Here is an 88635-nt window from a genome sequence, read left to right as displayed (position 1 = left end):
ATCAACGAAAACATCCTTGCTACTAAAAAAGGTTTAGAACAAGACAATCAAGCTGTTAAAGAATCAGTTCAAACCGTATCAGTTGTAGAAGGTGGTAATTTAACAGCAAGAATTACTGCTAATCCAAGAAACCCACAACTTATTGAACTTAAAAATGTTCTAAATAAACTTCTTGATGTTTTACAAGCTAGAGTAGGTTCTGATATGAATGTTATTCATAAAATATTTGAAGAATACAAAAGCTTAGATTTTAGAAATAAAATCTCTAATGCTTCAGGAAGTGTTGAATTAACTACTAATGCTTTAGGTGATGAAATAGTTAAAATGCTAAAACAAAGTTCAGACTTTGCTAATGCTTTAGCTAATGAAAGTGGAAAATTACAAACTGCTGTTCAAAGCTTAACCACTTCTTCAAATTCTCAAGCTCAATCTTTAGAAGAAACTGCAGCAGCTTTAGAAGAGATCACTTCTTCTATGCAAAATGTTTCAGTTAAAACTAGTGATGTTATCACTCAATCTGAAGAGATTAAAAATGTTACAGGTATTATAGGAGATATCGCAGATCAAATCAATCTTCTAGCTTTAAATGCAGCTATTGAAGCTGCACGTGCTGGAGAACATGGTAGAGGCTTTGCTGTTGTGGCTGATGAAGTTAGAAAGCTAGCTGAGAGAACTCAAAAGTCTTTATCTGAAATAGAAGCTAATACTAATTTACTTGTTCAATCTATCAATGATATGGCAGAAAGTATTAAAGAACAAACTGCAGGTATTACTCAAATCAATGATAGCGTAGCACAAATTGATCAAACTACTAAAGATAATGTTGAAATTGCTAATGAATCAGCTATTATTTCTAGTACAGTAAGTGATATAGCTAATAATATCTTAGAAGATGTTAAGAAGAAGAGGTTTTAATTAGTCATTCAAGCCCAAAAAAGGGTTTGAATTTTAAAAATTTATGCTATGATTTTATATATTTTATCAAGGAAAATATATGAATTTATGGGATAAAAAAGCCAAAACTTACACAAGATATCAAAACACTTTAAATACGATACAAAAGCAAACTTTTGAATATTTACAAAATTTAAATATTTCTTTTCAAAATAAAAGCATTATAGATATAGGATGTGGAACTGGGGTTTGGACTTTACACTTAGCTAAAGAAGCTAAAGAAATTTTAGCCCTAGATAGTGCAAATACTATGCTTGAAATTTTACAAGAAGATGCTAAAAAACTAAATCTTAACAATATAAAATGCGAAAATTTGAGCTTTGAAACTTGGATGCAAAACAATCCTAATGCTAAATTTGATCTTGCATTTTTAAGCATGTCTCCTACTTTACAAAATGAAAAAGATTATGTAAATTTCTTAAATCTAGCTAAAATAAAACTTTATCTTGGTTGGGCTGATTATAGAAAAAGTGATTTTTTAGATCCGATTTTTAAATATTTTAATACCGAATTCAAAGGTTTTTGTAAAAAAGATTTAGAAAGTTATTTGCTAGAAAAAAATATATTTTTTCATAAGATTGTTTTTGATGAAACACGCAAAGTTCAAAGAACGAAAGAAGAGGCTATAGAAAATGCTCTATGGCATTTAAGTATGAACAAAATCACAGCTTCTAAAGAAACTGTAAGTTCTTTTGTTGAAAATGATATTATTGAAACTATAGAATCTAAAATAAAACTTTTAATTATAAATAACTTATAAAAACATTAAGCTTATATTTATTACAATTTCACCGATTATTTTAAAGGAGTTTTTAATGGTTAAAAATTTAATCATCAAATTTGGACGCTTGATTCTTGATGCAATTGTAGCAATAAGTTTTGTTGTAGCTTTGCTTTATTCTCTTTTTATGATGTTTAGTATTGGATTTCTAGCTGGTTTATTGTCACTGATAGTCAGTTTTATTGCTTTATTTTTAAGCTTCTTTGTGATCTATCTTGTTATAGATATCAGAGATACTCTTGTAAATAAAGCTTAAATTTTCCATCTTAAAGGTGGAAATCAATGTTTTAATTGAAATTTTAAAATTTCTCCGGCCATATAAGGCACGACTTGATTGTATTTATTTTCATAAACATTTGGCACTTGCCATTCTTGTTTTTCTAAAGTGATAATTTTGTCATTTTCAAATTTAAGATTATGGATTTTACAAGCATTATCTGAAATAAATTTTTGTAAATTTATTTCATTTGAATGTTTTTCAAAAAGTTCAACTAATACAGGTAAAATCACTGGGGCGCTAAATACACCTGCGGCACAACCGCAACACTCTTTAGTATCTTTTGGATGAGGCGCACTATCACTTCCAAACATAACTTTTTCATAACCACTAAAAGCAAGTTCGCAAAGGGCTTCTTTATCTTCGTAACGCTTGGCTATAGGCTTACAAAAAAGATGAGGATTCATTTTACCTCCGATAACATCATCTAAAGTGATGATTAAATGATGTAAAGTGATTGTCGCATATAAATTTTCATAATCTTTTAAAAGTTCACATAAAGTTTTAGTGGTAATATGCTCCATAACAATCTTAAGTCGTGGAAAATGTTTGGCTAATTTTTTATAAATTTTAGCAAAATTACTTTCCCTGTCCATTACAAAATCATTTGTTTCACCATGCACTAGCAAAGGAATATTTAAATCACTCATAGCCTCTAAAGTAGGTTTTAAATACTCTATATCAAAACTTGAGACTCCACCATTTGAATTTGTTGTAATTCCTGCTGGATAAAGCTTAATGCCAAAAATTTCATCTTTAGTACTGTAAAGAAATTTCTCATCATAATTTTTAAAAAAAAGTGTCATTAAAGGAGTGAAATTTTCATCTTTACAAGCCTTAATGATACGCATTTTATAAGCTTTTAGATCTTCTAAATTGCAAAGCGGAGGGATTAAATTTGGCATAATCACAGCTGCACAAAAATCTCTTGCACTAAAAGGTGCGATAAGTTCTAACATTTGATTATCTCTTAAATGCAAATGCATATCTAAAGGATTTTTAAGTATCATTTTTATCTCCTATATTTAGCTGATAAAATCCATTCTTAAGGCGCTTAAAAAGCTTTTTTTCTTCTAAAAATTTAAAAGTAGCAATGATAGTGGGTTTGCTTTGATGTAATTTTTCTTCAAGCTCACTAATTTTAATCATAATAAAACCATTTTCATCGGCATTTTCACATAAAAATTTTAACAATTCAAAACGCTTTTTTCCTAAAATTTCTCGTATTAAATTTTCAAATTTCATAAGTAAATGCTATATAAAATAAAGCCCCAAACAAAAAGAGCTAAAAGCACGCTAAAAAACACTGCCGCACTCGCACAATCTTTAGCGATTTTTGCCTTTTCATGCCATTCATTAGTAACTAAATCAACACAAGCTTCAATAGCCGAATTTAAAGCTTCTATAATTAAGATAAGCATTAAAACACTTACCAATAACAAATGTTCCAAAAAACTAACTTTTAAGAAAAAACTAAAAACTATCGCAGGAATAATAATGCAAAGTTCAATTCTAAACGCCATTTCATTTTTAAATAAAGTAAAAATCCCTTCTAAAGCATATCTTGCGTTATTTAAAAAATGATATTTAGGCTTCATGGATTTGCCTTAAGTTTAGGATTTAATAAATCATATTCTGGTTCATAAACACTTGTTTTTACATCAAAATATCCTAAAAGAGTGCTAAAAAGATTATCTTGAGAAAGTTTTAAACCTTTATGTTCTTTAGCTAAATTCACTAATTTTTCATCATTACTCCAAAAAATAGCAGGAATATGAGTTTGATAACTTGGCGCTATAGCATAAGGCATACCATGAAGATAAATATCATTTTCGCCCAAACTTTCACCATGATCTGAAAGATAGAACAAAGAACTTTCATAATCTTTTTGCTCTTTTAATAGTTTTATAATCTCACTTAAAAGATAGTCTGTGTAAAGTAAAGTATTGTCATAAGTATTGATTAAAGCCTTACTATCACATTTTGAAAGTTCATTGGTATCACAAGTTGGAGTAAATTTTTTAAACTCATTTGGATAGCGTTTATAATAAGTTGGCCCGTGAGAACCTTGCAAATGAAGAACTATTATATTTTGATCACTCAAATGATTTAATTTTTCTTTAAAAGGAGTGAGTAAATTTTCATCCAAGTCACTAGAAAGTTTTTGCTTATAAGCTAATCTATCACAAACTCCTTTACAACCACCAGAATTATTATCAAACCATGCAGCATCTACACCTGTTTTATAAAGTATATCCATGGCATTTTCTTGAAATTCTGAACTTGAATAATCTCTACGCTTGGATATAGAAAACATACAAGGTAAACTTACCGCTGTTGCTGTTCCGCATGATGAAAAATTATCAAAAAAGACTACATTATCTTTTTTGGTATAAAAATTGGTATCATTTTTAGCATATCCACCCAAAGAGTAATTTGCCGCTCTAGCGGTTTCACCCACTACCAAAACTAAAAGTTTTTTAGTGTGATTGTTTTCTCTATAAGCATCATTAGCTATAGTTTTAAATTCTGGTTTAGCTTTTACAAAACGAACATAATAGCGATATACGGCATAAAATTGATAAAAAGGAATATTATACATTCTTATTTCATTATAGTTTCTAAAAAAAGGCAAGAAAGTTTTGCTTAAAGGGATTAAAACTACACTAACCACAATCAAACCTGATATTATATTGATAATTTTAATTTTCATATGGGATTTAAAACTGCCATAATCAATTTTTACTTTAACAACATAAAAAGCCAACAACAAAGCCAAAACAACAAATAAGATCAATTTTAAATTTAACAAATCTTTTACTTCTTTGATATCTGTTTGAACAACATTTTGTATCATATCAGAGTCTATAAGCACTCCATAAAAACTAATGAAATAAACACTTAAAAAAGATGATATTATAAATAATATAGAAAAAAATTTAGTAAAAAACTTTATAAAAAGTAAAGAGCAAACCACGTGAACAAGGGCAAAATAGGCCACAATAAAAACAAAAGTTATAAACCAATTTTGATTGTTTTTTTCATACACAAACTCAAATAAATTAAAATTTAATATTGCAATCATTAAAGAATTTAAGAAAGTAAACCAAAACCAAGTTAATCTAAGCATATAAATCCCACCTTCAAATTTAAGGTTTTAATTTTATTGAATTTTTTTAAATGGATTGTAGTTTTAAATCTTTTTATGTTATGATTTACACTTTTAATGACAATTTTAAGGAAAATAATGAAACTACTTTCATGGAATGTCAATGGCTTAAGAGCCATTTGTGATAAAAATGCACTTGATTGGATAGCACAAGAAAAGATTGATTTTATAGGTTTTCAAGAAATCAAAGCACATGAAGATAAATTTCCTAAAAAAATTTATGAATATCCTTTTAAACACATGTATTTTAATTCTGCCAAAAGAGCGGGATATTCTGGGGTAATGAGTCTTTGTAATTTTGATAGCGAAGTAAAAAAATGTGAATTTTTTGATGATGAAGAAGGCAGGGTTTTAGAACACCGCTTTAAAAATATCGCACTTTTTAATATCTATTTTCCAAATGGTCAAAAAGATGAAGAGCGTTTAAATTTTAAGATGAAATTTTATGCAGATTTTTTAGTGTATTTAGATAAGCTTTTAAAAGATGGGTTTGAAATTATCATTTGTGGTGATGTTAATACCGCTCATAAAGAAATCGATCTTACCCATCCAAAAGCCAATGCCAATACTTCAGGTTTTTTACCTATAGAAAGAGCTTGGATTGATGATTTGCTAAAACTTGGTTTTATAGATACTTTTAGAGAAATTAATGGCGAAATCAAAGAAAAATACTCGTGGTGGAGCTATAGAATGAAAGCAAGAGAAAGAAATGTGGGTTGGAGGATCGATTATTTTTTCATTTCAAAGGGTTTAAAAGATAAACTTAAAAACGCTTTCATAAGAGATGATATTTTTGGCTCTGATCACGCACCTGTAGGCATAGAAATAGATATTTAATATCCCAAAAAATGGGATATTATTTTTTGACAAATTTTTTTGCTTTTTCCCAAAGTCTTACACCGAGCTTTTTAGCTTTTTTGGAATTTAAATCTTTGTATTTTTCACTAGCAATTTTTTCTAATTCAAAAATTTCTTGTTTAAAATGATTTAATTTTCTTTGAGTAAGTTTGTTAAAATCATTAATCTTTGGATTTCTCTTAATATCATTTAAAACTAATATTAGTTGTTCTCTACTTTCACTCGCAAGACGTCTAAATTTAGCAAAAAGATTATCAAGTTCATGTTCTAGCAAATTCTCAACTATACTCCTACAAGGATCATTTTGCAGTTGAATCTCTTTTTTTAAAAGAGCAATAAAATCATCTTCTATACCTATTAGTTCTTTGCTTTTTAAACTAACATCTTCTTCAAAATTTGCATAAGTTAATGAAGCTTTAAATTTTTCCATTGCTAAAACAATACCATCTCTTGTGCCTTTAATCACACCTAAACAAAGATCTTTTGCATAAGCCATAGATTCATTAGCTATTTCAAAAGCGGTATTTAAAATAATACTTGAAATTTGTAAAATTCTTTCTTTTTCAAAATGAGCTTCACAAATGGCATTATATACGAGATTTTTAGCTATTTCGCTACTTGTAAGTTCTATATCTTCAGCCTTTTCTAATGTGGTTAAAAAAGCACTTTCAGCAGTTTCTTTTAAAATTCCAAGCATTTCTATATCAAATAAAATAGCATCATTTAAACCACCGCTAAATTCATTACAAAAAGAACATTCTTGTAAAATACTCTCGAATTCAAAAAAATTATCACTGATTTGATTTTTAATCAAATTCTTTTGATTTTCAATCTGTTTGTTTAATAATTCAGCTTCACTAATATACTCATAAAGCGAATTTTGAGCATCTGCGACACTTGCTTTTACGAGAGCCTTAATAACCTTTGAAACATTTTCATCGTCACAAAAATTAAGTTTTTTCAAAATAGTTAAAAATTCAACCAAAAGAGAATTCAAAACTTTTTTTGTTTCATGAGGATTATGTGAAATTTGCTTATATGCAAGATTAAAACTCAAGTCTTCAAGTAAATCACTTGCTTCATCTTTACCGAGATTTGATAAAGAATTTTCAAAAATAATTAAAGTATTTTTCATTTTTCCTTCTTTCTTAAAGTACAAATTTTGCTTTAGCTTTTAATCTATCAAATATATCCAAACGATCTTTTTTGCTATCAACATAAACATTTAATAAATAACTTTGATATTTTCCACTCGCACTTGAATTCGAATACTCAAATTTATATTCTCTTTGACCTAAAATTTCTTGAAAAATTTTACTTGCCCTAACATGCACCTCAAAAATCACCTTATAATCCCAAAAAGTAGGATAATTGATCTGAGGTTCTTTTTTAAGATCGCACAAATTTACCACTTTTGCCTCCTTCTTTGCTTTCAAGCACTATATCCGTAATCCTCATTGATTTATCTACAGCCTTGATCATATCATATATAGTTAAAAGTCCTATACTAACCCCACTTAAAGCTTCCATTTCAACCCCTGTTTTACCTTCACACTTAACTGTTACAATAAGCTTAAATGCACATTCTTTAACAAATTCCACAATATCAGTTTCAACTTTAGAAAGCATTAAAGGATGGCACATAGGAATAATTTCACTTGTTTTTTTAGCCCCTATTATAGCCGCAATAATAGCTGTTTGAAGAACAGGACCTTTTTTTGCGGTATTGTTTTTAATTACATCAAAAGCTTCTTGACTCATATATATCATACCACTAGCTGTGGCTATTCTTGAAGTAATATTTTTATCGCTTACATCTACCATTTTAGGATGATTTTTTTCATCTAAATGACTTAATTTCATAAATTCACCTTTTAAAAAATTATAAAAATTATAGCAAAACCAAACAAATTTAAGATAAAATAAACTTTGTATTTTTATTTAAGGAGAAAACAATGGCTTATGAAGATGAAGAAGATTTAAATTACGATGATTATGAAAACGAAGATGAAGAATATCCACAAAATCACCATAAAAATTATAATTACGATGATGATGATTATGAATACGATGATGATAACAATGATGATGATTTTTATGAGATGGATTAAAATACAAAATTTTCATCTTTAAATTACAAGCAATGTCTTTACAGGGCTTGTAATTTATATCTTAATAATACCCAACGCACATACTCTCAGTGATTTTAATACGCTTTTCAAAAGGGGCTGGACTAAAAAAATGGCATTTTTCTATATAAATATGCTGATGATAATTTAGCCCTAAAAAATCATAAAATTTTTTTAGATTAACAAATTTAATCCCACAAATCTCCTTAAGCTCTAAAAGTTTATAAATAGAAGAATTATTTTTTTCCACTAAATGAGACGGGGCTAATCCAGTAAAAGAACAAAAAGCACTTGCCAATACAAAACCATTTAAATCACTACATTGCCTTAAAGCTTGCTGATGTTTTTCTAAAATGCAATTTCTATGTAAAAATATAATTCTTGTTCCTTGATATCTACCTATTTCTACATTTTTCCAAAATTTATAAGCATTTTTTGAAATTCCAGCAAAACGATGAAATTCAGCGTTTAAAATATAGTGATCTAAAAATTCATTAGGAGGCAAGATTAAACTTTTCATCACTACAATTTAGAGCCCTAAAAGAGCTCTTTAATCTTCTTTGTTTAAATTTTCCTTAGCTTTGCTAGGAAGCTTAGATAAAAGATTATTTAAATCAAAATTAATTCCTTGAGTTTTTGCCTCTTCAAGTAAAGCAACTGCAGCTTTTGCGTTAAATGGAGAAGAGCCATCATGTGGAGCAAAAAGATGATCTGTTATTGCTAGAGCATAAGCGGATTTTTTCACTTCTTCGCGAGCAGCGTGAGGAGTGCGAACAAAACATATACTTTCAATCAAAACATCATCAAAATTCCAACGATGCAATAAAAATCCCAAGAAAGAAATATGATCTACACCTAAAAATTCATTCTCCGCTAAAGCAATATTTTCAATTTTAGTTTCATTTAAAAAAGTTAAAAATTCTTTCTCTCTGTGATTTTGTATAAGAAAATTTGAAAAAATAACAATGCCAAGTCTTAAAAGCATTGCACAAGGAACTAAAAGATGAGAAAGTTTTTTATCTTCATCATTGAGCCAATTTGTGATAAAAGTTGCCTCTTCGTTGCAATTTCTTAAAAAAACTTGAGTATCCAAACCATATGGTGAAACATCTATTTTAAAACTATCTTTAATGGAATCAGCCGTAACTATATTGATGATATTACCAACGCCTAATAAAGTAATCACTTGATTTATGGTTGTAATTTCTCTTGTAAAACCGTAATAAGGAGAATTTGCTAATTGCAAAAGCTTAGCCGTCATCAACGGATCACTTGAAATTATTTCAGCAACTTTCATGGTTTCTATATTTGAATTAGCCTCGCTCACATATTTTCTTAACTTACTTACAGTATCAGGCAAAGGTGGCAAAACTTCGACGCTTTTTAATAAAAGCTCGTTCATATCTCCGATCATATTTAATACATCCTTATTTAATATTCAATGTTCTTCATAGATTTACAATTATATCTAAAATTTAATTTACTTATTGCATTTTTTTATTACTTAAGGTATAATAAAATTACAAATAAATACTGAATTTATGGTATTTTGATTTAGTTAACTAGTAATTAAAAATAGTTTTAATGGAGTTAAATTGATGTTTTTTAATTTTAAAAATAAAAGCTCAACAAAAAAAGAAGAAAGTAAAAAAGTTTTAGAAGCTCTATATCTTCAAGAAAATGAACTTGAAGAAAAATTAAAAAAAATAAATATCAAGCCAAAATTAATCATAGGCTTTGCATCATATCAACTTAATCTAGCGATCATAGGAAATAAGATTCAAAATTCTATAAATGAGCAATGCGATATCATCTTAAGCAGTGCTACTGATTTATTATGCAACCTTGATTCTAACTCAAACATTGAAAACAGTCCCTATAAACAAAATATCCAAGGAATAAGTTTGATGCTTTTTAGTGAGGATATGATAGAAAATCTTTGCACAAATAAAATCAAGCTTTTTAGCAATATAAAAGATTATACAGAAAGAAAAAACTGATAGAAAAAGAAGTTTTATCTATAAATATACCTTTTGAAGCACACTACACAAATACTTTGCATTATTTAATTTATGATGGTTTAAGTCAAAGCGAAAGTTCTCTTTTAGAACTTTTATACAAACACAACCCCTATCCTTGTGCTTTAGTAGGGGGTGGATCTAGTGGAAATATGGACTTTAGCGGAACATTTATATTTTATAATGGAGAAATATTAAAAAATCAAGCTTTAAGCATACATGTCCAATTTAAACCTAAATACCGTTTTGATTTAATGAAGTCTCAAAATTTTAATCCTCAAAGCAATATCACCTTTACCATACTTGATGCAAGCTTATATGATAGGACGGTACGTGAATTTATTGATAAAAAAACCTTTCAATCCATCAACGCGGTTGAAGCTTTATGCAATTATTTTAACTGTACTTTTGAAGAACTTAAAAATAAAATGCAAGAATATACTTTTGCTTTAAAAATTGGAGAAGACTATCTTATTTCCCCTATGGAAATCAACCCAGATAAAACATTATTTAGTTATTGTGATATAGAAAGCGCTCAAGAATTAAGCTTGCTTAAAAAAACAAATTTTATTGAAGCCATAAAAAAAGATTACGAAAAATTTTCTCTTAATAAACCAAAACCACTAGGAGCAATTTTTAATGATTGTATCTTAAGAAGACTTCACAACAAAGAACATTTAAATCAAATCCATTTTAATGATTTTCCTATAGTTGGTTTTTCTAGTTTTGGGGAAATTTATGGAGTGGGAATTGCAAAAAGTTTAGTGGCAATATTTTTTTATGAAGTTGAAAATTTTAATGATTTCAAACCTAGATATTTAAAAACTTTCATACAAAAATACAGCGATTTTAAATACTATTATCTTAATATAAGAGCTCAAAAACTAGAAATGACAAATGAGATTAATAAAATAATTTTAAATCAACTCAAACAAAATACATCAGAAATTGATAAAAATACAAGTATATTTAAAGAAATTTTTGAAGAACTTGAAAATATAAGAAGAAGTCTTACAACTATTAGTGAAAGTTTTACCAATTTCACTAACTACTTAGAATACAACCTTTACCAAAGCGAAGAAAAAATGAATTTAGAAAAAGAAGTGCAATCTTCTTTGAAAAATATAGATCAATTAAATAGTATTTTAGATCTTATTTCAGGGATTGCTGAACAAACTAGCCTTTTATCTTTAAATGCAGGTATAGAAGCTGCTAGAGCTGGAAAACTTGGTCGTGGATTTGCAGTTGTAGCTGATGAAGTTAGAAAACTTTCAGAAAATACCCAAATGGGTCTAGGTGAAATGGAAGGAGCTATTAAATTAGTTATTCAGACCATACAATCCATTGCAAAAAGTTCCAATTCTAGTACTGAAGAAATGAATTTTATAAGGGATAAATCCAATGAATTTTCCAAAATCATTTCAAATCTTATAAATTCAGGTAAAGAAATTTCAGATAAATTAGAACAAAGAAGCAATGTCAGCGAAGATTTTGAAAAAAATGTAAATCAACTCAAATGTTATGAAGATGTTCTAGCTAAATTAAATCAATATTAAAAAAATAAGAATTTCAAGAATCAAAAATCTTGAAATTCTTACACTAAAAAATTAAAGTGCTTTTTTTGCAGCCTCTGCAATTTTTGCAAAAGCAGCAGCATCATTCATAGCTAAATCTGCCAGAATTTTTCTATCAAGTTCAATGCCTGCTTTTTTGAGACCATTGATAAATCTTGAATAACTTAAATTATTAAGCCTACAAGCAGCATTGATACGCACAATCCAAAGACGACGGAAGTCTCTTTTTTTGCGGCGTCTATCACGATAAGCATAGACTAGACTTCTTTCTAATTGTTCTTTTGCTTTTCTAAAATGTTTGCGGCGTCCACTATAAAAACCACGCGCTAATTTTAAAACTTTTTTATGTCTACGGCGTCTAACAACACCTGTTTTTACTCTTGCCATTTTTATTTCCTTTCATAAAGTGGCGTCCAAATTTGGAGCTTGCCCTTGAAATTTTATTTCAAAAGGGGAGTTTGAATGACTTTTAGTCAAAAACTTAAATTCCTAGCATTTTTTCAACAGCTTTTACATTTGTGCTATGCACATATTTAGCTGTGCGAAGATCACGCATTCTTTTTGCAGGTTTTTTAGTCAAAATATGACTTCTAAAAGCTGAGCCTCTTTTGATTTTATTTTTACCTACTTTGAAGCGTTTAACTGCGCTTTTAACGCTTTTCATCTTTGGCATACGCTTTCCTTATTTAGATAAATTTTTATTTTTCAAATTAAAAGAAAAGCTGAATACTATCAAATTTTTTCTAATTTTTGACTGAATTTAATTTTTAAAAAAACTTGGCACACCTTTTGCTTATAAAAAAATCAGCAATATTTTGGAAAGATTTAAAATGACTATAAATTCGGCAAATCCGTATCAAAATTTAACCTTATCTAATCCTTTACAGAATAGCTCTGCTTTAAATTTGATTAAAGATAACAAAGCTTTAGAACAAGAAGGAAATGAAAATAGCTTAGAACAATTAAGTTATATTTTTAATAATACCACTTATGCCAGTGAATTTGGATTTAGAATCAATGAAGAAGGTTTTTTTGATAAAGATTTAAATAAAATTGCCAATATACCAGAATCTTATGACATCAACATTAAAAGCGTTAGAAGCATAGCAAAAGAACTCGCAAAACAAGATGAAATTTTAAATTATAATAAAATTGATCTACCTTATCTTTTAAATAGCTATTATAGTTCATTAAAATCTATAAATTCAGAATTTTTACAAGATGATAATGCTTATTTAAGTCGCGATTTTATTTCAAAACTATCATCAGGTTTTTCAACAGACAATGGAAAATTTTTAGGCCAAATTTCAAGAATTTATAACAATCAAGAAGAAATTGATTTAGCATTAAGCAATATCACAAATTTAAATACTTTAATGTTAGATAATAAAATAACTAATTTTCATTTTAATAAAGCCATAGAAAATACTTCTTCTAATGAAATTTTAAAACCTTATTTAACTAAAAATGCAGAAGTATCAAAATCTGGTCTTTTAATGAATTTTATCTACCATGATATAAAAACCCAAAATGAAAAAGAATTTAACTTTTTTATGAAACCTGTCACTCTAGAACTGAGCTCTCATCAAAATTTACAAAAAATTCTTAAAGGCGAAATGGATATAGAAGATTACATTAAAAAAGAAAATGAAAAAAAGATGAGTTTTGATCTTTATCTTTATGTTAATGGCATAGATAAAAAAACAAGTACTCAAGACAAACTATCTGTATTTTTTCAACAATATATTAACTACCAAAAAGATATGGATTTAAGAGAATTTGCAAATTCAAGCTCAATATTTCAAATTTATATCAATCAAACTCGCAATGATTTTGATGCTTTTAAAAAACAATATCAAAACCAAAGTCAAGACACGCAAAGATTAGAAGAGGTAAATCAACTACGCTCTAATTCTATAGAAAATTTTCTAGATCGTCGCCAAAAACAAGCAAATATAAATAAAATTCTAAACTCTTATATGTCTGTGATGGTTTAAAATAATTTTTACAAAAAATATATAAATTATAAATATTTCAATAATAATAATTTTTATATGAGTAATTAATAAAATTTTAAGTATTATAACATTATAATTCGCTCCCGAAAAAATATAAATATAAAAGCACTCAAAACCATGATTTATAATGAAAAAATTATTTCAATGAATAATGATCTTTTAGATCATCAACATAAAGAACTTTTTGAAATTTCTAAAAAACTCTCTTTAATGAGCCAACGTCATGTTGAAACAAAAGAATTAAAAATTGTCTTAAGAGAGTTATTGATAATGATCAATAGACATTTTTCAGATGAAGAAGCCTTTATGAGAGAAATAGAATATCCTTATATCAACCATCATACAAGAATTCATAGAAAAATTATCTTAGAAATTGAAGAAATTATCATCAGTGAAGCTAAATTTGTAAATATAATGACCGAAAAATTAAATCTCGTTGTTCAAGATTTTATCTTTAAACATACAGCCAAAGAAGATTCAAAGATAGTAAAGTATTACGAAGAAAAATTTAAGAAATAGTATTTCTCATTTTTGCTATATAAAATTCACAAAATATTTCACTTTAAAATTTTACTTTAGTATTTTATTTTTGTTATAATTTTTAACCTAATTTTTATAAATTTTTGTTATTATCCGTTTTCAAATAAAGATAAAAAATATCCTAATTAAAATTAAGGATAAATTAAGGATTTTAAAGTGAAAGTATATTTAGATAACAACGCAACGACAATGCTTGATCCTAATGCTTATGAGTTGATGCTACCTTTTTTAAAGGATATGTATGGAAATCCAAATAGCCTTCATCAATATGGTAGCGCAACACATCCTGCCTTAAGAGAAGCTTTGGATAAACTTTATGCAGGACTTGGAGCAAATGACCTAGATGACATAGTTGTAACCTCCTGTGCGACAGAAAGCATTAACTGGGTGCTTAAGGGTGTGTATTTTGATCATATTTTAGATAAAGAACGCAATGAAGTGATTATTTCTAGTGTAGAACACCCTGCTGTTACTGCTGCTGCTTATTTTTTAAAAAGTCTTGGAGTAAAAGTCATAGAACTTCCTGTAAATGAAGAAGGGGTTTCTACTGTAGAAAATTTGCGTAAAGTGATTAGCGATAAAACAGCACTTGTAAGTGTTATGTGGGCAAATAATGAAACAGGTATGATTTTTGATATTAAAGCGATGGCAGAACTTGCGCATGAATTTGGTGCTCTTTTTCATACAGATGCTACTCAAGCAGTAGGTAAAATAAAGGTTAATTTAACTCAAGTAGGAGTTGATTTTGCTTCATTTTCGGCACATAAATTTCATGGACCAAAGGGTGTGGGTGGACTTTTTATAAAAAAAGGACTTAAACTTACTCCACTTTTACACGGTGGAGAACACATGGGTGGCCGTAGAAGTGGAACTTTAAATGTGCCTTATATAGTAGCTATGGGCGAGGCTTTGCGTATTGCAAATACTATGCTTGATTTTGAAGATTCTCATATACGCCGTTTAAGAGATAAACTAGAAGATCAAATTTTAGCCTTGCCTGATACAACAGTGGTTGGAAAAAGGGAACACCGTGTGCCTAATACAATCTTAGCAAGTATTAAAGGTGTTGAAGGCGAAGCAATGCTTTGGGATTTAAATAAAAATGGTATAGCTGCAAGTACGGGCTCAGCCTGTGCAAGTGAAGCTTTAGAAAGCAATCCTATTATGGAAGCTATCGGTGCGGAGCATGATTTAGCGCATACAGCTTTAAGACTTTCTTTGTCACGTTTTAACACTGAAGAAGAAATTGATTATGCAGCAAAACAAATTAAAAATGCAACACAGAGATTAAGAGCAATTTCTTGTACTTATGCTTATAATCCAAATAATTACAAATAAGGATGGAAAATGGGAAAAAATAGTTTAATTGGTGGATCCATTTGGGATGAGTATTCACAAAAAGTTCAAGATAGAATGAATAATCCTCAACATATGGGAGAATTTAGCGAAGAAGCTGCTAAAGCACGCAATGCAAAATTGATCGTAGCTGATTTTGGCGCAGAAAGTTGTGGCGATGCAGTAAGACTTTTTTGGCTTGTAGATGAAAAAACTGATAAAATTATCGATGCAAAATTTAAAAGTTTTGGTTGTGGTACAGCTATAGCAAGTAGTGATACTATGGTAGATCTTTGCATAGGAAAAACTGTAGATGAAGCAGTAAAAATCACAAATTTAGATGTGGAATTTGCTATGCGTGATAATCCAGAAACTCCAGCTGTTCCACCTCAAAAAATGCACTGTTCGGTTATGGCTTATGATGTAATCAAACAAGCAGCAGCTCATTATAAAGGTATAAGTCCTGAAGATTTTGAAGATCAAATTATAGTTTGTGAGTGCGCTAGAGTAAGTCTTGGAACCATTAAAGAAGTGATTAAACTTAATGATTTGCATAGTGTAGAAGAAATCACACAATATACTAAAGCAGGTGCTTTTTGCAAGTCCTGTATCAAACCAGGCGGACATGAAAAAAGAGATTATTACCTTGTAGATATTTTAGCTGAAACCAGAGCCGAGATGGATAGAGAAAAACTCAAAAATACAATGAAAAGTGATGTGGCTTTTGATGAAATGACCGTAGTAGGACAATTAAAAGCAGTTGAAAGTGTTTTAGATGCTGAAATTCGCCCTATGCTTCATAATGATGGTGGAGATTTGGAAGTGATTGATATACAAAAGGCTGAAGGTGCAGCAATTGACGTTTATATTCGTTATCTTGGTGCTTGTAGTGGTTGTTCTAGTGGAAGTGGTGCGACACTTTATGCTATTGAAACGATTTTACAAGAAGAATTAAGTCCAAATATACGCGTTATGCCGGTTTAAAAAATAGCAAGATAAAATCTTGCTATTTTATAGCTTTTGCTTGCAAATCAAGAGGTGGTAAATTTTCTATATAAATACTGCGACTTGGGAAAGCAAAAGTTAAGCCATTTTTTTCGATTATACGCATAAACTCAAGCATTAAGCTTTGTCTAGCTTCCCTAAAATCTTTTGCGCCTATTTTTTTGGTATAAAAATAAAGCTCTATATTAATACTACTATCTGCAAATTCGCTTAAAGCCACATAACAAGCATTTTTATAGCCTTCTAAATCGTTAATAGATACAAGATTTTGACGATATTTTGTCGTATGATCACCATATTTTAATGCACTATCCTCATCGTGAGCTACCAAATCACTTGTATCCAAAAATTCTTTCAAATCTTTTACACATTGATCTAATTTTTCAGGAGTAGCATCATAACCAACACCCAAATACATTCTAACATGGCGACCCATGCGTCTTTTACTCCAATTTTTGATATTAGCTCCCATAATAGTTGAATTTGGTAAAAATACGAGACAATTATCAAAAGTTCTAATAGTAGTTTTTCTAAGTCCTATTTCAACTACTGTTCCTTCTATACCTGAAACCTCTACCCAATCTCCTTGATTAAAACTATTATCAAAAAGTAAAAGTATAGAAGCAAAGAAATTTGCAATTATATCTTTCGCTGCTAAAGCAACAGCTAAACCACCAATTCCCAAAGATGCAATAATAGCTGAAATATTAAAACCAAGCTGAGCAAGGATATATAATAAAGCTATGATAATAATAACAAAATATAAAATTTTAATAATTAAATTTACAACTTCTTTTTTTCCGCTTTTTTGAGCAAGCTTAGAAACTAGTACCATTCCATAACCATCAAGCATTTTTAAAATAAGCCATGCAATCAAAACCGCATAAATTATGTGGAAAAAATTACTCAAATTAATACTTAAAGGTGCAGGATAAGTTGCTATAGTAAGACAAATCGAAATAGCATAAACAATCAGAAAAAAACTCACTGGTTTTTTAATATTCTCAATAAAAATAACTTTAATATCATCTACATCATTTTTATTTCTATAAAAAAGCCGAACAAGAAAAAAATATACTATATTTGCAAAAAAACGTCTTAAAGATATAAAAGAAACTAAAACCAAAGCAGAAATTACTATTTTTCCGATATTAACAAAACTTACCCCAATTGCCTCGTTTATACGATCTATCCAAACTTGAAGCTCAAGTAGTGAAAAAATATAATTACTTTCAAGCAAATCTGCATTTGATCGTAAATACTTAAGAATTTCAGAATAAGAATCTAGAGCGTTACCAATATATCTTTCTTTTAGGGTAATTTTTTCCAATTCTTCTGGATTTGTAATTTTGCTTTTAAAACTATCTAAATTTACACTAGAAGAATTTTGTAAATTTTCCATTGCCTTATCAACAGTAGCAATTAAATCTTCACTACTTGCTGTATTTTTAAAAAGTTTTTCCACTTCAAACAAAGAAGAATAAAAACTTTCCACAATGTTAAAATAAACTAGATTAAGAGTGGCATCTGTATAAATGTAAGGCTTATTAATATTCTTTTTTTGAACATCTAGTAATTTTTCTTTTGCTTTTAAAAATCTAGCCACTGCCTCTTCATTAATCTTTTGTCCTACTATCATATCGGGTATTTTTGCTAAAATAGTCTTTTTGTCTTTTTCAAATTCACTTAAAATACCATTAAAAGTGCTTGAATTTTCATCATTGTTTTTCTTAAATTCTTTAATTTGATTGTTAAGATCAACATATTTTTCAACTAAAGCATAAATTCCTTCATCTTCTTTACTAATATTCGCATCAATAAATTTAAATTCTTGTGCTCCAAGGTATAAAATAAAAAAACATAAACTAAAAATAATTTTCTTCATTGAACTTTCCTATCTTGTATTAAAGTAAAAATTTTTGCTTTAAAATCATACTCATAAATTTCACCTGTCTCTATAATATAATACCAAGCATGTACTTCTATTTTTCCTTCATCTAAAGCTTCTTGCACGCCTGGATAAGTAAGTATATTTTGCAAAGAATTTACTAAATTTAATTTTTCTGTAAGCCATGAACGCATAGCCAAATCGTCTCTTGCAAAAATCATCACATCTTTTTTTATCGGATCTAACATAGTAAGCCATTTTTTCACGTTAGGAATTTTATTTAACTCTTCATCAGAATAATAAAGAGCATTGCAACCTCCACAATTACTATGGCCACAAACGACGATATTTTTAATATGCAATGAATTTAAAGCATACTCTATTGCTGAAGTTGTCGCCAAGTAATCTTCTCCAACGCGATAAGGTGGAACTATATTTGCAATATTTCGTATTACAAAAAGCTCACCTGGACCCGTATTAGTGATCAAATTTGGAATTACTCTAGAATCAGAACAACCTATAAAAAGAGTATGGGGATTTTGCTTATTTTTTAGACTTTCAAAAAGTTCTTCATGCTCCTTAAAGTCTTCTTGCATAAACTTAATCGCACCGCTAATAAGATTTTCCATAAAACCAACCTAAAACTAAAATCTTGAAATTATAACAAAATTTCAGCAAAGATTTCATTTAAGCATTAAGATATTATATAAATTAACTTTTTATTTAGTCTAATATGTTAGATTTCGCTCAAGATTTTAAAAAATCTAACAATTTTGCAAGGAGAATTTTATGAGTCTTTATGATAGAGACTACTCAAGATCAAAAGAATTTGAAAATACACGCTCAAGCGAATTAAGTATTTTTATTAAACAAACTTATCAACTTTTTGCTGCTTCATTATTAGCTGCAACAGTAGGTGCATATGTAGGAATTTTTGCTTTAGCATCATTTTTTATACAATCACAAGTAACTTTTTGGATCCTTTTTGCTGTTGAAATCGGACTTTTATTTGCTTTGCAATGGAAAAAAAGAGAGGCTCCATTAAATCTTGTTTTACTTTTTGGTTTTACTTTCTGCTCAGGTTTAACGCTTACACCTTTACTTATTTCAGTTTTAGCTCTACCAGCTGGAGGAATTATCATCGCTCAAGCTTTTGCTTTAACAACGGTTGCTTTTGCAGGACTTAGTGTATTTGCTATGAATACAAAAAAAGATTTTACTGTTATGGGCAAAGCTTTATTTATAGTATTAATCGTTATTGTAGCAGCATCTTTACTAAACCTTTTCTTCCAAAGCAGTATAGTTAATCTAGCTATTTCAGCAGTAGCTGCAATATTATTTTCATTTTACATTCTTTATGATACGCAAAATATTATCCGCGGAAATTATGAAACTCCAATCGAAGGTGCAGTAGCACTTTATCTTGATTTTGTTAATCTTTTCGTATCTTTACTTAATATCTTAAGAAGCTTCAATAGCAGATAAGTTTTTGTGGGATTTTTCTCACAAAAACTTATCAAGTTTCAAAACTTTTCAAGTTTTATTTAGCTAAAATAATCATTTAAAAATTAACTTTTAGGAATTTTCAATGATCACTCTTTTAATCATTTTACAATTTATCATCGTTGTAGTTATTTGTATAGCAGTTTTACTTCAAAAAAGTTCAAGTATAGGACTTGGAGCTTATAGTGGAAGCAATGAAAGTTTATTTGGCGCCAAAGGACCGGCTGGATTTTTAACAAAATTTACCTTTATTATGGGAATTTTACTTATTGCAAATACTATTGGTCTTGGTTATTTATACAATAAAGCTAACAAGGACTCTCTAGCAGAGAAAATTAAAGTAGAAAACAACACTACTATTCCAAGTGCTCCTATTGCACCTGCTACCCCAAACACAAATTCTATCGCTCCAAGTGCACCACAACTTCCAAGCGATGTTAATTCAAGTAAATAATTAAAGGAAATGATAATGCTAAGTGAAATTTTTAACAAACAAAAAACCCAAAGTGAAAAATCTTTAGAAGCCTTAAAAAAAGACTTCACCACTTTAAGAACTGGAAAAGTTAATACCCATATTTTAGATCATATTACAGTGGATTATTATGGAACTCAAACTCCTTTAAATCAAGTAGCAACTGTTTTAGCAAGCGATGCTTCAACTATTAGCATCACTCCTTGGGAAAAACCTTTACTAAAAACCATAGAAAGCGCTATTGCAGCTGCAAATATCGGTGTCAATCCAAACAATGATGGCGAAAGTGTAAAATTATTTTTCCCTCCGATGACTAGAGAGCAAAGAGAAGAAAATGTAAAACAAGCTAAAGCTATGGGTGAAAAGGCAAAAGTTTCTATAAGAAATATACGCAAAGATGCCAACGATGCAGTTAAAAAACTAGAAAAAGATAAGGCAATAAGCGAAGATGAAGCAAAAAAAGCTTATGATGAAGTGCAAAAACTTACTGACGCCTACACAACAAAAATTGATGAGAGTGTAAAAAGCAAAGAAAGTGAACTTTTAAAGGTTTAACGATGAATTTAGAGCAAATTTATAAAGATTGTGGTGCTTATTTAGAAGGGCATTTTTTACTAAGTTCAGGTAAACATTCACAGTTTTATCTTCAAAGTGCAAAAGTTTTAGAGGATCCAAAATTAGCAGCAAAACTTTGTGATGAACTTGCAAAGATTATTGCAAGCTATAAGATAGAATTTGATAGCATTTGCTCTCCTGCTTTAGGTGGAATTTTAGCAGGTTATGAGCTTGCAAGAGCTTGTAGTAAACGTTTTATCTTCACTGAAAGAGTAAATAAAGAAATGACTCTAAGACGTGGTTTTGAAGTAAAAAAGGGTGAAAAATTTATAATTTGTGAAGATATCATTACTACAGGTGGTAGTGCTTTAGAGAGTGCAAAAATCATTGAAAGTTTAGGTGGCATTGTTGTAGGTTTTGCAGCATTAGCAAATCGTGGTTTTTGTGCGGTAGAAAATCTAAAATCTCCAAGAAAAGATAATGCGAAATTACCTGAAAATTTACCACTCTTTACTCTAGGAAATTTTGAATTTGAAATTTATGATGAAACAAATTGTCCGCTTTGTAAAAAAGGGAGCAAAGCCATAAAACCAGGAAGTCGTGGAAATTAAATGAAAACTAAAGCAAAAATTAGCTCTAGATGGTTAAGATTTAGAGCTTTGCTTATAGATATTTTTCTTATTTATGTTCCTATTTTATATTTATTTTATTTTATATTAGGCTCTAAAGAAGCTTTTTTAAACAACCATTTTATCACAACTTTATGTACTTTTTTATTTGGTTTGATTCAAGCGATTTTTTTAACAAAAAAGGCACAAAGCCCAGGTCTTAAAGCATATGATTTATATCTTATTGATATAAAAACGGGAAAGAAACTAAGTTTTCTTAGAATTTTACTAAGATATGTGATATTTATTATAAGTTTTGGCTTACTCTTTGGTTTATTTGTCAGTTTTGTAAGAAAAGATCGTTTAAATTTACATGATATTTTAACTCAAAGTTGTATAGCCACCAAAGCATAAAGAAAGGTTAAAAAATGCAAAGAAAAAGAATTTACAATCCAAGCTCAAACGAAACCCTAGGAGATCGTAAAGTTTTTGATGGTAACCCACATGGAATTTTAAATTTCACTAAGGCAAAATATACTTGGGCTTTAAAACTTTGGGATTTAATGGAGGCAAATACTTGGTTTCCAAAAGAAGTGGATACAACTAAAGATGCACTTGATTATCGCTGTAATTTAACCACAGGTGAAAAAAGAATGTATGATTTAGTTTGGAGTCAGCTTATTTCTATGGATAGTTTTCAAACCAATAATTTAGCAGATAATATCAACCCTTATATCACAGCTCCTGAAATCAATGCGGTTTTAGCACGCCAAGCTTATGAAGAGGCAAACCATTCAAAATCTTACGCTGTTATGGTAGAAGCGATTTGCGATAATACAGATTTGATTTATGAAATGGAAAAGCATGATGAAACTTTGCGTGAAAAAAATGACTTTATTTCAAGCATTTATGAAGAATTAGCAGGCGATGTAGATGATAATAAACTTCTTTTGGCTATGGTGGCAAATCAAATTTTAGAAGGAGTATATTTTTATAGTGGTTTTACTGCTATTTACGCACTTGCACGTGCAGGAAAAATGCTAGGTTCAGCACAAATGATCCGCTTTATCCAAAGAGATGAAATCACGCATCTTTTATTATTTCAAAATATGATCAATTCAGTACGCAAAGAAAGACCTGATTTGTTCCATGATGAAAATATCAATAAAATTTATGATATGTTTAAAAAAGCTGGAGATCTTGAGATCAAATGGGGTAAATACATCACTCAAAATCAAATCATGGGCTTTACTGATGATATCATAGAAGAATATATCCATTATCTTGTAGATCAAAGATTAAGCGCAATCAATTTAGACAAGCTATACAATGCAAAACATCCTATTAAATGGGTAGATGATTTTTCAAAATTTAACGATCAAAAGAGCAATTTCTTTGAAAGTAAAGTAACGAATTATTCTAAGGGTAGTATAAGCTTTGATGACTTCTAAAACTTCTTTAGCCTTACTTTGTGATTTTTATGAATTTACAATGTCTCAAGGCTATTTCAAAAACAATAAAAAAGATCAAATTTGTTATTTTGATATATTTTTTAGAAAAATTCCAGATTCAGGATCTTTTGCTATTTTTGCAGGTCTTGAAGATATTTTAGACTTTGTTGAAAATTTGAGTTTTGATGCAGAAGATATAGAATTTTTAAGAAAACAAGGTATTTTTGATACAGAATTTTTAGATTTTTTAGCTAACTTTAAATTTAAAGGTGAAATTTATGCTATGCGTGAAGGAGAAGTGATTTTTCCAAACGAACCTTTGCTATGTATTAAAGCTACAACCATAGAAGCACAGCTTTTAGAAACTTTTTTACTTTTAAGTTTAAACCACCAAAGCCTTATTGCTACCAAAACCAATCGTATCGTGCGTGCAGCTAAAAACAGTAAAATTTTAGAATTTGGTTCACGTAGAGCACAAGGAAGTGAAGCAGCCTTAAAAGGAGCAAGAGCAGCTTTTATAGGAGGTTGCATAGGAAGTGCTTGTACTTTAGCAGGAAAAATTTATAATATCCCTATCAATGGAACTATGGCACATTCTTGGGTGCAAATGTTTGAAAATGAACTTGAAGCTTTTAAAGCTTATGTGAAAATTTATCCAAAAAATCCTGTTTTTTTGATTGATACTTATGATTGTCTAAATAGCGGACTTAAAAATGCAATTAAAGTTTTTAAAGAATTTGGTATCCAAGAAGGCGGTGTGAGAATAGATTCTGGAAATTTACTTGAGTTGAGTTTGAAAATCAGACAAGAACTTGATCAAGCAGGACTTCAAAAATGTAAAATCATAGTTTCTAACGCCCTTGATGAATGGAGCATTAAAAAACTCAAAGAACAAAACGCACCTATTGATATCTTTGGTGTAGGCGAAAGATTGATCACTGCTTCAAGCGATCCTATTTTTAGTTGCGTTTATAAACTCGCAGCCTTAGAAGATCAAGGCATAAAACCTAAAATCAAAATCAGCGAAAATAACGAAAAATCAACCCTACCTCATTTTAAAAAGCTTTTTAGGGTTTATGATAAAAACACACAAAAAATCCTTTTTGATGAGCTTTATGTTTTTGATGAAAACCCAAATCAAGATGAAAATTTAGAACGCAAAGAACTTTTAGAATTAGTCTACAAAGAAAAAAGACTTCTTAAAAAGTCATCTTTAAATACTATTCAAGATTATACAAAAGAGCAAATCTCAAAACTCGATGAGAGTTTTTTAGATCTTGATCGTTTTGTGAAATTTGAAGTAAAACTCTCGCCTAAACTTCAAAATATCACTGAAGATCTTTTAAAAACTCGTTTTTAAAATCCACATAATTTAAAGCGGATTGTTTTAGAAAGCTTATTTCTTCATCGTTTAATTCACGCACAAATTTTGCAGGATTTCCAAGTATCAAAGAGCGTGGCGGAAATTTTTTACCCTTTGTTACAACGCTTCCAGCACCCACTATGCTATCTTCTTCTATCAAAGCATTATCCATGACAACAGCATTCATTCCGATTAAAACACGATTTTTTATCACACAAGCATGGATAACGCAATTATGTCCTATGGTTACATCATCTCCTATTATTGTAGGAAAACCAGCATCTTTTAACTTTCCTTTTTCATCAAATTCCCTATGCCAAACATGCACCGTACTAAGATCTTGAATATTGGTTCTTTTGCCAATTTTTATAAAATTAACATCGGCTCTTAAAACACAATTAAACCAAATGCTACTTTCATCTCCTATTTCTATTTCTCCTATGATTTTAGCCCCCTCTGCAACAAAAACATTTTGACCTAGTTTGGGACTATGATTTTTAAATTTTATAAGCATTTTTTTCCTTTTTATTTAAGTATAGCTAAGTTTAACTCTATTTCAACTTTTTTAGTTACAATTTTTATTTAAATTTATAGGAGAAGTAATGAACGCATTTGAACAAAAAAGATGTCAAAATATGGCTGAAGAAATTGCACAAAAAGTTTTTATCAATGAAGAGCTTTTTAATGCTTTTTGTCAAATTCCGCGTGAAATTTTTTCTCCTTTAAAAGCCCATGCTTATCGCCTTGATGCTTTGCCTTTGGCAAATTCTCAATGGATTAGTTCACCTTTAACTGTAGCTAAAATGACTATGGCTTTAGATTTTAAAAATGCTGATAGTATTTTAGAGATAGGTTGTGGAAGCGGCTATCAAGCTGCGATTTTAAGCAAAGTCATAAGACGTGTTTTTACCATAGAACGCATAGAAAATTTAGCCAAAAAAGCCGCTCAAACTTTCAGAGAATTAGAACTTTTTAATATCAATGTAAAATTTGATGATGGACAAAATGGCTGGAAAAATTATGCTCCTTATGATAGAATTTTATTTTCTGCTTATGCGACACAAATTCCTGAAATTTTACTCGATCAATTAAGCGATGGCGGGATTTTAGTCGCTCCTATTTTACACAATGGCAAACAATTCATCACACGCCTTAGAAAAAATGGCACAAATTTACAAAAAGAAATTTTAGAAGAATGTTTATTTGTGCCTATAGTAGATGGAAAAGAATAAACTTTTTTACAAAATTTATTAAAAACTCTTTAGAGCCTTTCTTAACTTTTCACTCATTTCATCAATATGTTCTTTTTGCAAAATCAAAGGAGGTAAAAATCTCAAATCATTTTCCCCACAACTTATCAGCAAAAGTGCATTTTCTTGGCATTTTTGAATGATCTTGGACACTTTTATACTTTTATCAAGACTAAACCCTTGCATAAACCCTAAGCCTTTGCGTTTTTTACAAAAATCAAATTCTTTTATCAATTCATCTAAACTTTGCTCTAAATAAGGCGTGAGTTTATTGACATTTTCTAAAATTTTTTCTTCTTTAAAAATTTCAAAAACCGCATTCACTCCTGCACAAACCAAAGGATTTCCCCCGTAAGTGCTACCATGATCGCCTGCTTCTAAAGAATTGCTTGCTACTTTTTGATTTATTACAAAAGCACCCACACTAAGCCCACAACCTAAGGCCTTAGCTGAAGTCATGATATCAGGCAAAATTTGTGCGTGCTCATAGGCAAAAAATTTTCCACTTCTACCCATGCCACATTGAATTTCATCAGCGATTAATAATATATCTTTTTCATCACAAAGCTTTCTTAAGGCTTTGTAAAAATCTTTATTTGCAGGATTTATCCCACCTTCTCCTTGCACGCTTTCTAAGATAATGGCACAAGTTTTTTCATTTACTCGTTTTTCAACGCTTAGAATATCATTATATTTTGCAAATTTAACCCCTGAAATTAAAGGTTTAAAAGGCTTTTGATATTTTTCATTAGCAGTAAGCGATAAAGCCCCTAAAGTACGCCCATGAAAAGAATGCTTAAAAGCGATAAATTGTCCACCCTTAATACCTTTGTTAAAGGCGTATTTTCTAGCTGTTTTCATCGCTCCTTCTATACTTTCTGTGCCAGAATTTGTAAAAAAAACACGCTCTAAAGCACTAGCTTTGGCTAAATTTTTAGCTGCAGCGGCTATGTTTTCATTATAATATAAATTGCTAGTATGTAAAAGCTTATCCACTTGAGCTTTGATTTTAGCATTAAATTTAGCATGATTATATCCTAAAGCACAAACGCCTATACCACTTGAAAAATCAAGATATTTTTTAGCCTTATCATCAAAAAGATAAACCCCCTGCCCTTTTTCTAAAACTATATCAAAACGCTTATAAGTAGGGATAATATGACTTTGTTCTTTATAATCCATTTTCATTCTTTAACCCACCAAAGTGCCTATACCTTCATCAGTAAAAAACTCAAGCAACAAAGAATGCTTCACGCGCCCATCTAAAATATGCACCTTTTTAACTCCATTTTCACAAGCATCAATGCAAGATTTTAATTTTACATGCATACCACCTTCTATTTTAGGAGCTAAAATTTTAGCTTGTTCAAGACTGATTTTAGAAATCAAAGAATTTTTATCATTAAAATCCTCATAAAGCCCTGCAGTATCGGTTAAAAAAGCAAGTTTTTCAGCCCTTAAAGCCTTAGCAATCGCACAAGCTGCGTCATCAGCGTTAATATTATAAGTATTAAAATCCTCATCCATGCCAATAGGAGCAATGATAGGTAAAAAATCTTTTTCTAAAAGCTCTTCTAAAATTTTCGAATTTACCTTTTGTATCGTGCCAACAAAAGCTAAATTTTCATCTTTTTTCACACATTCTAAAAGCGCGCCATCTTTACCACAAAGCCCTATGGCTTTAACTCCTAAATTTTGCAAACTATGGACTAAATTTTTATTGATATGATTTAAAACCATACTGGCTACTTCAGTAGTGGCTTTATCACTAACCCTAAGGCCGTTTTTAAACTCACTCTTTACGCCTAATTTTTCACACATAGCAGAAATATCTTTTCCCCCACCATGTACGATGATAGGCTTTAAACCCACAAGTTTTAAAAGAGCTATATCTTGCATCACACAATGCTTTAGCTCTTCATTTTCCATAGCTGATCCGCCGTATTTTATAAGTATAATCTTGGAATTAAATTTGCGTATATAAGGCAAAGCTTCGATTAAGACATTGGCTTTTTCTAAATATTTTTGCATGATCATTCCTTAAACATTAAAGCTGGTTTGATTATACTCATTTAAAGAAAGATCGTAATAATTCGCATCCTCTCTTAAAGTAAAACCATAATGTTTCCAAAACTTATTGCCTAAATCATTGTTTTTAAAAGCGATTAAGGCGATTTTATTGATCTTTTGAGCTTTTAAGGCCTCGAGACAAAATTTTGTCATCTCGTGTGCTATACCCTTTTTTCTATGATCTTTATGCACACATACATGATAAAATCCCCCTGTGCGTCCATCATGCCCGCAAAGTATACTTCCTACAATTTCTTCATCAATCACTGCTACAACGCTAAGATTTGGGTTTCTATCTAAAAAATTTTCTATATTTTCTTTGCTATCATCAATGCTTCTTATCCCAAAGCCTTTTATCTCGCACCAAAGCTTATAAACGACTTCATAATCACTTTTTTGCATAGCTCGTATTATCATTTTTATCCTTTACAAATTTGCAAAGAATTTAAGTCCTTCATCTTCATCAAAATCAAACATTAAATTCATATTTTGAACAGCTTGTCCTGCTGCGCCTTTAATTAAATTATCAATAGCACCAAGCACAATAACACGCCTTGTGCGTTGATCTATACTAAAATTTATATCCGCAAAATTGCTTGATTTAACCCACCGAGTCTGCGGAAACGACTGCGGCGGTAAAAGCCTTATGAATTTATTGTTTTGATAGTATTTTGTATAAATATCGCGTATGTCTTGCTCTTGCAAATTCTCTTTTAAATTTGCATAAGCACTGATTAAAATTCCTCTTTGCATAGGCACAAGATGAGGGGTAAATTGTAGAGTGATTTTCTCTTTGGCCGCATAGCTTAAATGCTCTTCAATTTCGGGAGTATGGCGGTGCGAAGCCAAACCATAAGCTTTGATATTTTCATTAACTTCGCAAAAAAGATTTTCCATCTTTGCACTTCTTCCTGCTCCGCTTACTCCACTTTTTGCATCAATGATAACTGAGTTAAAATCGATGATTTTTTCTTTAAAAAGCGGATAAAGACTTAAGATAGAACAAGTGGTATAGCAACCTGGATTTGCCACCAAACTTGCTTTTTTTATCTCTTCTTTATAAAGCTCGCAAAGTCCATAAACTGCATTTTGCAAAAGCTCTTGATTAGGATGAGTGAATTTATACCAAAGCTCATAATCTTTAGGATTTTTAAGACGAAAATCTGCACTTAAATCAATGATTTTCATCTTTTTTAACAAATTCTCATTTAAAAGCTTAGCGCTAAATTCATGAGGAGTAGCCAAAAACAAAAGATCAAGTTCAAGTTCATCTAAATTTTTATTTTCAAAACATAAATTTAAAGGGGTATTAGGATAAAGATCTTGATAATTTTGTCCCACGCTAGAACTCGAACCTAAATAAGAAATTTCAACTTTGGGATGATTAAGCAAAATGCGTACAAGCTCATTACCTGCATAACCACTCGCTCCTAAAATCCCAACTTTTATTTTCATCTTTATCCTTTAAATGTAAAAGCAAATATTATAAACAAAAAAAGTTAAAAATTTTAACTATTATTCTCTTTAACCTTATCTTTATTGCTCGAAAATCAAAACATCTGAAAAAATAAAATTAATTTAATCATGCAAAATAAAAAATAATTTTAGCAACAAGAATTTAATTTTTAACTAAAATATAAAGTTGTTCATGAAGATGAATATTACGATTTTTAAGATTGCGAGAAGCTCTAAAAGTATTATATTTTTGTTCTAAAATACGACATTTTCCAAGAGTACTTAAACGCTTTAAAAAAATTTCTTTTTTTATAAAACCTTCGCAATTATAAGAAAGTAAAATCACTCTTGCTTTTAAATCATTAATAAGTTCAAATAAAGCGTCTTGGGCAAATTTTGACTTATTAAAAGTACTACGATTCCAATCTTTTGGAATGCCACTGATTTTGGAAATTTCTTCAGGTTTTTTATAATTTGCGATTAAATTTAACATAAAGTAATTAGAGCTATAAGGATGTTGATTGTAAGGAGGATCAAGATAAACCACATCAAAAAAATCAAGTTCTTTTGCAAGCATGCTTGCATCCTTTTGCATCACTTCAAATTCGCAAGAAAAATTTGAAAAAATAGGCATTTTAAGCTCTATTTCTCCTTTAATGCGTTTAAGTGCATTTTGTCCTTCGCCACCAAATTTTCCGATACCATCCTTACCCTTATAAAAACCTTTAAAAACTCCACTAGTATTTGAATGCACACTAGCTTCATAAATTAAAGGGGCTATAAAAAAATGCTTTAATTCTTTTGGAATTTCATTTTCAATTCTTTGTCTCATAGTATCAAGATATAAAGCATTTTTAAAAGTATAAAAAACCCTTTCATTTTTTTTAATATCATCATCATCTTTTGGAGCATAAAGCTCACTGATAAAACCTTTTTGAAAATCTAAATTTTGGGTTAAATTTTTATAACACTTTTTTAGATTTTGGAGTAAATCTTTGTCTTTATTAGCAAGATAACACTTATTGATAAGTTTTGAATAATCTTCTAAATCATTAGCTAAAATATAACTCGAGTATGCCTTTGCAAAGCGACTTACAATACCTGAGCCACTAAACATATCACAAAAACTAAATTTATCTTTACCAAGTTCTTTTTTAGCTACCTTAAAGCCCTTATTTAAAAAACTTAAAAGTGCTCTTTTATTTCCAAGATAAGTTATAATTTGCTCTTTTAAAAAAGAAGGATTTTCTTTCAAAATTTAAAACCTTTAAAAGCCTTATCCACAAAAGTGGATTAAGCTTTTTTTGGAGTTACAAGCATATTTACATAACGACCTTCAAAATTTGGCTCTTTGTCACGATTAGCTTCATTTTCTATCATAGTCCAAATTTTTTCAAGCAAAGCTACACCTGCTTCAGGAGTTGCCATTTCACGTCCTTTTAAGAACACACGAAATCTCACATGCTTACCTTGTTCTAAAAATTCTAAAGCATGTTTTACCTTGTAATTAATATCATTTTGAGCAATTTTTACAGAAAGTTTGATTTCTTTTATATCAATCACTTTTTGTTTTTTCTTTGCTTCTTTTTGTTTTTTCTCTTGTTGATAACGGAATTTACCATAGTCCATGATCTTGCAAACAGGTGGCTTAGCATCTGCAGCTATCATTACAAGATCAAGTCCTAAACGATTTGCAATTTCTAAAGCTTCATCACTACTGATAATACCATAAACTTTGCCATCATCGCCAACACATCTGATTTCATCCGCTCTTATTTCTTCATTGAGCAATACTTCTTTTTCTTTACTCAAAAGTGTACCTCACTCATTTTCTCCTTAACTAATTTAATAAATTCGTCCAAGCTAAGATTTTTTTGTTCTTTAGCTCTTCTATCTCTTAAAGCAACGCTACGCTTTGCCACCTCATCATCGCCTAAAACTAAAATCATAGGTAATTTTTGCTTTTCAGCGATACGAATTTTTTTACTTAAGCTCTCATTTTTTTCATACACCTCGCTATCGATATTAAGCTCTAATAATTCTTTTTGAATTTCTTTTGCGTAAGCAATATGTGCTTCGCCTATTGGCACTATACCCACTGCGGTTGGTGCGATAAAAAATGGAAACTCACCCGCACAATGCTCGGTTAAAATTCCTATAAATCTTTCAAAAGAACCTAAAATCGCACGATGCAACATTACAGGTTGTTTTTTTTCATTATCACTATCAGTATATTCGAGTTTAAAACGACTTGGCAGGTTAAAATCTACTTGTATGGTTCCACATTGCCACTTTCTTTTTAAAGCATCGGTGATTTTAATATCAATCTTTGGCCCATAAAAAGCCCCGCCACCTTCATCAATACCGTATTTTAAACCTTGTTCATCTAAAGCTTCTTTTAAAGCCTTAGTCGCTATTTCCCAAATTTCATCATCACCTATGGCTTTTTCAGGTTTAGTTGAAATTTCCATTTCATAGCTAAAATCAAATAATTTCATCAAATTATCCACAAAAGCTAAAATTTCTAAAACCTGCTCTTTAATCTGACTTGGCATACAAAAAATATGTGCATCATCTTGAGTGAATTCTCTCACTCTAAAAAGTCCATGCAAAACGCCACTTTTTTCATGACGATGTACCACGCCGTATTCAAAAAATTTCAAAGGCAAATCACGATAACTTCTTACATCACTTTGATAAATTTTAATATGTCCCACACAGTTCATAGGCTTAATGCCATATTCTTGTTCATCAATTTGTGTAAAATACATATTTTCTTTATAGTTTGCATAATGCCCACTGATTTTCCATGCATCTGCTTTTAAAAGTTCAGGCCCACGCACAGGCTCATAACCACGTAAACGATGGATCTTATAAAGCATATGTTCAAGTTTAGATCTAAGTCTTGCACCGTTACTCAACCAAATAGGAAGACCTCCTCCGATCTCATCATCAAAAGTAAAAAGCTTAAGCTCTGTTCCAAGCTTTCTATGATCACGTTTTTTAGCTTCTTCAATAATGGTTAAATGCTCTTTTAAACTTTCCTTATCTGCAAAAGCGGTGCCATAAATTCGAGTAAGCATTTCTCTTTTTTCATCGCCACCCAAATACGCTCCTGCAACACGAGTGAGTTTAAAAAAGCGTAAAAATTTCGTATTTGGCACATGAGGACCACGACACAAATCTTCAAATTCACCTTGTTTATAAATACTTACAGCTCCATCAGGAATACGCAATAAAACTTCTTGTTTTAAATCATCATTTTGAAATTTAGCCAAAGCTTCGTTTTTTGTGATTTCATATTTTAAAATTTCAATCTTTGCTTCAGCAAGTTCTTTCATCTTTTTTTCAATTTTTACTAAATCTTCTTCGCCAATCTTACTTTCCACACGAAAATCATAATAAAATCCATCTTCTATAACAGGACCAACGAAAAATTTAGCTTCAGGATACAAACTCTTAATCGCCTGTGCCATTAAATGCGCACAAGAATGACGGATTACCTCTAAACTTTCTTTAGAATTATCAAAATAAATTTCTTTTAAATTTGTATTTTTCACACTTTGAGAGTCAATTATTGTCTCATTGTTCAAATACGCAATAACTTCTTTTTCCATATTTTTAACCCTTTGTCGCTCACTTACCCTGTGAGTGTTTATAAAGTTCTAATTTTAACTTTCTAAGACTTAATTATTTTTGAAATTCAGCTTATTTTTAAAAAAATCTTAGAATAAATTTAATATTTATTTATAGCTTAAATTCACTTCCAGCATTTAAAATCCCACTATAATACAAATAAAAGAAAACAAATCCTAAAATAATACGATAAATTCCAAAAGGGATAAAGTCGAATTTAGAAATAAATTTTAAGAAAAATTTTATAACTAAAACTGCAACAATAAAAGCAGTGATAAAACCTATGCCTAAAGGAATTAAAGAATTTGCATTGCCAAGAAGCTCAGGCTCTTTATAAATGCTATAAGCTGTAGCGATAATCATCGTTGGAATGGCAAGCAAAAAACTAAACTCAGCCGCAACTTTTCTATTAAATTCTAGCAAAAGTCCACCAATAATACTTGCTCCACTTCTTGAAGTACCAGGAATCATGGCTAAAGATTGAAAAATACCTATGCAAAAAGCTTGTTTAAAACTTATTTCTTCTAAAGAATTGATACGATATTGTTTATTTTTATGTGCAAGTTCTATAAGAATAAACACAACACCGCCAAAAATGAGCATTCCAACCACAACCCAACCATTAAATAAAGCATTTAAGTATTTTGCCACAAAAAGCCCTATAACTCCGGTAGGAAAAAATCCAACTGCAAGTTTTAACCAAATATCAAGCCCTTGAAACAATTTACGCCAAAATACAAAAATGACCGCCAAAATAGAACCAAGCTGGATGATAATCAAAAAGCTTTTCCAAAACTCATCTATATCGATACCTAAAATAGTCGTACCTAAAATCATATGTCCTGTTGAAGAAATAGGTAAAAACTCAGTCAGACCTTCTATAATTCCAAGTATTAAAGCATATAAATTTTCCATTTTAATCCTTGAATGATAATTGCAAAAGAAAAATTATATCAGAATGGATTAAATGGGGTTTTAACCCCAAAAATTAAGCATCTTTTTTAACAATACGCTTAATGAAATATAATACAACTCCCACAAAAAAGATAAGTGCTAAAAGCTCGCTATCATGAAAATTTGTTAAATTTAAAGCTAAAGGATTTTCACTACCACCCATGCTTACTGAAAATACAGTAATTCCTGCGATAATTACCCCAAAAATACTTTCACCCACTATAAGCCCTGAAGCAAAAAGCGTGCCTCTTTGCTCACAACTTGCAAGTTTTTCTTCTTTATGAGAATTTTTTGTATATTTTTTAGTTAAGTATTGCATTACAATATATTTTAAAATTCCGCCTATAACTAAAGGTATATTTACAGCAGGTGGAAGGTAAATACCTATTCCAACGGCTAAAGGTGGCAAAGACATCTTCTGTGTTCTTCTTAAAATTTTATCTATAATAATCATTAAAATTCCTACAAATACACCAAAAGCCATATAACCCCACTCTATATTGTGATGAAAAATTCCTTGAGCGATAGTACTCATTAAATTCGCTTGCGGTGCTGCTAAAGCCGATGAAGCATCCATACCTTCTCTTGGCATTGCCCCAACAAAACCATAGGCTTGATAAAGCAAATTTAAAACAGGAACTATAGCCAAAGCACCAAAAACACAGCCTACAAGTAAAGCAACTTGTTGCTTCCAAGGAGTAGCTCCAACTAAATGTCCTGTCTTTAAATCTTGTAAATTATCATTCGAAATAGCAGCTGTAGCCAAAATAACACTAGTAGTAAAAATAGCTAATGCTACTGCAAATTTAGAAAGCATAGGATCTTGAAAAAGTTCCACACCTAAAACCAAAAAAACAATAGAAGAAATAATAACACCAATAAGTCCGATTCCAGAAATAGGACTAGAAGAAGATCCTACAAGTCCTGCCATATATCCGCAAGCTGCTGCAACAAAAAAACCTATTAAAACAGAAACTAAAGTTCCAACAAATGAAAATAGCATTTGATAATAAATACTTAAGTTAGCATCTTCAACAAAACTATAAAAAGTAATAAATAAACCCACAACCATTAAAACAAAAAGTATAAAAATACTTTTTAAAGAAAGATCTATATTTGTTCTTTCATTTTTTTCTTGATTAGTAATTTTAACATTTTTAACAATTTCTTTAATACCTTCAATAACGGGTTTTAAAAGTTCTATTAAAGTCCAAAACGCTGCTATAGCAATAGCTCCTGTTCCTATAAGCCTTACTTTAGAACTCCATACACTAGAAGCTAAATCTACGGCATTTTTTGCACTATCGAATTCAAAATTTGAAAGATAGGGAGTAAAAATACCCCAAGCTAAAAACATACCTACAAAAAGAGCTATAGCACCTGCTAAACCAACTAAATAACCTGCTCCTAAAAGTGCCAAAGAATATCCCATAGAAAAACCAAAAGCCATTTTATTCCAAATAAAAGCAAAACTACTCTCACTTGCAGCGAGTTTAAAACCATTGCTTAATAAACTAAAAATAGCAGCTATAAAAGAGCCTAATGCTATTTCTTTAATGCCTTGTTTTCCTTTTTTATTACTCTGATCTTTATTGGCTACTTTTAAAATTTCAGCTGCGGCTCTACCTTCAGGATAAGCAAGTTTACTTTCAACTACCATAGCCCTTCTTAATGGTATAGTAAAAAGCACTCCAAGTCCGCCACCACAAAGACATATCATAAAAGTTTGCCAAAGTGGAAATTCACTCCAATACCCACACATAAAAAGCCCTGGGATAACAAAAATAACTGATGATAAAGTTCCTGCTGCTGAAGCTTGAGTTTGAACCATATTATTTTCTAAAATATTTGAAGTCTTAAAAAGACTCAAAACCGCCATGGAGATGACCACAGCTGGAATTGATGATGAAAAAGTAAGTCCCACTTTTAACCCCAAATATACATTTGAAGCTGTAAAAATAATAGTTAAAATACTTCCCAAAATCAAACCCCTTAAGGTAAGTTCTGGTAAATTTTGTTTTTTGTACATCATTTCTCCGTTTTAAAATTTACTTTCAACTTAAAAAATATTCTTATAAGTTTAAATTTATAATTTTTCTCTAAAGCAAAATAAAATAATACAAAAAAACGCTTATATTTTTATAAATTTTTGACTCAAAAATATCATAAAACAATGAACCAATCATTGAAAAATTAAAAGTTCTTTTATTTTAATTATATTATCCCAGCTACCTCAGCAAAAATCAAGCAAATAATACTTATACCCCATATATAAAAAAAGCTTCTTTTGATATGATCTTTAATATTAACCTCTGCTAAACCGCAACCTAGCAAAGTTGCAGGCACAACAGGAGAAATAAATGTCGCACAATTTCTTGCTATCACCATGATAATAGCTATAGTCAAAGGTTCAGCGCCAAAAGCCTTAGTTACACTCAAAACTATAGGCATCACTCCATAAAAATAAGAATCTGTACAAAAAATAATTGCCATTGGAACAGCCAATATCCCTACCATCAAAGGAATATAAGCACCTAAATAATCTGGAACAAAATTTAAAATCAAAACACCCATTTTCTCCATAATACCACTTTTATCAAATACACCTATTAATATCCCAGCACCAATTAAAGTAATATACATAAGCATTGCACCAGCACTTGCACGATCTAAAACTTTTTTAGCTATTTTTAAATTAGGATAATTAAGCGGTAAAATTATTGCAAGTCCTATCATAAAGCAAATATAACTAGGAAAAATACCACTAATTAAAAGCCCAATAACCCCAATAGCTACAAGTAAATTTAACCAAAACCATTTTTCATTATGGTGTTCGCTTTTTTCTATATTTAAATTTATTCCAGACAAGTTACCTGCGCCTGCACCTCTTTTTATTTCTATCTTAGCAATCCAAATTGCCAAAAGAAGGGATAATACCAAACCTACAATCTGAATAGGTATAATATGGTGCCAAAGCAAATTTGCATCCATTCCTATATTAGTAGCCGCTCTTAGAGTAGGACCACCCCAAGGAATAACATTCATAACCCCCATAGCCGAAGTAATAATCAATAACATTGAAGTCTTTCTTATACCTAGGCGCTCATAAATAGGTAATAATGCAGGTATTACAATAAGAAAAGTAGAAGCACCTGAACCATCTAAATGTACAGCAGCAGTAATAAAAACAGTAAGAATGCAAACTTGATATACATTAGCTTTCATTTTTGATAAAAACGCATTTAAAATTTTAGTAAAAAAACCACTTGCATTTAAAACACTAAAAAAGAGTATAGAAAAAACAAACAAAGCTGCCGTATCCGTTACGCTTTTGACTCCATCTTTAATAAAAGCAACCAATGTTTTAATATCAAAAACACCTCCTTTAACCCCTAAAGCTGCACCCACGCCAAAACCAAGCTGTTCAAGAATAAGTAAAATACAAGCTACGCTAATACTTACACTTATAAAAGCTAATGCCGGAGTAGTATAATCTTTTAGCAAAAGCCAAACTATCAATCCTAATGAGAAAAAACCCAATAAAGCTAAAAAAATTCCATATCCTATCCTTTTGTATCATTTTTATTCAATAATAAAATGGATATTTTAAGTCCAACTTATATGTGTTTAAATTTATAGCTTTTTGGAAAAAATATATTTTCTAATGTAACTATTTTAAACAAGAATAAAAAATAATTTTTAATTATTTTTGATAAAGTATTCACTCTTTTAAATTTACAACTAGAAGTAACGATAGTCAAAATATAATAAGTTGCATAATATTATCAAAACTAAAAAGTCAAAATTTTAACTTCACATTCACTTCACTTAAAAAGTTTATAATGTTATCACTTTACATTACAAGGAGAAATAATTATGAAAAAAAGTATTTTATTTACATCAGCACTTTTAGCTAGCTCAATGCTTTTTGCAGATAGTCTAAAACTTGAAGGTACTATTGCACAAATTTATGATAACAATAAAACCTTGCTTATTGACTCTATTTATGGCGGACAAATGGCTATAAAAGTTCTACCAAATACCGAAATAGAAATGGATGATTGTGGTATTTTTGGAACAGATAAAGATGGAACTTTTAAAGATTTACAGGTTGGAAATTTTTTAGAAAGTAAAATTTCTTATGGAACACCTGCTACGCCAAATACTCAGGCTATTCCAGTAGCTAGAAAAATTGAAATTCAATGTTATAAAAAAGCTTATTAATATAAATCCCTTAACAAGGGATTTATAAAAATCATTCTTTGCTAAACTACTTCATTACTCTTAAATAAAAATTTAAACTCTTTTTTAACAAGCAATTTATAAAATAACACTTATATTTTCATCCAAGGCAAATAATGAAAAAATGGATTTTTATTGTTTTTTGTTTTATATTAGGTTTTATTATTCATATATTTTATATAGGATACACTAACGAACTTTTATTTAATAAATTTATTAAAAATAGCAATCCTGATTATACAATTACAGATATTTACTTCAAAAAAGGTTTTTTAACTTCTAAGGGAAGTTTTACTTTAAATCACTCTCATACACAGCTTTCAACCAAAATCGACCTTAAATTTAATAATTATTTTTTGTTAAATAAAATTATAAAAGGAAATTTTACAAATCCTTTTGATTTTTTAGATGAAGTGTTAAAAAACAATAAATTAGGAACTTTTACTCTCAAATTACACGATAATAACTCTAAAATATTTCTAAATATTAAAGATATAAATTTAAGCAATGAAGGCGGAGATACCATCATAAACGGCGGATATATTGAAGTTTTAATGAATAAAAATTTAGAAATTAAAAACATGAAAATACATTTTGATATGATTGATTTTTCTCAATTTTATACTAAATTTGTATTACAAAATTTAAATTACGAACAATTTTTTAACAATCCTGTACAATTTTATGAGTTAAATTTATTTAGCGATAGCCAACAAGAGATCAACTTTGATTATCTTGTGCTAGATAACAATAAAATCAATTCTTTTTACAGCAAAAACCAAGTAAATTTTAATGAAGAAAATTCAGCAGTAAACTTAAACATACAAGGAAAATCCAATGAAATTGATCTTAAATCTTTATTGGGTCAGAATTTGAATTTTGACAAAACAAAATTTAATATAACCATAAACAAATTTTTTAATTCAAATTTCAATATCTCTCATTTTATTCAAAAAAATCTTGATCTAAAAATACAAAATTTAATCCTTGAAAAAAATAAACAAAATATCAGTTTACAAGGCAATTTAAATATTAACAACTCTTATCAAGCAAAATTACAAGTTATCAGTTCAGACGAGCCTGATGAAATTTTTCCTTGGACAAAGGATTATGGAGGTTTAAATCAATATTTTTTAAAAGAAAATAATAACTTTTTTCTAAATTTATCTTATGATAGCTTGGCCAATCCTCAACTAAAAATTAATGGTAGTGAATTTTCAAATATGGATTTAAATTAATGAGCCTAGCTTTGACCTTTCGCCCTGAAAATTTTGATGATATTTTAGGACAATATGAGCTTATAGAAATTTTCAAAAAATTTACTGCTTTACAAAAACTTCCTCATAGTATTTTTTTTGGAACAGCAGGTTCTGGAAAAACAACTTTTGCTAGAGTTGTAGCAAAAGAATTTGGCTTAGATTTTTATGAATTTGATGGAGGAAATTTTAAACTCGAAGAACTAAGAAAAATTTTAGATAATTATAAAAATAGTCTTTATAAGCCTTTAATTTTTATTGATGAAATTCACCGCCTTAGCAAAACCCAACAAGAAATGCTTTTAATTCCTATGGAAAATTACCGTTTAATTTTAATTGGTGCAAGCACTGAAAATCCCTATTTTGTTTTAAGTTCTGGTATAAGAAGTCGTTCCATGCTTTTTGAATTTAAATCTTTAGGGGCAAAGGAACTTGAAACTTTACTCTTACGCGTACAGGAAAAAATGAAATTTAGTATTGATAAAGAAGCTAAAGATTTTCTACTTAAAAGTGCTGATGCAAGAGCTATGCTAAATTTGCTTGAATTTGTCTTGGTTTTAGATGAAAAACATATCAGTCTTGAAAATCTTAAAAAACTTCGCAACACCATAAATAGTGAAGGTGTTAGCTCAAAAGATACACATTATATTTTAGCAAGTGCAATGATAAAAAGTTTACGCGGAAGTGACGTTGATGCAGCTATTTATTATCTTGCAAGACTTATTGATGCAGGAGAAAGTGCAGATTTTATCGCTAGGCGTTTGGTGATTTTTTCAAGTGAAGATGTCGGAAATGCCGATCCAAATGCTTTAAATTTAGCAGTTTCGACCCTAGAAGCTGTTAAAAATATAGGTTATCCTGAAGCAAGAATTATCCTAGCCCAATGCGTAGTTTATTTAGCAAGCACAATCAAATCTAATGCAAGCTACAAAGCTATCAATGAAGCTTTAAGCTATGTAAAAAACAATGAAGCTTTAGAAATACCTAATTATCTTAACAACAATCATCAAGAAAAACAAAACTATCTTTATCCACATGATTTTGGTGGCTGGGTAGAGCAAAAATATCTTAGTAAAAATTTAAAATTTTATCATAGCAAGGGCTTAGGAAAAGAAGCAAAATTGTTAGATAATTTATATAAATTAAAAAATTATAAAGCTTAATTTTATTATTTAAAATTTACAAAATAAATGCTAAAATCAATATTTTATTTTCAAGGAAAAAGATGATTAAAATAGGAATTTATGGCGCTAAAGGACGCATGGGAAAACAGATTGAAGAATGTTTAAAAAGCGAAACGCAAGCACAAATTTCGATACTTTATAATAAGGGTGGAAATTTAGAAGAGCTTTTTGAAAAAAGCGATGTGATTATTGATTTTTCTTCCCCAAGTGGAACTCATGAGCTTTTAAATTATGCAAGAACTATGCCTAAACCTTTGGTAATAGGTACAACAGGACTTGATGAGAAAATTTTACATTTGATGCAAAGTGCTAGTGAAGTGATGCCGATTTTTTATGCGACCAATATGTCTTTAGGTGTTGCAGTTTTAAACTATCTTGCTAGTAAAGCCAGTCAAATGCTAAGAAATTTTGATATAGAAATTTTAGAAATGCATCATCGCCATAAAAAAGATGCACCAAGTGGTACGGCTATGACTTTAGCCCAAAGTGTAGCAAAAGCTAGAAATTTAGAACTTGAAAAAGTAAGAGTAAGTGGAAGAGATGGCATTATAGGTGAAAGAAGCAAAGATGAAATTTCTGTGATGAGTTTAAGGGGTGGCGATATAGTAGGACGCCATACAGTAGGTTTTTATGAAGATGGGGAATTTTTAGAACTTAATCATACCGCTACTTCAAGGGCGACTTTTGCTAAAGGTGCGATTAAAATCGCTATTTGGCTTAGTAAGCAAGAAGCAAAAATGTATTCAATCAATGATTTTTTAGGAATTTAAAATGTGTGCAGTTGTAGGAGTTATCAATTCAAAAAATGCTAGCACTTATGCGTATTATGCACTTTTTGCTATGCAACACCGTGGGCAAGAGGCAAGTGGTATTAGTGTGAGTAATGGTAAAAATATTAAGACTATTAAAGCTAAAGGTGAAGTGAGTCAAATTTTTAATCCTGATAATCTAAAAACTTTAGAAGGTGAAATCGCTATAGGGCATAATCGCTATTCTACAGCAGGAAATTCAAGTTTAAATGACGCTCAGCCCATAGCAGCTACTTCGGTTTTAGGTGATATTGCTTTAGCACATAATGGAAATTTAGTTAATAAAGAAGAAGTAAGATCAAGACTTATTCAAGATGGGGCTATTTTTCAAACCAATATGGATACAGAAAATCTTGTCCATCTTATCGCAAGAAGTAAGCAAGAAAGCTTAAAAGATAGATTTATTGAGAGTTTAAAAGAATGTATAGGGGCTTATTGTTTTGTTTTAGCAAGCAAAGATAAACTTTATGTTGTAAGAGATCCTCATGGAGTACGTCCTTTATCTTTAGGACGTTTAAAAGATGGAGGCTATATAGTTGCTAGTGAAACTTGTGCTTTTGATCTTATAGAGGCTGAATTTATTCGTGATGTTAAACCAGGGGAAATGCTTATTTTTACTCAAGGAAATGATAAATTTGAAAGTATAGAACTTTTTTCTCAAACTCCTAGAATTTGTGCTTTTGAATACATTTATTTTGCTAGACCTGATAGCATAGTAGAAGGCAAAAGCGTGTATGAAGTGCGTAAAAAAATGGGCGAAGCTTTAGCTAAAAAATTTGTTTATAAAGCAGACTTTGTCGTGCCTGTGCCAGATAGTGGAGTAAGTGCAGCTATAGGTTTTGCGCAATATTTACAAATCCCTCTTGAAATGGCAATAGTAAGAAATCATTATGTAGGAAGAACCTTTATAGAGCCAACTCAAGAGCTTAGAAATTTAAAAGTAAAACTAAAGCTTAACCCTATGCGTAAAGTTTTAGAAGGCAAAGAAATTGTAGTCATTGATGATAGCTTGGTGCGTGGCACTACTTCTAAAAAAATAATTTCTTTACTTCGTGCTGCAGGAGCGAGCAAAATCCATCTTGCCATAGCTTGTCCTGAGATCAAATTTCCTGATACTTATGGCATAGATACTCCAACTTTTGAAGAACTTATCAGCGCAAATAAAAATACTGAAGAAGTGCGTGAATATGTAGAAGCTGATACGCTAAGTTTTTTAAGCATAGAAGAATTAACCCAAAGCATAGGCAATGAAAGGAAATATTCTTTAATCAGTTTTGATGGGGATTATTTTATTAAATAATTTTATTTTAAATTAGGATTAGGCAAGGTTGCACTTGCACTTCCTACATTTATATTTTGAGTTGGTGGCAAAGGAGTATTTGGTGTATCAATTTGACTTAAAAGCTCTAAAGTTTGATTAAATTCGAAGCTTTCTTCAGGATTTTGCCCTAAGAATTTTTGCATAAATTCTTTTTTAGAAATAGCTTCATCAAGTTCTTTATCACTTCCTTTTTGATAGGCACCGATGCGAAGCAATACTTCATTTTCTTTTAAAAGCGAGTTTAAACGCTTAAATTTTCTTGCCCAAAGTTTATGTTCAGGACTTATAATGTCACTCATCACCCTTGAAGCAGAGTTTTGTATATTAATAGGAGGATAAATTCCAAAGTCTGTTAATTCACGACTTAAAACAATGTGTCCATCTAAGATAGAACGACTTTGATCAGCAATTGGATCGCTCATATCATCTCCATCTACCAAAACGGTAAAAAAGGCTGTTATAGTGCCTTTACCTTCTTCTTTACCCGTTCTTTCCATGAGTTGAGGCAAAAGACTTAAAACACTTGGTGGATAACCTTTGGTTGTAGGAGGTTCTCCAAGAGCTAGTCCTATTTCTCTTTGCGCCATAGCAAAACGCGTTACACTATCCATGATAAAAAGTACATCTTTACCTTGTTCTTTAAAGTATTCTGCCACACTCATTGCACAAAAAGCACCGTATTTACGCATCAAAGCACTATCATCACTTGTAGCAACAATAATCACTGTATCATCGAGCTTTCCGCCTAAATTTTTTTGTATAAATTCAGGAATTTCACGCCCCCTTTCTCCTATGAGTGCCACTACCTTTATAGGAGCTTTGGAATTTTTAACTATCATTCCCATAAGAGTGGATTTTCCTACCCCGCTTCCTGCAAAAATACCAAGTTTTTGCCCTACACCACAAGTTAAAAGTGCGTCTATGGTTTTAACACCCACGGGAAAAACTTCTTCTATAAGCCCTCTTTTCATCGCATCAATAGGTGCACGCATTATAGGCATATATTTACTTACTTCTATAGCTCCTTTACCATCTTTTGGACGCATAAAAGGATCTACTACTCTGCCTAAAAGTTCATCGCTAACGCCTATTTGCATACCTGCATCACTTATGAAAGCACGATCGCCTATCTTAAAACCTTCTATAAAAGAAAATGGGCTTAAATAGCTAAATTGTTCTTTGATTTCTACGACCATAGCTAGAGTGTTTAAATTTTCATTTTCATTGGAAACTAACTTCACTATATCTCCAACCCCTGTTTTAAGCCCACGAATTTCTATACTTGTAGCAGAAATTTTTGTAATCTCTCCAAAAATAGCACTTAAATTTTCTTTACCAAGTTTGGAACGTAGTTTTTCAAGATTCATTAAAATCTTACCTGTTTAGCAGAGTTTATGAGAGAAAAAAATTCCTCTCTAGTTTTTTCATTTTTCAAGAAAATTCCACGCAAAGCTGAAGTTGTAGTGGTGGAATTAGCTTTTTGTACTCCACGCATTTCAACACACATATGTCTTGCTTCTATGACTACACCCACACCTTTTGCATCGACATTTTCCATTAAAGCTTGTGCGATTTGTTCGGTAAGTTGTTCTTGAATTTGAAGTCTTCTTGCAAACACTTCTACAAGGCGTGGAATTTTGCTTAAACCTACTACTTTTTTATTAGGGATATAGGCTACATGAGCACGCCCAAAAAAAGGTAAAAGATGATGTTCGCAAAGACTGTAAAATTCTATATCACGCACCAAAACCATTTCATTATTAGAGCTTTCAAATAAAGCATTATTTAAAATATCTTTGACATTTTGCGTATAACCACTAGTAAGAAATTCATAAGCTTTAAAAACACGATTTGGTGTTTTAATCAGTCCTTCACGATTTGGATTTTCTCCTATAATTTCAAGCATAGTTTTAACACAATCTTCAAATTTTTTTTGCAAATTTTTCTCCAAAAATATTTTTATTATTTTAATAATAATGTAATATTGCAATTTTATCATAAATTACTTTAAAATTTTATGCAAGTAATAAGGAAAAATTTGCTATGATTGAAAGCAAATTTTATTTTATAAGGAAAAAACTATGGAAGTAAAGGCAAAGCAACTAGATTCTGTTAATGCGACTGCTAGTGTAAAAATTCCTTCAGGAATGATCAAAAGTGAAGTAGAAAATTTAGCAAAAAAAGCTTCTAAAAGTGTAAAAATGGATGGGTTTAGACCAGGAAAAGTTCCTGTAAGTGCTGTACTTAAAAGATATGAAAGAGAACTCACTCAAGACGCGGAACAAAATCTTTTTAAATCTGCTGTAAATAGTGCTTTACAAGAACTTAAAAAAGAAAGTAAAGAGCTTGTAGGTGAGCCATATTTTGAAAAATTTGATCGTAAAGATGGAGAAATTATTGCTGAGTTAATACTTTCTTTTAAACCTGAAATCAAACTTGAGGGTTATGAAAAACTCATTCCTGAATACCAAACTCCAAAAGTAGGTAAAAAAGAAATTGATGAGAAAAAAGATGAACTTTTAAAGCGTTTTGCTACTCCTGAAGCTATAAAAACAAAAAGAGCTTTAAAAGAAGGTGATTTTGCAAAATTTGATTTTGAAGGTTTTGTAGATGATAAAGCTTTTGAAGGTGGTAAAGCTGAAAATTATGTTTTAGAAATTGGTTCTAAGCAATTTATTCCAGGTTTTGAAGATGGTATGGTAGGAATGAAAATAGGTGAAGAAAAAGATATCAAAGTAACTTTCCCTAAAGAATACGGTGCAGCGCATTTAGCGGGTAAAGATGCCGTATTTAAAGTAAAACTACATGAAATTCAAGAGCTTAAAATTCCAGAACTTGATGAAGAAATGCTTAAAAAACTTTTACCAGGAGAAGAAAAAACTAGTGTTGAAGTTTTAGATGAAAAATTAAAAGAGCAAATCAAAAACGAAAAGCTTTTTAAACTTGTAAATGACGAATTAAAAGGTAAATTTGCAGATGCTTTGATTGAAAAATATAATTTTGATTTACCTAAAGGCATAGTAGAACAAGAAACTGATATGCAAATGCGTGCAGCTTTTAATACTTTTAGCGAAAAAGAAATTGAAGAGCTTAAAGCAAGTAAAGAAAAATATCAAGAAAAACGTGATTCTTTTAAAGAAGAAGCGCAAAAAAGTGTAAAACTTACTTTTATTATTGATGAGCTTGCAAAATTGCGTAAGATTGAAGCAAATGATCAAGAATTGATTCAAGCGATTTATTTTGAAGCATATCGCTATGGTATGAATCCAAAAGAGCATTTAGAAAACTATAAAAAACAAGGAGCTTTACCTGCTGTGAAAATGGCTTTAATTGAAGAAAAACTTTTTAATGATATTTTTATGCCAAAATCGGAAAAATCGGAAAAATCGAGCAAAAAAGAGAAAGAAGATAAATAATGTTTATTCCTTATGTTATTGAAAAATCCAGTCGTGGTGAAAGAAGTTATGACATTTATTCACGCCTTTTAAAAGATAGAATTATTATGCTAAGTGGCGAAATTCATGATGAACTTGCTGCTTCTATCGTAGCACAACTTCTTTTTTTAGAAGCTGAAGATCCTACAAAAGATATTTATCTTTATATCAATTCTCCAGGCGGTGTCATTACAAGTGGTTTTAGTATTTATGATACTATGAACTATATCAAACCTGATGTTTGTACGATTTGCATAGGACAAGCTGCTTCTATGGGAGCATTTTTGCTTAGTTGTGGCGCAGAAGGAAAACGTTTTGCTTTGCCTAATTCACGCATTATGATTCATCAACCTTTAGGTGGAGCTAGAGGTCAAGCCACAGATATTGAAATTCAAGCTAAAGAAATTTTAAGACTTAAAACTATACTTAATGATATTTTGGCAAAAAATACTAAGCAAAAAGTTACAAAAATAGCAAAAGATACAGAAAGAGATTTTTTCATGTCAGCACAAGAAGCTAAAGAATATGGACTGATTGATAAGGTTTTGGAAAAAAGTTTTAAATGATTTCTTTGGAGATCATTTAAAACAAAGGTTTTTTAATGGTTAGAAAAATTATCACTTATCCTAATCCTAGACTTTTTTTAAACTCTGAAATTGTAAATAAATTTGATACAGAACTTCACACCTTGCTTGATGATATGTATGAAACTATGATAGCAAGTAATGGAGTAGGTTTAGCAGCTATTCAAGTGGATATTCCTTTGCGTGCTTTACTTGTGAATATTTTTGATGAAAATGATGAACAAAAAAAAGAAGATTTGCTAGAGATTATTAATCCTGAAATTATTCCTTTAGATGAAGAAATGATCACTTGCACAGAAGGGTGTTTGAGTGTGCCAGATTTTTTCGAAGAAGTAAAACGCTATAATCATATCTTACTTAAATATCAAGATCGCTTTGGAGAATTTAAAGAACTTGAAGCAAAAGGTTTTTTAGCTGTGGCCATTCAACACGAAAATGATCATTTAAATGGACATTTATTTATAGAAAAAATTTCTTTTGCTAAGCGTCAAAAATTCGATAAAGAATTTAAGAAAAAGAAGAAAAATCATAAAAAAGAGAAATGAAAAAACTAAAGTGCATAAGCTTTCATGAAGGCTTAGACATTATAGAGGTAGAATCCACTTTTACAAGAGGTTTGCCAAATTTAAGCATAGTAGGACTTGCAAGTGTAGCGATTAAGGAAAGTATCGAACGCATCAAAGCCACGCTTTTAAGTTGTGATTTTGCTTTTCCTGCTAAAAAAATTACTATCAATCTTAGTCCTTCAGGCATCCCAAAAAAGGGATCTCATTTTGATTTGGCCATTGCTTTATTAATCCTTTTGCAAAATGAAGAATTAGATGACTTTTTTGTAGTAGGAGAATTAGGACTTGATGGAAGTATTAAAAGCACTAACGAGCTTTTTTCTTTGCTTTTGTTTCTCTCTGCTAAAATTAAAAAAGCTAAAATCGTTGTTCCAAAAAGCATAGCTCAAAAAGCTTCCATGATACCAAATTTGGAGGTTTATGGACTTGAAAATTTAAATGAAGCAATAGAGTTTTTTAAAGAAAAAAATTATGAAAATTTTCACTTCTCGCACAATCATCCTTTATTTACAAACCCTTTGCAAATAGAAAATGAAATTTTTTTACAAAATATGGATTTTAAACTTGATTTTAAAGACATCAAAGGGCAGGAAAAAGCTAAAAGAGCTTGTATGATAGCTGCTTTAGGTATGCATAATATCTTATTTGAAGGAAGTCCAGGAAGTGGTAAAAGTATGTGTGCTAAACGTCTTGTTTATATCATGCCTCCTCAAAGTTTAAGTGAAATTTTAATGCAAAATGCTTATATGTCTTTAGATTCAAAAGATTGTGAATTTACTAAAATTCGTGCTTTTCGTCATCCTCATCATACTTCTACAAGAGCAAGTATTTTTGGCGGAGGAACAAAAAATGCTAGAATTGGAGAAGTCGCACTTGCAAATGGTGGAGTATTGTTTTTTGATGAATTTCCACATTTTAACAAGCAAATCATAGAGAGTTTAAGAGAACCTTTAGAGGATTATAAAATTCATATTTCAAGAGTAAATTCTAAAATCACTTATGAAACAAAATTTAGCTTTATAGCCGCTCAAAATCCTTGTCCTTGCGGAAATTTATTTTCTAAAAATCTTTCTTGTGTTTGTAGTGAAAATGAGATTAAAAAATACAAAAATCACATTTCAGCTCCTATTATGGATAGGATTGATCTTTATGTAGCTATGGATGAGATTAGTAAGGATGATAAAACGAGTATAAGTTCTAAAGAAATGAGTGAAAAAATTTTACAAGCTTTTATTTTTGGTAAAAAACGAGGGCAAAAAGAATTTAATGGGAAATTAAAAGATGAAGATTTGAGTCGTTTTTGTGTATTGGAAAAAGATGCCAAAGATACGCTAGATTTAGCAATTTCACGTTATAATCTTTCTTTGCGATCGCTCAATAAAATTTTAAAAGTTTCAAGAAGTATAGCGGATTTAGAACAAAGTCTTAATATTAACAAAACTCATATTTTAGAAGCTTTAAGCTTTAGAGCAAGGAATTAAAATGGAAAATAAAAGTATAGCTATCTTTATAGATGCAGAAAATATCCCTGCAAAATATGCTAAAAGTATTTTTGATATCGCTTCAGATTATGGAGAAGTTATCATTAAACGCATTTATGGGGATTGGACTCAAAAAAATATACAAGGTTGGAGAGAGCAAATTGCTGAATATTCTTTAATCGCTATGCAACAATTTAATTTTGCGGCCAACAAAAACTCAAGTGATATGTATTTAATCACTGAAATCATGTCCATATTTTATGAAAAAAATATAGATATTTTTGTTATTGTTTCAAGCGATAGCGATTATACTTCACTCATTCAAAAATTAAGAGAAAATAAAAAACAGGTTATAGGAATGGGGCTTGAAAAATCTATAAAATCCTATGTAAATGCCTTTAGTGAATTTTTTTATTTAGATAAAGATGAGAGTAAAAAAGAAGATATTTTAAGTAAGGATTATTTAAGAGCTTTAATCAATATCACCGAACAGCTCATCGATGAAAAGGGGCGTGCCGAATACGCACTAATACGCACTAATATGAACCGCAAATACTCGGATTTTCATCCGCAAAATTATGGTTTTAAGAATTTTCGTGCTTTGATCCAGAAATTTTTACCTAAAATGAAAAAATTTGAAGAAGAAAGAGAAAAAAATATATATTTTTTGGTGAAAAAAGATTATGAAAGCTATTATTGATAATATAAACATTTTAGAACAAAATGCTATAAATAAAGGCTTAGATGAGCTTATTTTAATGGAAAATGCGGGATTAAATTTAGCCAAACTAATTAAAAAAGAAGCTAAAAAAATCTGCATTCAACGCAAGATTAAAAAAGTAAAAATACTTTTTTTATTAGGCGGGGGTAACAACGCTTCAGATGGCTTGGTGGCTTTAAGAAATTTAAAACACGCTAAAGCTTATAAAGTAGGCTTTAAAGAAAATACGCTTTTTAAAAAACAAGAGCAAATTTTACAAAATTATGCTTTTAAATTTTGTAAAAAAGAACCTGATTTTAAAAAATTTCATATTATCATTGATTGTATTTTAGGCACAGGCTTAAATCGTTGCTTAGATGAAAAAACAAGTTTAATAATTCAAAAAGTTAATCAAAGCAAGGCTTTAAAAATAGCTTGTGATATGCCTACAAATTTGGGATTTTATCCTTGTTTTAAAGCTAATATTACACTTTGCATGGGAGCCTTAAAGGAAATTTTACTTGAAGATTTTGCTAAGGAATTTGTAGGAAGGATTAAAATAGCCAATTTAGGCATTAGCTCTAAGAAATTTTACCCTAATTCTCAAGCTTTTTTGCTTGAAAAAAAAGATTTAAAAACTATAGATAGAAAAATCAACGCTAATAAAGGAAATTTTGGCCATATTTATATAGTTGCCAATGCAAGCGCTGGAACTTTAGCAGGACTTGGAGCCTTAAATTTTGGAGCAGGTCTTGTTTCTTTAGTAGCACAAAAAAGCTTCTCGCCTCTTTTGATGTTAAAAGAAAAAATTGAAAATAATGCAAGTGCTATTGCTTTAGGTATGGGGCTTGAAAATTTGGATTTTCTAAAAGATGAAATTTTGCAAAACACTCCTTTGATCTTGGATGCAAACTGCTTTTTAAGTGAAGCTTTGCTTTGGTATTTAAACAGAAAAGATGTCGTTATAACCCCTCATCCAAAAGAATTTATAAGACTTTATAAAATATGCTTTGATGAGGATTTAAATATAGAAACATTGCAAAAAAATCGCTTTTTCTACGCTAGAAAATTTTCACAAAATTATGATTGTGTTCTTGTTTTAAAAGGAGCAAATCCTATTATTGCACAAAAAGAAAAATTATTTGTTGTAAATTTAGGAAATCAAGCCTTAGCTAAAGGTGGGAGTGGAGATGTTTTAAGTGGAATGATTGCTGCGCATTTAGGTTTTGGTTTTAGTGCTTTAGAAGCAGCAAAAAATGCTACTTTAGCCCATGGACTTGTTGCAAAGAAATATAAATTTAATAAAAATAGCTTTGATGCTTTAAAACTTATCAAAGGATTAAAATGCTTGTAAAATTAGCTGTACTTTTTAGTGGAAATGGAAGTAATTTAGAAAATATTTTAGAAAAACTTCATAAAAAAACTATAGGAGAAAATACCTATGAAGTAGTACTTTGCCTTTGCAATAAAAAAGATGCTTTTGGTATACAAAGGGCAAAAAAATTTGGTCTTGATACTGTGATTGTTGATCATAAGGCTTATAATACTCGTGAAGAATTTGATACGATTTTGGTACAAAAGATCAAAGAAAGTGGAGCAAATCTTACTGTATTAGCAGGTTTTATGAGAATTTTAAGTCCTGTTTTTACAAAAAATATTAAGGCAATTAACCTTCATCCTTCTTTATTACCCCTTTTTAAAGGAGCACATGCGATTAAAGAAAGCTATGAAAGTGATATGAAAGTAGCTGGTGTGAGTGTGCATTGGGTCAGTGAAGAACTTGATGGTGGAATGATTATAGCTCAAAAAGCTTTTGAAAAAAGAAATTTGAGTTTTGAAGAATTTGAAGAAAAAATTCATAGTCTAGAACATGAAATTTTACCCTTAAGTGTGATTGAAATTTTTTCTTAAAGAATTAAAGGTATTTGCTTTAAAACTATAAAATATCGCTTTAAAAAATTTTAAAATTTTCAAGGAAATTTATGTTTGAATGGATATTTAGTATTGATGCTTGGATTACTTTAGCTACTTTAAGTGCTCTTGAAATTGTACTAGGGATAGATAATATCATTTTTTTAGCTATTTTAGTAAGCAAACTACCCCTTGAACATCGTGATAAAGGACGTATCTTAGGTTTAGCTTTTGCAATGATTACAAGAATTTTACTTCTTTTATCTCTTTTTTGGGTGATGAAACTTGTAACACCTTTGTTTAGTGTATTGGACAATGAAATTTCAGGAAGAGATCTAGTTCTTTTACTAGGTGGACTTTTCTTAATTGTAAAGTCTATTAAAGAAATTAAAGAGCAAATTTCTCATCAAGAAGAAAGTCAAAGTCATTTTAAAGCAAGCAATAAACTTTGGATAGTTGTAGCTGAAATTGCTGTGATTGACATAGTGTTTTCGCTTGATAGTGTTATTACCGCAGTAGGAATTGCTCAAGATGTAACCATCATGATTATCGCTGTTATTATCGCAGTAGCTGTGATGCTTTTTGCTTCTAAACCTATAGCAAATTTTGTTGAAAAATATCCAAGCATTAAAATTTTAGCCTTAGCTTTTTTGGTGTTAATAGGCGTAGTTTTAGTTGCTGAAAGTTTTGATATTCATATTGATAAGGCATATATTTATACTGCTATGGCTTTTGCTTTAGTGGTGCAAATTTTAAATATTTTAGATCAAAGAAAGGAAAAAAATGGCTAAAGACGCTAATGGAACAGAACTTAATGCAGGTGATAGCGTGAGTGTAATAAAAGATCTTAAGGCTAAAGGTGCAAGTACAACTTTAAAACGTGGAACTACTATAAAAAATATTAAGCTCACTTCTAAAGAAGGTGAAATTGAGGCTAGAGTAGACAAATTTGGAGTTATTGTTTTAAAAACTGAATTTTTAAAGAAAATCTAGGCAAAGAATGTGCGAATCTTACTTGTTTTAAGAGGGAATTATTACGCAGGACAAGAAGAATTTATCAAAAATAATAAACTTCAAAATTATACACTTGATTTAAATGCTTTGCGTCTTTTATCAGGAAGCGTTAAAAATATAGTCAGTGAATATAAAATTTTAAATGTTAAAAATGATGAAGATTTGAGTAAAATTTTACTCAAACTTCTAGAAATGCGTATGCAAAAAGGTGAGTTTTGCATCATAAACGCTTACAATGAAACATTAAAAATTTATAAAGACTTAGCTAAACAATATCGCTATAAAATGTATGTTATTGTTTTTGATAGCTCTTTAAAACAATGTCAAGAAAAAAATCTTTTAGAAGCTAAAAAAAATGGATATATCATCCCTTATGCTCTTTTGGAAAAAACTCAAGATTTACTCAAAAAAAATCCAAAAAAATACTCAATTTTAGACTCGAGCGACTGGAAAAAATGTCTTTACCAAATGCCAAATTTAAGCAAATACAAAAAAATTCATCATATAGGAGATTTACAAGGTTGCTATAGTGTTTTAAAAGAATACATTAAAACAATCAAAGAAGATGAATTTTATATATTTTTGGGAGATTATATCAACAGAGGTATAGAAAATGGCAAAGTAATAAAATTTCTTTTAAAAATTTGCGAAAAAGAAAATGTATGCTTATTAGAAGGAAATCACGAAAGACATCTTATAAAATGGGCTAATGGAGAATTGTCAAATTCCAAAGAATTTAATGAAAATACTTTAAAGGATTTTAGAAAAGAAAAACTTACTCCAAGAGATGCTAGAAAACTCTATCCTCATCTAAAAGAATGTTTATACTACAAATTCCAAAATAAATTCATATTTTGTTCACATGGAGGAGTAAATTTTATACCCTCCAAACCTGAAAAAATAAGTTTTATACCAAGCCATGATTTTATTTATGGTGTAGGTGGATATGAAGACAGTCAAAAAGTAGCAAATCAATTTTGCAATTTCACCTCGGACAATCTTTATCAAATCTTTGGACACAGAAATAAAGAAAAACTTCCTATGAAAATAGCCAAAAGAGTATTTTTATGCGAGGGTAAAATAGATGATGGTGGATATTTACGCGTAGTTACACTAGATAAAAAAGGTTTTGAGTGTATAGAAATTAAAAACCAAATTTACAAAAAGAAATAAGCCTAAAGAGGCTTATTCTTCATCTTTATTTGTTTTTTTAACCACCTTAACACGCTCTATAGAATTCCCATCCATTTTTTTAACTTCATAGTAACAAAGTTCATCTTCAATGCGATCTCCTACTATAGGCAAGCGTCCTAAAAGATTAAATACATATCCACCTATAGTAACTTGTTCTAAATCCTCATCATAGTTTATTACAAGCATTTCTTCAACAGTTTCTATATCGCATCGTCCTTGAAATTCATAGATATTTTCAGCAAGTTTTTTATAGCTGTCTTCTTCATGCTCGCTTTTAATTTCGCCAATAATTTCTTCCATGATATCTTCCATGGTTAAAATTCCAGCAGTTCCACCATACTCATCAACTACTAATGCAGTATGAGAGCGTTCTTTATTCATCATTACAAGTACTTTTGAAATGCTGATATTTTCAGGAACCAAAATCAAAGGTTTAACAAAAGTATCTAAATTTTGACTTTTATGGCTTAATTCATTTTGTATTATATCTCGTATGTGTATCATCCCTAAAATAGTATCTTTAGAACCGTCAATATAAGGAAAGCGAGTATGTTTATGTTCACAAATGATTTGCATATTTTCTTCGTAACTTTTTTGTTTATTTAGACAAATCATATCTTTTCTAGGAGTCATAATCTCTTTAGCAACAGTATCTGAAAAATCAACAGCATTGCGTATGATCTCTGTTTCAAATTCATCTAAAACTCCACCTTTTTGACTCTCACTTGCTATGATTTTAATTTCTTCTTCGCTATGAGTTAGCTCGCTTTCTTTAGCAGGTTTTATTCCAAAAAGTTTCAAACTTATAGCTGCTAAAAAATCGAAAATTTTAATACAAGGCAAAAAGAGTATCCAAAACCAATGAAGCGGTCTAGCTATAAATAAAACTGCTTTATCCGCAACTGCAATAGCTATACTTTTTGGCACAAGTTCTCCTAAAACCACATGTAAAAGAGTAATAATGCTAAAAGCAATAATAAAAGCTATAGTATGGATAATAACAGTGCTAAAACCAAGATTAATAAGCGGAATTTCTAGCATTTTTGCAATAGCAGGTTCACCTATCCAACCAAGAGCTAGAGAACTTAAAGTGATTCCTAATTGACAAGCACTAAGATAAGTATCGAGTCTTGAAGTAACCTCCAAAGCTTTCTTGGCACCAGCTTTTTTTTCTTTTACCATCTCTTCAAGCTTGGAACGACGTACTTTAACAATACTAAATTCAGACAAAACAAAAAAACCATTTAAAAACACTAGAGCAAGTGCAACAACAACCATAAGTATAGAATATCCTGCATCAAAAGATGCTGTAGAAGTTTGGTTTAAATCCAAAACCTGACTGGGGTCCAATGAAGCTCCTTAAGAAATAAAATATTATTAAACCTTATTATACACAATTAAAAGTAAATTTAATATTTGAATTTTTTCTTGTATTTTATAAGAAAAAACTAAGACTTATAAGAAATATTTTTCTCAAATTCTTTTAAACGCTTATATATGCTTCTAAGTTGAGTGATAGTTGTCCAGTTTGTGATAAAAACACTAAAAGAGCTTCGCACTTGATCAAATGCATTATTAATCTGCATTACAATACCAAGTCCTATAGCTCCAGCAAAAAGCCCTGGTGCCATGATTAAAAATGGCACTATAACTATCATTTGCTCAAATAAAATGAGCCAAATATTAAAATATCCATAATGTAAAAAAAGTCTTTTATAGTTAAATTTAAGCCCTGTAAAAAGCTCTATCATAGTCTCATTTTTAGCGTATTCTTTGCGATTATCCTCAGCATAAACAAGCTCTTTTCTAAAAGCTGCTTCAGCTTTTTGATTGTTATATTCAAGTCCAGGAAGCTTAATACCTACAAACCATGACACAACCAAGCCTCCTAAAGAAATCAAAAGTGCAATATAAACAAGCAAACCATCAATGTTTTTTAAAAAATAAAAAGAAGAATTTTCGCTTAAATTTGCAAATAAAGCTTTACTCACAACATCACTTAAACTCCATAAAATCGGAATAAATGCTACAAGGGTCATCAAAGCTTTTATAAAACTAAGTCCTAAACTCTCTACGATTTTAGAAAAATTATAAGTATCTTCTTGAATTCTTTGCGAACTTCCTTCTATATTATCATCTTTATTTTTCCAAAATTTTAAATAAGAAAAAGTCATAGCCTCACGCCACTTAAAAGCATAGACGCTAGCAAAATAGATATTAATTGTAGCGATTAAAACATAAGGAATAGCAATAGCCAAAAAAACTAAAATCAAAGCATAAAAATCACTTGCTGAATAATTTGGCTTTTCAATCATAGCCCTAGAGTTGAAAAAATATTCTAATAAATTTTGATAATAATACAATGCGCCTTTATTGATAAAATTAGCTTTTTGGAAATTTTGCTCAGCTCTTTGATTAGCCTCTTGGATTAAAGTGGCATTATTTTCAAGATTTTCTTCTATTTTTTGCGTAGAATTAGAATCCAAAAGTTCTATTTTTGGCTTTTGTAAAACATTGTAAAAATCACTATACCATGAATTGATCGCAACATTTAAGCTTGTTTGTATATATAAGAAAAATAACAGTAAAAAAAGTCCCAAATAAGCCCATAAAGCCCATTTTTTACTTTTAAAAAACGAAGAGAACATAATCATCACCTTTAAAATAAAAATTCTAATAAACTTTTTTTAATGAAAAGTTTATTTTTTACCTAAATAGTCTTTAATATTGTAATCAATAGGCATAACAAAACTGATTTTATCACCATTTTTTAACATTTCTTTAGGCGGTTTTGGCAATGGAGAAGCTCTTTTAAATAAACTTAAAGCTTCATCATTGAGCGCTGCATAAGGGCAAGATTTTTTAAGCTCTTTGCTTAAGACATTTCCGCTTTCATCAATGCTTACGCGAATTCTTACAACGCCTTCTTGTTTTTGCATTATCGCTTCTTGAGGATATTTTTTAAATTTAGTCAAATGAGCCATAAGCAAAGCTTGATAGCTTTTAACTTGTTCTTTGGCATTGCCACTTACTATAGTTTGTGTTTTATCTTCATTACTTTGTAGCGGAGCACTGAGCGATTCATTTTTAAATTTTGAATTTTCACTTGCATTAGCTATTTCTTTTTGAGCTTGGTTTTCATCTTGCTTTTCAATCTTTTTTTGAACTTTTAATACAGCATTTTTATCTTGAGAATTAAGACTTATTCTTTCGTCTTGTTTTTTGTTTTTATCTTGAGAATTACTCTTTTTTTGATCAATCGAAACTTCTTTTAATTCCCCGATAGGAAGCTCTGATACCATCATAATGGAAGTAAATTCCGCTCCTTGTTTAAAATCAACACCACTTGATTTTTCTTGAGTATAAAAAGAAAAAAGGAAAAACATTAATACTAAAGTATGCAATATCAAACTTAACACAAACCCAAAAATCACACTAGACTTCATACTAATCCATCTTTTTACTTGAAAGAGCTATTTTTCCATAGCCATTCTCTTTTAATTTTTGCATTACTTGCATAATATCTTCATACTTTACACTTTTATCGATATGAAAATAAATAATTTCTTCTTTATTGCCTTTGGTTTTTATATCTAAAGCACTTGAAAGATTTTCTAGGCTTAATTTATCATCATTAATAGCCAAAGTATTATCAGTATTTAAATAAAGTATGATGGGATTTTTAAGCTTATCCTCTGCTTGCTGCGAACTCTTGGGTAATTCTATTTTGATAGAACTTGTGATAAGAGGAGTAACAGCCATAAAAACAATCAATAATACAAGCATAATATCTATAAAAGGAGTTATATTGATCTCACTTAACTCCTCTTCTTTGTGAGCCATTTCAGTTTTTATCATTAAAATAACTCCTATGAAAAAGTATATAGACAAAATTTGCAAGCTCATCTAAATGGTGCATAAGTTTTAAATTTTTTCTTGTAAGATAATTATAAAAAAGCACCGCAGGGATAGCAGCTATCAAGCCAAAAGCTGTAGCAAACAAGGCTTCAGCTATACCAGGCGCAACGACTGCCAAAGAAGCATTGCCAAGATTTGCTATACCTATAAATGCATTCATAATTCCCCAAACTGTTCCAAAAAGCCCTATAAAAGGTGCGCTAGCACCTATGCTCGCAAGCAAACTCAAGCCATTTTTGCTTGCTGTGATTTGCTTTGAGATGGTATTTTGCAAACGCAATTCTATACGCTCTTTTATGTGATCATTTTTATATTCACTTTTTTCAAGCTCATCTTGAATTTCTAAAGATAAAACACCTGCAAAATCTTTTGTCTGATCTAATTCATTGAGATTTTTTAATTCTTTTATCTTTTGTATAGACAAGTCTAGATTTTTTTTCATAAAATAAAATTGCATAAGCTTAGAAATAAAAACTGCCCATGCTAAAATGGAAAATAAAACCAATATATAAATAACACCTTTTACCACCTCATCAGCATTTTGATAAAGACTAGAAAGAGAAAGCTCTATTTTAGGTGCTTTGGTTTCTATCTTAGAAGAATCAAAAGATAAATTTGTATCTGTTGCATTTGCTTCTGCATTTAAATTTAACAATAAAAAACAAAATAAAAACATTTTTTTAACATTTGTATATTCCTTAATATTTATATTCAAAACTTACTATAAAAGTACGGCCGCGAGCAGAGTTATTATAAATATAAATAGGATCAAATAACCCTCCAGCATTTTGACTATCACCAGTATTATAAGTATAAAGCGCATCCATATAGTTTTTGTCAAATAAATTTTGTATCTCTGCTTTGATTGTAAAGTTTTTCAAAATTTTATAATTTACATAAAGATCAACGATAGTTGGTATTTTTGGTAATTCATCTGTAGTTTTAAGCGGAGCCATAGCATCAGGATTACTTGGATCATCATCCAAACTGCCTACAGGAGCTACTCTCTTTGCTTTTCCTGTATATTTAGCAAGAGCTCCTAGGATTAGTTTTTCTTCAAATAATCTTACACCCATATCAAGATTAGCATAATGCTCTGGAAGTTGAGCAAATTGACTTTGGCCTGATTGCGCTCCACCTGTTTCTAAAGATTCTGTATCTGAAAATTTATGCTTGGATTTTTGATAAGTGTAAGATAGTATAGAATAAAAAAACCCCGTATCGTATTTAAATTCAAGCTCAACTCCGTGGAATTTAGCTTTTTCATCATCATTTAATTGCATAAGAAAGATAGTATCGTCAGCTTTTTGCCAATATCTTCTATTATAAATATAATTTTTTACCTTAGTATCATAATAAAGCACTTTAAAACCTAAAGTATCATTATTGTTTAAATTTTCATGTGTAAAAGAATTGAAACCGATTTGATAAGTATCTGCACTTTCAGCCTTTAAAAATGTGTTCATATTATGCTCAAAACTTGCATCATGGGTAAAAAAATACTCTTGGACATTTGGGATTCTATGACTTTTAGAATAAGAAATAAAAGGATTAAAAAGCGGATGGATATCTGCTGAAAGCATTAAAGAATAATTAAAATTATTGTAATCCTTTTCTAAATTTGTCGCATTTTTTGGCTGACAATAAGGATTAGCCATGCTACAAACTCCCTTATATCCACTTAATTGTGCATTGATCCAATTGACATTAGAATTTAGGGTGAAAATGCCCTTTGTAAAACTCGTATCCAAATAAAGGGTTTTAATATCTTGTTTTCCTTTAGGATAAAAACTAGTCAAAATATAAGGCAAAAGCACTCTATCTTTTGGAAAATCATTGCTATAATGATTATTTAAAATATTAATCCCATAAGTAAAATACAAATTTGAATCTTGTGAAAATTCTTTATTCATGGTATTGCTAAGATCAAAAGTTACCGCTCGATTTTTAGTCTTAACTCCACTCATATCGTGATAACCCCAAGTGCTGCCTTGATTATACTTTTGCTTTCCGTCATTATAAGCAAATAAAAATTTTAAATCCAAAAGATTAGAATCAGGATTTAAACGATAGTCAATTTGATAAGTATCATTTGCAATCTTTCTACCTGCAAGATTGTTCTTATAAGCTCTATAGTTTAAAATCGCCTCATTGATATCAGATTTGTATTCTACTTTAAAGAGTTGACTTCTAGGCTGATTATAAAGATTGTTTGGATTTATAGGTGCTGCTAAATTATCATCTGGAATGCCATTATCATCAGTGTCAATTGGGGGTTTTTGATCGCCTATATAGCCTCCACCTCCGATTTTATAATTTTGAGAAACATTTTGCCCACTATAAGCAAATAAAATGCCTAAATTAGCATTATTTTCTAACATAGTTTTTCCTGCTATAGCACCCATAAAATCAGGCCCTATAGCATTGCTACCATAAGAGTATTTTCCCAAAAAACCAAAAACTCTTCCTTCTTGTACTATATCATCTACACCTATAGTTCTAAAATTAGCCGAACCCATTAAAGCATTAACCCCATTTGCTCCATTAAAAGTTCCACGATTAACATCTAAGGCGACTAAAAAATTTTTATCTATTGGAGCTGTAAAACTTGAAGTTCCAATTTGCCCATGAAAGCTATCATCACTTGCAGAACCAAAAAAAGTTTGAGTTACGCCATCAATTTGTGTATTTACTCTTCCAAGTCCTGTCATACCGCGAATATTTACTGAAATTCCCCCCTGTGCTTGATCTACTTGAGTATAAGCACCAGGAACACTACGTACTATAGAATCTATACTTTGAGTGCTTGAATTTAAATTATCTCTTGTGCTTGTTGCTCCAGGAGTTACAAAGGGCTTTTCATCGTTTTTGATTTTTGAACCTGAAATTTCAAGACTATCAAATTCTAATTCTTCGGAAAAAGCATAATTAGCAAAACATAAACCCATAGCACAAAATAAACTTAATTTTTTCATTAATTTTTCCTTAATAATAAATAAAAGTATAATCACTGTCTTTTAAATCCATTCCTCCATAGTTTAAATTCACTACAACTATTTTTTTGCTGCTTTTAAAATCTTGTATATGTAAAGGAATTCCTATTTTTTTACTTGTATGATAGCTTCCAGCTAGCAATAAAACTTTATTTGGATGATGAACCAATACATCCGCCATACGCCTGTCTTTAAATTGCTGAATTTCTACTAATTTATCTACCAATTTTTTATTTTCTTCAGGATTTAACTCATGGCTTAAGGATATAATGTCAAAAAGTTGTTTTTTTACTTCATTTGTGGTTGAAACATAACCCTTTAAGGGCTGAGCCCCATTATAAATACTTGTAATTTCTGAGCGTGAAAGATTTGCACCTAATATTTTTGACCTTGAATAAAAAACCACATTGACAAATTGCTCATAATCTTTCCATTTCCAGATTTTATCCCAGTTTAGCGCATTAGCAAGTTCGTTAGCCTTAATGTTTTTTTATTTTTTAAGGCTTTATCCAAGTGATTTTGTTCCGTGCTTGCTAGCATTTCTAAAGCTACATCAAAGCTGATATTTTGAGAACTTAAATTTCCTTCTAAAGCATTAAAAATCATAACTTGACTTATCTTGTGCTTTGCTTCATCGTGTTTTTCGCCAAGCAGTATCACATCTGCTTTTAGCAATTCTAAAATCATATCTTCAAAAGAAATCTTTTTTTGAGTATGCATATCAAGTATATAAAAATCTTTATTTTCTTGAAGTGGAGATGATTTTTGCAAAACGGTACAAGCATTAAAGATAAAACCTATAAATAGCGTGCCTAGTATAATATAAAATTTCATTATCATTGTTACCTTCTTAGCAAATAATTTTTGATATTGAATATTAATATTTTATATATAAAAATACTATTAAATATTTATATTAAAATTTAATTAATTATAATTATTATCAAAATTTATTATAATAAAATGAAAATATTTATCAGTTATAAAATTATTAAATTATTTTATATTTACTTTTTAATATTAATATTTCTTATCAAAATATTTAAAAAGGAATTAATGTCTATGAAAAAAATAATTTTATTTTTACTATGCGTTGGCTTTGCTTTTGCTTGCTCTGAACATTCTCATACTGATTTTAAAGATCTTAATAAAACCAAGTATAATTCTCAATAAAGGATAAAATATGAAAAAAATCTTCTTTATGTTTTTAACGGCTTTTTCATTTTTAGGTGCTAGCGAGCTTAATATTTACTCAGCAAGACATTATGATGCTGATTTTGAAATCATAAAAAAATTCGAAGAAAAAACAGGCATTAAGGTCAATCATACTCAAGCTAAAGCTTCAGAACTTATTAAAAGGCTTTCTCTTGAAGGAAATAACTCTCCTGCTGATATTTTCATCACAGCTGATATTTCAAATCTTACAGAAGCTAAAAATTTAGGACTTTTATCCCCTGTTTCATCAAAATATTTAGAAGAATTTATACCTGCTCATTTAAGAGATAAGGATAAAGAATGGTTTGCGATTACAAAAAGAGCAAGAATTATTGCTTACAATAAAAACGCAAATATCGACATTAGCAAAATGAAAAATTATGAAGATTTAGCAAAAGCTGAATTTAAAGGAGAAATTGTCATGAGAAGTGCTACAGCTCCTTATAGCAAAACTCTTTTAGCATCTATTATAGCTAATGATGGAAGTAAAGAGGCTAAAGCATGGGCTAAAGGTGTACTTGAGAATCTTGCGACAAACCCAAAGGGTGGGGATAGAGATCAAGCCAGACAAGTATTTGCAGGCGAAGCTAAATTTGCAGTTATGAATACTTATTATATAGGGCTTTTAAAGAATTCTAAAAATCCAAAAGATGTAGAAGTGGGGAATTCTTTGGGTATTATTTTTCCTAATCAAGACAATAGAGGAACGCATATTAACATTAGCGGTATTGCTATGACAAAATCAAGTAAAAATCAAGATGCGGCTAAAAAATTTATGGAATTTATGTTAAGTCCTGAAATTCAAAAAATTCTTACTGATAGTAATTATGAATTTCCTATAAGAAATGATGTAGAATTAAGCCAAACGGTAAAGGATTTTGGAACTTTTAAAGAAGATCAAATTCCTGTGAGTAAGATAGCAGAAAATATTAAAGAAGCTGTTAAAATTTACGATGAAGTCGGTTTTAGATAATGTATAAAACCTTAAAATACTATAAACTCGGGGCAATTTTACTTGCCCTTTTTCTTGCTTTGCCTATTTTTGGTATTTTTGCTGAACTTTTTTATATTTTATTTCAAAATTTTAACACAAATGTTTTAACCCAATTTTCATCTATTAAAGAAAATTTGAGTCATTTTTTTGATTATTTATTTTTAAAATTCATCAAAGATACTTTTATAATTAGCGTGGGAGTATTGTGTTTAAGCTTGATTTTGGGTGTGAGTTCTGCTTATTTGATCGCAAATTATGATTTTTATTTCTGTAAAATTTTAGAAAAATTACTCATTTTACCCTTGGCCATACCTGCTTATATTTTAGCCTTTGTTTATGTGGGAATTATGGATTTTCAAGGATTTTTTCATGAAAATTTTGGCTTTAGGATAGATTTTTTCAATCATTATGGTGTTATTTTTGTTTTGGCTATTTCTTTATATCCTTATATTTATTTATTTGCTAAAACAGCTTTTAAGAGTGAAGCTAAAGAGGCTTATGAAGTAGCTAAAATTATGAAATATTCTGAATTTAGAATTTTTACACGCGTGGCACTTTTGAGCGCAAGACCTGCCATTTTTTCTGGAGCTTTATTGGTTTTAATGGAAACTTTAAGTGATTATGGTGCAAGTGCTTATTTGGGAGTGGATACTTTTTCGGCTGGAATTTTTAAACTCTGGTATGATTTGAATGATTCTTATTCTTCTAGTGTTTTATCGGGTATTTTAATGCTTTTTGTATTTTTGATTATGTATGTGGATTATTATTATAAAAATAAACATCATTATAGTTTTAATCAAAATTTAACTCTTTTTATCAAAAAAAGGAAATTAAATCCTATTAAACAAATTCTATCCTGTATTTATTGTTTTATGATTGCTTTGGTAGGTTTTATTTTACCTTTTATTTGGCTAGTTTATTGGGGGCTAAAAGATCATAAGCTTTTTGAATCACAATTTTATATTATCAGTTTTCAAACTATAATCTTAGCTTTAATCACTGCTTTAATTACCACTTTTTTAGCTTATTTTTTGATGTTTAGTTCTAGGATAGTTAAAAATCATTTTTTTAATTTATTTATTTTAAAAATAAGTTCTTTGGGTTATTCTATACCTGCTGCTGCTTTAGGGATTAGCATTATAGTGCTTTTTGTATTTTTGGATAAAATTTTTCACATGAGTTTATTGGGAAATTCTTTATTTGTTCTTGTTTTTACTTATATAATTCGTTTTTTAGCGAGTGCAATTTATTCTTTAGAAGGAGGATATAATAAAATTCATCTAAATATTGATGAGGCAAGTTTAAATTTAAGAGCGAGTTATTTTATTTTATTTTTTAAAATTCACACACCTTTAATGAAACATTTTTTATTTTTAGCTTTTATTATTGTTTTTATTGATACGATTAAAGAACTTCCTTTAAGTAGAATTTTAGCACCTTTTGGCTTTGAAACTTTAAGTGTTAAAGCTTTCTGGTTTGCAAGTGATGAAAGAATTTATGATGCAGCTTTGCCTTCCTTGTTTATCGTTTTTCTTTCTTTAATGGTTGTTGTTTGGATGGATAAAATCACAAGGAAAGATGATGTTAGAAATTAAAAATTTATCTAAAAATTTTGGAAAAATACAAGCTTTAGAAAATATCAATCTTCATGTCAAAGAAGGAGAATTTTTAAGCATTTTAGGAGGTAGTGGAAGCGGAAAAAGCACGCTTTTAAGGATTATTGCTAAGCTTGAACAAGCTAGTTCTTATGATTTGTTTTCTTGCAAAGGTGAAGTGGCTTTGATGTTTCAAAATTATGCTTTATTTCCTCATTTAAATGTTGAGAAAAACATACTTTTTGCACTTTACGATAAAAAAGATAAAAATCAAATTTTAAATCATTTGCTTAAAACTTTTGAAATTGAAGATTTAAGATATAAAAAAATCGATGAAATTTCAGGAGGGCAAGCGCAAAGAGTGGCTTTTGCTAGAGCTATAGCAAGAGGATGTAAGCTTTTGCTTTTAGATGAACCTTTTTCTAATTTGGATCAAAATTTAAAACAGGATTTAAGAAGAGAATTGAAAAAAATGATAGAAAATCAAGGCATTACGGCTATTATGGTAACTCATGATATTGAAGATGCTTATTGCATGTCTGATCAAATCGCTTTTTTAGAAAAAGGAAAAATCTTAGCTCATGCAAATCCTAAAGAGCTTTATTTTAAGCCTGATTTTAAAAGTGCGCAAATTTTACCTGATTTAAATATCATAGAAGAAAAACTTGATTTAGAAGATGAATTTTTTGCTTGGATAGCTTCAAAAAATTATATTTTTGGTTATGCAGAGCTTAAAATAGGAAATCGCTTTGAGGCTAAAATTTTACAAAAAGAATTTTTAGGGGCTTTTTATAGACTTAAGTTAAGATATAAAAATATAGAATTTTTTATGTTATTAAGTTCAAATTATAACTTAGAAGAAAAAATAAATTTTGATATTATCAATTTTTAGCTAAAATTCCTAAAAATCTTTTAAGGACAAATTTCATGAAAAATCTTTTAATCATAGGCGCAGGTGGGGTAAGTCGTGTGGCTACTGTAAAATGCGCAATGAATTCTGATACTTTTAGCAAAATCACTTTAGCTAGTAGAACAAAAAGCAAATGTGATGAGATCGCTGCTTTTATCAAAGAGCGTTTAGGGGTTCAAATTGAAACGGCGCAAATTGATGCTGATGATAGCAATGCGGTTGTAGAACTTATCAAGAAAACAGGAGCGCAAATTTTACTCAATGTTGCTTTGCCTTATCAAGATTTGAGTTTAATGGATGCTTGTATAAAAGCAGGGATTGATTATGTAGATACGGCAAATTATGAACATCCTGATTTAGCTAAATTTGAATACAAAGAGCAATGGGCGAGAAATGATGAGTTTAAACAAGCAGGAATTTTAGGACTTTTAGGAAGTGGATTTGATCCTGGTGTAACTAATGTTTTTTGTGCCTATGCACAGCAAAATTTATTTGATGAAATTTCTTATATAGATATTTTAGATTGCAATGCAGGTGATCATGGCTATGCTTTTGCGACCAATTTCAACCCTGAAATCAATCTACGTGAGGTTTCTGCTAAAGGGCGTTATTGGGAAAATGGCAAGTGGATAGAAACAGAGCCTATGGAAATAAAAATGGAGTGGGATTATCCAGAAGTAGGTGTGAAAGATAGCTATTTGCTTTATCATGAAGAACTTGAAAGCTTGGTAAAAAATATCAAAGGTTTAAAAAGAATACGCTTTTTTATGACTTTTGGACAAAGTTATTTAACTCATATGAAATGCCTTGAAAATGTTGGAATGCTAGGGATTAAACCTGTGATGCACCAAGGAAAAGAAATCATTCCTATAGAATTTTTAAAAACCTTACTTCCTGATCCTGCAAGTTTGGGACCACGCACCAAAGGTTATACCAATATAGGTTGTGTGATTCGTGGTAAAAAAGATGGAAAAGACAAGCAAGTTTATATTTATAATGTTTGCAATCATGAAGAATGTTATAAAGAAACTGGTGCACAAGCTGTGAGCTATACTACAGGTGTTCCTGCTATGATAGGTACGAAATTAATCGCTAAAGGGATTTGGCAAGGAAAAGGCGTGTTTAATATGGAAGAATTTGACGCTAAGCCTTTTATGGAAGAGCTGAATTCTCAAGGACTTCCTTGGAAGATTATCGAAATGACTCCAAGCTTAGGAGAGTAAGTGCTAGAGCACTTACTTTTGTCCTATATAAATAAAGTGCTCCACACTGCCTTCAAAATTATATAGATTAATTAATTCATAATCTCCCCAAAATAAAGGTTTAAAAGGTTTAAAATCTTCTTTTAATTCTTCTATGTCTTTAGTAAAGCGTATATATGAAGAACCGCTCAATCTACCACTTGGACATCCTTTTACTTCACGTAAGCCATTATCCATAAGTTCTCCTCTTTCATACATACTATAGCCTTTATCACTCATCATAGTTGCAAATATAATAGCTCCTTCATTGCATAGTTCATAAAATTCTTGCACAGCTTCTTTAAAAGCTTGTTTTGTAAGATAATATAAGCTTTGATTTGCAAATATAAAATCCATTTTTGTATTGAAGAGTTTTTTAAAGCTAGAATTAGGAGATATGATGTGAAAATTTTTAGAATCTAAGCAAGGATCTTTTTCCCAAACTTTTTTTAAACTAGGAACTATATCAATGCCATAAGGCTCTATACCCCCCCCCAGTTATATTTTTAAAATACTTAGAATGCACTCCATTTCCGCAACCAAAATCAAGTAATTTTCCACTTGTTTTGCTTAGTTTGTATTTTAAGATTCTCTCGTAAAATCTTATAACATGACCATCAGGATATTGAAGTCCATAACCTTCTTTGTCATATTTTTGAGTATATGCAGATAAAGAATTATCCATTTTTGCTCCTTTTCGTATAGAATTTTGACATTAAGCCAAAATTCATTCTAACACAAAAAGGATTAAAATTATTTTACAGGGTGAAGTTCATTTGCATAAAAACTAACTGATCCCATACCTTCTTTTAAAGCCCATTCATAAGCTTTTGCAACAAATTCCCAATTGATATGAGCATAGAATTTCTCTAAATAAGCAGGGCGTGCATTACGATGATCTACATAATAAGCATGTTCCCAAACATCTACAACAAGTAAAGGAACTTTATCTTCAGTAATCGGTGTAGCTGCGTTTGAAGTGCCTACAAATTCTAGCTTTTGATTTTTAGTATTATAAACTAACCAAAACCATCCTGAACCAAAAACTCCTGTAGCACCTTTGATGAATTCAGCTTTGAAATTTTCTAAAGATCCAAATTCTTTTTCTAGCGCCGCTTGTAAATTAGCATCTATACTTTGACATGAACCGCCACAACCACAGCCTGTACTTGGCTTAATGCAATCAAAATAAAAATCATGATTATAAACTTGAGCTGCGTTATTAAATACGCCCCCATTTGAAGTTTTGATAATACTTACAAGATCTTTACCTGCAAATTCAGTATCTTTGATAAGATTATTTAGATTTGTAACATAAGTATTGTGATGTTTTCCATGATGATAGCTAAAAGTTTCAGCACTCAAAAAATCACCAAAAGCATTGGTATCATAAGGTAATTTTCTTAATTCAAACATAATTTCTCCTTTATTTTTAGTTTGATATTGAAAATATTACCATAATAATATTAAAAAGAGTAAAAATATCTTAAAAGCTTAGTGGGTAAAATTTCTATTTATTTAATCTAAATAAAATAAGATATATTTATAATATATTTTAATAATAATTTAAATGTATATAAAAAATTATATTTTTTGAAATATTTTTACAAAAAATATCTATTTGTTGGTTTTTAATAATTACAATTAATTTGCAACTAAAAATTATTCATAAGGAGGAAAATATGAAAAAAGTTGTACTAATCTCAGCATTACTAGGTGCTCTCGCAGCTAATGTTTTTGCAGCTAATACTCCAAGCGATGTGAATCAAACACATACAAAAGCTCATCATTCAAAAGCTAAAGCTGATAAAAAACATGAAGCTAAAACTCACAAAAAAACAAAAGAGCAAACACCAGCTCAATAATGCCCAGCCTTGATATAAGTCTATAATAGACTTATATCAAAAGCTATCCGTATTCTACAAAATAAATTATTAATATTTATTAAATTTTAATAGAAAAATGAAAAAATAGTTATTTTAAAAGAAAAATTAAAAAGTGGTGACCCATACGAGACTCGAACTCGTGTTACCGCCGTGAAAGGGCGATGTCCTAACCGCTAGACGAATGGGCCACTTTTAAGGAGTAAAAAATAAAAATGAAATTGAATTATATATATTTATTTCTTAAAATTTAATTAAATATATCAAAATTATGTGATTTTTATCTTTGTTTGATTATAATTTCATCTTCAATTTTTTATAAAATTTTAGGATTTATTATGGATTTTTATAGTCTTATTTTTTTATCCTGTGCTTTAGGAATGGATGCTTTTGCTGTATCACTATGCAAAGGTTTTAGTGTTAAAAAACTACATTTAAAACATTATCTTATTGTTGGAATTTATTTTGGTGGATTTCAAGCCTTGATGCCAACTATTGGTTATTTTATAGGTATAACTTTTGCATCTTTTATTGCGAGTATTGATCATTGGATAGCTTTTATTTTACTTTCTTTAATAGGATTAAAAATGATCAAAGAGTCATTGGAAAATGAAAATTGCGATAGTAATGCCAACCAATTTGGCTTTAAAACCATGCTAGCTTTAGCAATTGCTACGAGTATCGATGCACTAGCAGTTGGTGTGAGTTTTGCATTTTTAAATGTAAATTTATTATTAGCCATATTTTTAATAGGTATTATTACCTTCATTTTATGTATCATTGCTCTAAAAATAGGAAATAAATTTGGAATTTATCTTAAAAATAAAGCTGAACTTTTAGGCGGATTGGTTTTAATTATATTAGGAGTAAAAATTCTAGTAGAACATTTATTTTTCGATTGAAAATTTCATTCTTAAAGTAGCTAAAGCTTTATCAAATTCCAAGGCTTTACTTTGAAATTTTTTATTAAAAGTTCTTTGTCTTTTGGCAAGTTGCGTAGTATGTATCGAGATTAAATTTTCAAGCTCTTTAAAGGAAATTTCTCCATCTAAATATTCTTTACACTCTTTCAAACCTATAGAATTTAATGCTTTAAGCTTATGATCAAATTTAGAAAAAAGAATTTTTGCTTCATCTAAAAGTCCATTATCAAGCATTTCTTTTGTTCTAGTTTGAATACGTTTTTTTAAAATTTCTTTATCCCACTCAAGCTCATAAATTTCTATATCTTTAAGCACCCCAGTTTTTTGTGTTCTTTTTAAAAATTCACTAGGAATTTCTCTTGTTTGCTCATAAATACCCAGCCATTTTTTTAATCTATAAGTATCATTTTTTTCTATTTTATAGTTTGGATCAATATTTAATAAAAGAGCATAAATTTCATCATTATTTAAAGAACTCTTTGACTCTAAGGTTTTTTCACTCAAACCATCTATCATAGTTTTTAAATAAAATCCAGTTCCACCTACTATAATTAGAGGTAAATTTCTAGCTAAAGCAAATTCTTTTGCTTTTTGATATTCTCTTATGAATAGCTCAACATTAAAATGTTCATTCACACTCAATAAATTTACCCCAAAGTATTTTATACTCGCAAGATCATCTTGTGAAGGCTTGGCACTTGCTATATTAATTTCTTTATAAACACAAAGACTATCAAGACTTAAAACAACAGCATCAAATTCTCTTGCTAAAGTATTAGCTATGTATGTTTTTCCACTCGCGGTTGTTCCTATTAATGCTATTTCAAAAAACATTTTAATATTTATCCTAAAATTTATAAAAATTTTAGTAAAATCATAGCAAAAAATATTTTAAAGTAGAAAAATGAACACATTCTGGATAAAATTTAAAGATATTTTAGAACTTGTAGTATTTAAGCATTCTATTTTTGCTTTGCCTTTTTTATTTTCCTCTATGATTGTAGCATCAAAACTTGCAAATGACACTGCTTGGTTTGGTTTTAAGGCATTGATTTTAGGCATTATTTGTGCGGTAAGTGCAAGAAATTTTGCCATGGCTACAAATCGTTTAATGGATGAAGATATAGATAAGGATAATCCTCGTTGTGCAAATCGTCCTAATGTCAGTGGAAAAATAGGTAGAAAAAGCGTATGGATTTTTATTATTATTAATGCACTTATTTTTATATTATGTTCTTATTTTATTAATACCTTGGCTTTTTATTTGTCTTTTCCTGTGCTTTTTGTATTGGCTATTTATTCAGCTTTTAAACGCTTTAGTTCTTTAGCGCATTTAGTTTTAGGATTTTGTTTAGGACTTGCGCCTATTGCAGGAAGCGTTATAATTATGGGTGAAATTCACATTTATAGCGTTATTTTATGTTTAGGTGTAACTTTTTGGACAGCTGGGTTTGATCTGCTTTATTCTTTACAAGATATGGAGTATGATAAAAAAATAGGACTTCACTCTATCCCTACTAAATTTGGCTCAAAGGCTACTTTATTTATATCAGCTTTTTGCCATATTTTAGCGGTATTATTTTGGCTTCTTTTTGTGTGGGAAGTTTGGGGTGTAGCACTTGGAAAAATAGCACTTACTGGGGTAATTATAAGCGGTATTATTTTAGCCTTGGAACATAAAATTGTTCACAAGAATTTTGCTCATATTGATAGAGCATTTTTTACTCTCAATGGTTATTTAAGTATTATCTTTTTTATTTTTATTTGGATTGATTTATTATGGAATTAACACTTTTTAAAGCAGGATTTGAAGCTCATTTAGAATGTTGTAAAATAGAAAATAACCGTTTTCTTGGAGAATACCTAAAACTTGGAGCAATTTCTCAAATTTTAAAATGGAAAAAACTTGCTTTACGCATTGATTTTGACGAGGGTGAAAAAATTATTTTTGATCTTCTTTTAAGTCTAAAAGAAGATATTTTAAGGCTTGAAAATTCTTTAGATAAAAATAAAGAACTTATACCGCTTAAGCAAAAAGGGGTAGTAGAATCTTTGAATTTTGAATATCTAAATTTTTTGGATACTATTTTAGAAGAAGATAAAGAATATTATTTAAGATTTGATTTAAATAATCAAAAAATAGCTATTTTTATCAAAGCTCAAAGTCAAACATTGGCAAAAATTATCAAAATTAAGCCCGAAGACAAAATGGCTTTTGATGCTTTTGTTGTTGAAATTCAAAGAAATATGATAAGAAATAAGAAAGGCCAAGAATGAGTGATGATGTACTTTATTTAGTTTTTATAATTGTGCTTTTAATTGCAATGCTAGCCTATATGAATATCAAAGAAAGAGAAAATAATGCAAAAATAGCAAAACTTCAAAATGTGATAGAAGATATTACCAAAGAACTTCATTATTTTCGTAAAGAATTAGGGGTTAAAGATGATAGCGAAGAGGATGAAGACTATAAAATCTCTCTTTTAAAAGAAGAAATTATGATTGAACTTGATAAACAAATCAGTTCAAAAATCACTCCTGTTTTAAGAACACTAAAAACTATGGAACATATCATAGAAGATTTTCAAAATGAACAACAAAATCGTCTTTTAAATTTGGAACAAAAAGCACAAAGCATGGCTAAACTTACACCAAATTACGATACAGAAGAACAAAAAATAGAAAATCTTTTCAAAGAAGGAAAAAGCATAGAACAAATCGCTAAAGATTTACGCATTGGCACTGGAAATGTAGAACTTGTCTTAAAATTTAAGAAATTAATAAAATAGAATGGAAAATAAATGCTTATAGATCAATTCGGTAGAAAAATAAATTATCTTAGAATTTCAGTTACACAAAGATGTAACTTTCGCTGCCTTTATTGTATGCCAAAAATTCCTTTCGATTATCAGCCAAAAGAAAATTTATTAAGCTTCGAAGAACTTTTTTTATTTATCAAAGCGGCTATAGACGAAGGAATTGAAAAAATCCGTATAACAGGTGGGGAACCTTTATTAAGAAAAGATTTAAGTATTTTTATAAAAATGATTAGCGATTATAAAAGCGATATTGACCTTGCTATAACTACAAATGGATTTTTACTAAAAGACTTTGCTAAAGACTTAAAAAATGCTGGACTTAAACGACTTAATATTTCACTTGATACCCTAGATCACAAAAAAGCAAAAACTCTTGCGCAAAAAGATGTATTAGATAGTGTTTTATCTGGAATTGATGAAGCTTTAAATCTAGATTTGAAAGTAAAACTTAATACTGTAGCTCTTAAAAATTTAAACGATGATGAACTGATATCTCTTTTGGAATTTGCAAAATCAAAAAAAGCTCAAATTCGCTTTATAGAATTTATGGAAAATACTCATGCTTATGGTAAATTACAAGGATTAAAAAGAGATGAAATTATACAAATTTTGAGTCAAAAATATCAAATTCAACTTATAAAAAAAGATGAAAAAGCACCTGTGAGTATTTACAAGGCAGATGATTATGAATTCGGAATTATAGATCCTCATAGCCATGAATTTTGCGATTCTTGCAATCGCATACGCTTAAGTGCTGAAGGCTTGTTAATACCTTGCCTTTATTTTGATGAAGCATTAAGTATAAAAGAAGCGGTTCGAAAAGGTGATATTAAAGCCGCTGTAGAAATATTACAAGAAGTATTAAGAAATAAACCAGAAAAAAATAAATGGAGTGTTGTTGATAATAAAACCTCATCTCGTGCTTTTTATCAAACTGGAGGTTAATTTTGCAACTTGTTGAAAGTTTCTTAAGCATTCAAGGAGAAGGTAAATATAATGGAAAATTAGCTATTTTTATGCGTTTTGCTGGCTGTAATTTCAACTGTTTAGGTTTTAATGTAAAAATATCAAAAAACAATAAAACTCTCATCGGATGTGACACGATAAGAGCTGTTTTCACAAAAGATTTTAAAGAAAGTTATGAAACTTTAAATGCTAATGAACTTTTAAAAAGAGTGATAAAATTAAAACAAGGCTTTAATCCTATAGTTGTTATCACAGGTGGAGAGCCATTAATCCATTATGAAAATCCTGAATTTATAGAATTTATCCAAATGTTATTAAAAAATAAATTCGAAATACACTTTGAAAGCAATGGAAGCATAGAAATTGATTTTGATAGATATCCTTTTTACAAAGAATGTATTTTTGCTTTAAGCGTTAAACTCCAAAATAGCGGGATAAAAAAAGATAAACGATTAAATTTTAAAGCTTTAAAAGCATTTAAAAATTGCGCAAAAGATAGTTTTTATAAATTTGTTTTAGATGCCAATACCCTTGATAATTCATTTTTAGAAATCAATGAAATTCTAAAAGAAGCTCCAAATCAAATTTTTTGTATGCCCATGGGTGAAAATGAGCAAAACCTTAAAAAAAATGCTCAAAAAATTGCTGAATTTTGTATTAAGAATGGTTATAATTATTCTGATAGAATTCATATTCGTCTTTGGAACAATAAAGAGGGTTTATGATTATAAGAAAATTATTTGAATTTGAAAACGCACACATTGTTAGATTTTGTTCTTCTAAGCGTTGCAAAAGTAGCATTCATGGACATTCTTACAAAGTTGAAATTTTACTTGAAAGCAAATATTTAGATAATGCTGGAATGGTCTATGATTTTGGACTTTTAAAAACCTATATACGCCAAATTATTGATAGTTTTGATCATGCTATCACTCTTTTTAAATATGATGACGCAAAATATTTAGAAGAAATGAAAAAATATTCAAGTCGTTGGATTTGCCTGCCTGTTAATGTAAGTGCTGAAAATTTTTGTCGTGTATTTTTCATACTTATAGATGCTTTATTGAAACAAACAAAAATGGTAAATGGAGAACAAGGAGTGACTTTACAAAGCATCATTGTTCATGAAACAAGAACAGGCTATGCACAAGGTTTTAGAGAAGATGCCTATAGTGAGCTAATGCCAAAAATTTCACTTCAAGACATAGAATTTTCCAATGGCATTAAAGCAGAATGGAATGATATAGATTTTTATAACAAATTAAAAAATAAAGAAATTTTTATAAATTCAAAGGAGATTTAATGCAAAAAGCTAAAATTTTAATTGCCTTAAGTTTTTTTTTATTAGTTTTATCTGCCTGTTCCAATGATGAAAAAAATATTTCCAAGACTCAAAATACAGATCAAGAAGTAGTCCAAATAGAACAAAACGATGAAAAAACAGAATTAAGTGACTCCAACCTGCCTTTACCCGTAGATGATGAAGCACAAAGTTCAGATGATGAACATGAAGCCAATCCTACTATTATCAACTCTTTATATAAACAAAAATGTGCCACTTGTCATGGAGAAAAAGGGGAATTAAAACTTAAAAACAGCACAGCCATTAAAACCTTGGGCAATAAAATTTTTATACAAAAAATAAAAACGATAAAAGATAAAAACCATAGTTTTTTAAGTGATGAACAAATTCAAAATTTAGCTGATTTTATAAACAAAGGAAAATAATGGATCAAAGTTACGAATTCTTTTTAGCTTTACATCTTTATAGTCTTTATGCGAGCGGTTTTTTAATGCTTTTTTATCTTATACTAACACAAGGAAATTTTAAAACCGAATTTATTTTTATTCGCAGAATACGATTATTTTTACCAATTTATTATTTATTTTTAGCTTTGATTATTTTTACAGGTTGTTTGTTATCAGCAATGAAACAATTTCAAATGAATGTCAATATCTGGGTAATGATTTTTTCTTGGATCTTAATTTTTGCCTTAGCAATTTTTCACTTTGTTTGTTTTAAAAAAGCAAGAAGATTTAGAAAATATGCCACTTTTAGATGGATTAGTTGTTTGATTTTACCTTTTGAAATTTTTTTATTGTTTTTGCCTTTTTTAATAGAAAGATATCTATAAAATGCAATTTTTGTATAACAAGCAAGCTGGAGAAGAGTTTATACAACTTCAAGGTGAAAACTTTAACCATTTAAAAGTAAGAAGAGTAAAGGAAAATTCGGAGCTAAATCTTAGAAATTTACAAGATAATTTTTTTTACAACTATACAATCACAAATTTAACAAGAAATTCTTGCACTTTAAAATTGTTAAACAAAAAATCACAAAATATAAAACAAAGTGAATTAAACTTAGCCTTAGCCATTATAGATATTAAAATTTTAGAAAAAACTCTACCTTTCTTAAATGAACTTGGAGTAAAAAAGTTACATTTGGTTTTTACAAATTTTTCACAAAGAAATTTTAAAATCGATTTAGAAAGATTTGAAAAAATCATTATTTCTTCTTGTGAACAATGCGGTAGAAATACTAAAATGGATTTAATTATCTATCAAAGCACTCAAGAATTTGTTCAAAAATTTCCAAATGCAATTATGGTTGATTTTCAAGGAGAACAACAAAGTCATTTCGATGAAAAAGAATTATATTTTATAGGTCCTGAAGGTGGATTTAACAATGATGAGAGATTATTGTTTAACCGGAAAGTCTCTCTTAAAAGCTCTAATATTCTAAAAAGTCAAACAGCTATTATAGCTATAGCTTCAAAAATTTTGCTTTAACTTTTCTTAAATTAATCTCTTTTTTATGTTAAATAATTTATAATCACGGCTTATTGTTTTAATTTTTAAGGAAAACTAATGAAAAAAGAAATTCACCCAGAATACGTAGAATGCAAAGTAAGTTGTGCTTGTGGAAATACTTTTACAACAAAGTCAAACAAAGCAGAATTAAAAGTAGATATTTGTTCAAATTGCCATCCTTTTTTTACAGGTAGTGAAAAAATTGTAGATGCTGCAGGTCGTGTAGAGAAATTTAAGAAAAAATACGCAATGCAATAATTATGCTTTATTTTATTCCTACTCCCATAGGAAATTTAAGCGATATTTCTTTTAGAGCCTTAGAACTTTTAAAGACTTGCAATCTTGTGTTTTGTGAAGATACGAGAATAAGTAAGTCTTTAATTTCGTTATTAAATGCGAAATTTCACACTGATATTCATATTTCTAAATTTATAGCCTTACACTCCCATAATGAAAAAGAGGTTTTAGCAAGTATTGATTTAAAAATATTTGAAAAAAATGTAGCTTATTTAAGCGATGCAGGAATGCCAGGGATTAGTGACCCTGGCAAGGCTTTGGTAGAATTTGCACAAGAAAATAATATCGCCTATGAAATTTTACCAGGTGCAAATGCAGCCTTAGTTGCTCTTGTAAGCTCGGCATTTTGTCAAAAAGAATTTATCTTTATCGGTTTTTTAGCCAATAAAGGCAAAGAAAGACAAAAAGATATAGAAAAAATTTTAAACTTTCCTTATCCAAGTATTATTTACGAATCCCCCAAGCGTATTTTATCTTTGATAGAACAAATTATGATTCTAGACAGCCAAAGAGAAATTTTTTTGATTAAAGAAATCAGTAAAAAATTTGAAAATAAATTTAAAGGCAATGCTAAAGAGCTTTTTGAAATTTTAAAAAAGTCTAATTTAAACGGTGAATGGGTTGTAGTACTGCAATCAAAAGAGCAAAATTTTTTGCAAAATACTCTTTGTGAAAAAGATATTATGGATTTAGAGCTGTCTTTAAAAGCAAAAGCAAAATTATTATCAAAGATCAATGGAAAAAATGCAAAAGAAATTTATCAAAAACTGCTTTTAAGTCAAGATTAGGTAAAATTTTAATATGATAGTTTATGGGAAGCAAATATTTTTTTATATTTTAGAATATCATAAAGACTATATCAATGAGCTTTATTTAGCAAAAGAATGTGATAAAACTACTTTTTCCAAAATCGCAAAATCAGGTTTTAAAATCAAAAAACTTGATTTTAAAACTGCTCAAGCTTATGCGAAAGGTGGAAATCATCAAGGTTTTTTGCTAGATATTAAAGAAAGTTCTTTTGCGAATTTAAATGAGATCAAAAAAAATGATTTTATTGTTATGCTTTATGGAATTAGCGATGTAGGAAATATAGGGGCTATCACGCGTACAGCTTATGCTTTAGGGGTTGGGGCTTTAATTTTTATTGGTGAAAAATTAGCCATGGAAGGAGTAATTCGCACAAGCAGCGGAGCGGCTCTTGATTTACCTATTGTGATAAGCAACGATGCTTTAAGTGTAATAAATGAACTAAAACAAGTGGGTTTTTATTTTTATGCGAGCGATGGCTCGGGAAAAGAAATTCACAGTGTAAAAATAAGCAATGGTAAAAAAGTTTTAGTTTTGGGTAGTGAGGGTTTTGGTTTAAGCTCTAAAATTGTAAAAAAATGCGATGAATGTGTGGGCATTGCGATGAAAAATAATTTTGATAGTCTTAATGTCAGCGCTGCTTTTGCAATACTTTGTGATAGGATGTTAAATGCTTAATTGGAAAAAAATACAAGAATTAAATTTAAAAGAAGTTGCAGCAAAAACGCAAATTGAACTTGATTTTCTTGAAGCTTTAGCAGAAAAGAATTTTGCTGTTTTAAGTCGTTTTAATGTTAAAGGTTTTGTTAAAATTTTAAGCAGAGAATACGAACTCGACTTTAGTGATTTTAATGAAGAGTATGAAGCTTATCTTAACGAAAACAATCCTACTCCACAAACAAAATCAAAAATGATAACCCCAAAACTAGATGCTTATAGTCAAAAATCCTCTAATGCTTGGCCTTTTTTGATTGTTCTTATTGTTTTAGTGATTATAGGAAGTGGAATTTATTATTTTGATACACTTAAAACTTTTTTCAAAGATGAACAAAATAATACTAGCACAACAGTTATAGATATCATAGGACAAGCACAAGAAAATTTAAAATCTTTAGGTGGAAATAATGTTGTTGTTATAGACAACAATAAAGCACAAGAAACAAATCAAACAGAGAGCGTTTTACCAAGCCAAAACATCTCGTTACAAGAAAATGATAAAAACATAAGCATAGAAAATAATATCAGTGAAAATAACACAACCTTACTCGATGAAGAAAAAAATACCCAAATCCAAGAAGACATAAATACACCAAAAACTGATTCTTTAAAAGAAGCACATTTTAAAACCTCTACCAAGATTTGGATAGGTTTGATAGATTTAAAAAGCCTTAAAAAAACAAGCTTTGTTAAAGAAAAAGATTTTAATATTTCTTTAGATAAAGATCAGTTAATTTTAACAGGAGCTGCAGCTTTAACAATGTTTGATCAAGAAAATAAAGAACAAAAATTTCCTGCAGGAATTTCAAAACGTTTCTTGATTAAAGATGGAAAAATTACAAGTATTTCAGCTGCTGAATTTGCAAAATTAAATAAAGGTAAAGAATGGTAAAAAAAATTATTATTCTTACTCTTTATGTTAATATATCTTTTGCAATCTCAAGTCTTGATTTGGCAAAAAATTTAGTAAACAATCCTAGTAAAAATTCTCAACTAGAATTATTATTTTCAAATAATTCTTACATAGATAATAATGGAAATTGTGATATTGCAAAAATATCTCAAATATTAAAAACCAATTCTTTAATTGCCTTAACACTATCAAATCCTCAAAGTCTAAGACTAAATTTTAAAGCAAAAGCTGATGAAGTTATGTTTTTTAAAATTTTATCCGATGTTTTAACAGATGCTGGATATATATATTTTATCCCTACAGATTTGATTTTAAGAGAAGGAAATATTGACTATACCATACAAGTAGAATCCCAATATGTTTTAGATCCTGGAACGCTTTACAATCTCTTAAAAGAAAATTCTGTCTATATAGATAATATTAAGCGTATTGGGGCATATGATTATGAATATGATTTAAATTTTTCCAATGCTGTATTAAAAACCAATACAAATGTTAATTTAAATACTCCAAAATCATTAGAAAAACCCCTTAAAGACTATGTGCTTGATTTAAAAAATGCTACAAATTTGATTATTGATGCAAATGATTTAGACAATTGGTTTCCTAAAATCTTCTTTTTAGATAAAAATCTAAATCTAATTAAAGCAGTAAAAAGCGAAAATAAAAATAATCATTTTTCAGAACTTATTCCAAATGGTGCTATATATGCTATTGTAAGCGATATGTATAGTTTAGATAATATACGCAGGGGTTTAAAAATCACACTTAAAAAATAAAGGATTAAGAAATGTTTGATGAAATCCGTTTTAATACCATAGAAAGACTTCCAAATTATGTTTTCGCAGAAGTAAATGCGATAAAAATGGCAGCAAGACGTGCTGGAGAGGATATCATCGACTTTTCAATGGGAAATCCCGATGGTAAAACTCCACAACACATTATAGATAAACTTTGTGAAAGCGCTAACAAAGATAAAACCTCGGGATATTCTACATCCATGGGGATTTATAAACTTCGCTTAGCAATTTGTAATTGGTATAAAAGAAAATATAATGTCAATCTAGATCCTGAAAATGAAGTTGTAGCTACCATGGGTTCAAAAGAGGGTTTTGTAAATCTTGCAAGAGCGATTATAAATCCTGGAGATGTTGCTATTGTGCCAACTCCTGCTTATCCTATACATACTCAAGCTTTTATTATAGCAGGAGGCAATGTAGCAAAAATGCCTTTAGCTTATAATGAAAAATTTGAGCTTGATGAAAATCAATTTTTTGAAAATTTACATAAAACTTTAAATGAAAGCATCCCGCGTCCAAAATATGTCGTTGTTAATTTCCCGCATAATCCAACAACAGTAACTTGTGAGAAAAGTTTTTATGAAAGATTGATAGCAACGGCAAAAAAAGAAAGATTTTATATTATTTCAGATATTGCATATGCAGATTCAACTTATGATGACTATAAAACTCCTTCTATTTTGGAAATTGAAGGTGCAAAAGATGTAGCGGTAGAAACTTACACTCTTTCAAAATCTTACAATATGGCAGGCTGGCGTGTAGGTTTTGTAGTAGGAAATAAACGCTTAGTCAGCGCGCTTAAAAAAATAAAATCTTGGTTTGATTATGGTATGTATACACCTATTCAAGTAGCAGCTACCATAGCTTTAGATGGAGATCAAACTTGTGTGGATGAAATCCGTGCAACTTATGATAAAAGAATGCGCATTTTACTTGAAGCTTTTGAAAATGCAGGCTGGAAACTTCAAAAACCAAGAGCAAGTATGTTTGTTTGGGCAAAACTCCCTGAAAGCAAAAGACATTTAAAAAGTTTAGAATTTTCAAAGCAACTTTTACAACGTGCTAGTGTTGCAGTAAGTCCTGGGGTAGGTTTTGGCGAAGCAGGTGATGAGTATGTAAGAATTGCTTTAATTGAAAATGAAAATCGCATACGCCAAGCTGCACGCAATATCAAAAAATATTTAAAAGAGTAAGTTATGAAAGTAGCAATTCTTGGTTATGGCACTGTTGGAAGTGCAGTGGTTAAATTTCTTTTAGAAAACAATAAACTTATTCGTGCGAGATGTGGGCAAAGCATAACTCCTGTGATCGCTCTTGCTAGAAGTCCTAAAAAAAACGCTTTAATTCCAATTACTCATAGCGTTGAAGAAATTTTAAATGCTGATGTAGATGTTTTTGTGGAGTTAATGGGTGGAGTGGATGAAGCTTTTAAAATAGTGAGTGAAATTTTAAAAAAGAAAAAAGCCGTTGTTACTGCAAATAAAGCTATGCTTGCTTATCATCGTTATGAACTTGAAAATTTGGCTAAAAATTTAGCCTTTGGTTATGAAGCAAGTGTGGCTGGGGGAATTCCTATTATAAAGGTTTTAAAAGAAGGTTTAAGTGCAAATAATATTTTGGCTATAAAAGGGATTTTAAATGGTACGAGTAATTATATTTTAAGTTCTATGAGTCAAAAAAATATGAGTTTTAAACAAGCCTTACAAATAGCTCAAAATTTAGGCTATGCAGAAGCTGATCCAACTTTTGACATAGAAGGACAAGATGCAGCTCATAAACTGCTTGTTTTATCAAGTATCGCTTATAATCTTAAAGCTAAACCTGAAGATATTTTGATCGAGGGTATTAGCGAAATTGCGCCTGAAGACATGTATTTTGCTAATGAGTTTGAATTTACCATAAAACTTTTAGGTATAGCCAAGGTGCGTGAAGATAAAGTAGAATTAAGAGTGCATCCTACTATGATAGATAAAGAAAAAATGCTTGCAAAAGTCGATGGAGTGATGAATGCTATAAGTATTAATGGAGATTTGTTGGGTGAAAGTTTGTATTATGGAGCAGGAGCAGGAGGAGAGGCCACTGCAAGTGCTGTGATTTCAGATCTTATGGATATAGCAAGAGATCAGGTAAAAGCACCAATGCTTGGTTTTGTGAATACTTTAGAATACGAGCTTTTAAGCAAAGATGAAATTTATACAAAATATTATTTAAGGGTGAAAGTTGAAGATAAAATAGGGATTTTATCTAAAATCACACAATTGATGAGTGAAAATAATATTTCTATCGATAGTTTTTTACAAAAACCTAAAAAAAATGATGAAAATTACAGTACTTTGTTTTTTACTACACATTTAACTTATGAAAAAAGCATACAAAATTTGCTTGAAATTTTACGCAAACAAGATTTTATAAAAACCAAGCCTTTTATGATGCGTATAGAATAATGGGTGTAAAAGCTTATTTAGATGGAATTTTAGGGGAAGATAAGGCTTGTAAATTTTTAAAAAAACAAGGCTTTGAAATTTTAAAAAGAAATTTCCATTCTAAATTTGGAGAAATCGATATAATAGCCAAAAAAGATGAAATTTTACATTTTATAGAGGTTAAATTTACTCAAAATGATTATGAAGTTTCCGAGCGTTTGGATAGAAAAAAACTTGAAAAAATTTTAAAAACTATAGAATTTTATCATCTTAAAAATGGAATTTCATCGGATTTTCAGATTGATCTGATTTGCATTAAAAATGATGTGATACAATTTTGCGAAAATATAAGTTTTTAAGCTGATATTTAAAAAAATAAAATACAATTAGACAAAAATTAAAGAAAGGAAAAATTATGGGAAAATATATTGAATTAACAAGTGATAATTTTGCTCAAGCAAAAGAAGGTGTAGCTTTAGTTGATTTTTGGGCTCCATGGTGCGGACCTTGTAGAATGCTTGCTCCAGTTATTGATGAACTTGCAAATGACTTTGATGGTAAAGCTAAAATTTGCAAAGTAAACACAGATGAACAAGGTGATTTAGCAGCTGAATTTGGTGTTCGCTCTATTCCTACGCTTATTTTCTTTAAAAATGGTGAAGTTGTAGATCAACTCGTTGGTGCACAATCTAAACAAGCAATTAGTGATAAACTAAACTCTTTACTATAAACTAAAGGCTAGTATAACTAGCCTTCTTCTTAAAAATTTCAAATTTATACTAAATAATAATTTTTATTAACTACTATTAAGAATAATTTTTATATCATTATTAATAATAAAATTCAATATAAAGGAAATGTAAATGTTAGATGTAGCAATCATAGGTGGAGGTCCTGCTGGACTTAGTGCCGGACTTTATGCAACTAGAGGTGGTCTTAAGAATGTAGTAATGTTTGAAAAAGGTATGCCTGGCGGACAAATTACCTCAAGTTCTGAAATAGAAAATTATCCAGGTGTAGCCCAAGTTATGGATGGAATTTCTTTTATGGCTCCTTGGAATGAACAATGTATGCGCTTTGGTTTAAAACATGAAATGGTTGGAGTAGAACAAATTTTAAAAAATAGTGATGGAAGTTTTACCATCAAATTAGAAGGTGGTAAAACAGAACTTACTAAAGCTGTGATAGTTTGTACAGGTTCAGCTCCAAAAAGAGCAGGTTTTAAAGGCGAAGATGAATTTTTTGGAAAAGGTGTAAGCACTTGTGCAACTTGTGATGGATTTTTTTATAAAAATAAAGAAGTTGCAGTTTTAGGTGGTGGAGATACGGCTTTAGAAGAAGCTTTGTATCTAGCAAATATTTGTTCTAAGGTTTATCTTATCCACCGCAGAGATGAGTTTAGAGCAGCTCCATCTACAGTAGAAAAAGTTAAGAAAAATGAAAAAATAGAACTCATTACTAGTGCAAGTGTAGATGAAGTATATGGTAATAAAATGGGTGTTACTGGTGTAAAAATAAAATTAAAAGATGGTAGTATTAGAGATTTAAATGTTCCAGGAATTTTTACTTTTGTTGGTCTTAATGTAAGAAATGAAATTTTAAAACAAGACGATGGTAAGTTTTTATGCAATATGGAAGAAGGTGGGCAAGTAAGTGTTGATCTTAAAATGCAAACTAGTGTTGCTGGACTTTTTGCCGCAGGAGATCTTAGAAAAGATGCACCTAAGCAAGTGATTTGTGCTGCAGGTGATGGAGCTGTAGCTGCATTAAGTGCTATGGCTTATATAGAAAGCTTGCATTGATTTTTTCTTATTATAGGCTAGAATTCCTAGCCTAAATCTTTATATCAATACTCCTTAAAAATATAAAATATTTTTTCATAACGTTTTATAAATATTATTAAATATAATTTAAATTATACTTAATTTTGTTACATAATTACACATTTAAAAAAATATAAAAATATTATTTTTTTAAAAATTAATATATTTTTTATATTAAAAACTATAACTTATTTATGTTAAAAAAATAAGGAAGGAACAAACATGGACAAAAAACAAAGTCGCAGAAATTTTCTTAAAGCCTCATCTTTGTTTGCTTTAGTAGGTGCTAGCGCACCAAGTATGGTTTTTGCTCATATGCACAATCAAAACAATTTGAATTCTACTCAAAATTATCGTGCTAGAATTTTTTTAATAATTCTGCACAACTTGATATTCTGAGTGAAGCAGTAGAAAGAATTTTTCCCGAAGATGATTTAGGACCAGGTGCTAAAAAATTAGGTGTAGCTATTTTTATAGATAATGAACTTGCAGGAAATTACGGAAGTGGAGCAAAAGATTATCGCTTTGGACCTTTTATACAAGGAAAGAAAAATCAAGGTTATCAATATCCTTTAACTAGAGCTGAACTTTTTAAAATGGGGGTAAATGCTTTAGATGAAGAAGCAAAACTTCGTTATAAAAAAGGCTTTGTAGAGCTTAGCGCAAAACAAAAAGATGAAGTCTTAAGAGCTTTTGAACAAGATAAAACAAAGGTTTCTTTTGGAGATAAGATAAAAGCAAGCGATTTTTTTACAGAGTTAAGAAGCATAACTATAACAGGAGTTTATGCTGATCCAATTTATGGCGGCAATGCAAATATGCAAGCTTGGCGCATGAAAAAATTCCCAGGCGCTCAAATGACTTACGCAGCTCAAGTTTTAGATGGAGATAAATTTGAAGTGATAGGGCCTATTTCTTTGGCTGATATGTCACATTAAAGGAATACAAATGGCAAAAATACTTAAAAAAACAGATGTTGTTGTTATAGGTTTAGGTTGGAGTTCTTCTATTGTTGCAAATGAATGCGCTAAAGCAGGGATTAAAGTTGTCGCCTTAGAAAGGGGTGGACATCAAGATACTTCGGATTTTTTGGGTGCGCATGATGAGTATAAATATGTAAATAATGCTGTAATGAAACAAGATTTAAGTAAAGAAAGTATATGTGTTAGGAATAATGATAATGAAATTGCTTTACCAATGAGAAAAATTATGCTTTTGATGTCGGTAATAATGTTGGTGGAGCAGGAGTTCATTGGAATGGTGTGAGTTATCGTTTTCTACCTTATGACTTTCAAATAAAATCTTTAACAGAAGAAAAATATGGCAAAAATAAAGTTTCTAAAGAATACACTATTCAAGATTGGGGTGTAAACTATGATGAAATGGAACCTTACTACGACAAAGCTGAAAAATGATGGGAGTTTCTGGAGAAGATAAAAGTCCTTTCTCAGGAAAAAGAAGCAATCCTTATCCTAATCCTCCTTTAGAAAAAACAACTATGTTAAAAAAAATTTGATGAAGCAACCAAAAAACTTGGATATCATCCTTGCATGGTTCCTGCTTCAAACTCATCTCAAACTTATACAAATCCTGATAAACAAAGCTTGGGAGCATGTCAATATTGTGCTTTTTGTGAGCATTTTGGTTGTGAATATGGTGCAAAAGCTTCTCCTATAGTAACAACTATACCTTCAGCTTTAGCAACTAAAAACTTAGATATTAAAACGCATGCTAATGTTTTAGAAATTTTGCATAAAGATGGTAAAGCTACAGGGGTAAAATTTATCAATACTTTAACTTTAGAAGAATTTATCCAGCCTGCAGAAGTGGTTATGCTAGGCTCTTATGTTTTCAACAATGCTAAACTTTTAATGGTTTCTAATATAGGCGAAATTTATAATCCAAAAACAGGCAAAGGAACTTTAGGAAAAAATTATAGTTATCAAATCACACCTAGTGTTAATGGTTTTTTTCAAAGATCCATTTAATTCTTATCTTGGATCTGGGGCACTTTGCAATTGGATAGATGATTTTAATGGGGATAATTTCGATCATTCCAAACTTGATTTTATTCATGGAGCAAGCTTTAGAATTTCCCAAAATGGAGCAAGACCTATAGCATCAAATCCAATTAAACCAGGTATACCTTCATGGGGAGCCGAATTTAAAAAAGCTTCTATTTATAATTATAAAAGCTTCTATTTATAATTATACTCGATTTACTTATATTGGAGCTCAGGGTGCATCTATTCCTTATATAGGTAATTATTTATCCCTTGATCCAACTTATAGATGCTTATGGACTACCACTTATCCGCGTAACCTATAATTTTACCAAACAAGATAAAAATCTTTATAATTTTATGCTTCCAAAACTAAAAAGCATCATGCAAGAAATGGGAGCGCAAAATATTTACACTTCGCCAAAATTAGGAGATTATGGAGTAGTTTCAAATGGTTGGTATACTTCTACCCATATTGCTGGCGGAACTATAATGGGTACAGATAAAAGTACAAGTGTAGTTAATCCTTATTTACAACATTGGGATGTTAACAATCTTTTTGTCGTAGGTGCAGGAAATTTTCCACATAATCCAGGCTACAACCCTACCTTAACCTTAAATGCTTTAGCCTATCGTGCTAGCGAAGCTATTATAAAATATTTAAAAACTGGTAATTGCTAATGCAGTAATTAAATTCCAAGCCTTAAGCTTGGAATTTATTAGCTTCCTATCACTCCACTATCAAGTTTTCTTATCATCATTACACTCGATCTTGGCGTTTTTCCATAAGGAAAAGTACTACCTTTTAAACCTTCTCTTGGGTGTTGTATACCTACAAACATTGTAGTATAACCCTCACTAAAAACAATCCCTGTTAATTTACAAGCAATAAACCCTGTTAAAAAGCGTCTAATTTCCCCTGTTTTTGGATTTGCTACATTAGGTTCTTGGCGATTTTTATTATTTGTTAGTGTTGCAAATACTTCTTTAGAATCACTTTTGTTTATGGCTTGCTATCCATTTTCCCTATCTTTTAAAATCTCCCACTTTACCATTAAACTGTCCTATATACAAAATGCTTTCATCTAATAATTTTGCTATATTAGCACCTTTTTTATATTTGTGTTTACTAATAAATTTAAAATAACACGTCATTCACCCATATAAACCCGTCTTTTTTACGATAATTCCTATATTTATATGTTTAAACACCCTAAAGAAGTTCTTTTAAAGCATATTTTTATATTAAAAAGATTGATTTCGTCGATATTTTTAGCTAAATCAAATATTTCATCAAAATTCTAAATTTTCATCTAAACTTCAAAAAATCGTCAAAATTTTCTTCACAGGTAATATAAGCTCCCTAAGGTATTTGTCCATTTGCATAATTTGCAAAAGTTCCATGAATAAATTTTTCATTTTTTAAAACTTCTTTTTTAGCTGCTCACTTACTTGCATTTTAGTGTTTACATCGATTCTGTGGTTATACTTAGAGTCTAAAAACAGTCCAATCATCATCTTTTTTCGATTTCTAAGATACTCACACCCACACTAGCTTGCTCATATAAAAAAATATCTTCTTTGCTTAATTTTTACCATGATGATTAAATATGATTTCAGGATTTATATATTCATTATTAACGGCTAAAATTCCTCTGTTTTTTGAAAGTGGAAAAAATTCATACCATCATCATTATCTCCAAAAAACCAAATGAGCATTTTTAACCGCATTCATATCGATGATTTTATTTTCATCATAAGGTTTTGCTTTGCTAAAAAGTGGATCATCTCAAGAAATTAAAACCCTTGCTTCATAACCTTGTGGTGCTATAACTTTATCTTGTGTGCTTGCATCAACAACTTTAAAACCTAGAAAATCCTTATCCTTAAGCATAGCAGCACTTAAATTTGAACTTAAAAAAAGCCACCATAGAACCTAAAGCTGAACCTTTTAAAAACAATATTCTTTCCATTTATTTTTACTCCATATTAAAATTTAAAACAATGGAAATATAAAAATATTTGGAAACTTTTTAGAAATTTTGATGAAAAATTTAAATCGAAGGAAAAATTTATACCTAGTTTTTCACTAGGTATAAATGATTAATTAAAACCTCTTCTTCTTAACATCTTCTAAGATATTATTAGCTATATCACTTACTGTACTAGAAATAATAGCTGATTCATTAGCAATTTCAACATTATCTTTAGTAGTTTGATCAATTTGTGCTACGCTATCATTGATTTGAGTAATACCTGCAGTTTGTTCTTTAATACTTTCTGCCATATCATTGATAGATTGAACAAGTAAATTAGTATTAGCTTCTATTTCAGATAAAGACTTTTGAGTTCTCTCAGCTAGCTTTCTAACTTCATCAGCCACAACAGCAAAGCCTCTACCATGTTCTCCAGCACGTGCAGCTTCAATAGCTGCATTTAAAGCTAGAAGATTGATTTGATCTGCGATATCTCCTATAATACCTGTAACATTTTTAATCTCTTCAGATTGAGTGATAACATCACTAGTTTTAACTGAAACATTTTGCATAGAAGAAGTGATCTCTTCTAAAGCTGCTGCAGTTTCTTCTAAAGATTGAGCTTGAGAATTTGAAGAAGTGGTTAAGCTTTGAACAGCAGTTTGTAATTTTCCACTTTCATTAGCTAAAGCATTAGCAAAGTCTGAACTTTGTTTTAGCATTTTAACTATTTCATCACCTAAAGCATTAGTAGTTAATTCAACACTTCCTGAAGCATTAGAGATTTTATTTCTAAAATCTAAGCTTTTGTATTCTTCAAATATTTTATGAATAACATTCATATCAGAACCTACTCTAGCTTGTAAAACATCAAGAAGTTTATTTAGAACATTTTTAAGTTCAATAAGTTGTGGGTTTCTTGGATTAGCAGTAATTCTTGCTGTTAAATTACCACCTTCTACAACTGATACGGTTTGAACTGATTCTTTAACAGCTTGATTGTCTTGTTCTAAACCTTTTTTAGTAGCAAGGATGTTTTCGTTGAT

The 88635-nt window shown here is 29.7% G+C and carries 97 protein-coding genes, 1 tRNA gene and 6 pseudogenes; 63 read left to right on the top strand and 41 right to left on the bottom strand.

The annotated features are described in order from the left end of the window. The 3 genes and pseudogenes from AJ885_RS06595 to AJ885_RS06585 all read left to right on the top strand — a co-directional run. On the top strand, positions 1-915 hold a 915-nt coding region (locus tag AJ885_RS06595; RefSeq protein WP_002934477.1), incomplete at its 5' end, for a methyl-accepting chemotaxis protein. A 79-nt stretch (positions 916-994) separates the two neighbouring features. Further along, on the top strand, positions 995-1714 hold the full coding sequence (locus AJ885_RS06590; RefSeq protein ID WP_070210153.1) for a class I SAM-dependent methyltransferase: 720 nt from the start codon (positions 995-997) through the stop codon (positions 1712-1714). Between the two features lie 55 nt (positions 1715-1769). Next, positions 1770-1984, top strand: a pseudogene (locus AJ885_RS06585) (hypothetical protein). Between the two features lie 30 nt (positions 1985-2014). On the opposite strand, the gene pyrC reads toward AJ885_RS06585, so the two are convergent. From pyrC to eptC, 4 genes are read right to left on the bottom strand one after another with little or no spacing between them, the layout of a single operon-like run. Next, positions 2015-3022, bottom strand: a complete 1008-nt coding sequence (gene pyrC, locus AJ885_RS06580) for a dihydroorotase (RefSeq protein WP_070280902.1) — start codon at positions 3020-3022, stop codon at positions 2015-2017. Then, positions 3012-3257, bottom strand: a complete 246-nt coding sequence (locus tag AJ885_RS06575) for a replication/maintenance protein RepL (RefSeq protein ID WP_002861043.1) — start codon at positions 3255-3257, stop codon at positions 3012-3014. Before AJ885_RS06575 ends, pyrC begins: the two co-directional genes overlap by 11 nt. Then, a complete protein-coding gene (locus AJ885_RS06570; protein WP_070210156.1) occupies positions 3254-3610 on the bottom strand; it encodes a diacylglycerol kinase in 357 nt (118 codons plus the stop codon). The genes AJ885_RS06575 and AJ885_RS06570 overlap by 4 nt, the downstream gene beginning before the upstream one ends. Beyond that, positions 3607-5142 (bottom strand): lipid A/FlgG phosphoethanolamine transferase EptC, encoded by a 1536-nt coding sequence (gene eptC / locus AJ885_RS06565; RefSeq protein ID WP_070210157.1) that lies wholly within the window; start codon positions 5140-5142, stop codon positions 3607-3609. The genes AJ885_RS06570 and eptC overlap by 4 nt, the downstream gene beginning before the upstream one ends. Positions 5143-5259: 117 nt before the next feature. On the opposite strand from eptC, the gene AJ885_RS06560 reads away from it, so the two are divergent. Continuing rightward, complete coding sequence (locus AJ885_RS06560; protein WP_002869154.1) at positions 5260-6018, top strand: exodeoxyribonuclease III; 759 nt, start codon at positions 5260-5262, stop codon at positions 6016-6018. Positions 6019-6037: 19 nt separating this feature from the next. On the opposite strand, the gene AJ885_RS06555 is transcribed toward AJ885_RS06560, so the two are convergent. From AJ885_RS06555 to moaC, 3 genes are read right to left on the bottom strand one after another with little or no spacing between them, the layout of a single operon-like run. After that, positions 6038-7198, bottom strand: coding sequence for a hypothetical protein (locus AJ885_RS06555; RefSeq protein WP_079860258.1), 1161 nt, complete (start codon positions 7196-7198; stop codon positions 6038-6040). Further along, positions 7188-7451 (bottom strand): DUF493 family protein, encoded by a 264-nt coding sequence (locus tag AJ885_RS06550; protein ID WP_070280900.1) that lies wholly within the window; start codon positions 7449-7451, stop codon positions 7188-7190. Before AJ885_RS06550 ends, AJ885_RS06555 begins: the two co-directional genes overlap by 11 nt. Next, positions 7429-7902: a cyclic pyranopterin monophosphate synthase MoaC gene (gene moaC, locus AJ885_RS06545; protein WP_070210160.1), complete on the bottom strand. Its 474-nt coding sequence runs from the start codon at positions 7900-7902 to the stop codon at positions 7429-7431. Before moaC ends, AJ885_RS06550 begins: the two co-directional genes overlap by 23 nt. Before the next feature lie 92 nt (positions 7903-7994). Here moaC and AJ885_RS06540 point away from each other — a divergent pair, with 92 nt between their 5' ends. Continuing rightward, on the top strand, positions 7995-8150 hold the full coding sequence (locus tag AJ885_RS06540; RefSeq protein WP_002851965.1) for a highly acidic protein: 156 nt from the start codon (positions 7995-7997) through the stop codon (positions 8148-8150). A gap of 61 nt (positions 8151-8211) precedes the next feature. On the opposite strand, the gene cheQ is transcribed toward AJ885_RS06540, so the two are convergent. Beyond that, a complete protein-coding gene (gene cheQ / locus AJ885_RS06535; RefSeq protein ID WP_079264411.1) occupies positions 8212-8691 on the bottom strand; it encodes a cheVAW transcriptional regulator CheQ in 480 nt (159 codons plus the stop codon). 27 nt (positions 8692-8718) lie between these two features. Next, positions 8719-9582 (bottom strand): cheVAW transcriptional regulator CheP, encoded by an 864-nt coding sequence (gene cheP / locus AJ885_RS06530; protein WP_002880896.1) that lies wholly within the window; start codon positions 9580-9582, stop codon positions 8719-8721. Positions 9583-9766: 184 nt separating this feature from the next. Between cheP and AJ885_RS10980 the strand changes: the two genes are divergently transcribed. Both AJ885_RS10980 and AJ885_RS06520 read left to right on the top strand, forming a co-directional pair. Next, a complete protein-coding gene (locus AJ885_RS10980; RefSeq protein ID WP_079860257.1) occupies positions 9767-10168 on the top strand; it encodes a hypothetical protein in 402 nt (133 codons plus the stop codon). A gap of 56 nt (positions 10169-10224) precedes the next feature. After that, the gene (locus AJ885_RS06520) at positions 10225-11742 is read left to right on the top strand and encodes a methyl-accepting chemotaxis protein (RefSeq protein ID WP_079860256.1); all 1518 of its coding nucleotides are present in this window, start codon (positions 10225-10227) and stop codon (positions 11740-11742) included. A 51-nt stretch (positions 11743-11793) separates the two neighbouring features. Here the strand turns inward: AJ885_RS06520 and rplT are convergent, their stop codons facing one another. Both rplT and rpmI read right to left on the bottom strand, forming a co-directional pair. Then, entirely contained in the window at positions 11794-12147 is a 354-nt protein-coding gene (gene rplT, locus AJ885_RS06515; protein ID WP_002880898.1) for a 50S ribosomal protein L20, read from the bottom strand. Positions 12148-12241: 94 nt separating this feature from the next. Then, positions 12242-12433: a 50S ribosomal protein L35 gene (rpmI, locus tag AJ885_RS06510; protein ID WP_002777995.1), complete on the bottom strand. Its 192-nt coding sequence runs from the start codon at positions 12431-12433 to the stop codon at positions 12242-12244. A 157-nt stretch (positions 12434-12590) separates the two neighbouring features. Between rpmI and AJ885_RS06505 the strand changes: the two genes are divergently transcribed. The 4 genes from AJ885_RS06505 to AJ885_RS06490 all read left to right on the top strand — a co-directional run bounded on the left by AJ885_RS06505 (position 12591) and on the right by AJ885_RS06490 (position 16637). Continuing rightward, positions 12591-13757, top strand: a complete 1167-nt coding sequence (locus AJ885_RS06505) for a hypothetical protein (RefSeq protein WP_002880899.1) — start codon at positions 12591-12593, stop codon at positions 13755-13757. 138 nt (positions 13758-13895) lie between these two features. Then, complete coding sequence (locus AJ885_RS06500) at positions 13896-14297, top strand: hemerythrin domain-containing protein (protein WP_002861030.1); 402 nt, start codon at positions 13896-13898, stop codon at positions 14295-14297. Positions 14298-14474: 177 nt separating this feature from the next. Further along, the gene (locus AJ885_RS06495) at positions 14475-15656 is read left to right on the top strand and encodes a NifS family cysteine desulfurase (protein ID WP_002861029.1); all 1182 of its coding nucleotides are present in this window, start codon (positions 14475-14477) and stop codon (positions 15654-15656) included. 9 nt (positions 15657-15665) lie between these two features. Beyond that, on the top strand, positions 15666-16637 hold the full coding sequence (locus tag AJ885_RS06490; protein ID WP_070280898.1) for an iron-sulfur cluster assembly scaffold protein: 972 nt from the start codon (positions 15666-15668) through the stop codon (positions 16635-16637). Positions 16638-16659: 22 nt separating this feature from the next. On the opposite strand, the gene AJ885_RS06485 is transcribed toward AJ885_RS06490, so the two are convergent. Both AJ885_RS06485 and AJ885_RS06480 read right to left on the bottom strand, forming a co-directional pair. Continuing rightward, on the bottom strand, positions 16660-18543 hold the full coding sequence (locus AJ885_RS06485; protein WP_070280896.1) for a mechanosensitive ion channel family protein: 1884 nt from the start codon (positions 18541-18543) through the stop codon (positions 16660-16662). Beyond that, complete coding sequence (locus AJ885_RS06480) at positions 18540-19175, bottom strand: carbonic anhydrase (protein ID WP_002851887.1); 636 nt, start codon at positions 19173-19175, stop codon at positions 18540-18542. The genes AJ885_RS06485 and AJ885_RS06480 overlap by 4 nt, the downstream gene beginning before the upstream one ends. Positions 19176-19335: 160 nt before the next feature. Here AJ885_RS06480 and AJ885_RS06475 point away from each other — a divergent pair, with 160 nt between their 5' ends. The 7 genes from AJ885_RS06475 to AJ885_RS06445 all read left to right on the top strand — a co-directional run bounded on the left by AJ885_RS06475 (position 19336) and on the right by AJ885_RS06445 (position 24495). Beyond that, positions 19336-20031 carry a Bax inhibitor-1/YccA family protein gene (locus AJ885_RS06475; RefSeq protein ID WP_002851668.1) on the top strand — a complete coding sequence of 232 codons (696 nt, stop codon included), beginning with the start codon at positions 19336-19338 and terminating at the stop codon, positions 20029-20031. 103 nt (positions 20032-20134) lie between these two features. Further along, positions 20135-20503 (top strand): preprotein translocase subunit SecG, encoded by a 369-nt coding sequence (secG, locus tag AJ885_RS06470; protein WP_002880902.1) that lies wholly within the window; start codon positions 20135-20137, stop codon positions 20501-20503. Between the two features lie 9 nt (positions 20504-20512). Further along, positions 20513-21076 carry a ribosome recycling factor gene (gene frr / locus AJ885_RS06465; RefSeq protein ID WP_074470019.1) on the top strand — a complete coding sequence of 188 codons (564 nt, stop codon included), beginning with the start codon at positions 20513-20515 and terminating at the stop codon, positions 21074-21076. A 2-nt stretch (positions 21077-21078) separates the two neighbouring features. Continuing rightward, positions 21079-21687, top strand: a complete 609-nt coding sequence (gene pyrE / locus AJ885_RS06460) for an orotate phosphoribosyltransferase (RefSeq protein ID WP_002854423.1) — start codon at positions 21079-21081, stop codon at positions 21685-21687. Next, positions 21688-22098, top strand: coding sequence for an RDD family protein (locus AJ885_RS06455; protein WP_002870659.1), 411 nt, complete (start codon positions 21688-21690; stop codon positions 22096-22098). A gap of 14 nt (positions 22099-22112) precedes the next feature. Next, positions 22113-23135 (top strand): ribonucleotide-diphosphate reductase subunit beta, encoded by a 1023-nt coding sequence (locus tag AJ885_RS06450; RefSeq protein ID WP_002870660.1) that lies wholly within the window; start codon positions 22113-22115, stop codon positions 23133-23135. Beyond that, positions 23122-24495, top strand: a complete 1374-nt coding sequence (locus tag AJ885_RS06445; protein WP_072223578.1) for a nicotinate phosphoribosyltransferase — start codon at positions 23122-23124, stop codon at positions 24493-24495. The genes AJ885_RS06450 and AJ885_RS06445 overlap by 14 nt, the downstream gene beginning before the upstream one ends. Here AJ885_RS06445 and AJ885_RS06440 read toward each other — a convergent pair. Continuing rightward, positions 24464-25012, bottom strand: a complete 549-nt coding sequence (locus AJ885_RS06440; protein ID WP_002861022.1) for a gamma carbonic anhydrase family protein — start codon at positions 25010-25012, stop codon at positions 24464-24466. The two genes, AJ885_RS06445 and AJ885_RS06440, sit on opposite strands and share 32 nt — an antisense overlap. 88 nt (positions 25013-25100) lie before the next feature. Here AJ885_RS06440 and AJ885_RS06435 point away from each other — a divergent pair, with 88 nt between their 5' ends. Next, positions 25101-25730, top strand: coding sequence for a protein-L-isoaspartate(D-aspartate) O-methyltransferase (locus tag AJ885_RS06435; protein ID WP_002861021.1), 630 nt, complete (start codon positions 25101-25103; stop codon positions 25728-25730). A gap of 18 nt (positions 25731-25748) precedes the next feature. On the opposite strand, the gene AJ885_RS06430 is transcribed toward AJ885_RS06435, so the two are convergent. The 10 genes from AJ885_RS06430 to AJ885_RS06385 form a co-directional block, all read right to left on the bottom strand. Next, on the bottom strand, positions 25749-26936 hold the full coding sequence (locus AJ885_RS06430) for an aspartate aminotransferase family protein (protein ID WP_079860255.1): 1188 nt from the start codon (positions 26934-26936) through the stop codon (positions 25749-25751). Positions 26937-26939: 3 nt separating this feature from the next. Beyond that, positions 26940-27785: an acetylglutamate kinase gene (argB, locus tag AJ885_RS06425; protein WP_079860254.1), complete on the bottom strand. Its 846-nt coding sequence runs from the start codon at positions 27783-27785 to the stop codon at positions 26940-26942. 3 nt (positions 27786-27788) lie between these two features. After that, on the bottom strand, positions 27789-28235 hold the full coding sequence (locus tag AJ885_RS06420) for a GNAT family N-acetyltransferase (protein WP_070280894.1): 447 nt from the start codon (positions 28233-28235) through the stop codon (positions 27789-27791). 9 nt (positions 28236-28244) lie between these two features. Next, positions 28245-29273, bottom strand: coding sequence for an N-acetyl-gamma-glutamyl-phosphate reductase (argC, locus tag AJ885_RS06415; RefSeq protein ID WP_002861017.1), 1029 nt, complete (start codon positions 29271-29273; stop codon positions 28245-28247). Between the two features lie 163 nt (positions 29274-29436). Continuing rightward, complete coding sequence (locus tag AJ885_RS06410; RefSeq protein ID WP_002870664.1) at positions 29437-30528, bottom strand: DNA adenine methylase; 1092 nt, start codon at positions 30526-30528, stop codon at positions 29437-29439. A gap of 38 nt (positions 30529-30566) precedes the next feature. Then, a complete protein-coding gene (gene infC / locus AJ885_RS06405) occupies positions 30567-31085 on the bottom strand; it encodes a translation initiation factor IF-3 (RefSeq protein ID WP_002851726.1) in 519 nt (172 codons plus the stop codon). Next, positions 31082-32890, bottom strand: a complete 1809-nt coding sequence (thrS, locus tag AJ885_RS06400) for a threonine--tRNA ligase (RefSeq protein WP_002880926.1) — start codon at positions 32888-32890, stop codon at positions 31082-31084. The genes infC and thrS overlap by 4 nt, the downstream gene beginning before the upstream one ends. 130 nt (positions 32891-33020) lie before the next feature. Further along, positions 33021-33824: an undecaprenyl-diphosphate phosphatase gene (locus AJ885_RS06395; protein ID WP_002836742.1), complete on the bottom strand. Its 804-nt coding sequence runs from the start codon at positions 33822-33824 to the stop codon at positions 33021-33023. Positions 33825-33897: 73 nt separating this feature from the next. Further along, on the bottom strand, positions 33898-35895 hold the full coding sequence (locus tag AJ885_RS06390) for an OPT family oligopeptide transporter (protein ID WP_079264243.1): 1998 nt from the start codon (positions 35893-35895) through the stop codon (positions 33898-33900). A 182-nt stretch (positions 35896-36077) separates the two neighbouring features. Then, positions 36078-37418 carry a CitMHS family transporter gene (locus tag AJ885_RS06385; RefSeq protein WP_053872232.1) on the bottom strand — a complete coding sequence of 447 codons (1341 nt, stop codon included), beginning with the start codon at positions 37416-37418 and terminating at the stop codon, positions 36078-36080. A 321-nt stretch (positions 37419-37739) separates the two neighbouring features. Between AJ885_RS06385 and AJ885_RS06380 the strand changes: the two genes are divergently transcribed. The 5 genes from AJ885_RS06380 to purF all read left to right on the top strand — a co-directional run bounded on the left by AJ885_RS06380 (position 37740) and on the right by purF (position 42654). Beyond that, positions 37740-38087, top strand: coding sequence for a hypothetical protein (locus tag AJ885_RS06380; RefSeq protein ID WP_002861010.1), 348 nt, complete (start codon positions 37740-37742; stop codon positions 38085-38087). Between the two features lie 134 nt (positions 38088-38221). Then, the gene (locus tag AJ885_RS06375; protein ID WP_002880932.1) at positions 38222-39343 is read left to right on the top strand and encodes a hypothetical protein; all 1122 of its coding nucleotides are present in this window, start codon (positions 38222-38224) and stop codon (positions 39341-39343) included. Then, positions 39343-40524: a replication-associated recombination protein A gene (locus tag AJ885_RS06370; protein ID WP_002880933.1), complete on the top strand. Its 1182-nt coding sequence runs from the start codon at positions 39343-39345 to the stop codon at positions 40522-40524. The genes AJ885_RS06375 and AJ885_RS06370 overlap by 1 nt, the downstream gene beginning before the upstream one ends. A gap of 62 nt (positions 40525-40586) precedes the next feature. Further along, positions 40587-41315: a 4-hydroxy-tetrahydrodipicolinate reductase gene (gene dapB, locus AJ885_RS06365; RefSeq protein WP_002880934.1), complete on the top strand. Its 729-nt coding sequence runs from the start codon at positions 40587-40589 to the stop codon at positions 41313-41315. A gap of 1 nt (position 41316) precedes the next feature. Continuing rightward, complete coding sequence (gene purF / locus AJ885_RS06360; RefSeq protein WP_002880935.1) at positions 41317-42654, top strand: amidophosphoribosyltransferase; 1338 nt, start codon at positions 41317-41319, stop codon at positions 42652-42654. A gap of 2 nt (positions 42655-42656) precedes the next feature. Here purF and fliI read toward each other — a convergent pair whose 3' ends face one another. Continuing rightward, positions 42657-44042, bottom strand: a complete 1386-nt coding sequence (gene fliI, locus AJ885_RS06355; protein ID WP_002854283.1) for a flagellar protein export ATPase FliI — start codon at positions 44040-44042, stop codon at positions 42657-42659. Beyond that, positions 44042-44614, bottom strand: coding sequence for a GTP cyclohydrolase I FolE (gene folE, locus AJ885_RS06350; RefSeq protein ID WP_002880936.1), 573 nt, complete (start codon positions 44612-44614; stop codon positions 44042-44044). The genes fliI and folE overlap by 1 nt, the downstream gene beginning before the upstream one ends. Positions 44615-44756: 142 nt before the next feature. On the opposite strand from folE, the gene tig reads away from it, so the two are divergent. The 10 genes from tig to AJ885_RS06300 all read left to right on the top strand — a co-directional run bounded on the left by tig (position 44757) and on the right by AJ885_RS06300 (position 53538). Beyond that, positions 44757-46091, top strand: a complete 1335-nt coding sequence (gene tig / locus AJ885_RS06345) for a trigger factor (RefSeq protein WP_032599953.1) — start codon at positions 44757-44759, stop codon at positions 46089-46091. Beyond that, positions 46091-46675 carry an ATP-dependent Clp endopeptidase proteolytic subunit ClpP gene (gene clpP, locus AJ885_RS06340; RefSeq protein ID WP_002861003.1) on the top strand — a complete coding sequence of 195 codons (585 nt, stop codon included), beginning with the start codon at positions 46091-46093 and terminating at the stop codon, positions 46673-46675. Before tig ends, clpP begins: the two co-directional genes overlap by 1 nt. Before the next feature lie 35 nt (positions 46676-46710). Then, the gene (gene def, locus AJ885_RS06335) at positions 46711-47238 is read left to right on the top strand and encodes a peptide deformylase (RefSeq protein ID WP_002861002.1); all 528 of its coding nucleotides are present in this window, start codon (positions 46711-46713) and stop codon (positions 47236-47238) included. Then, a complete protein-coding gene (locus AJ885_RS06330; RefSeq protein WP_070274220.1) occupies positions 47235-48740 on the top strand; it encodes a YifB family Mg chelatase-like AAA ATPase in 1506 nt (501 codons plus the stop codon). Before def ends, AJ885_RS06330 begins: the two co-directional genes overlap by 4 nt. A gap of 1 nt (position 48741) precedes the next feature. Continuing rightward, entirely contained in the window at positions 48742-49440 is a 699-nt protein-coding gene (locus tag AJ885_RS06325; protein WP_052949937.1) for an NYN domain-containing protein, read from the top strand. Continuing rightward, entirely contained in the window at positions 49424-50794 is a 1371-nt protein-coding gene (locus AJ885_RS06320; protein WP_070274219.1) for a bifunctional ADP-dependent NAD(P)H-hydrate dehydratase/NAD(P)H-hydrate epimerase, read from the top strand. Before AJ885_RS06325 ends, AJ885_RS06320 begins: the two co-directional genes overlap by 17 nt. After that, on the top strand, positions 50785-51351 hold the full coding sequence (gene purN, locus AJ885_RS06315; RefSeq protein WP_002866343.1) for a phosphoribosylglycinamide formyltransferase: 567 nt from the start codon (positions 50785-50787) through the stop codon (positions 51349-51351). Before AJ885_RS06320 ends, purN begins: the two co-directional genes overlap by 10 nt. A 71-nt stretch (positions 51352-51422) precedes the next feature. Continuing rightward, complete coding sequence (locus AJ885_RS06310; RefSeq protein ID WP_070280892.1) at positions 51423-52142, top strand: TerC family protein; 720 nt, start codon at positions 51423-51425, stop codon at positions 52140-52142. Then, positions 52135-52344: an alkylphosphonate utilization protein gene (locus AJ885_RS06305; RefSeq protein ID WP_070280890.1), complete on the top strand. Its 210-nt coding sequence runs from the start codon at positions 52135-52137 to the stop codon at positions 52342-52344. Before AJ885_RS06310 ends, AJ885_RS06305 begins: the two co-directional genes overlap by 8 nt. A gap of 9 nt (positions 52345-52353) precedes the next feature. Continuing rightward, entirely contained in the window at positions 52354-53538 is a 1185-nt protein-coding gene (locus AJ885_RS06300; RefSeq protein WP_070280888.1) for a metallophosphoesterase, read from the top strand. Positions 53539-53550: 12 nt separating this feature from the next. Here AJ885_RS06300 and AJ885_RS06295 read toward each other — a convergent pair whose 3' ends face one another. The 7 genes and pseudogenes from AJ885_RS06295 to AJ885_RS06265 form a co-directional block, all read right to left on the bottom strand. Beyond that, the gene (locus AJ885_RS06295) at positions 53551-54909 is read right to left on the bottom strand and encodes a hemolysin family protein (protein WP_002860995.1); all 1359 of its coding nucleotides are present in this window, start codon (positions 54907-54909) and stop codon (positions 53551-53553) included. Between the two features lie 98 nt (positions 54910-55007). Next, entirely contained in the window at positions 55008-56213 is a 1206-nt protein-coding gene (locus tag AJ885_RS06290) for a putative transporter (protein WP_079477065.1), read from the bottom strand. Positions 56214-56258: 45 nt separating this feature from the next. After that, complete coding sequence (locus AJ885_RS06285; RefSeq protein WP_002867104.1) at positions 56259-57005, bottom strand: energy transducer TonB; 747 nt, start codon at positions 57003-57005, stop codon at positions 56259-56261. 1 nt (position 57006) lies between these two features. Then, the gene (locus AJ885_RS06280) at positions 57007-57417 is read right to left on the bottom strand and encodes a biopolymer transporter ExbD (protein ID WP_002851714.1); all 411 of its coding nucleotides are present in this window, start codon (positions 57415-57417) and stop codon (positions 57007-57009) included. Further along, a pseudogene (locus AJ885_RS06275) lies at positions 57404-58164 on the bottom strand (MotA/TolQ/ExbB proton channel family protein). The gene AJ885_RS06280 and the pseudogene AJ885_RS06275 overlap by 14 nt, the downstream one beginning before the upstream one ends. Before the next feature lie 11 nt (positions 58165-58175). Then, on the bottom strand, positions 58176-60452 hold the full coding sequence (locus tag AJ885_RS06270; RefSeq protein ID WP_070280886.1) for a TonB-dependent receptor domain-containing protein: 2277 nt from the start codon (positions 60450-60452) through the stop codon (positions 58176-58178). Positions 60453-60462: 10 nt separating this feature from the next. Further along, positions 60463-61304 (bottom strand): annotated as a pseudogene (locus AJ885_RS06265) (ChaN family lipoprotein). Between the two features lie 222 nt (positions 61305-61526). Between AJ885_RS06265 and AJ885_RS06260 the strand changes: the two are divergent. The 5 genes and pseudogenes from AJ885_RS06260 to AJ885_RS06240 all read left to right on the top strand — a co-directional run bounded on the left by AJ885_RS06260 (position 61527) and on the right by AJ885_RS06240 (position 66407). Beyond that, positions 61527-61657, top strand: a pseudogene (locus AJ885_RS06260) (hypothetical protein). After that, positions 61654-62658: a Fe(3+) ABC transporter substrate-binding protein gene (locus AJ885_RS06255; protein WP_002870690.1), complete on the top strand. Its 1005-nt coding sequence runs from the start codon at positions 61654-61656 to the stop codon at positions 62656-62658. Before AJ885_RS06260 ends, AJ885_RS06255 begins: the two are co-directional and overlap by 4 nt. Beyond that, the gene (locus tag AJ885_RS06250; protein ID WP_070239767.1) at positions 62658-64274 is read left to right on the top strand and encodes an ABC transporter permease; all 1617 of its coding nucleotides are present in this window, start codon (positions 62658-62660) and stop codon (positions 64272-64274) included. Before AJ885_RS06255 ends, AJ885_RS06250 begins: the two co-directional genes overlap by 1 nt. After that, positions 64258-65166 (top strand): ABC transporter ATP-binding protein, encoded by a 909-nt coding sequence (locus tag AJ885_RS06245; protein ID WP_072223564.1) that lies wholly within the window; start codon positions 64258-64260, stop codon positions 65164-65166. The genes AJ885_RS06250 and AJ885_RS06245 overlap by 17 nt, the downstream gene beginning before the upstream one ends. Before the next feature lie 35 nt (positions 65167-65201). Continuing rightward, complete coding sequence (locus AJ885_RS06240) at positions 65202-66407, top strand: saccharopine dehydrogenase family protein (protein ID WP_002881175.1); 1206 nt, start codon at positions 65202-65204, stop codon at positions 66405-66407. Between the two features lie 12 nt (positions 66408-66419). On the opposite strand, the gene AJ885_RS10670 is transcribed toward AJ885_RS06240, so the two are convergent. The 3 genes from AJ885_RS10670 to sodB form a co-directional block, all read right to left on the bottom strand. Further along, on the bottom strand, positions 66420-66782 hold the full coding sequence (locus AJ885_RS10670; protein ID WP_002870694.1) for a hypothetical protein: 363 nt from the start codon (positions 66780-66782) through the stop codon (positions 66420-66422). 109 nt (positions 66783-66891) lie between these two features. Beyond that, entirely contained in the window at positions 66892-67110 is a 219-nt protein-coding gene (locus AJ885_RS10665; protein ID WP_002857297.1) for a hypothetical protein, read from the bottom strand. Between the two features lie 68 nt (positions 67111-67178). Beyond that, positions 67179-67841, bottom strand: coding sequence for a superoxide dismutase [Fe] (sodB, locus tag AJ885_RS06225; protein ID WP_002851662.1), 663 nt, complete (start codon positions 67839-67841; stop codon positions 67179-67181). Between the two features lie 266 nt (positions 67842-68107). Here sodB and AJ885_RS06220 point away from each other — a divergent pair, with 266 nt between their 5' ends. Further along, positions 68108-68290, top strand: coding sequence for a hypothetical protein (locus AJ885_RS06220; protein ID WP_070239765.1), 183 nt, complete (start codon positions 68108-68110; stop codon positions 68288-68290). 134 nt (positions 68291-68424) lie between these two features. Here AJ885_RS06220 and AJ885_RS06215 read toward each other — a convergent pair. Further along, positions 68425-68499, bottom strand: a tRNA-Glu gene (locus AJ885_RS06215). Positions 68500-68646: 147 nt separating this feature from the next. On the opposite strand from AJ885_RS06215, the gene AJ885_RS06210 reads away from it, so the two are divergent. Continuing rightward, complete coding sequence (locus AJ885_RS06210) at positions 68647-69210, top strand: manganese efflux pump MntP family protein (protein WP_070210601.1); 564 nt, start codon at positions 68647-68649, stop codon at positions 69208-69210. Here AJ885_RS06210 and miaA read toward each other — a convergent pair. Next, positions 69196-70065, bottom strand: a complete 870-nt coding sequence (miaA, locus tag AJ885_RS06205; protein WP_070210600.1) for a tRNA (adenosine(37)-N6)-dimethylallyltransferase MiaA — start codon at positions 70063-70065, stop codon at positions 69196-69198. The two genes, AJ885_RS06210 and miaA, sit on opposite strands and share 15 nt — an antisense overlap. Positions 70066-70135: 70 nt before the next feature. On the opposite strand from miaA, the gene mqnP reads away from it, so the two are divergent. The 22 genes and pseudogenes from mqnP to AJ885_RS10155 all read left to right on the top strand — a co-directional run bounded on the left by mqnP (position 70136) and on the right by AJ885_RS10155 (position 86294). Beyond that, on the top strand, positions 70136-71020 hold the full coding sequence (mqnP, locus tag AJ885_RS06200; RefSeq protein WP_070239763.1) for a menaquinone biosynthesis prenyltransferase MqnP: 885 nt from the start codon (positions 70136-70138) through the stop codon (positions 71018-71020). Continuing rightward, positions 71011-71508, top strand: coding sequence for a hypothetical protein (locus tag AJ885_RS06195; RefSeq protein WP_002860983.1), 498 nt, complete (start codon positions 71011-71013; stop codon positions 71506-71508). The genes mqnP and AJ885_RS06195 overlap by 10 nt, the downstream gene beginning before the upstream one ends. Further along, on the top strand, positions 71505-72020 hold the full coding sequence (locus AJ885_RS06190) for a DUF6115 domain-containing protein (protein WP_044778712.1): 516 nt from the start codon (positions 71505-71507) through the stop codon (positions 72018-72020). Before AJ885_RS06195 ends, AJ885_RS06190 begins: the two co-directional genes overlap by 4 nt. 12 nt (positions 72021-72032) lie before the next feature. Beyond that, entirely contained in the window at positions 72033-72995 is a 963-nt protein-coding gene (gene moaA / locus AJ885_RS06185) for a GTP 3',8-cyclase MoaA (protein WP_002860981.1), read from the top strand. A 2-nt stretch (positions 72996-72997) separates the two neighbouring features. After that, positions 72998-73741, top strand: coding sequence for a 7-carboxy-7-deazaguanine synthase QueE (locus AJ885_RS06180; protein WP_070248042.1), 744 nt, complete (start codon positions 72998-73000; stop codon positions 73739-73741). Next, positions 73738-74319: a 6-pyruvoyl trahydropterin synthase family protein gene (locus AJ885_RS06175; protein ID WP_070210173.1), complete on the top strand. Its 582-nt coding sequence runs from the start codon at positions 73738-73740 to the stop codon at positions 74317-74319. The genes AJ885_RS06180 and AJ885_RS06175 overlap by 4 nt, the downstream gene beginning before the upstream one ends. Further along, complete coding sequence (locus AJ885_RS06170; RefSeq protein ID WP_002880848.1) at positions 74319-74744, top strand: c-type cytochrome; 426 nt, start codon at positions 74319-74321, stop codon at positions 74742-74744. The genes AJ885_RS06175 and AJ885_RS06170 overlap by 1 nt, the downstream gene beginning before the upstream one ends. Then, positions 74744-75151: a membrane protein gene (locus AJ885_RS06165; RefSeq protein ID WP_002851635.1), complete on the top strand. Its 408-nt coding sequence runs from the start codon at positions 74744-74746 to the stop codon at positions 75149-75151. Before AJ885_RS06170 ends, AJ885_RS06165 begins: the two co-directional genes overlap by 1 nt. A gap of 1 nt (position 75152) precedes the next feature. Then, entirely contained in the window at positions 75153-75809 is a 657-nt protein-coding gene (locus AJ885_RS06160; protein ID WP_002880850.1) for a 16S rRNA (uracil(1498)-N(3))-methyltransferase, read from the top strand. A gap of 78 nt (positions 75810-75887) precedes the next feature. After that, entirely contained in the window at positions 75888-76088 is a 201-nt protein-coding gene (gene rpmE / locus AJ885_RS06155; RefSeq protein ID WP_002860977.1) for a 50S ribosomal protein L31, read from the top strand. Positions 76089-76090: 2 nt separating this feature from the next. Further along, positions 76091-76915 (top strand): 16S rRNA (cytidine(1402)-2'-O)-methyltransferase, encoded by an 825-nt coding sequence (rsmI, locus tag AJ885_RS06150; protein WP_070210174.1) that lies wholly within the window; start codon positions 76091-76093, stop codon positions 76913-76915. Between the two features lie 13 nt (positions 76916-76928). After that, positions 76929-77612, top strand: a complete 684-nt coding sequence (gene rlmB / locus AJ885_RS06145) for a 23S rRNA (guanosine(2251)-2'-O)-methyltransferase RlmB (protein WP_070210175.1) — start codon at positions 76929-76931, stop codon at positions 77610-77612. Next, the gene (locus tag AJ885_RS06140; RefSeq protein WP_044778708.1) at positions 77605-78543 is read left to right on the top strand and encodes a membrane protein; all 939 of its coding nucleotides are present in this window, start codon (positions 77605-77607) and stop codon (positions 78541-78543) included. The genes rlmB and AJ885_RS06140 overlap by 8 nt, the downstream gene beginning before the upstream one ends. Further along, positions 78537-79343, top strand: coding sequence for a hypothetical protein (locus tag AJ885_RS06135; protein WP_002860973.1), 807 nt, complete (start codon positions 78537-78539; stop codon positions 79341-79343). Before AJ885_RS06140 ends, AJ885_RS06135 begins: the two co-directional genes overlap by 7 nt. An 11-nt stretch (positions 79344-79354) precedes the next feature. Beyond that, positions 79355-80557 (top strand): LL-diaminopimelate aminotransferase, encoded by a 1203-nt coding sequence (locus AJ885_RS06130; RefSeq protein WP_070210176.1) that lies wholly within the window; start codon positions 79355-79357, stop codon positions 80555-80557. A gap of 3 nt (positions 80558-80560) precedes the next feature. Then, a complete protein-coding gene (locus AJ885_RS06125) occupies positions 80561-81808 on the top strand; it encodes a homoserine dehydrogenase (RefSeq protein WP_044779792.1) in 1248 nt (415 codons plus the stop codon). Beyond that, positions 81808-82146: a YraN family protein gene (locus tag AJ885_RS06120; protein ID WP_002851874.1), complete on the top strand. Its 339-nt coding sequence runs from the start codon at positions 81808-81810 to the stop codon at positions 82144-82146. The genes AJ885_RS06125 and AJ885_RS06120 overlap by 1 nt, the downstream gene beginning before the upstream one ends. Before the next feature lie 56 nt (positions 82147-82202). After that, positions 82203-82517: a thioredoxin gene (gene trxA / locus AJ885_RS06115; RefSeq protein ID WP_002778629.1), complete on the top strand. Its 315-nt coding sequence runs from the start codon at positions 82203-82205 to the stop codon at positions 82515-82517. Between the two features lie 133 nt (positions 82518-82650). Further along, on the top strand, positions 82651-83589 hold the full coding sequence (gene trxB / locus AJ885_RS06110; RefSeq protein ID WP_044778702.1) for a thioredoxin-disulfide reductase: 939 nt from the start codon (positions 82651-82653) through the stop codon (positions 83587-83589). Between the two features lie 243 nt (positions 83590-83832). Next, positions 83833-84009: a twin-arginine translocation signal domain-containing protein gene (locus tag AJ885_RS10490; protein ID WP_186820200.1), complete on the top strand. Its 177-nt coding sequence runs from the start codon at positions 83833-83835 to the stop codon at positions 84007-84009. Then, on the top strand, positions 84003-84548 hold the full coding sequence (locus AJ885_RS06105) for a gluconate 2-dehydrogenase subunit 3 family protein (protein ID WP_186820201.1): 546 nt from the start codon (positions 84003-84005) through the stop codon (positions 84546-84548). Before AJ885_RS10490 ends, AJ885_RS06105 begins: the two co-directional genes overlap by 7 nt. A 10-nt stretch (positions 84549-84558) precedes the next feature. Next, positions 84559-86294, top strand: a pseudogene (locus AJ885_RS10155) (GMC family oxidoreductase). A 38-nt stretch (positions 86295-86332) separates the two neighbouring features. Here the strand turns inward: AJ885_RS10155 and AJ885_RS10975 are convergent. The 3 genes and pseudogenes from AJ885_RS10975 to AJ885_RS06070 form a co-directional block, all read right to left on the bottom strand. Next, complete coding sequence (locus AJ885_RS10975) at positions 86333-86455, bottom strand: hypothetical protein (protein WP_407919714.1); 123 nt, start codon at positions 86453-86455, stop codon at positions 86333-86335. Beyond that, a pseudogene (locus AJ885_RS06075) lies at positions 86438-87586 on the bottom strand (PhoX family protein); the annotation flags it as partial. The gene AJ885_RS10975 and the pseudogene AJ885_RS06075, both read right to left, overlap by 18 nt. Positions 87587-87720: 134 nt before the next feature. Beyond that, positions 87721-88635: methyl-accepting chemotaxis protein (locus AJ885_RS06070; RefSeq protein WP_002934477.1), on the bottom strand; the 915-nt coding region annotated here is incomplete at its 5' end.

It is taken from the genome of Campylobacter sp. BCW_6464 (assembly GCF_001762775.1).
GTDB lineage: Bacteria > Campylobacterota > Campylobacteria > Campylobacterales > Campylobacteraceae > Campylobacter_D > Campylobacter_D jejuni.
Note: the sequence above shows the minus strand (reverse complement) of the source record. Positions and strands in the feature narration are given on the sequence as shown.

Coding starts and splice junctions, on each gene's coding strand:
- AJ885_RS06590 (WP_070210153.1), top strand. CDS start 995: ATGAATTTATGGGATAAAAAAGCCAAAACTTACACAAGATATCAAAAC.
- pyrC (WP_070280902.1), bottom strand. CDS start 3,022: ATGATACTTAAAAATCCTTTAGATATGCATTTGCATTTAAGAGATAAT.
- AJ885_RS06575 (WP_002861043.1), bottom strand. CDS start 3,257: ATGAAATTTGAAAATTTAATACGAGAAATTTTAGGAAAAAAGCGTTTT.
- AJ885_RS06570 (WP_070210156.1), bottom strand. CDS start 3,610: ATGAAGCCTAAATATCATTTTTTAAATAACGCAAGATATGCTTTAGAA.
- eptC (WP_070210157.1), bottom strand. CDS start 5,142: ATGCTTAGATTAACTTGGTTTTGGTTTACTTTCTTAAATTCTTTAATG.
- AJ885_RS06560 (WP_002869154.1), top strand. CDS start 5,260: ATGAAACTACTTTCATGGAATGTCAATGGCTTAAGAGCCATTTGTGAT.
- moaC (WP_070210160.1), bottom strand. CDS start 7,902: ATGAAATTAAGTCATTTAGATGAAAAAAATCATCCTAAAATGGTAGAT.
- AJ885_RS06540 (WP_002851965.1), top strand. CDS start 7,995: ATGGCTTATGAAGATGAAGAAGATTTAAATTACGATGATTATGAAAAC.
- cheP (WP_002880896.1), bottom strand. CDS start 9,582: ATGATCGGAGATATGAACGAGCTTTTATTAAAAAGCGTCGAAGTTTTG.
- AJ885_RS10980 (WP_079860257.1), top strand. CDS start 9,767: ATGTTTTTTAATTTTAAAAATAAAAGCTCAACAAAAAAAGAAGAAAGT.
- rplT (WP_002880898.1), bottom strand. CDS start 12,147: ATGGCAAGAGTAAAAACAGGTGTTGTTAGACGCCGTAGACATAAAAAA.
- rpmI (WP_002777995.1), bottom strand. CDS start 12,433: ATGCCAAAGATGAAAAGCGTTAAAAGCGCAGTTAAACGCTTCAAAGTA.
- AJ885_RS06505 (WP_002880899.1), top strand. CDS start 12,591: ATGACTATAAATTCGGCAAATCCGTATCAAAATTTAACCTTATCTAAT.
- AJ885_RS06500 (WP_002861030.1), top strand. CDS start 13,896: ATGATTTATAATGAAAAAATTATTTCAATGAATAATGATCTTTTAGAT.
- AJ885_RS06490 (WP_070280898.1), top strand. CDS start 15,666: ATGGGAAAAAATAGTTTAATTGGTGGATCCATTTGGGATGAGTATTCA.
- AJ885_RS06485 (WP_070280896.1), bottom strand. CDS start 18,543: ATGAAGAAAATTATTTTTAGTTTATGTTTTTTTATTTTATACCTTGGA.
- AJ885_RS06480 (WP_002851887.1), bottom strand. CDS start 19,175: ATGGAAAATCTTATTAGCGGTGCGATTAAGTTTATGCAAGAAGACTTT.
- AJ885_RS06475 (WP_002851668.1), top strand. CDS start 19,336: ATGAGTCTTTATGATAGAGACTACTCAAGATCAAAAGAATTTGAAAAT.
- secG (WP_002880902.1), top strand. CDS start 20,135: ATGATCACTCTTTTAATCATTTTACAATTTATCATCGTTGTAGTTATT.
- frr (WP_074470019.1), top strand. CDS start 20,513: ATGATAATGCTAAGTGAAATTTTTAACAAACAAAAAACCCAAAGTGAA.
- pyrE (WP_002854423.1), top strand. CDS start 21,079: ATGAATTTAGAGCAAATTTATAAAGATTGTGGTGCTTATTTAGAAGGG.
- AJ885_RS06455 (WP_002870659.1), top strand. CDS start 21,688: ATGAAAACTAAAGCAAAAATTAGCTCTAGATGGTTAAGATTTAGAGCT.
- AJ885_RS06450 (WP_002870660.1), top strand. CDS start 22,113: ATGCAAAGAAAAAGAATTTACAATCCAAGCTCAAACGAAACCCTAGGA.
- AJ885_RS06440 (WP_002861022.1), bottom strand. CDS start 25,012: ATGCTTATAAAATTTAAAAATCATAGTCCCAAACTAGGTCAAAATGTT.
- AJ885_RS06435 (WP_002861021.1), top strand. CDS start 25,101: ATGAACGCATTTGAACAAAAAAGATGTCAAAATATGGCTGAAGAAATT.
- AJ885_RS06430 (WP_079860255.1), bottom strand. CDS start 26,936: ATGAAAATGGATTATAAAGAACAAAGTCATATTATCCCTACTTATAAG.
- argB (WP_079860254.1), bottom strand. CDS start 27,785: ATGATCATGCAAAAATATTTAGAAAAAGCCAATGTCTTAATCGAAGCT.
- AJ885_RS06420 (WP_070280894.1), bottom strand. CDS start 28,235: ATGATAATACGAGCTATGCAAAAAAGTGATTATGAAGTCGTTTATAAG.
- argC (WP_002861017.1), bottom strand. CDS start 29,273: ATGAAAATAAAAGTTGGGATTTTAGGAGCGAGTGGTTATGCAGGTAAT.
- thrS (WP_002880926.1), bottom strand. CDS start 32,890: ATGGAAAAAGAAGTTATTGCGTATTTGAACAATGAGACAATAATTGAC.
- AJ885_RS06395 (WP_002836742.1), bottom strand. CDS start 33,824: ATGGAAAATTTATATGCTTTAATACTTGGAATTATAGAAGGTCTGACT.
- AJ885_RS06390 (WP_079264243.1), bottom strand. CDS start 35,895: ATGATGTACAAAAAACAAAATTTACCAGAACTTACCTTAAGGGGTTTG.
- AJ885_RS06380 (WP_002861010.1), top strand. CDS start 37,740: ATGAAAAAAAGTATTTTATTTACATCAGCACTTTTAGCTAGCTCAATG.
- AJ885_RS06375 (WP_002880932.1), top strand. CDS start 38,222: ATGAAAAAATGGATTTTTATTGTTTTTTGTTTTATATTAGGTTTTATT.
- AJ885_RS06370 (WP_002880933.1), top strand. CDS start 39,343: ATGAGCCTAGCTTTGACCTTTCGCCCTGAAAATTTTGATGATATTTTA.
- dapB (WP_002880934.1), top strand. CDS start 40,587: ATGATTAAAATAGGAATTTATGGCGCTAAAGGACGCATGGGAAAACAG.
- purF (WP_002880935.1), top strand. CDS start 41,317: ATGTGTGCAGTTGTAGGAGTTATCAATTCAAAAAATGCTAGCACTTAT.
- fliI (WP_002854283.1), bottom strand. CDS start 44,042: ATGAATCTTGAAAAACTACGTTCCAAACTTGGTAAAGAAAATTTAAGT.
- tig (WP_032599953.1), top strand. CDS start 44,757: ATGGAAGTAAAGGCAAAGCAACTAGATTCTGTTAATGCGACTGCTAGT.
- clpP (WP_002861003.1), top strand. CDS start 46,091: ATGTTTATTCCTTATGTTATTGAAAAATCCAGTCGTGGTGAAAGAAGT.
- def (WP_002861002.1), top strand. CDS start 46,711: ATGGTTAGAAAAATTATCACTTATCCTAATCCTAGACTTTTTTTAAAC.
- AJ885_RS06330 (WP_070274220.1), top strand. CDS start 47,235: ATGAAAAAACTAAAGTGCATAAGCTTTCATGAAGGCTTAGACATTATA.
- AJ885_RS06325 (WP_052949937.1), top strand. CDS start 48,742: ATGGAAAATAAAAGTATAGCTATCTTTATAGATGCAGAAAATATCCCT.
- AJ885_RS06320 (WP_070274219.1), top strand. CDS start 49,424: ATGAAAGCTATTATTGATAATATAAACATTTTAGAACAAAATGCTATA.
- purN (WP_002866343.1), top strand. CDS start 50,785: ATGCTTGTAAAATTAGCTGTACTTTTTAGTGGAAATGGAAGTAATTTA.
- AJ885_RS06310 (WP_070280892.1), top strand. CDS start 51,423: ATGTTTGAATGGATATTTAGTATTGATGCTTGGATTACTTTAGCTACT.
- AJ885_RS06305 (WP_070280890.1), top strand. CDS start 52,135: ATGGCTAAAGACGCTAATGGAACAGAACTTAATGCAGGTGATAGCGTG.
- AJ885_RS06290 (WP_079477065.1), bottom strand. CDS start 56,213: ATGATTATGTTCTCTTCGTTTTTTAAAAGTAAAAAATGGGCTTTATGG.
- AJ885_RS06285 (WP_002867104.1), bottom strand. CDS start 57,005: ATGAAGTCTAGTGTGATTTTTGGGTTTGTGTTAAGTTTGATATTGCAT.
- AJ885_RS06280 (WP_002851714.1), bottom strand. CDS start 57,417: ATGATAAAAACTGAAATGGCTCACAAAGAAGAGGAGTTAAGTGAGATC.
- AJ885_RS06270 (WP_070280886.1), bottom strand. CDS start 60,452: ATGAAAAAATTAAGTTTATTTTGTGCTATGGGTTTATGTTTTGCTAAT.
- AJ885_RS06255 (WP_002870690.1), top strand. CDS start 61,654: ATGAAAAAAATCTTCTTTATGTTTTTAACGGCTTTTTCATTTTTAGGT.
- AJ885_RS06250 (WP_070239767.1), top strand. CDS start 62,658: ATGTATAAAACCTTAAAATACTATAAACTCGGGGCAATTTTACTTGCC.
- AJ885_RS06245 (WP_072223564.1), top strand. CDS start 64,258: ATGATGTTAGAAATTAAAAATTTATCTAAAAATTTTGGAAAAATACAA.
- AJ885_RS06240 (WP_002881175.1), top strand. CDS start 65,202: ATGAAAAATCTTTTAATCATAGGCGCAGGTGGGGTAAGTCGTGTGGCT.
- AJ885_RS10670 (WP_002870694.1), bottom strand. CDS start 66,782: ATGGATTTTATATTTGCAAATCAAAGCTTATATTATCTTACAAAACAA.
- AJ885_RS10665 (WP_002857297.1), bottom strand. CDS start 67,110: ATGGATAATTCTTTATCTGCATATACTCAAAAATATGACAAAGAAGGT.
- sodB (WP_002851662.1), bottom strand. CDS start 67,841: ATGTTTGAATTAAGAAAATTACCTTATGATACCAATGCTTTTGGTGAT.
- AJ885_RS06220 (WP_070239765.1), top strand. CDS start 68,108: ATGAAAAAAGTTGTACTAATCTCAGCATTACTAGGTGCTCTCGCAGCT.
- AJ885_RS06210 (WP_070210601.1), top strand. CDS start 68,647: ATGGATTTTTATAGTCTTATTTTTTTATCCTGTGCTTTAGGAATGGAT.
- miaA (WP_070210600.1), bottom strand. CDS start 70,065: ATGTTTTTTGAAATAGCATTAATAGGAACAACCGCGAGTGGAAAAACA.
- mqnP (WP_070239763.1), top strand. CDS start 70,136: ATGAACACATTCTGGATAAAATTTAAAGATATTTTAGAACTTGTAGTA.
- AJ885_RS06195 (WP_002860983.1), top strand. CDS start 71,011: ATGGAATTAACACTTTTTAAAGCAGGATTTGAAGCTCATTTAGAATGT.
- AJ885_RS06190 (WP_044778712.1), top strand. CDS start 71,505: ATGAGTGATGATGTACTTTATTTAGTTTTTATAATTGTGCTTTTAATT.
- moaA (WP_002860981.1), top strand. CDS start 72,033: ATGCTTATAGATCAATTCGGTAGAAAAATAAATTATCTTAGAATTTCA.
- AJ885_RS06175 (WP_070210173.1), top strand. CDS start 73,738: ATGATTATAAGAAAATTATTTGAATTTGAAAACGCACACATTGTTAGA.
- AJ885_RS06170 (WP_002880848.1), top strand. CDS start 74,319: ATGCAAAAAGCTAAAATTTTAATTGCCTTAAGTTTTTTTTTATTAGTT.
- AJ885_RS06165 (WP_002851635.1), top strand. CDS start 74,744: ATGGATCAAAGTTACGAATTCTTTTTAGCTTTACATCTTTATAGTCTT.
- AJ885_RS06160 (WP_002880850.1), top strand. CDS start 75,153: ATGCAATTTTTGTATAACAAGCAAGCTGGAGAAGAGTTTATACAACTT.
- rpmE (WP_002860977.1), top strand. CDS start 75,888: ATGAAAAAAGAAATTCACCCAGAATACGTAGAATGCAAAGTAAGTTGT.
- rsmI (WP_070210174.1), top strand. CDS start 76,091: ATGCTTTATTTTATTCCTACTCCCATAGGAAATTTAAGCGATATTTCT.
- rlmB (WP_070210175.1), top strand. CDS start 76,929: ATGATAGTTTATGGGAAGCAAATATTTTTTTATATTTTAGAATATCAT.
- AJ885_RS06140 (WP_044778708.1), top strand. CDS start 77,605: ATGCTTAATTGGAAAAAAATACAAGAATTAAATTTAAAAGAAGTTGCA.
- AJ885_RS06135 (WP_002860973.1), top strand. CDS start 78,537: ATGGTAAAAAAAATTATTATTCTTACTCTTTATGTTAATATATCTTTT.
- AJ885_RS06130 (WP_070210176.1), top strand. CDS start 79,355: ATGTTTGATGAAATCCGTTTTAATACCATAGAAAGACTTCCAAATTAT.
- AJ885_RS06125 (WP_044779792.1), top strand. CDS start 80,561: ATGAAAGTAGCAATTCTTGGTTATGGCACTGTTGGAAGTGCAGTGGTT.
- AJ885_RS06120 (WP_002851874.1), top strand. CDS start 81,808: ATGGGTGTAAAAGCTTATTTAGATGGAATTTTAGGGGAAGATAAGGCT.
- trxA (WP_002778629.1), top strand. CDS start 82,203: ATGGGAAAATATATTGAATTAACAAGTGATAATTTTGCTCAAGCAAAA.
- trxB (WP_044778702.1), top strand. CDS start 82,651: ATGTTAGATGTAGCAATCATAGGTGGAGGTCCTGCTGGACTTAGTGCC.
- AJ885_RS10490 (WP_186820200.1), top strand. CDS start 83,833: ATGGACAAAAAACAAAGTCGCAGAAATTTTCTTAAAGCCTCATCTTTG.
- AJ885_RS10975 (WP_407919714.1), bottom strand. CDS start 86,455: ATGTTTGTAGGTATACAACACCCAAGAGAAGGTTTAAAAGGTAGTACT.